Here is a 110,962-nt window from a genome sequence, read left to right on the forward strand (position 1 = left end):
TCCATGACCGGCTTGGAGGCCAGCGCGCCGATGTTGCCCAGGCCCAGCACCGCGGTGCCGTTGGTGATCACGCCGACCAGGTTGCCGCGGGCGGTGTAACGAAACACGTTGGCGGGATCCGCCACGATTTCCTCACAGGCCGCCGCCACGCCGGGCGAGTACGCCAGCGCCAGATCGCGCTGGTTCGTCAACTGCTTGGTCGGCGTGACCGAGATTTTGCCGGGGCGCCCGTGCTCGTGGTATTCAAGGGCGGCTTTGCGAAGGTTGGCATCCATATGGGCGGCTACTGGCTAGAGTGTGTGACACGGAAAGAGGGGGGAATTCTATTCCCATGATCGGCGTCGCGATACGTCCGCGACGCTCACCCTCTTCAAAGACGAGCGACGAAATCTTACAGCAAGCTGAAAATTGTCAGGTTTCACGCGGCATGAAGTGGGGGAAGCGGCCGTCGGGATCGAACAGCGCCTTCACCCGGTCATCGAGCCGGAACGTGGCCAGACCGGGCGTCTCCGGTTCCGGTCCGCCCGCCGTCCAAGCCGGCGCGTCGGTCAGCACCGCGCCTTGCAGCCAGGCAAGCGTGCCGCCGTGCCCCAGCAGCAGATGCGCCAGGTTGACGGTGGCCGGCGCCTCCGGCTTGAGCGCGTCCAGCCGGTAGCGGCCCAGCCAGTGAAGGCCGTCGTTCGTCGCAAAGGCGTCGCCCCCGGAGGCAAGCTGGAACAGCGCGGGCACCAGCCGCTGCACGGTGGCCGAGCGCAGCGGCTGAAGGTCGGCTTCGCCGAAGGGGCCCAGCGTCTCCTCGACACCGTCGGCCAGCAGCACGTCCGCCGCCAGCACGCCCGATGCGGCGCAGCGGCCGGCCGGCCACGGCGCCGGCGCCGACAGCCATTCGGCCAGCGTCATGGCGCCGGGCAATCCGGCGAATTGCGTGAGGCCGGCCGCGGCCAGCGCCGCCAGGGGCACGCCGGGCTGGGCGCGCCACGTGGGCGTGTCCGCGGCCAGCCGCGACAGGCCGGTCATCAGGGCAGGATCGACCCGCAGGCGCGGATGCGCGGCCGGCGCGAAGGGCCCCGCCGCGCCCTGCAATTCCAGCACCACCCGGTATTCGGCGCAGAGCGCGCGCGCTTGCGCGACGTCCGCGTCCCGGGTGGGAGTGAGAATGGCGGCAGTGCCGCCCTCGCCGCCCTCGCCCAGATCGCGCACCTGGCCCTGGCACAGCAGTGTCAGGCGTTGCACAAAGGCCGCCCAGGGCGTCTGGGCTGGCCGACGGCCAAGGAGGAAAGCACGCCGGGAGGGCTGCATGACTACAATTCCTTTTATTCGCTACAAGACGCTTTCGAGAATCCGATGCCCCGCCTTGCCACTCGCACCCATGATTTTCTGACATTCCAGGTAATGGAACTCTTCAAGCAGGCGCAGGCGCTGCAGGCGGCGGGCAAGGACATTATCAGCCTGGGCATCGGCGAACCGGACTTTACCGCGCCCCCCCAGGTCGTGGAAGCGCTGGAACGCGCCGCGCACGCCGGGCTCAGCGGCTACAGCCCGGGCGCGGGCCTGATGCCGCTGCGCGAGGCCATCGCCCAGTTCTACCAGGACCAGTTCGGCGCCACGATCGACCCGTCCCGCGTGATCGTCACGGCAGGCGCCTCCGGCGCCCTGACGCTGGCCTGCGCGGCGCTCGTGAATACCGGCGGCGAAGTGCTGATGCCCGACCCGTCCTATCCGGCCAACAGCAATTTCGTGCTGGCCGCGGGCGGCGTGCCCCGGCTTATCCCCAGCTCGGCCGAAAAGCGCTTCCAGCTTTCCGCCCAGGACGTGGCCCGGCACTGGACGCCCGCCACGCAGGGCGTGCTGGTGGCCTCGCCCAGCAATCCCACCGGCACGTCCATCGACCACGGCGAACTGGCCGAACTGCTGGCGCAAGTGCGCGCGCGCGACGGCTTCGCGATCGTGGACGAGATCTACCTGGGCCTGTCCTATGACGGCCAGCCGCAATCGGCGCTGACGCTGGACGACGACATCATCGTCATTAACAGCTTTTCCAAGTACTTCCATATGACGGGCTGGCGCCTGGGCTGGATGATCGTGCCCCAGTCCATGGTGGCCCCCGTGGAGAAAATCGCGTCCAGCCTGGCGATCTGTGCGCCCACGCTGGCCCAGCACGCGGCGCTGGCGTGCTTCACGCCCGCCGCGCTGAAGATCTTCGAGCATCGCCGCGAAGCCTTCAGGCAGCGCCGCGATTACCTGCTGCCGGAATTCGAACGCCTGGGCATCGACGTGCCGGTCAAGCCGGACGGCGCGTTCTATATCTATGCCGACATCAGCAGCCTGGGCATGGACAGCGCCACGTTTTCGCAGCGCCTGCTGCTGGAAGCCGGCGTGGCCGCCGTGCCGGGGCTGGACTTCGGACCGGCCCATGGCCGCCACACCATGCGCTTTTCCTACGCCACAGGACTGGACCGCTTGGAACAGGCCGTGGCGCGGATGGGCAAACTGCTGGGACGCTGACGCAAAAACGCCGGATGTCAGTCGCGGGCCAAGGCGATGCCCGATGCCAGCGCCAGGCGCCGGCGTTCCGCCTGCACCTTGGCGCCGTAGCCGTTGTCGTCCGGCCCGGTGGAACCCACATAGCAGGCCAGTCCGCCATCCACCGAACCCCGGCGGTTGATGCAGTCGCGCAGGATCGTGGCGCCGACGCCGATGTTGGCGGACGGGTCCAGCGCCGTCTTGCCGACCGCGTCGAATTTCTCCTGGTGCACGCTGGTCATCACCTGCATCAGGCCCTGGGCGCCCACGTGGCTTTCCGCCAGCGGGTTGTAACGGGACTCGATGGCGATCACGGCCAGGACCAGCAAGGGGTCGAGCTGCTTTTCGCGGCTGACCTTGTAGACGGTGTTCAAGAGCGGGCCGGTCGCGTCATAGGCGACCTTGTACTTGCGCGAGATATAGTTGCGCAGGGCTTCCGCCTGCGGACCCGTCGCCACCGAAGCAGGCTTCTTGGGCGCCGGAGGCGCAACGCGGGCTGGCCCCAGCATGCCTGTGGCATTGCTGGCGGGAGTGGAAGGAACGGCCATGGCAATTGCCGACGCGGAGTCGGAACCCAGTTCGGAACCGGCGTCGGTTTCAGAGCCGGTTTGCATGGATGAAGGCGCTAGGGCGGTCAACAAGGCTTTGTGCACATGCAACGCCTGGTCGCGCAAACCAGGCAGGGCGAATCCCATGCTTACCGTCACAATGACCGCAATGCCCAGATAAACGGAGCAGATGCGCAGGGACTCGGCAAGATATTGGTGCACTCCTTGGGCCATGTTCCTGAATAGGCTGGCCACTGACGCATCGGGCATAAAACCTCCTGCGTGAAAAAGAGGGAGTCAATGTTAACCTCTCTTTGAACCTGAAATGTAACCAAATCGCTGGGATCTGTAGTGAAATACCGCGACCTTAGAGACTTCCTCGCCCAACTTGAACGGATGGGCGACCTGAAACGCATCGCCGCGCCGGTCTCGACCCGGCTGGAAATGACCGAAATTTCCGACCGCGTGCTGCGCGCCGAGGGCCCCGCCCTGCTGTTTGAAAACGCCCGGCACGACGGCGCCGCGGCGCAGATGCCGGTGCTGACGAATCTGTTCGGCACGCCTTCGCGGGTAGCCCGCGGCATGGGCGCCGACAGCGTCAGCGCCCTGCGCGACATCGGCGAGCTGCTGGCCTCGCTGCGCGAACCCGAGGCCCCGAAAGGCCTGCGCGATGCGCTGGCCAAGGTGTCCATGCTGAAGGCCGCGCTTTGGGACATGAGCCCCAAGAACGTCAAGGGCCCCGCCTGCCAGGAAATCGTCTGGGAGGGCAAGGACGTGGACCTGACCCGCCTGCCGATCCAGACCTGCTGGCCCGGGGACGTGGCGCCCCTCCTGACCTGGGGGCTGGTGATCACACGCGGCCCCAACGCGAAGCGCCAAAACCTGGGCATCTATCGCCAGCAGCTGCTGGGGCCCAACAAGCTCATCATGCGCTGGCTGTCGCATCGCGGCGGCGCGCTGGATTTCCGCGACCACGCCATCGCGCACCCCGGCACGCCCTTCCCCATCGCGGTCGCGCTGGGCGCCGACCCGGCCACCACGCTGGGCGCCGTCACGCCCGTGCCGGACAGCCTGTCCGAATACCAGTTCGCCGGCCTGCTGCGCGGCTCGCGCACCGAGGTCGCGCAGGCGCTGGGCAGCGACCTTTCCGTGCCGGCCTGGGCCGAGATCGTGCTGGAAGGCCATCTGCTGCCGTCCTCCGACCCGCGCGCCATCAAGCCTGTCGTGCCCGAAGGCGCGAACCCGCCGCCCAATTCCGACTACGAGATGGCGCTGGAAGGCCCTTACGGCGACCACACCGGCTACTACAACGAGCAGGACTGGTTCCCCGTCTTCACGGTCGAACGCATCACGATGCGGCGCAACCCCATCTATCACTCCACCTATACGGGCAAGCCGCCCGACGAACCTGCCGTGCTGGGCGTCGCGCTCAACGAGGTCTTCGTGCCCCTGCTGCGGCGCCAGCTCCCGGAAATCGTGGACTTCTACCTGCCCCCCGAAGGCTGCAGCTACCGTCTGGCCGTGGTGTCGATCCGCAAGCAGTACGCGGGCCACGCCAAACGGGTCATGTTCGGCCTGTGGAGCATCCTGCGCCAGTTCATGTATACCAAGTTCATCGTGGTGGTGGACGAAGACATCAACCCGCGCGATTGGAAGGAAGTGGTGTGGGCGATGACCACCCGCATGGACCCGGTGCGCGACACGCTGCTGGTCGAGAACACCCCGATCGACTACCTCGACTTCGCCTCGCCGGTGTCGGGACTGGGCGGCAAGATGGGCATGGACGCCACCAACAAATGGCCCGGCGAAACCCAACGCGAATGGGGCACTCCCATCACGATGGACGCCGATGTCAAAAAGCGCGTGGATGACTTGTGGGGGCAACTGGGCCTGTAAAAAAACCCCGCCACGAAGGCGGGGTTTTTTTGCCGGGCCGTTCCCAAGGGGAAAGGCCCGGGGCGCCGCTAGCGCGGGGCCCCGTCCCGGTCCTGGCGCATGCCCTGCCAGGTCTTGAACAACTGCCAGCCGACAAAAGCGCCGCCGGCGATCTTCAAGAGCTTGGACCGCTTGCCCCCGCGCATGAACATGGCGGACAAGGACGAACTGACGATGGGGTAGCGCCGCGCCAGGCTGATCGCCTGCAAGGCCCAGCGGGACGCGCCGCCGGAAGCCAGGCCCGGCAGCATGCCGCGGATCAGCGCCGCCGGCTCAAGCTTGCGTCCGGTGGACACGATGCTTTGCGCCAGCGATTCGCGTTCGATGGCGGCGCGGGCGCGCAACAGTTCGATGCGGACCGCGCGGTCGATGGTGGGAGATCTTTTCCGCATGGTTCAGGCCTCCTCGCGCCGGCGCGCGGCCGAATCGTCATCGCCTTGCGCATCGCGCACCCGTTCCAGCAGTTCCGCGTCGCGCCCAAGCTCTTCGAGGGTGGCCGAGAATGGCGCCGGCCCGTAGACCAGTCCATGCCGCACCACCAGCAACAGCACCACGCCGACAATGCCGTAGAACGCCGCCAGCAGGCCCAGGGCCAGGTAGCGGTCTTCGGTGGGCCAGAACGCCACGGCGACGCTGATGGTAGCCACCAGCACGGCCAGCGTCAGAAAGAGCAAGGCCGCGAAGGCCATGCCCAGCAGCTTCAGCAGGCGCGCCTTTTCATCCGCCGCTTCCAGAGCCAGCAGCTCCAGACGCGTGCGCAGCAGCCCGACCAGGCTGGACGCGACGCCAAAAACAGATTTTCGTAGACCCATGACGTAAAGGACGACGGGCGGGAGACGCGGCAATACGCCTGCGCCGCCCGCCCGGACGTCCTGCCTTATCAGCGGCGGCTGATCAGCAAGCCGAGCAGCAGGCCGGTCACGCCTGCAACACCGATGGCTTGCCAAGGATTGTCATGCACGTAGTCGTCCGTCGCGCGGGCGGCCTTGCGGCCACGCTCGAGCACGGCGTCCTGAGCTTCGTACAAGGCTTCGCGCGTGCGCTTGAGCGACGTCATGGCGCGGTCGCGCAGTTCGTTGGCCTTGTCGCCGGTGCTGCTGGCGGCTTCGCGCAGCAGGCTTTCGGCATCATTCAGGCTGGTCTTGACACTGTCGATGAGTTTTTCTTTTGCGACGTCTTCGGATTTTCTCGTTGCCATTTCTTGAGCTCCTGTTGTGTGTCCATGACGAAACCATCATACCAGCCGCCATGGGATGAACATGGCGCGCTTGCTACCGGGTGCTACTTGATCTGCGTAATCTCAACGGCGGACTTCACGCCCCCCTGATCGATATCCTGCTTCATCACCAGATTCACGGCGGGGCAGTACCAATCAGTGACCGTGGTGTTCATGCCGGGGATCGGAATGGTCAGGCCCTGGAAGGTGGCCATGGTGGGATCGGAGTTGCGCGTGTAGGTGATCGGATGGCAGGACTGCTTGCCCAAGGCGGTATCCACCGCCGTCTTGCTGCCCACCGTTTTTTCGCCGATGCGCACCGTGGTGCTGGGCTGGCCGCCGACGGGCGCTTCCTTGCCGATCTTCAGGCGGAACGACGAGCCGGGCAGCTTCTGGCCCGGGTTGAGTTTTCCGTCGTAGGCAAAGAGACCCAGCATGCGCAGGTCGAACTGGCCTTCGGAGGGTTGGGGAGCTTCGCCGGCGCTGGCGTAGCGCAGGAAGGTGGCCTGGCCGCCCTTGACCGTCATCAGGTAGTCGAGTTTGGATTTGCCGGGCGGCAGGCCCGCATAGCTGAACCGGGCCACGCCCTGCACGCGCGCGCGGCAATTGTCGCCATTGCTTTTTGTAACCTCGGCGAAGGTCAGGTCGGCGCCCAGCGCCAGGTTGCCCGAGCCGGTCAATTGGACCGCGCCGCCGTCATGCATGAATTGCGCATCGCACACGCCGGCCTGCGCCGTCGCGGCCGCGCCGAGCGCGCCGGCCGCAAAAACCAGGGATGCCATTTTTCGCATCGTCACAAGCCACTCCAGAAATCAGAAAACGCCGCCCGCACTGGCGCGGCGGCTGGCTTGATACTACACCGGTTGCCGCGCCCGGCGTATGTCGGAACGTGTCGGGCGCGGCCTGCCTTCGGGCCGCGTGTTTCAGGCCATGCGAGGGCTACGCAAGCGCTTGCGCGGCGGGCCTGCGCGCGATCAGGGACTGAATCTCCGGCACGCATGAACCGCAGCCGGTGCCGCAGCCCAGCGTGGCCTTCAACGCCGCCAGGTCGCAGCCCCGGCCGATGCCGCCCAGGATTGCCGCCTCGCTGACGCCGTTGCAGACGCAGATGGTGCGCGAGCGCGCCGCCCCCGCGATGCGTCCCATCAATAAGGCGGCGACGCTGGCGGGCGCGTCCCCTCCCGCCGCCCAGGCCAGCAGCGCATCCTGGGCGCGCAGGTCGCCGGCCAGCAGAAAGGCGCGCAACGCGCCCTGTTCCAGCGCGACCCGGCGCATGAAGCCGCGCGACGGATCGTCGTAGGCCACCTCGGCCCGGCGCAACGCCAGCGCATCGGCCAGCTCATCCAGCAGCGCGGCCGCCGGGGCGGCGCACGCCGCCAGCCTGAGCCGCACACCGCCCGCCCCGGCCGGCACCACGACGGCATAGTCGAAGCGGCGCAGCCACGGCGCCAGCCGCGCGCGCAGCGCCGGGCCGTCGCCTTGCAGCCATGCCGCCGCCTGCCACGCCAGGCCGGCGGGCTCGGCGGACACGGCGCTGAACTTGAGTTCCGGCTGGCGCGAGACCGGATCGGCGGCGGGACTGGTCAGCGCGTTCACGCCCAGGCCCGCCATGTAGGCGCTGCCCCAATGCATCGGCACGAAGGCATGGCCGGGCTGCACCGCGTCGTCCGCCTGCGCGGGCAGCACCACGCTGCCCCGGCTGGACCGCAGCCGCGTCAGGGTGCCCGCATCCAGCTTCAGCCGGCGCATGTCGTCGGGATGCAGGGACACCCAGGGCTCTTCGACATGCTGGGTCAGCGCGCGCGCCAGCGAGGTGCGCGCCATCGTGTGCCAGTGGTCGCGCAGCCGGCCCGTGGTGAGCTGCAGGGGAAACTCCGCGGACACGAGCTCGGCGGTGGGGCGCCATGCCACGTCGCAAAAGCGGGCGCGGCCGCTGGCGGTGGGGTACACGCCATCGGCATACAGGCGCGCCGTCCCCTGCCCCTCGCGGTACGGCCATTGCTGCGGCCCTTGCCGTTGCAGGATTTCGTAGTCCAGCCCGCTGTAGTCCAGGTCCCGGCCGGCGGTCAGGCGGACGTGCTCGGCATAGACCTCGCTTTCATCGCGGTAGTCGAACAGCGCGGCCTTGCCCGGCGTGATGCGGGCGGCGAGCCGCCGGGCGACCGCCTGCGCCAGCCGCCAGTCGGGCTGCGCATCGCCGGGCGGCGCGATCGCCGCGCGGACCCGGCTGATGCGCCGTTCGGAATTGGTCACGGTGCCGGACTTCTCCGGCCAGGTCGCCGCCGGCAGCACCAGGTCGGCATAGGCCAGCGTCTCGGTGCCGGAAAACGCCTCCTGCACGATCACGAACTCGGCGCGTTCCAGGGCGGCGCGCACCCGCGCCTGGTCCGGCAGCGACTGGGCGGGATTGGTTGCCGCGATCCACAGCACCTTGATGCGCCCGTCGAGCGCCGCGTCGAACATGTCCAGCGCCGTCGCCCCGGGCGTGTCGGGCAGGCGATCCACGCCCCACAGCCGCGCCACCTCGGCGCGGTCCGCCGCCGACGCCGGGTCGCGGTGGCCCGGCAGCAAGGTCGCCATGCCGCCGGCCTCGCGGCCGCCCATGGCATTGGGCTGGCCGGTCAGCGACAGCGGCCCCGCACCCGGACGCCCGATCTGGCCCGTCGCCAGGTGCAGATGAATCAGCGCGGCGTTCTTGTCGGTGCCGCTGGCCGACTGGTTCAGGCCCATCGTGTAGAGCGACAGCGCCGCGCCGGCCTGGCCAAACCAGCGTGCCGCCTGCACGATGTCTTGCGCCGCAAGGCCGCAGATCCGCCCCGCCATGGCGGGCGTGTACGCCTCCACCCGCGCCCGGATCGCGTCGAAGCCTTCGGTGTGGCGCTGGATGTAGCCGTGGTCGACCAGCCCCTCTCGCAGCATGACGTTCAGCATGGCGTTGAACAGCGCCACGTCCGAACCGGGCGCCAGCGGCAGGTGCAGGTCCGCGAAGGCTGCGGTATCGGTGCGCCGGGGATCGATCGCGATCACCTTCATGCCGGGCCGGTTCGCGCGCGCCGCCTCCAGCCGGCGGAACAGCACGGGGTGGGCGTACGCCATATTGGACCCGGCGATCAGCACCGTGTCCGCCAGTTCCAGGTCGTCGTAGCACGCGGGCGGGGCATCGGCGCCCAGCGTGCGCTTGTAGCCCGACACCGCGCTGGACATGCACAGCCGGGAATTGGTGTCGATGTTGTTGGTGCCCGCCAGCGCCCGCGCCAGCTTGTTGAAGACTGCGTAGTCCTCGGTCAGCAACTGGCCGGACAGGTAAAAGCCCACCGCATCCGGGCCGTGCCGGACGATCGTGTCGGCCAGTTTTCCGGCCGCCACCTCCAGGGCCTGCTCCAGCCCGATGTCCCGCAAGGGCAGGCCGCGCGCCTCGCGCCACTGCGCCGACAGCACACGCGCGCCATCGCGCCGCACCGTATCGGCCAAGGCCAGCCCCTTGCTGCACAGCTTGCCCCGATTGGCCGGGTGCTGTTCATCGCCGCACACGCTCAGCACGGCGTTGCCGCGCGCCTGCACGCGCACGCCGCAGCCGGTGCCGCAATAGCAGCAGACCGATGCGACCTCCCGGACGTCCGCGTCCTTCGTTTCAATCCGGCGTGTCAACGGCATGTCCATCCCTTATTCGCCCGCCGCGCCTTCGCCGCACATGAGCCGGTCGCGCAAGGCCGCGATGCCCGCGCCCTCGCGGATCAGGCGCACATACCAGGCGCTATCCGCCGTGTCCCCGTAAAGGCAGGCGCCCACCAGCCTGCCGTCGCGGATCACCAGTTTCTTGTAGACGCCGCCGGGCGTATCGGCCAGCGTGATCGATTCCGTCTGCGCGCCGCCCGTGAAATCGCCGGCGGAGAACAGGTCGATGCCGGTGACTTTCAGCTTGGTCGACGTGACGCTGCCTTCGTAGCGGCCGATGCCGTGCAGCGCCAGATGGTTGGCCGCCACCTTAGCCTGTTCGAACAAGGGCGCGACCAGGCCATAGGCGGTGCCGCGATGGCTGACACATTCGCCCACCGCATAGATGCGCGGGTCGTAGGTCTGCAGCGTATCGCTGACCACCACGCCGCGCTCCACGTGCAGCCCGCAGCGTTGCGCCAATTCGGTGTTCGGCCGTACGCCCACGGCCATCACCACCAAGTCCGCGGGTATCTCGTGCCCATCCGCGAAGCGCAGCGCGCGCACGCGCCCGTCGTCCCCGCCCAGGATCGCCTGGGTCTGGCGCTGCAGCAGGAACGTCAGCCCGCGGGCCTCCAGGCTTTGGCGCAACAGCGCCGCCGCCTCTCCGTCCAGTTGCCGGTCCAGCAGCGCGGCGCCCAGATGCACGACAGACACGTTCATGCCGCGCGCCGCCAGGCCGTTGGCGGCCTCCAGGCCCAGCAGGCCGCCGCCGATCACCACCGCGTGCCGGTAGCGCGAGGATGCCGCGATCATCAGATTGACGTCGCGGATGTCGCGAAAGGCGATCACGCCTTCCAGGTCATGACCCGGCACGGGCAGGATGAAGGGATTGGACCCGGTGGCCAGCAGCAGCCGGTCGTACGGGGTGCGCGTGCCGTCATCGGCCAGCACCGTGCGCCGCGCCCGGTCGATGCCCACCACCTTGCGGTTGAGCAGCAGGCGGATGCCGTGGCGGGCGTACCAGTCCTCGTCATTGAGCACGATGTCCTGCAAGGTCTGCTCGCCGGTCAGCACGGGCGACAGCAGGATGCGGTTGTAGTTGGTGTAGGGCTCGGCGCCGAACACCGTGATGTCGTAGAGGTCCGGCGCCAGTTTGAGCAGCTCTTCGACCGTGCGTATGCCCGCCATGCCGTTGCCCACCACCACCAGCTTCTGCTTCGCGTCCATGGCGGCCTCTATGCGGCGGCGCGCGAGGCGCCCGCTTCCTCCAGCGGGGCGGGGGCCGCGGCCAGGACCGCATTCACCTGCGCTACGGCCTGCGAGCGCTCGGGGTTGCCGTGGCGGCGATGCAGGAAATCGACGACCGAGGCGCGGCACGCCAGGTAGACCGCATCGTTGGCCAGCCGCACCCGGTCGCGCGGCCGGGACAAGGGCACGGGCAGGATTTCGCCGATGGTCGCCGCCGGGCCGTTGGTCAGCATGACGATGCGGTCGGACAGCAGCACGGCCTCGTCCACGTCGTGCGTCACCATGATGGTGGTCGTGCGTGTCTTGGCCACGATCTTCAGCAGCTCGTCCTGCAGATGCGCGCGGGTCAGCGCATCCAGCGCGCCAAAGGGCTCGTCCATCAGCAGCACGCCCGGCTCGATCGCCAGCGCGCGCGCGATGCCCACCCGCTGCTTCATGCCGCCCGATATTTCCCGCGGCAGCTTGTTCTGCGCGGGCAACAGGCCCACCAGATCCAGCGCCGCGCGCGTGCGCTCGGCAAGCTGCGCAGGCTTCTCCCTGGCCCCGAACACGCGTTCGACCGCCAGGTGCACGTTCTGGAAACAGTTCAGCCACGGCAGCAGCGAATGGTTCTGGAACACCACCGCCCGATCCGGGCCGGGGCCCGTGATCTCGCGTTCGGCGCACAGCAGCACGCCGCTGGTCGGCCGGGTCAGGCCGGCGATCAGGTTCAGCAGGGTGGACTTGCCGCAACCGGAATGGCCGATCAGCGTGATGAACTCGCCCTGCTCGACCGTCAGGTCGATATCGCGCAGCGCCACGAAGGCGCCCTTGCGGGTGTTGAACGTCTGTCCCACGCGTTCGATACGTACGAATTTCTTCATGGCGCTATTCCTCGGTATAGGTGAAATGGCGGGCCAGCGCGACCAGCAGGGTTTCCAGCAACAGTCCCACGACGCCGATCACGAAGATGGCGATGACGATGTGCTCCACCTTCATGTTGTTCCACTCGTCCCACAGCCAGAATCCGATGCCCGTGCCGCCGGTCAGCATTTCCGCCGCCACGATCACCAGCCACGCGGTGCCGATCGACAGCCGCACGCCGGTCAGCATGTAGGGCAGCACGGCGGGCAGCAGCACCTTCGTCGTGACCTTCCATTCCGACAGGTTCAGCACGCGCGCCACGTTCAGATAGTCCTGCGGCACGCGCGACACGCCCACGGCGGTATTGATGATCATGGGCCAGATGGAACAGATGAAAATGGCCCAGATCGCGGCGGGATCGGCCGCCTTGAACAGAAGCAGCCCCAGCGGCAGCCAGGCCAGCGGCGACACCGGCCGCAGCAGGCTGACGATGGGCGAGAACATGGCGCGCACGGCCGCGTATCGCCCGATGGCGAAACCCACCGGAATGCCGACCAGCGCCGCCAGGCCGAACCCGGCTCCCACGCGCTGCAACGAGGCCAGCAGGTTCCAGCCGATGCCTTTGTCGTTCGGGCCGTTGTCATAGAAGGGGTCCGAAAACAGCTCCGCCGCCGCGTGCCAGGTGACGCCGGGCGTGGGGATTTCCGGTATCCGCATCGCCACCGCCTGCCAGACCAGCACCAGCAGCGCAAATCCGGCCACAGGCCCCACCACCGCCTTCAGCGCGGATTCCAGGCGTTCCCGCCACAGCGCGGCCAGCTCGTCGCCGCGGCTTATCGTCGTTACGGTAGACATTGCGAGTCCCCTTTTCGTATCGGCGCTCAGGCCTTGACCTTGAATCCGTCGGCATAGGCCGCGGGATTGCTGCCATCCCAGACCACGCCGTCGATGAGTTTCGATGCACGCATGTCGCTGGCGGGCAGCGCCACGCCGGCGGCCTGCGCGGCCTGCTTGTAGACATCGATGCGATTGATCTGCGTGGCCATGGCCAGATAATCGGGATGCTCCTTCAACAGGCCCCAGCGCTTGTGCTGCGTCAGGAACCACATGCCGTCGCTCAGGTAGGGGAAGTTGGCGGAGCCGTCGGCGTAGAAGCGCATGGCGTGCTCGTCCGTCCACTTCTTGCCCAGGCCGTCGTCGTAGTGGCCCAGCATGCGGTCCACGATGCCGCTGGCGTCCGTATTGACGTAGGACTTGGCGGCAATGGTCTCGGCCGTCTTGCGGCGGTTTTCCGGAGACGCGTCGATCCATTTGCCGGCCTCGAGAATCGCGGCGGTGACCGCGCGCGCCGTGTTCGGATTGCGCGACACGAAGTCGGCGCTGGTCCCCAGCACCTTCTCGGGGTGGTCGGTCCAGATGCCTTGGGATGTGACCGTGGTGAAGCCTATCTTGTCCATGATGGCGCGCGCGCCCCAGGGCTCGCCCACGCAATAGCCGTCCATGTTGCCCACGCGCATGTTCGCCACCATCTGGGGCGGCGGCACGGTGATGACCTTGGCGTCCTTCATGGGGTTGATTCCATAGGCCGCCAGCCAGTAGTACAGCCACATCGCGTGCGTGCCGGTGGGAAACGTCTGGGCGAAGGTGTATTCGCGCTTGTCCGACGCCATCAGTTTGGCCAGCGATTCGCCGTCGCGCGCGCCCGCTTCCAGCAGCTTGTTCGACAGCGTGATCGCCTGGCCATTCTGGTTAAGGCTCATCAGCACCGCCATGTCCTTTTTCGGCCCGCCGACGCCCAGGTGTACGCCGTAGACCAGGCCATACAGGACGTGCGCCATGTCCAGTTCGCCATTCATGAGCTTGTCCCGCACGGCGGCCCAGGACGCTTCCTTCGACGGCGTGATCTTCACGCCGTACTTCTTGTCTATGCCCAGCACCGACGCCATCACCACCGACGCGCAGTCGGTCAGCGGGATGAAGCCGATCTTTACCTCGGTCTTTTCCGGCGCGTCGGTGCCGGCGGCCCAGGCGCCGGCGCGCACCAGCGGGTCAACCAGCGACAGCAGGCTGGCGCCGGCCACCGCGCGCGCCGTCCCGCTCAGCCATTTGCGGCGTCCGGCGTTGGCGGCCATGTCGCCGCTGGCGGCGTGGGTCGAGGGGCTACGGTTCACTGGCGTCATGCAGGGCTCCTGGAAGAAAGCGGCAAAAAAAAACGTCCCGCGCGCCACGGAAACCATCCGATGGCGCTGCGGAACGTCGTTGTCCCTTGCCGCGTGTTGCGGCGCGTTGCGTCGGGCGACCGCCGTTGGCCGCCCCGGTTTTACTCAAGCAATCCCTGTGCCAGGTCTGCCGCGTGCCGGCCGGATCGGGCCGCGAGGCGCGCGGATACTGGCGTTGCGCGCGGGCCGGCGGGCTGCGCGCGGCGCCGCCGAAACGGGGTGCGAACCAAAGTGGTGCGCGCCTGTTGCGGCGGCGCACCATCCGCGTGCGGGGCGTGCCCCGCCGCCGTGCGCGCGCCCCAGCCGCCGCGCGCAAGCGCGATGGCACGGAACTTGCATCGTCCATGCATCAGGGGGAATCTCATGCTGAAGGTCATGCTGCTGAACGATGGCGAAGGACGCGCGGCGTCGCTGCGGCTGACGCTTGCCGCGGCGGGCGTGCATGTCGTGGCGGAAGTGGCGCCCGGCATGGACCTGGCCGCCAGCATCGCCCAGGCCGCGCCGGACGTGGTGCTGATCGACAGCGACGCCCCCGGGCGTGACACGCTGGAAAACGTCTGTGTGGCCAGTGAGCACAGCGACCGCCCCGTCGTGATGTTCACCGACAACGGCAACCGCGAAACCATACGCACCGCCTTGCGCGCCGGCGTGGCCGCTTACGTGGTGGGCGATGTGCCGGCCGCCCGCATCGAGCCGCTGCTGACGGTGGCGATCGAGCGGTTCGCCATGGAAAAATCGCGCCGCGAAGCACTGCGCGAGGCCCAACTGCGTTTGGCCGACCGCCAATGGGTGGAGAAGGCCAAGGGTATCCTCATGAAAGCGCGCGGCATTGCCGAGGACGAGGCCCACCGGCTGCTGCGCGAACGCGCCATGCAAAGCCAGAAGCGGCTGGGCGAAGTCGCCCGCGAGGTCGTCGAGATGAGCCAGTGGCTGGGCAGCGCCTAGGCGCCATGCCAAATAAGTTATGGCTATAAGGAATAAAGAAATCAAAAGTTGTGGGGATGAAAGCCCGTCCCTATGATCGACCCACATTGAGCCGGGTACGCCCGAGGCTGGCATTCATGAAGCTTTTCCCGATTTTTGCCGATCTGAAGGATCGGCTGGTACTGGTGGTGGGCGGCGGCGCCGTCGCCGAACGCAAGACGCTCGCCCTGCTGGAGGCCTGTGCCGACGTGGTCGTGGGCGCTCCCGCGCTGACGCCCGCCCTGGCCGCGCTGGCGGCCGAAGGCCGCATCCGCCACCTGCCGGGGCGGTTCGATCCTGCCTGGCTGGAAGCCGTCTGGCTGGTCGTGGCCGCCACCGATGACCGCGCCACCAACGCCGCGGTGTCCCAGGCCGCCCAGGCGCGCCGCATCTTCAGCAATGTGGTGGACGACCCGGAACTGTCGTCCTTCCAGGTGCCGTCCATCGTGGACCGGTCCCCCGTCATCGTCGCCATTTCCTCGTCCGGCGTGGCGCCCGTGCTGGCCCGCCGCATCCGCGAACGCATCGAATCGCTGTTCGACCACACGCTAGGACAGTTGGCTGGCCTGGCCGCCACCTACCGCAAGCGCATCCGGTCCAGTCACCCGGACCTGGGTGCGCGCCGCCGCTTCTATGACTGGCTGCTGGACGGCCCGGTGGCCGGATTCCTGCGCCAGCAGCAGCCGGCGCAGGCCGAAGCCGCGCTGACCGCCGCCCTGGACGCGCCGATCGCCCCCGCGACGGGCAGCGTGGTGCTGGTGGGCGCCGGCCCCGGCGACCCCGGCCTGCTGACCCTGAAGGCCTTGCGCGCCCTGAACGAAGCCGACGTCATCCTGTACGACCGCCTGGTCAGCGACGAGGTCATGTCGCTGGCGCGCCGCGACGCGGAACGCGTGCCGGTGGGCAAGCTGCCCGGCGAAAACCATCACGCGACCCAGGCGCGCATCCATGCGCTGCTGGTGGAGCATGCACACGCCGGCCGCCGCGTCGTCCGGCTGAAGGGCGGCGACGCCTTCATCTTTGGCCGCGGCGGCGAAGAACTGGAATTTCTGCGCGCCCATGGCGTGCGCTATGAGGTGGTGCCCGGCATCACCGCGGCGCTCGCCTGTGCGGCCTATGCCGGCATTCCGCTGACGCACCGCGAACATGCGCAGTCGCTGCGGCTGGTCACGGCGCATTGCCGCGACGACGAGGACAACCTCGACTGGCCCGCGCTGGCCCGCGAAAAACAGACGCTGGCGTTCTACATGGGCGTCGGGCAGCTCGACCTGCTGACGGCGCGCCTGCTGCGCCATGGCCGTTCGCCCCAGACGCCGTTCGCGCTGATCGAAAACGGCAGCCGGCCGGAACAGCGGGTGCTGTCGGGCGCGCTCGAGCGCCTGCCCGAACTGGCCCAGGCGCATGACATCCGCTCCCCCGCCCTGTTGATCGTGGGCGAGGTCGCCGGGCTGGCGCCGCAATTGCATTGGTTCGGCCAGCATCTGGATGGCCGGCGCCAGCCGCTGGCCGCGTAGCGCCGGCCCTTGCGAAAAGGGTCCGCGCCGCGGGCTGGCAGGGGACTATTCCGTCTTCTGCGTGGTGCCGAAGATGCGGTCGCCGGCGTCGCCCAGGCCCGGCATGATGTAGCCGTGCTCGTTCAAGCCGTCGTCGATGGACGCCGTGTAGATGTGCACGTCCGGGTGCTTGGCCAGCACGGCATCGATGCCGACCGGCGCGGCCACCAGCACCAGCGCGCGGATTTCCTTGCAGCCGGCGCGCTTGAGCAGATCGATGGCCGCGACCATCGAGCCGCCGGTGGCCAGCATCGGGTCGACGATCAGCGCCAGGCGCTGGTCCAGTTCCCCGACCAGGCGTTCCAGGTAGGTATGCGCTTCCAGCGTCTCTTCGTTGCGGGCCACGCCCACCACGCTGACCTTGGCGCCCGGGATCAGGCTGAGCACGCCGTCCAGCATGCCGATGCCGGCGCGCAGGATGGGCACCACGGTGACCTTCTTGCCGGCGATCTTCTCCACCTGGACCGAGCCGCACCAGCCTTCGACGGTAGCGGGGGCCAGCGGCAGATCCTTGGACGCTTCATACGTCAGCAGCGCGCCCACTTCCTGCGAGAGTTCACGGAAGCTCTTGGTACTGAGGTCGGCGCGGCGCATGATCCCGAGCTTGTGGCGGATCAGCGGATGGCGGATTTCATGCACGGGCATGTGCGTAACACTCCAGAATATTTGAGGGTCAGGGTTTGCGCCTCGGGTGGAACCGGAACGGCGCGGCGCGCATGCGCCGCCCGCTTGCGAGCCACCAGAGGATCGTAATCGGTTTAGGGGCGTTCACGCACTGCGCGCCCGCAAGAATTGCCACCCCGCCGCCGGGCCGCCCCAAGGCGGGGTCGCCCCCTTGGGGGGCAGCAAGCGCACAACGTGCGCGCGGCGTGGGGGCTCACCTTCATAGTTCGGTTAGCCAGGAGATCAAGGCGTCGTCAAAGGCGCGCACGGCGCCCGCCTGTTCGTGGTTGACGATGCTGACGACCACGTAGCGCTTGCCGCTGGCGCCCAGCACGTAACCGGCGATCGAGCGCACGTCGCGCAGGGAGCCCGTCTTCAGGTGGGCCATGCCGAGCGTGCCGTTGCCCTTCAGGCGGCGGCGCACGGTGCCGTCCACGCCGGCGATCGCGAAGGATGAAATGTATTCCGGCATCACCGGCGAATTCCAGGCCACGGTCAGCATCGACGCCAGGCTGTCGGCGGACACCCGGGCGTCCCGCGACAGGCCGGCGCCGTTGTCGATGACCAGCTCGGGCATGTCCAGCCCCTGCTTGGCCAGCAGATCCTTGGCCACCGCCTCGCTGCTGCCGACGGTGGCCGGGCGGCGGCCGCGCTCCGCACCCAGCGTGAGCAGCAGGGTCCGCGCCATGACGTTGTTGCTGCGCTTGTTGATCTGGCGGATCGCCTCGGCCAGCGTGGGCGAGTCATGCGAGGCCAGCACCACCGCGTCGGGCGGCACCATGCCGGAACGGACCTGCCCCTTGAACGTGCCGCCCAGCTCCTTCCAGAGCATGCGGAACACCTCGGTGGCGTACTCGGGCTGGGACAGCGCCAGGCGGTACAGGCTGAATTCGCCGCAGGAGCCGGCCACCTTGCCGTTCACCCGGATGGTGACGCCCTGCTGCGTGATGAGCGGATCGGTCGTGACTACGGGGGGGCCGGGGCAGCGGACGTCGCTCCATTCCACCCGGCCTTCGATCTTCAGGCCGGGCAGCGGCGGATCGATCAGCGGCACCCATTTGTTGGCGACGGGATCCGGCGTGAACAGCAGGCGCAAGGCGCCAAAACCCACCATCAGGGCATCCGGGCTGGCGTTGTAGGCCCGGTCGGGCGCGCCGTCGAACGCGCCGGGATCTGTCGCCACCTGGCCGAAAATGCTGCGGTCGATCACCAGATCGTTGATCTGCTTGACGCCGCGCAGGCGCAATTCGCGCAGCAGCGCCCACAGGTCCTGCATCAGGAACTGCGGGTCGCCGCCAGCCCGCAGGTACAACGGACCGGTCAGCGCCCCCTTGGCGTCTGGCTTGGCGCCCGGCGCCGTCATGAACTCGGTGCGCCAGACGTAATTGGGGCCCAGCTCGGAAAGCGCCGCCCAGGTCGTGACCAGTTTCATCACCGATGCGGGATTGCGGGCCTCTTTGGCGTTCAGCGTCACCAGGCGCGGACCGCCCACTTCCTGAACCACCAGGGACAACGCGCTGTCGGGCAGCTTGCTGGCTTTCCACGCATTGATCACATTGGGCGGCAGGCCCGGGACCTGCGCCACCGCGGCGCCCGCGGCCAGGGCCAGCAGTCCGCCGGCCAGCCATTGCCTCAGTCCGCCCACACGCTTAATCGCCTGTCCCGTCATGCCACGTTCACCCGGTTGCTCGTCCAGCAAAACCGAGAGCATACAAAACCTGGGACGGTTACGGGCGGCGCCAGGCCGCCCGGACCGCCATCCCGCCGCTTTTATTTCTGCAGCCGCCATTTGCCGGATGCGACCGTGGCCATGACCAGCGCGCGTTCGTCCAACCCGTTGTGATCGGTCGGGCTCATGTTGACCACGCCCGTCGCCGTGGGCAGGTTCTTGACGTTTTCCAGCGCGTCGCGCAGCGCGGCGCGGAATTCCGGCGTGCCCGGCTTGGCCGACTTCAGCGCAACGGGAATCGCCTGTTGCAGCAACAGGCCCACGTCCCAGGTGTAAGCGCCGAAGAGCGACACGCTGCCCGGACCGTTGGCGGACTCGTACTTCTTGATGAAGGCCTGCGCGGTGGCCTTCGCGGGGTGGCCGTCGGGTAGCAGGTCCGCCACCATCACCGGCCCCACCGGCACCCAGGCGCCTTCGCAGGACGTGCCGCAAACGCGCAGGAAGTCGTTGTTGGCCACGCCGTGGTTGAAATAGATCTTGCCCTGGAAGCCGCGCTCGCGCAGCGCCCGGGCCGGCATGGCGGCGGGCGTGCCCGACGCGCCGACTACCACCGCATCGGGCGCCGCCCCCACGATCTTGAGCGTCTGGGCGACGGCCGAGGTGTCGGTGGGCGCGAAGCTCTCTTTGCCGACCACCTCGATGCCGTGCTTCTTGGCCGCCTTCTCGATTTCCACCCAGAAGGTTTCGCCCAACGCATTGTTGAAGCCGATGAAGGCCAGCTTTTTCACGCCGTTGGCGGCGGCGTGGCGTGCGATGCCCTCGGCCATCAGCGAATCCGAGTGCGGCGTCTTGAATATCCAGCGGCGCTTGTCGTCCACCGGCTCGATCAGCCGGGCCGACGACGCCAGCGTGATCACGGGGGTCGCGCCCGTGGCCACCGTGTCCAGCATGGCCATGGTGTTGGGCGTGGTGGAAGACCCGACGATCAGGTCCACCTTGTTCTCGGAAATCAGCTTGTGCGAGTTGCTGACGGCCCGCGTCGTGTCCGACGCGTCGTCCAGCACCACATATTCCACCTTCACCCCGCCGATCTCGGACGGCAGCAGGCTGATGGTGTTGCGTTCGGGAATGCCCAGCGACGCTTGGGGCCCGGTCGTGGACAGGGTGGCGCCAATCTTCACCTGGGCCAGCGCGGGCGCGGTGGCCACGGCCAGCAGGCCCGCCAGGACGGCGGCCGTAAGAGAACAACGTGGGGTCATGCGAAGTCTCCTTTTCTGGGCGGATATCGTTATAGATAGCGCCGATCCGCTACGGCACAGAACACGGTTATACGGCGGAAACCGTCCCGTGCGGCAGGAAAAAAGCGGGACGATGGCGCGGCTGGCTCTACCCTTGTTCCGCCCCTTGTTCCGCCCCTTGTTCCGCCCACGGTTCCGCCCCTATTAACGGTCCCTTTACAATGGCGGGTTGCCCCAAGCGCGGCCGGCCCGGCCCGGCCGCCTTTACACGGCCTGTTCCCTCTGATCCAGATATCCGCGTGACCCAGTCCTTCACCGTTTCCGATTTCAATTACGACCTGCCGCCCGAGCTCATCGCGCAGACGCCGGCCGCCGAGCGCACGGGCAGCCGCCTGCTGCACCTGGACGGCGCCAGCCAGTTGCATGACCGGCGGTTCGCCGACCTGGCCGCGCTGCTACGTCCCCACGATCTGCTGGTGTTCAACGACACGCGCGTCATCAAGGCGCGCCTGGCCGGCCACAAGATCACCGGCGGCAAGATAGAGGTGCTGGTCGAACGCATCACCGAAACCGACCGCGTCCTGGCCCATGTGCGCGCCAGCAAGTCGCCCGGGGCCGGCATGGTGCTGCGCCTGGCCGACGCCTTCGAGGCCACGGTGCTGGGCCGCGAAGGCGAACTCTTCGACATCCGCTTTCCCGGCCCCGTGCTGGAACTGCTGGACGCGCACGGCGCCACCCCGCTGCCGCCCTACATCACGCATGCGGCCGACGCCGGCGACGACGACCGCTACCAGACGGTCTACGCCCGCGAGCCCGGCGCGGTCGCGGCCCCCACCGCCGGCCTGCACTTCGACCAGCCCACGCTGGAGCGCCTGGCCGAGCTGGGCGTGGCGCGCGCCTTCGTCACCCTGCACGTGGGCGCAGGCACCTTCCAGCCGGTGCGCGTGGACAATCTGGCCGACCACGTCATGCACGCGGAATGGTTCACGGTGCCCCAGGCCACCGTGGACGCCATCGCCGCCGCCCGCGCACAGGGAGGCCGCGTGATCGCCGTGGGCACCACCAGCGTGCGCGCGCTGGAGTCCGCGGCCGCCCAGTCCGAGGGCCGCACGGCCGCCGGCCTGCCGCTGGCCGCCGCCCAGGGCGACACCCGCCTGTTCATCACGCCCGGCTACCAGTACCGCGTCGTGGACGCCCTGGTCACCAATTTCCATTTGCCCCAGTCGACCCTGCTGATGCTGGTGTCGGCGCTTGCCGGCATCGAGCCGATCCGCCGCGCCTACGCCCACGCGGTTGCCCAGCGCTACCGCTTCTTCAGCTATGGCGACGCCATGTTTATCGAAAGCCCCGCCCCATGACCGGACTGAACTTCGAACTGCTCGCCACCGATGGCGGCGCCCGCCGCGGCCGCATCACGCTGAACCATGGCGTGGTCGAAACCCCCATCTTCATGCCCGTGGGCACCTACGGCAGCGTCAAGGCGATGATGCCGCACGAGCTGAAGGAAATCGGCTCGCAGATCGTGCTGGGCAACACCTTCCACCTGTGGCTGCGCCCGGGCACGGAAATCATGGAAAAGCACGGCGGGCTCCACGGCTTCATGCAGTGGGACAAGCCCATCCTGACCGACTCCGGCGGTTTCCAGGTGTTCAGCCTGCAGGGCATGCGCAAGATCACCGAGGAAGGCGTGAAGTTCGCCTCCCCGATCGACGGCGCGCGCCTGTTCCTGACGCCGGAAGAGTCCATGCGCATCCAGCGCTCGCTCAATTCCGACATCGTCATGGTGTTCGACGAATGCACCCCCTATGAGATCGACGGCCGGCCCGCCACCACCGAGGAAGCGGCGCGTTCGATGCGGATGTCGCTGCGCTGGGCGCGCCGCTCGCGCGAGGAATTCGACCGCCTGGGCAACCCCAACGCCCTCTTCGGCATCGTCCAGGGCGGCATGTACGAGGCGCTGCGCGACGAATCCCTGGCCGGGCTGCAGGACATCGGCTTCCACGGCTACGCCATCGGCGGCCTGTCGGTCGGCGAGCCCAAGGAAGACATGATGCGCATCCTGGCGCACGTGACGCCCAAGCTGCCGGCGCAGGCCCCCCGCTACCTGATGGGCGTGGGCACGCCGGAAGACCTGGTCGAGGGCGTGAGCCGCGGCGTGGACATGTTCGACTGCGTCATGCCCACGCGCAATGCCCGCAACGGCTGGCTGTTCACCCGGTTCGGCGACGTCAAGATCCGCAACGCCAAGTACCGCGACGACACCCGCCCGCTGGACCCGAGCTGCGGCTGCCACACCTGTGGCAATTTCTCGCGCGCCTACCTGCATCACCTGCAGCGCGCCAATGAAATCACCGGGGCGCGCCTGAATACGCTGCACAACCTGCACTTCTATCTGACTATCATGAAGGAAATGCGCGAGGCCATCGCCGAGGGGCGCTTTAACGCCTGGCGGGCCCAGTTCGCGGCGGATCGCGCCCGAGGCATCGAGTAGCCTGGCCTTTTTGCTGCCGGAAGCGGAAAAACACCCCCAGGGGGCTTTTCCCCTGGCGTTTTGCCCCCATTTGACCCGACAGGCCATCTATTGATGAGGCAGCCGTCCGGCGCCTGGGAAGACACCCTAGTTAAAGGCTGGCTATAACCTATATACAATAGTCGGCTTGCCCTATCCATGGCTCGCGCGGGGATGGGCGCATTAAAAACATAGCGATAAACCCAAACAGACTCAAACGCAGGAGAATTCAATGTCCGTTATCGATACCGCCAGCCTCGTCGTGGCCCAGGCCGCCGCCCCCGAAGGCAATGCGCTGATGGGCATGCTGCCCATCGTCCTGATGTTCGTGATCCTCTACTTCCTGATGATCCGTCCGCAGATGAAGCGCCAGAAGGAACACCGCAATCTGATCGCCGCCCTGGCCAAGGGCGACGAAGTCGTCACCGCCGGCGGCATGCTCGGCAAGGTCACCAAGGTCAACGACAGCTACGTCACCGTCGAAGTCTCGGAACTGGCCGACAAGCCCGTCGAAGTCATCATGCAGAAGTCGTCGGTTTCGACCGTGCTGCCCAAGGGAACCATCAAGGCCCTGTAAGCGTCCTACGAGAGCCCCCAAAGGGGCTCTTTGTCTTGATGGCGCCTACCGCCGCCCGCCGCGCTCGCCGCCCGGGCGGCCCTTTCATCTCTTTTACATGAAGTAGCCGGCAATGAACCGCTATCCCCTCTGGAAGTACATTACGGTCCTGGTCGCGGTCATCATTGGCCTGCTGTACACGCTTCCCAATTTCTACGGCGAGTCCCCCGCCGTCCAGGTTTCCAGCGCCAAGGCCACCGTCAAGGTCGACCCGGCCATGCTGAGCCGCGTGGAGCAGATCCTGGCCGATGCCAAGATCCCCCACGAAGGGGCCTATTTCGAATTGAACGGCACGCTCGGTACCGTGCGCGCCCGTTTCCCGTCGACCGACGTGCAGCTTCAGGCCCGCGACCTGATCGAAAGATCCCTCAACACCGTTCCCGGCGATCCCCAGTACACCGTGGCGCTGAACCTGCTGCCGGCCTCGCCTCCGTGGATGCGCGCGCTGGGCTGGTTCGCCCCCAAGCCCATGTACCTGGGCCTGGACTTGCGCGGCGGCGTGCACTTCCTGCTGCAAGTCGACATGCAGGGCGCCCTGACCGCCCGCTATGACTCGCTGTCCGCCGACGTGCGCTCGGTGCTGCGCGACCAGAAAATCAATGTGACCGGCGTCGAGCGCTCGGGCATGGGCATCGCCGCGACCTTCGCCAACACGGACGACCGCGACCGCGCCATCTCCACCCTGCGCACCCGCCTGCCCGACCTGGAATTCACCGAACGCGAAGAAAACGGCAAGCAACTGCTGCTGGGCGCCCTGAATCCCGCCGCCGTCACACGCGTGCAGGATTCCGCGCTGAAGCAGAACATCAACACCCTGCACAACCGCATCAATGAACTGGGCGTGGCCGAACCGGTCATCCAGCAGCAAGGCGCGGACCGCATCGTGGTGCAGTTGCCCGGCGTGCAGGACGTGGCCAAGGCCAAGGAACTGCTGGGCCGCACTGCCACGCTGGAAATCCGCATGGTCGACGACTCCCCCACCGCGCAAGCCGCGTTGCTGGGCGGCAGCGTGCCCTTCGGCCTCGAGCGCTACAACGACCGCGACGGCCGTCCCATCCTGGTCCGCCGCCAGGTCGTCCTGACCGGTGAAAACCTGCAGGACGCCCAGCCCGGCCGTGATTCGCAGACCCAGCAGGCCGCCGTCCACCTGACGCTGGACTCCAAGGGCGCGCGCATCTTCCGCGACGTCACCCGCGACAACATCAACAAGCGCATGGCCATCCTGCTGTTCGAAAACGGCAAGGGCGAAGTGGTCACGGCGCCGGTCATCCGCGGTGAAATCGCGGGCGGCCAGGTGCAGATCTCGGGCAGCATGAGCTCCGAGGAAGCCGCCGATACCGCCCTGCTGCTGCGCGCGGGCGCGCTGGCCGCGCCGATGTCCATCATCGAAGAACGCACCATCGGCCCGAGCCTGGGCGCCGACAACATCTCGAAGGGCTTCTATTCGACGCTGTACGGCTTCCTGGCCATCGCCGTGTTCATCATCCTGTACTACCGCCTGTTCGGCGTGTTCTCCACGATCGGCCTGACGCTCAACGTCCTGCTGCTGCTGGCCCTGCTGTCCATGCTGCAGGCCACGCTGACCCTTCCCGGCATCGCGGCCATCGCGCTGACGCTGGGCATGGCCATCGACTCGAACGTGCTGATCAACGAACGCATACGGGAAGAACTGCGGGCAGGCGCCTCGCCGCAGCAAGCCATCCATCACGGCTTCGAACGCGCCTGGGGCACCATTCTTGACTCGAACCTCACCACGCTGATCGTGGGCCTGGCACTGCTGGCCTTCGGTTCGGGCCCGATCCGGGGCTTCGCGGTGGTTCACTGCCTGGGCATCCTGACCTCGATGTTCTCGTCGGTGGTGGGCGTGCGCGCGCTGGCCAATCTGTACTACGGCCGCAAGAAGAAGCTCACCTCGATCTCCATCGGCGAAGTCTGGAAACCGAAGGCAAACTGAAATAGGGCGGGCGGCGCGAGCCGCCCGCCACAGAAAAGAACCGAAGGCGAAAAATGGAATTTTTCCGGATTCACCGCACCATCCCGTTCATGCGCCATGCGTTGGTGCTGAACATCATCAGTCTCGTCACGTTCATCCTGGCGGTGTTCTTCATCGTCACGCGCGGCTTTCACCTGTCGATCGAATTCACCGGCGGCACGGTCATGGAAGTCAACTACGCCCAGACGGCGCAGCTTGAAAACGTGCGCGGCGTGGTCTCCAAGCTGGGCTACACCGACTTCCAGGTGCAGAACTTCGGCACCTCGCACGACGTCATGATCCGCCTGCCCCTGCAGGAAGGCCAGACCTCGGCCACCCAAAGCGACACCGTCATGGCTGCGCTGAAGACGGCCGACTCCGGCGTGGAGCTGCGCCGTGTCGAGTTCGTGGGTCCGCAGGTGGGCCAGGAGCTTCTGCACAATGGCCTGATGGCGCTCCTTGTCGTGGTCATCGGCATCATGGCCTACCTGGGCTTCCGCTTCGAATGGAAGTTCGCCGTCGCCGGCGTGATCGCCAACCTGCACGACGTGGTGATCATCCTGGGCTTCTTTGCCTTCTTCCAGTGGGAATTCTCGCTCTCGGTGCTGGCGGGCGTGCTCGCGGTGCTGGGCTACTCCGTGAACGAATCCGTGGTCATCATGGACCGGATCCGTGAAAACTTCCGCAAGTACCGCAAGGCGGACGTGCATGAAGTCATCAACAGCGCCATCACGCAGACCATCTCGCGGACCATCATCACCCACGGTTCGACGCAGATGATGGTGCTGGCCATGCTGTTCTTCGGCGGCCCCACCCTGCACTACTTCGCCATGGCGCTGACCATCGGCATCTGGTTCGGCATTTACTCGTCGGTGTTCGTCGCCGCGGCGCTGGCCATGTGGATGGGCGTCAAGCGCGAAGACCTGATCAAGCCGGTCAAGAAGGAAGGCGAGGAAGGCGAAGCCGCCTGACCCTTGCAACCCCGCAATGCAAAACCCGTCGCTCGCGACGGGTTTTTTCTTTTGGCCCGTCGCTTGGAAGCCATCCGCCAGCGCCTTGGCGGCGGTCCCTACGAATAGCCCATCGCCCTACACGCGGATACCGTGACCACTATCGCCGAGTGGCCGGTTGATTTATATATCCGAACAGGTATATTCATGCACAAGGGCAATCCGAAGACGCTTCATTGGGAAGGTTCATCCAGAAAGGACTTCAAGGCATTCCCCCTGCCCGTGCAGAAAAGCATGGGCATGAGCCTGCATACCGTCCAGTGAGCCGGCTGAAGCGGGTATTGGCTCGTTACCGCCTGAACAGGAGTCCTCCATGACACGCAACATCCCCCCCGGCACCACGAACGTTCTTTACGACCTTGGTTTCGAAGACGCGGCCGAACTGACCGCAAAAGTCCAACTGGCCATCAAGCTCAACGACCTGATCGACCAACGGGGCTTGATCCAGACCGACGTGGCCGCGCTGACAGGCATGACGCAATCGAAGGTATCCCAGATACGCCGCTACAAGCTTCTGAACATTTCACTGGAAAGGCTGATGCAGGCGCTGGTCGCCCTTAACCAGCATGTGGAAATCCGGGTACGCAAGGCGCGGCAATCCGACACAACCGGCATCACCGTCACCGCTTGACGTCACCAAGCCCGTCAGCGCTTTTCCTGGTGCGCGAGTACAAGCGTCCGCGCATTCGTTACCATGGCGCCACCATGAAACTCACCATCGACCACATCGTCATCGCCGCGGCAGACCTTGCCAGCGGTACGGAATATGTTGCCGGCATCCTGGGCATCGCGCCCCAGGGCGGCGGCGCGCATCCGCGCATGGGCACCCACAACCGGGTGCTGGGCATGGCGGACGGCGTCTACCTGGAAGTCATCGCCATCGATCCCGATGCGCCCGCGCCGGCCCGCCCCCGCTGGTTCGGACTGGATCAGGGCGATGTGCGCGCCCGCCTCGAGCAAGGCCCTTTCCTGGCCCATTGGGCGGCCCGGGTCGAAGCGCCCCTGGACCTGACGCGCATGCAGGCCGAACACCCTGACCGCATCGCGCCCGTCGTTCCCATGACGCGCGGTGACCTGCGCTGGCGGCTGACGGTGCCAGACGACGGCAGCCTGCCCGCCTGGCGCGAAGCGGGCCACGAGGCCGGCGGCGGCTTGCTGCCCACGTTGATCCAATGGGACGTGGAGGACTATCCGGGCGTCAGCCTGCCGCGCCAGGCCCTGACCCTCAAGCGGCTGGCCGGCCGCCACCCCCAGGCCGCGCTGCTGCGGCAGGGGCTGGCCTGGATGGGCACGGACACCCTGATCGACATCGAGCAGGGCAGCGGCCCGCCCCGCCTCACGGCGCACATCGACACCCCGGACGGCCTCAAAACCCTGGCTTGATCGGGATCGGTTGGGTCAGTGCGGTCAATGCGTTCAGTTCGGTCGGCTCGGCCGCCTCGGTTGGTGCGCTGTGGCGCTGGCGCACTGGCGCACTGGCGCACCGCGGCACTGGAGCGCTGGGACCCTCGGGCGCTGGAACGCCAGGCGTAAAAAAGGGCCGCGTTCGCGGCCCTGCTCTTGTCCGGCGGGAAGGCTCAAGCCTTCTTCAGCCAGCGCCAAGGCGCCCGCAATGGCCATTGATACTTGCGGCCCAGCACGCGCGGCGCCAGCACGTGGCCGACCAGCACGGCGATGCCGGCGGCCGTCATCACGTCGGACAGGTAATGGTCCAGGTTCACCAGCCGGCTTGCCGCCACCAGCACGGCCAGCAGCAGGAACACCCATCGCCCGCGCGGCGCCAGAATGCCCAGCACGACGGCCACGGCGAAGGCCGCGTAGGTATGGCTGGAGGGAAATGAATTGAAATGCTGGACGCGCGAAAAGGATTCGCCCAGGCCGTAGATGCCTTGTTCGAAGAACAGTTCGGGGCGCGCCCGCGCCACCGAGCGCTTCAGCACCAGCACGACAAGCCCGCCGACCGCCATCGTGGACAGCATCAGCAGGCTGCCGCGCGCCATCGCCGCGTAGCTCATGCGCATCGGATTGCGCCAGCCGCGCGACAGCCCGACCAGGCCGATCACATAGAAAGCCAGCGCCACGCCGATATAAGGGCCGCTTTCGCCAAGTTCGCCCACCCATTCGAAGGACTGGTCGACTCCGGCCGACACCGATTGCTGGATCCAGATGGCCAGGGGCAGGTCCACCCACAGCGCGGAGGCGGCGGCCGCCAGGGCCAGCGCGCAGCCCAACAGCACCCAGACCGTCGCCGAATAGGGATTGCGGAATTCGTCAGGAGCCGGCGCACTCGGCACGGCATCGCTTGCGGGAGCGGCTACCGGAGGCGTCAGGGGATTGGAATTCATCGGTACCGCTCGAAGAAATGAGAAATATTACGTCGGCCTGAAAATCAGCCGGCCCGCTATCGTAACGGCCAGCGCGCGCCCCTCCAAGAAACAATTTTCTCGCAACGGTTAAAATTCGCTCTTTCCTACCTTTCAGCCCCCGGGATCTACACCCGTCACGGCGACCGTCATGCAAGAAACCTCCCTCAAGCGCGTGGACATCCCTCGCGACGGCGGCAACGCCGCCCTGCCCTCCGCCGACACCGGCGCCGGCTCCCCCCGCAAACTGTACATCCGGACCTTCGGCTGCCAGATGAACGAGTACGACTCGGACAAGATGGCCGACGTGCTGCGCGGCGACCAGGGGCTGGAACTGACCGACAATCCCGAAGAGGCGGACGTCATCCTGTTCAACACCTGTTCGGTGCGCGAGAAGGCCCAAGAAAAGGTCTTCTCGGACCTGGGCCGCGTGCAACACCTGAAAAAGACCAACCCGAACCTGGTGATCGGCGTGGGCGGCTGCGTGGCCAGCCAGGAAGGCGCGGCCATCGTCAAGCGCGCGCCCTATGTGGACGTGGTGTTCGGCCCGCAGACGCTGCATCGCCTGCCGGACCTGATCAAGCGCCGCCGCGACGAAGGCCGCTCGCAGGTGGACATCAGCTTCCCCGAAATCGAAAAGTTCGACAACATGCCGCCGCCGCGCGTGGATGGCGCGACCGCGTTCGTCTCCATCATGGAAGGCTGTAGCAAGTACTGCAGCTTCTGCGTCGTGCCCTATACGCGCGGCGAGGAAGTCTCGCGCCCGTTCGACGACGTGCTGATCGAAGTGGCCGACCTGGCGGACCAGGGCGTGAAGGAAGTGACGCTGCTGGGCCAGAACGTGAACGCCTATCGCGGCCGCATGACGGACTCGGACGAGATCGCCGATTTCGCGATGCTGCTCGAATATGTTCACGAGATTCCCGGCATCGAACGCATCCGCTACACGACGTCGCACCCCAAGGAAATGACCCAGCGCATGGTGGACGCCTACGCCCGCCTGCCCAAGCTGGTGTCGTTCCTGCATCTGCCGGTGCAGGCCGGCAGCGACCGCGTGCTGGCCGGCATGAAGCGCGGCTACACCACCCTGGAATTCAAGTCCGTGGTGCGCCGCCTGCGCGCCGCGCGTCCCGACCTGACGCTCTCGTCGGACTTCATCGTGGGCTTTCCCGGCGAAACCGAGGAAGACTTCGAAAAGACGATGAAGCTGATCGAGGACGTCGGCTTCGACACCTCTTTCTCGTTCGTATATTCGCGCCGCCCGGGCACGCCCGCCGCCGACCTGGCCGACGATACCCCGCAGGATGTGAAGCTGCGCCGCCTGCAGCGCCTGCAGGCGCTGATCAACGAGCAGGCGGCGACCATCGCGCGCAACATGGTCGGCACGCGCCAGCGGCTGCTGGTGGAAGGCCCTTCGCGCCGCGACCCGAACGAACTGATGGGCCGCACCGAAAACAACCGCATCGTGAATTTCCCCGCCCCCGCGCGGCTCATCGGACAAATGGTCGACGTCGTCATCACCGAGGCGCACACGAATTCGCTGCGCGCCCGCGTGGCCGATGTGGACCGCACTCCCCAAGAGGCTGAATGACCACTTCCCGCCCCCGCGCGCGTCGCAGCATGCCCGCCGTCGTCACCCTGGACGGCGATAACACCCACCTGGCCAATCTCTGCGGGCCGCTCGACGAAAATCTGCGGCAGCTTGCCGACGGCATGAACGTCAAGCTGTCACGCCGCGGCAGCCGGGTCACCATCGAAGGCGAACTGGCCGAGCTGGCCGGCCGGGTGCTGCGCCGGTTCCACGAACAGGCCGTGCATCGCTCCCTGTCGATCGACGACATCCAGTTGGGCCTCGTCGAGATCGGCGTGGGCCGGCAGGAAGAAAAGCTGAAGGAAGAGCAGGCCCAGGAAGCGGACCCGCTGCCCGCCCTGGACGACGAAAGCGACAGCATCGCCCTGCGCACCAAGCGCAGCGACCTGCGTCCGCGCACGCCGCGCCAGCGCGACTACCTGAACAACATCCTCAAACACGACATCACCTTCGGCGTCGGCCCCGCCGGCACCGGCAAGACCTGGCTGGCCGTGGCCTGCGCGATCGACGCCATGGAGCGCGACACGGTGCAGCGCCTGGTGCTGACCCGCCCGGCGGTCGAAGCGGGCGAACGGCTGGGCTTCCTGCCCGGCGACCTGGCGCAAAAGGTCGACCCCTACCTGCGCCCGCTGTATGACGCCCTGTACGACCTGATGGGCTTCGAAAAAGTGCAGCGCCTGTTCGAAAAACAGACCATCGAGATCGCGCCGCTGGCCTATATGCGCGGCCGCACGCTGAACCACGCCTTCGTCATCCTGGACGAAGCGCAGAACACCACGCCGGAACAGATGAAGATGTTCCTGACGCGGATCGGCTTCGGCAGCAAGGCCGTCATCACCGGCGACCCGTCCCAGGTGGACCTGCCGCGCGGCCAGGACAGCGGCCTGGCGCATGCCGTCAAGGTGCTGCACGATGTGCAGGGCATCGCCACCACGCGCTTCACCAGCCGCGACGTCGTGCGCCATCCCCTGGTTGCCCGCATCGTCGACGCCTACGACCGCGCCTCCGAAAATGAAGCCTGACCTGTCCCTGTCGGTCCAGTACGGGGTGGAAGAACCCCGCCTGCCGCGCTGGCGCCTGCGCCGCTGGGCCGAGCGCGCGCTGGCGGGCGCCGCCGAAGACGGCCTGGTCGGCTTTTCCGCCGCCGAACTCAGCCTGCGCCTGGTGGGCACGGCCGAAGGCCGCCGCCTGAACCGGGACTTCCGCGACCGCGACTACGCCACCAACGTGCTGACGTTCGAATACGGCGTCGACCCCGTGGGTGTCGCGCGCGGCGACATCGTGATGTGCGTGCCGGTGCTGGTCCGCGAGGCCCGCGAGCAGCGCAAGGCCCTGCTGGACCATGCCGCCCACCTGACCATCCACGGCGTCCTGCACGCGCTGGGATACGACCACATCAAGGCTCGCGATGCCAAGCGCATGGAAGCGCTGGAAACGGCCACGCTCGCCCGCATCGGCATCGCCGATCCCTACGTGGCGGCCTGAAACGCGCCCTCGGGTCTACCCTGAGAAATTGCCAGAAAATGGCGTGCAGCAAGGCGCAGATCGCGTCGGTTGCACCCATTTTCCGGAAGCGCGTTACAAATTGGAAGCCAGTTTCGGTTATGCTGGACCCTCCACAACTTGTCCTCCCGGACGATGTCTGACCCTTACCCTGCTCCCGAAGCGACCCCTGCTCGCTCAGCCAAACCCGCCACCAAATCCCTTCTAGACCGCCTGCTTTCCCTTGTGCGCCGAGAGCCCGAGGACCGCGAAGGCATCAAGGCCATTCTGGAAGCCGCGCACGAACGCAAGCTGCTCGACGCGGAGTCCTACAAGATGATCAAGGGCGCGCTCGCCGTGTCCGAAGGCACCGTCGGCGACATCATGGTCCCCCGCTCGCGGATGGACCTGCTGGATGTCACGCAGCCCATCCCCTACCTGGTGGCCTCGGTGATCGAGACCGCGCATTCGCGGTTTCCCGTCTACGAAGGCGACCGCGACAACATTATCGGCATCCTGCTGGCCAAGGATCTGCTGCGCTGCATGCTGGAACCCGGCATCGAACTGCGCACGCTGGTCCGCCCCGCCGTGTTCATCCCGGAATCCAAGCGCCTGAACGTGCTGCTGCATGAGTTCCGCGCCAGCCGCAACCACCAGGCCATCGTCATCGACGAGCATGGCGGGATTTCCGGCCTGGTCACGATGGAAGACGTGCTGGAACAGATCGTCGGCGACATCGAAGACGAATTCGACGAAACCGAGGAAGACTCCATCTTCCCCGAAGGCGAAAACCAGTGGCGCGTCCTGGCGGCCACCGATATCTCGCACTTCAACGAGGTGTTCGGCTGCCATCTGCCGGACGACGAATACGACAGCGTCGGCGGATGGCTGGGCGGTCAGCTCGGCCGCATCCCGCGCCGCGGCGACCATGCCGAATTCGAAGGCTTGCGTCTGGAAGTGGCGCGCGGCGATGCCCGCCGCGCCATCTGGCTGCGCGTCAAGCGCAACGCGGCCACCCAATCCGCTCCGTCCGCCGACGCATGAGCCTCACGCCCCGAGGCCGACTCCTGCGCGGCGCCGCCGGCCTGGTGCTGGCGGGCGCCGTCCATGCCCTGACCTTTGCCCCCGGCCCCTTGCCGGGTTGGGCGCTGGCGGCCGTGCAGATCCTTGCGCTGGCCGTTCTTGCCCGCGTCACCCTGTATGCGCCCAGCGCCCGGCAGGCATGGATCCGCGGCTGGCTGTTCGGTTTCGCCAGCTATGCGCTGGGCCTGTACTGGATCTTCATCAGCCTGCACCGCTACGGCGACCTGGCCGCGCCGCTGGCCGTGGCCGCCGTGCTGGCGCTATCGGCCTTTCTTGCCCTGTTTCCCGCCACCGCCAATGCGCTGGCGCGGCGCTATGCGCCCCTGGACGCCGACTCCCCGCCCTCTCGCATCCTGTCCGCCACGCTGGCCTGGGCCGCGATGTGGGCCGCGTTCGAATGGCTGCGCGCCGTGCTGCTCACGGGCTTCCCCTGGCTCAACATCGGCTACGCGCAGGTGGACAGCCCCATTGCCGGCTGGGCGCCGCTGCTGGGCGTGCATGGCATGGCGTTCCTGGCCGCGTTCGTGGCGGCCGCCATGGCCAGCCTATGGCAGCCCTCCAGAAAGACCGGTCCCGGTTCGCGCCATGCGCTGGCCGCCGGCGTCGCGGTGGCGCTTGCGGCCGCGGGCTGGCCGCTGTCCCGCATCGATTGGTCCGAGCCTGTCGGCGATCCGCTGAACGTGCGCCTGATCCAGGGCAACATCGGCCAATCCCAAAAGTTCGACCCCACGCTGCTCCAGCAAAGCCTGACGCGGCACCTGGACTTGACGGCCATGCCGCCAGCGCCCGGCGTGCCCGCGCCGCAACTGGTGATCCTGCCCGAGACGGTGCTGCCCATCTTCCAGGACCAGCTCGATCCGCGCATCTGGGAAACCTGGCGCAACCTGGCCGGGCAACGCAATACGGTCATCGCAATGGGCGTGCCGCTACATGACCGCCAGAACGGCCGCGACCGCTACACCAACAGCGTGATCGGGTTCGACGGCGGAACACCGGTCGAACAGCTCGTGGCCGGCAACCCCGCCATGCGCTACGACAAACGCCATCTGGTGCCTTGGGGCGAATATGTGCCGCCCGGGTTCCACTGGTTCGTGAACATGCTGAACATCCCGCTGGGGGACTTCGACCGCGGCGCCGAGCGCCAGACGCCCTTCGCCGTGGGCGGCCAGCATATTGCGTTCAACATCTGCTACGAGGATCTGTTCGGCCCGGACCTGCTGCCCGCGCTCCAACCCGGCCCCAACGGCGAACCCGGCGCCAGCATCCTGGTGAACGTCAGCAATCTGGGCTGGTTCGGCGATACCTGGGCCTTGCGCCAGCATTTGCAGATCGGCCGCCTGCGCACCATCGAAACCGCACGTCCCATGCTGACGGCAACCAACACCGGCATCACCGCCGCCATCGATGCCAAGGGCCGCGTGGCCGCTCAGCTGGCGCCTCTGCAGGCGGGCGTGCTGCCAGTGTCGGTGCAGGGCATGACGGGGTTGACCCCCTATGCGCGCTTCGGCGACAAGACCGCCCTGGCCCTGATCGGACTGGCGCTCATTGCGGCGGTGGGCAGCGGCCGCAAGACGCGCCGCCGCTGATTCGGCTGTTTCGCTGATCCCGCTGGACGCGGGATCGGCGGGTGCGATCAAGGTCCGCGATCAGGTTTCACACACGAAAAAAACCACATGCCGGGACCGCGCGCGCATAAATTTTTTTCCGTTCCCGATGGCGTCCGCACAAGCCTTTGATTTTGTTGGATTCCACCTCCACCAGCACAGGATTCCAAGCGCGGCGGCACGCTCGAAAACCACTCAAAAACGCCATCCAACCCTCTTTTTTCGCGTCTTTTTTGCTTTTTGCCGGGAAGCGACTTGCACACCCTATTTAGTTCGTGCATAATCTCGTTTCTTCGCCAACGGCACTAAACAAAACCGGCAACGAACTACGAAAAACGCACCATAAAACGTGAGTTCAAATTCGTAAAACGTTGAACGGGTTGATTAGAGAAACGGGGGTATAGCTCAGCTGGGAGAGCGCTTGCATGGCATGCAAGAGGTCAGCGGTTCGATCCCGCTTACCTCCACCAGTCAACAGCGAAGAACGCAGTATCAGTAATGCAGTCCTGAGTCCCCTTCGTCTAGAGGCCTAGGACATCACCCTTTCACGGTGAGTACAGGGGTTCGAATCCCCTAGGGGACGCCAGTTCGCTGGCAGCAGTAGGAAGTAAATGCAGTGCGCAGTAAATAGATGCAGTTGAAGTGACAAAGTAGTTGAGTAAGCCGCTGCGGAGCGGTAGTTCAGTTGGTTAGAATACCGGCCTGTCACGCCGGGGGTCGCGGGTTCGAGCCCCGTCCGCTCCGCCAAAAGCTCTCTCGCTCAGAGTCTTTCAAGAGCTCCGTTTTCGGGGCTTTTTGCTTTTATAGAGTGTGAGACCTTGTTGTCTGAAGTTTGGGGCAGCGGGACTTCCTGGGGGTATAGCTCAGCTGGGAGAGCGCTTGCATGGCATGCAAGAGGTCAGCGGTTCGATCCCGCTTACCTCCACCAGTACGCAGTACGGTAGTAAAGTTGTTCGTTCAAGTCCCCTTCGTCTAGAGGCCTAGGACATCACCCTTTCACGGTGAGTACAGGGGTTCGAATCCCCTAGGGGACGCCAGCTTCATCTGGCATGTAGCACCAAGCTGCCTTGACACCGCAGTGTAGTAATGAAGTTCAATCAAGCCGCTGCGGAGCGGTAGTTCAGTTGGTTAGAATACCGGCCTGTCACGCCGGGGGTCGCGGGTTCGAGCCCCGTCCGCTCCGCCAAGCACTTTGTGCCCTGCGCCAGTCGCCGTCTTGATCTGCACTTTTCAAGCTGCGCTCTTCATCAGCAGACTTCTGCGCCACACATCGAAAGCTCCGGATTCCGGAGCTTTTTTGCATTTGTGCGCGTGCCGCCGCGCTTGCGGTATTCTTGTTCTCTACCAACCTCCCCTTCCCTCAGACTCGTCCGTTTTGCCTCTGGACACAGGCGCTGCGCGCCTTCATCCTGTGCGTACACGCCATGCGAAAGAAAGAGGCCTACGTGACCCCCAATGACGCCGCCGTACCCCACGCGCAACGCCTGCACCTGCAGCGCATCATCGAGGGCCTGAACGAGGGCATCATCCTGCTCGAGGCAGACGGCTCGATCGCCTGGGCCAACACCAGCGCGCTCAGCCTGCACGGCGCCGAAGAACTCGACGACCTGGGCGATACACCCGCCGGCTATCGCAAGCGCTACACACTGACGTACCGCAATCACCATCGCGTGCCCGCGCGCCAGTATCCGCTGGACCGCCTGGCGGCGGCCGAGACCTTCGAAGAGCTGCTGCTCGATCTTGGCCGCAAGGACGACAAGGAATTCCTGCGCCATGTGCTCGCGCGCGGCCTGGACCTGGACGATGGCGGCGGCCTCCCTTACCGCGTGCTGATCCTGCATGACCAGACCGGACAGATCAACGCCGAAGAGCGCTTCGAGCGCGCCTTTTCCGCCAATCCCGCACCCGCGCTCATCTGCCGCCTGTCCGATCTGCGCTATGTGAAGGTCAACCAGGGTTTCCTGGAAATGACCGGCTACACCCGCGACGCCGTGCTGGGCAAGTCCGCCTACGAGCTGGACGTGCTGGACGGAGGAGAGGACAAGGAGGCGGCCGTCGCCAAGCTCAACGAAGGCGAAACCATCGTGCAGCGTGAAGGCCTGGTGAAGCTGGCCGACGGCGGCGCCAAGTTCGTGATCGTTGCCGGCCAGCCCATCGACATGCATGACGAACCTTGCATGCTGTTCACGTTCATCGACCTGGAAGCTCGCAAGCGCACCGAAATGGCGCTGCGGGAAAGCGAAGAACGCTTCTCCAAGGCCTTCCGCCTGGCGCCCGTGCCCATGGCCGTATGCGATGGCGTCACGCTGAATGTGCTGGACATCAACGAGGCCTTCGCGGCGGTCACCGGCGCCGAGCTTGAAGACGGCGCGGACCAGGAGCTTGCGGAACTGGGCCTGCAGCCCTACGAAGGCATGATCGCCAGCCTCAAACGCGGCGAAAGCGCCCGCAACCGCGAAGCCACCCTGACGGCGCAGGACGGCGGGCAACTCGACTGCCTGGTATCGGCCGAACCCGTCATGATCGGCGGCCAGCGGCGCGTGCTGCTGGTCGCGCAGGACATCACCGAACGAAAGCGCTCGGAAACCGAACTGCTGACGGCCATCGAAGCCGTCATGCAGGACACCTCGTGGTTCAGCCGGGGCATCATAGAAAAGCTGGCGCAGCTACGCGCGCCCGCCCCCGCCACCCGCGATGTCGCGGAACTGGCGCAACTCACCTCACGCGAACGCGAGGTACTGGGCCTGCTGTGCCAGGGCCACGACGACGACGGCATCGCCAAGACGCTCAAGCTGTCGCGTAACACCGTGCGCAACCACGTGGCCACGATCTACAGCAAGATCGGCGTCCACCGCCGCAGCGCCGCCATCGTCTGGGCGCGCGACCGTGGCATCACGGGCCATGAACACGCCCGCGCCCGGGACAAACAGCCCAAGACCTGATCACCCGCCTCATATTTACAATTTGAATCAAAATATCCGCCCCGCCCGCGTCGCCGACGATGACGCCGCGTTAACGATCACGGCCGCCCAAAAGCGGCCATTTTCATTCAAATCGGTTGCAACACCCCTCTAAAGCAGCGCGTTCTGCCCGCATTGCCTAAACCCCGCACAGGTTCTTACGATCCGCCGATCCTGCCCTTTGCCTCCGATGGCCAAGCGGCACGAGTCCCGCAAGATCGAACAGGAGCCTATCCATGCAGACCGCCTACATCCCCGTCCCGACGGCGCCCAAGCGCATGCCCGCCCCCGCCTGGAGCACCGCCGACATCATGGCGCTCTATGCGCTGCCCTTCATGGACCTGGTGCACCGCGCGCAGCAGACCCACCGCGCCCACTTCGATCCGAACGCCATCCAGCTTTCCAGCCTGCTGTCGATCAAGACGGGTGGCTGTCCCGAGGATTGCGCCTATTGCCCGCAGTCCTCGCACTACGACACCGGCCTGGACGCCGACAAGCTGATGCCGCTGGAAGAAGTGGTCGCCGCTGCCCGCGCGGCCCAGGCGGGCGGCGCGCAGCGCTTCTGCATGGGCGCCGCGTGGCGCAGCCCCAAGCCTCACCACCTGGACGCGGTGGCCGAGATGGTGGGCGCGGTGAAGGCGCTGGGCCTGGAAACCTGCGTGACGCTCGGCATGCTGCGCGAAGGCCAGGCCGAGCAGTTGAAGGACGCCGGACTGGACTACTACAACCACAACCTGGACACCTCGCCCGAGTTCTACGGCAAGATCATTTCCACGCGCACCTACCAGGACCGCCTGGACACGCTGGAGCGGGTCCGGGACGCCGGCATCAACGTGTGCTGCGGCGGCATCGTGGGCATGGGCGAATCGCGGCGCGAGCGCGCCGGGCTGATCGCGCAACTGGCCAGCATGGAGCCCTATCCCGAGTCCGTGCCGATCAACAACCTGGTGCAGGTGGAAGGCACGCCGCTGTCGGGCGTGGAGGCGCTGGACCCGTTCGAATTCGTCCGCACCATCGCTGTCGCGCGCATCACCATGCCGCGCGCGGCGGTGCGCCTGTCGGCCGGCCGCGAGGCCATGGACGACGCGCTGCAAGCGCTGTGCTTCATGGCCGGCGCCAATTCCATGTTCTACGGCGATGCGCTGCTGACAACGGCGAATCCGCAGATGGAAGCCGACCAGCGCCTGCTGGAACGCCTGGGCATGCGGATCGACGCGGCCCCGCACGTCCATCACGAGACCGCCCCGTGCCGTTGACGCCCGGCCTGCTGTACCTGTCCGCCAGCGTCCTTTGCAGCGTCACCGTGGCCGTGCTGCTGAAGCTGGCGCGGCGCTACCAGGTGGATGTGCGGCAGGCGATCGCCATGAACTACGCCGTGGCCGCCCTGCTGTGCTGGGCGGTGCTGCGGCCCGATCCGGCGCGCCTGCTGGCGCCGCAGACGCCTTGGCTGGTGCTGGCGGCGCTGGGCGTGCTGCTGCCCAGCGTTTTCCTGGCGATGGCGGCGGCGCTGCGGCACGCCGGCATCGTGCGCAGCGACGCCGCGCAGCGCCTGTCTCTTTTCATTCCGCTGCTGGCCGCGTTCGTCCTGTTCGGCGAACCGGTAGGCGGCCGCAAGCTGGCGGCGATCGTGCTGGCGTTCAGCGCGCTGTTCTGCCTGCTTCGGCAGCCGCCGCGCGCGCAAGCGTCTGGCGCCGGTAGACCCGAGGACAGCCGGGCGATGTGGGTGTGGCCGCTGGCCGTATGGGCCGGCTACGGCGTGATCGACATTTTGTTCAAGCAGGTGGCGCGCACCGGCACGGCTTTCGCGGGCGGGCTGCTGCTGGCCTTCGTGCTGTCCGGCCTATTGATGCTGGCCTATCTGCTCTGGCGCCGGGTGCGCTGGCAGGCCCGGCATCTGGCGGCCGGCGTGGTGCTGGGGCTGGCCAACTTCGGCAACATCCTGACCTATGTCCGGGCGCACCAGTCCTTGCCCGAGCACCCCGCGCTCGTGTTCGCGTCGATGAACATGGGCGTCATCACGCTGGGCACGCTGGTAGGCGCGCTGGCCTTTCGCGAGCCCCTCACGCGCCTGAACATTGCGGGCATCGCGCTGGCCCTGTCGTCCATCGTGCTGATGGCGCCCTGGTAGGCGCGCGTCGTCAGGTGCCGGTGCGGGCCTGGCGCTCGGGTTCCTCGGATTCGCCGGAGCCGGGCTGCGCCCCGTCGGGCACCGCGGCCTCGGCGCGGGCGGGGTCCGGCTCGGCCGCGGGTTCAGGCGGCGCCGGCGCCGTGGACGCGTCCGGCTGCACCATTTCCATGGCGATGTCGTTCTCGGGATCCACCCGGGGATCCAGCACCGCCGACGCGGGCGAACTCTGCAGGGTGTCGGGCATGGGCACGAAATGTGTCGGCGCTTCGTCCACCTGGTGCGCGCCGGTAACGCGCGTGGGTCGGACGTGCCAGACGAGGATCACGGCGCAGGCCGAGATGAAGACGTAGTACATGCTGGGGCCGGCCAGGGACATCATCAGCCCCGCGACCATGGGGCCGATACAGGCGCCCACGCCGTAGGTCATGAGCAGCACGGCCGACAGGCTGACGCGCCGCTCGGATTCAACGTGATCGTTGGCGAATGCCGCGCCCAGCGGATAGAGCGTGAACTGCAATATGCCGAAGACGCAGGACATGGCGACCAGCGCCCAATAGGGCAGCGTGATCCAGCCCCACATGACCGTCGGCAGCACCACCAGCAGCAAGGCGTTGAACCGGATCAGGCCGGCGCGGTTGATGCGGTCGGACAGCCATCCCATGGGCCATTGGGACAACAGGCCGGCCGTGACCGCCGCGGCCACGAAGATGGCGGCCTGCGAGGTCGACAGGCCATGCTTGGCGCCATAGACGGCCGCCAGGCCATAGAAGGCGCCGGACAGATTTCCCGCCACGAACAGCACCGTCATGGACAGGGGCACGCGGCGCATGAAGAAGCGGATGTCGAGCGGCGCCGGCAGCGGCGTGGGCGGGTGCGAACGGGCGGTGACGGCAAGCGGCACAAGGCACAGCACGAGGCACATGGCCACCAGGGTGAGGGGCCGCAGGTCCAGCGTGGCGTAGGCGGTCAGCGCGAGCTGCCCCAGCACCGTGCCCAGGCCGGACACGACCATGTAGACGGAGAACACCCGGCCGCGCTGGTGGTTTTCGGTCTGCTCGTTCAGCCAGCTTTCGATGACCATGAATTCCGTCACCATGACGATGCCGGAGATGATGCGGAACACCAGCCACATCGGCATGGAATCGACCAGCGTCTGCGCCAGGATCATGCTGGTGGCGATGGCTGCGCAGGCGACGAATGCGCGGATATGGCCGACGCGGATGATGAGCTTGTGCCCAAGCCGCGCGCCGCACACCAGGCCGAGGTAGTAGCCGGCGATCAGGGCGCCGATCCACACTTCGCTGACAGACTGCGCGGTCAGCCTCAGGCCCATGTAGGTGTTGAACAGACCTGTGCCGATGAGCATCAGCAAGGTCGCGAAATAGAGCGACGAAAAGGATGAGATCGTGGAGAGCATGGCGTGGGCAACCGCGGCTTGCGGTAGCGCGGCGGGCCGCCGGGGCGGCCCGCGCGTTGAGCGGTAAAACAGTAACTGCGGGGATCAGGCCTGCGAGAGCATCGTGGCGGCGTCGCTGACTTCGAACTTGCCGGCGGCTTCCACGTTCAGGTGCTTGACCACGCCGTCGACGATGAGCGCCGAGTAGCGTTGCGAGCGAACGCCCATGCCGCGGGCGATCAGGTCCAGCTCCAGGCCGAGTTCCTTGGTCCACAGCGCGGAGCCGTCGGCCAGCATGCGGACTTTGCCGTCGGTCTTCTGTTCACGGCCCCAGGCGCCCATGACGAAGGCGTCGTTGACGGACACGCACCAGATTTCATCGATGCCCTTGGCCTTCAGCGCCGCGGCCTGTTCGACGTAGCCCGGCAGGTGCTTGGCGGAGCAGGTGGGGGTGAAGGCGCCCGGGACGGCGAACAGCGCGATGGTCTTGCCGCGTGTCAGGTCGGCGACCTGGAACGCGTTGGGGCCGAGCGAGCAACCGGCGGTTTCGGTTTCGATGAATTCGGTCAGGGTGCCATCGGGCACGCGGTCGCCGACTTTGATCGTCATGGGTAGATCTCCAGGGATAGGGGGCAATGCACTGAGGCGGGAGCGCCTCACAGGCACCATCATAGTTCGTGCGGGGCCGGCTTGCTGCCTTCGGCGGATTGGGAAAAAAAGATGAACAGTCTGAAACGACTACACACTGTCGCTACACGGGGCGGAAACGGGTGCTTGCCATAATTCCGTGGTAACCATCGCCCGCCGCGGCTGCCCCCGGCAGCGGGCCGCGGGCTTCACAGGGAGGCTTTTCGATGCGCAAGATCATCTTGACCGGGCTGGCCTGGGCGCTGGCCGCCACCGCCCCGGCCTGGGCGGCTCCGGATGCCGCGGAACAGGCCCAATTCGATTCCTTCGTCGTGGCCTCGGGCGCATCCAATGGCGCCGCGCGCGCCTGCGGCGCTTCCGAACCCGATCTGGCCCAGCACCAGGCCAACGCACGCAAGAATCTGCTGCAGTACGCCCAGGAGTACGAATTTTCAGCGAAGGGGTACGACGGGCTGTACCAGCAGGGGCTGGCGGAGGGGAAGACGATGATGGACGAGATGAAGCGGTCGGGGGTGGATGGGTGCCGGGGGGTGCTGGGGAGTTTTCAGAACGAGCGGGTGATGGGGTATGAGGAGATGAAGGGGGCGTTGGCGGAGGTTAGTGATGGACTGCCGGGGGAGAGGGCGCGGTAGCGTGTCGGCGTGCTGAATTTGGGGAGCTGAATTTGGGTTCTTGAGACGCCTGGCGCGCCGGCCCCCGGCCGGCCGCCCGGGCGGCCTTTGGGGGCTTACGCGATGGGATTGGGTCGGGATGGGGACCCTTCGGGCTTGCGTGACGGAATCGCGGCGTGACGGCGGTCTTCGGGGTTCCTGGAATAAGACGGGCCCGGGGGCCCGCCGGTGTTCCTTTCCCCTGCCGGGTTTATTTCAGGGAGAAGTCCACGCGTGAGGGCTGTCCCTCGTCCTTGATGCCGTCGGCGTCCAGTTGCGGCGCGATGATGAACACACGGTCCGCGAGTCCTTCCTGGGCTTGCAACTTCTCATAGACCGCCTGCGCGCGGGCATCCGCCAATTGGCGCAACTGGTCCTCGCCGACCGGAGCTACGCCGCGCAGCATTTCTTCCATTTGCGCGGCGGGGATGGATTTGGCCATCCCGATGAGATTGCGCGGTTTGTTCTTGATGTCGGTGTCGTCATAGACCTCTTCGAGGTATTTGGCGCGTTCCGCGCCGGTGACCTCGATTCCGGCCGGATTGGGCTTCTTTCCGCGCGGCGTGGCGGCGGCGGCCTTGGCGGCGCGGATCTTGCCGTCCACCCAGGCCTGGCGCAGGCCTTCGATGTCGGTCTTGGGGTCGGCGCGGCCGCTGATATCCATCTTCAGCGCGGGGCGGTCGGCCAGGGCCTTGATCAAGGTATCGATGCGCTGCGTCGTGTCTTCGGTCAGCACGGCGCTGCCGGGCGCGAACTCCACATAGGACAGTTCTTCGCCGCCCCCGAAGGCCGAAGCCAGCAGGCTGAAGGGCGAGGTGACGGCCTTGACCACCAGGTTCATCAGGACGCGCACGACGATGCCGCCGACGGAAAATTCGGGATCGTCGAGCGAGCCGGAGATCGGCAGGTTGATATCGATGTTGCCGCGCGAGTCTTTGAGCAAGGCGACTGCCAGCAGCACGGGCAGCTTGGTGGCGTCGGGGCTGTTGGTCTTGTCGCCGAAGGTGAGCTGGTTGAGCACGACGTGGTTGGAGGCCTGCAAGGCGCGGTCCTTGATTTTGTATTGCAGGTCCACCGACAGCTTGCCGCGCTTGATGGGATAGCCCACGTATTTGGCGGAATAGGTGTTGAAGCGCGGCAGGTCCACGCCTTTGGCTGAGGCTTTAAGGTCCAGCGTCAGGAATTTGGCGAAGGGCTGCACGATGCCGCTGATGGACAGGGGCGCGGTGGTGTAGACGCGGCCGGTGACCTTGACGTTGGCGGGCTGGGGGTTGGTGGACGAAACCGCGGTGATGCCGCCCTCGATGCTGGAGAGTTCGGCTACGTAGTTGGGCTTGACGAAGCGGTCGGTGAAGGTCATGCGGCCACGGTGGAGGGTCACGCTGTTGACCGAGATGTCCGGCATTGCCCCGCTGCCCTGGCTGGCCGGGGCGGCCGGAGCGGGCGGCGGCGCGCCACGCCCGGGCGTCTGCGTATCCTGGGTGATGGAGCCGCCGGCCTGTCCGGGCGCCGCCACCAGGTCCATGACGTTCAACCGGCCCTGGGCGTTGAGCAATATGCGGCCGTAGAAGTCTTCCAGGGCGATGTCGCCCAGCCTGGCGCCGATCTTGTCGCCCGCCACCGAGATGTCCATGCCGGAAAAACCGAGCCGCTTCCAGTTCAGGAAGTCGTCCTTGTTGACCCGGTCCTGCAGGTCGAGATCGGTAATTTCAACGCCGCCCTTCCAGCCCGCCTTCATGGGCGCGTTGCCAGCGGCCGCGGTGAACTCGGCGTTGCCCTTCGCGCCCAGCGTGATGGCGCGCACGGTGGCGTTCAGGCGGGAGGCGGCATAGGGCGCGAACGGCGCGACGTTCAGTCCGGACAGGTCCACGGCGGTCTTGACGGTGAGCGGCTGCGGGGTGAATGCGCCCTGCAGGTTGAGCTTGCCGTTGCCCTGGATGCCGGCGGCGGCCAGCGTGAAGTTGCTTTGGCCGGGGCCCATGGCCAGGCGGTCGGCGGTGAGGTGCAGGGTCTGCAAGACGATGTCGAGCGCGGGCTTGAGGGATTCATCGCGCGCCTTGAACTGCGTCAGGTCGGCCTGCACGGCGGTGGCGGACGCATCGACCGCGCCGCCTTTTTCCCGCACATGGACCTGCGCGCTTGCGCTCAGCCGTCCGTCCAGCAGGCTGATCGGCGCGGCGCTGCGCACGGCCGGCGCCAGCGGCGCCAGGGCCACGTTGCCCAGCCGCACACCCAGTTCGAGCGATAGCGGTTTGATCACCAGCGGCCCCTTGGCGCGCAGCCAGCCACCGTCGGTGCTGTTGTCCATGGTCAGCCACAGGTTGATGGGCTGGTCGGGCGTCTGCGGCAGCGCCACGCCCTCGACCGTGGCGGCCAGGCCGGTCATCGCGTAGTCCAGCTTGCTGATGGCGTCCGTGACGTAGACCTCGCCTTCGTGCAGGTTGAAGGCGTCCAGCGTGACCTTCCATTCGCCGGGCGCGGCGGGGGCTGCCGCAGGCACGGCCGCCGGAGATGCCGTCGCCGCGGGCGAGCCGGCCGAAGATGCCGCCGCCGCGGGCGTGGCTGCCGGAGATGCCGCCGCTGCGGCCGCTGCGGGAGCGGCGGGCTGGATGCCGCTGGCCTTCCTCATTTTGTCGGCCAGGGGCGTGGCGGTGGGCGCTACGCCGCCCAGCGCCTTCAGGCCGGCAACCACGTCCTGCCAGTTCAGGTGTTCGTTGGCGTGGCGCCGCACATGGATCTGCGGGGCCCACAGGCCCACTTCCCCGATATAGACCTGACGGGCGATGGGCTCCAATTCCAGGCGGCTGACGGTCAGCGCGCTCCAGGCGGCCAGGCTCTGGCCTGAGGCGTCGCGCAGATCCAGCCGCCGCAGGCCCATATCGCCCACGACGCGGATCTTGGGCGGCGCGTCCTTGGGCTGCTCGAACACGATCTGCAGGTTGGAATCCAGCAGCGCGCTTTCGACCTTGAACGGCAGGGGCATGGGCCAGACGTCTGCCCATTTTTCAAGCTGCAGCCCATCGAACGCCACGCGCAGCGTGGACGACGGCACCACGTCGAACGGACGCGCCACGCCGGTCAGGTCGAAGGGGCTGCCGTTGATGCGCAGATGCAGGCGGGGCTGGACGTCGATATCGGTGGCGTACCCGAACGTGGAGATGAACGGCACGCCCACGCCCAGCTCATCGACCACCTGTTTGCGGCCGGTGACCTTGTCATCCAGCGTAATGGTGCCGCCGTCGATCACCATGTTGTTGAGCGAGAAGCGCGGCAGCCCTTCGTCCGGCTTGGGCGGTTCTTCGGGTTTGGCGGCCGTCAATTCGGCCACGCGTTGCTCAATATCAGAGAAATTGAAGCGCGTGACGTCTTCGCGGACGATGGCGATGTTAGGCTGGCGCAGGGTCAGTCGATCGACCACGGGCGCGAACCAGAACAGCGAGGTCCATGCCGCGCTGGCATCCAGTTCCGCCAGCGTCATCAGCGGCGTCGGAGAGCCAGGCTGGGCCACGGCCAGGTCGCGCGCGCGGACGGTCAGCGTGAAGGGATTGAACGTGATCTTGCCGACGGAGACGTCGCGGCCGATCATTTTGGAGACGTCCTGGGTCAGGACGTCATGCAGGACTTTCGGGACCTGCCAGGCGGCGACGCCGCACAGTATCAGCAAGAACGCGAGGATGCCCAGAAGAATCTTGCCGGCGCGCCGGGTGAACCGAAGCTTGGGCATGCGCACGGGCATCGCGGGTCTCCTGATAACTGATGAAGGCCATTTTTCCGTCCTTCCACTGACTACAGGCGCGATTATCGCGCCCCCTTTCACTGCTCGTCTATCATAGGCGTAACAGGGGCCGCGCCCGGCCAGCCGGGGCCGCTCTTTTCAAACATTAACAATTCCTGATCCCGATTCCCATGTCCACGTCCACCCCCACCTTGAGTCACCTGGATGAAGCCGGCCAGGTCCGCATGGTCGACGTCATCGCCAAGACCGATACCGAACGCGTGGCGATCGCGACCGCCAGCGTACGCATGAACGCCGTGGCCTACGGCCTCCTGACCCAACCGGGCCAGGGCAAGGGAGAAGTGCTCAACACCGCCCGCGTGGCCGCCATTCTGGCCGCCAAGCGATGCGCCGACATGATCCCGCTGTGCCACAGTCTGCCGCTGGCATTCGTGGGCGTCGAGTTCTCGCTGGACGACGCCGAACATCGCATCGACGTCCTGGCCACCTGCCGCACCAGCTACAAGACGGGCGTGGAAATGGAGGCCATGATGGCTTGCAGCGTCGCCGCGTTGACCATCTACGATATGTGCAAGGCTGCCGACAAGGGCATCGTGATCGAACAAGTTCGCCTTAAGTACAAGGCGGGAGGCAAAAGCGGTGAATGGCGCAACGATTAATCTTCTGTACTTCGCGCGCGTGGCCGAACTGGTCGGCAAGCGCGCCGAAGCCTGGCCCGTCGATGGCGAGTCCACCGGCGCGCAACTGCTGGCCGCGCTGGGCGAACGCTATCCCCAGCTCGAGCCCGCCGCGCGCCTGAAGCTGGCCATCAACCAGACCCACTCCAAGCCGTCGGCCCCGATCCGCGCGGGCGACGAGGTCGCGGTGTTCGAACCCGTCACCGGAGGTTGAACGCCATGATCAGCGTCCAGGAAGCCGACTTCGACGGCGCCGCGCTCACGGCCGCGCTGCGCGCAAGCGCGGGCGCCGGGGTAGGCGGCATCGTCACGTTCGTGGGCTATGTGCGCGACTATGCGCCCGACACGCCCACCGACACGCTTTATCTTGAACACTACCCGGGCATGTGCGAACGCGAACTTGAAGACATCGCGGCCACGGCCCGCGCGCGCTGGAACCTGGACGGCACGGTCATCGTGCACCGGGTGGGCGCGCTTTCGCGCAATGCGCAGATCGTCTTCGTGGCGGCGGCCAGCGCCCATCGCGGCGACGCCTTCCGCGGCTGCGAATACATCATCGACGCGCTGAAGACCCGCGCGCCCTTCTGGAAGCGCGAGACCCTGTCGGGCGGCAGCAGCTTCTGGGTGGAACAGCGCCAATCCGACCAGGACCGCACCGAGTCCTGGGATGAAGACACCGCCAACAAAAAGGAGAACCCATGAGCGAAGCAATCCAGGTCTCGCTGGCCTGCGCCGTACTGACGGTCAGCGACACCCGCAGCGCGGGCGACGACACCTCTGGCAATCTGCTTGCGCACAGCCTCGCACAGGCGGGCCACCAATGCGCGCGGCGCGATATCGTCCGCGACGATATCTATCAGATCCGGCGCATCATCAGCGACTGGATCGCCGACCCCGAAGTGCAGATCATCCTGACGACGGGCGGCACGGGCTTCTCGCATCGCGATCACACGCCGGAAGCCATCCTGCCGCTGCTGGATCGTGAGATCCCGGGCTTTGGCGAACTCTTCCGCCAGATCTCCTACACCGAGATCGGCAGCTCCACCGTCCAGTCGCGCGCCTTCGCCGGCTCGGCCAACCAGACGCTGATCTTCTGCCTGCCGGGTTCCAACAACGCGTGCGAGACGGCGTGGACGCGGATCCTGCGCGAACAGCTCGACAGCACCCACGGCCCGTGCAATTTCGCGGCGCAATTCAAAACCCGCGTAGAAGAAAACTGAGCCATGCTGGATTTCGATCAAGCCCAGACCTTGCTGGCCAACGCCGCCGGCCCCCTGCAGCGCACCGAACAAGCCAGCCTGGCGCAAGCCGCCGGCCGCGTCCTGGCCGAGAGCCTGACCGCCACGGTGGACATCCCCCCTGCCGACAACAGCGCCATGGACGGATACGCCTTGCGGCTGGCCGACTGGAGCGCCGACGCCCGCCTGCCGATTCAGCAGCGCTGCTATGCCGGCGACGTGCCCGAGCCGCTCAAGCCCGGCCATGCCATCCGCCTGTTCACGGGCAGCGTGATCCCCGCCGGCGCGGACGTAGTGGTCATGCAGGAAGACACCGTCGAAGCCGACAACCAGGTCCAGATATCCCGCGAACCCCGGCCCGGCCAGCACATCCGCCGCCGCGGCGAAGACACGATGGCCGGCGCGCCGCTGCTGCCCGCGGGCACGCTGCTGCACGCCGCGCATGTGGCGCTGCTTGCCTCGCAGGGGCTGGCCGCCGTGCCGGTCTACGGCCAGTTGCGCGTGGGCATCCTGACCACCGGCGACGAACTCGTCCTGCCCGGCCAGCCGCGCGCCACCGAACAGATCTACAACTCCAACGGGCCGATGCTGGCCGCGATGGCGCGTGGCATGGGCGCCCTGCCCGTCCATGTGCTGCACGCCCGCGACACCGAGGCCGACCTGCTGGCCGCCTTCAAGACCTTGCTGGCCGACTGCGACCTGGTGCTGAGCGTGGGCGGCGTGTCGGTGGGCGAGCGCGATCTGGTCAAGCCGGCGCTGGCTGCCCTGGGCGGTGAACTGTCGCTGTGGAAGGTGCGCATGAAGCCGGGCAAGCCGGTGGCGCTGGCGCAGATCGAAGGCAAGCCCGTGGTCAGCCTGCCGGGCAATCCGGTGTCGGCCTATGCCGTGTACGCCATGCTGGTAACGCCGCTGATCCGCCGCATGCAGGGCCGCGCGGATATCTTCCCGCCCGTGAGCCGGCTACCGCTGCGCACCGAACATCCCCGCCAGGACGGCCGCGAGGAGTTCCTGCGGGTCCAGCGCCGCGTGTCCGAAGATGGCACCGGCGAACTGGTGCCCTACGGCCATCAGGGTTCGGGCGTGATCAGTTCATTGCCCTGGTCCACGGGCCTGGCCCGCCTGCCCGCGGACGTGCTGGTGCAGGACAAGGACCGGGTCGCCTACTACGACCTGCATCACTGGCTGGCGTAGCGTTCGGCCAGCGCCAGCTCTTCTGGCGTATTGACGTTCATGAAGGCATGCGGCGGCGCGTCGTCGAAACGGGTTTCGACGGCGCCCGCCCTGGCCTGCCATAACCCCACCTTGCGGTCGCCCCCTTGCAGATACGCCAGCAAGCCGGGCAGAAGCGACGTGCGCAGCGCCATGCAGGCGGAATGCCGCTGTCCGCCCGCCGCCGCGTAGGCCAGCGGCGCCTGCGCCGCCTGCGCCGCGCCGATCAGGCGCGCGGCCATGTCCGAGGGCAGGAACGGCGTATCGCAGGGCGCGACCACCAGCCATTCTTCACCGGGCGCGGCGGCCAGCGCCGCCGCGATGCCCAGCAGCGGCCCCTGCCAGGCGCCCAATTGCGCTTCGCCATCGGGCACGACCTGACCATATTGCGCATAGCGTTCCGCGTGGCGATTGGCGCTGATGATCAGCCGCCCCACTTGCGGCGCCAGGCGGCGCGCGACGTGCGCCACCATGGGCTCGCCGCGAAGCGCGACCAGCCCCTTGTCCTGCCCGTTCATGCGGGAGCCCTGCCCGCCGGCCAGGATCAGGCCGGCCACACCATTGCGCGAGGGTTCAGCCACCGATGTAGCTCATTTCGATCTTGCGCGACGGGTCCGCCATGTTGCGGCCGCGGAGTTCCGAATAGTTGTCGTTGCGCGCCGACCAGATGCCCGCCAGGATGCGCGCCATTTCATGGTCGGTGGCGCCGTCGCGCAAGGGTGCGCGCAGGTCGTGGCCTTCGTGCGCGAACAGGCACATGAAGAGCTTGCCTTCCGGCGACAGGCGCGCCCGCGTACAGCCGCCGCAGAACGCCTGTGTGACGCTGGAGATGACGCCGATCTCGCCGCCGCCATCCGCGTAGCGCCAGCGTTCGGCCACCCGGCCCATCTCGCCAGACTCCACGGGCACCAGGGGGTGGACCGCGCCGATGCGGTCCAGCACTTCCTGGCTGGGCACCACTTCGGCGAGGTTCCAGCCGTTGGTGTTGCCGACGTCCATGTATTCGATGAAGCGCAGGACGTGGCCGCTGTGGCGGAAGCGTTCGGCCATGGGCAGGATCTGGCCGTCGTTCAGCCCGCGCCGCACCACCATGTTGACCTTCACGGGCGCCAGGCCCGCGTCGGCGGCCGCGTCGATGCCGCGCAGCACGTCGTCCGGCGTGAAGCCGCTGTCGCTCATGCCCTGGAACATGGCGGCATCCAGCGCGTCCAGGCTGACCGTGACGCGCGTGAGTCCGGCGCTTTTCAGCGCGGCGGCCTTGCGCGCCAGGACGCTGCCATTGGTGGTCAGCGTCAAATCCAGCGGACGGCCCTGCGGCGTGCGCAAGGCCGCCAGCATTTCGACGAGGTTTTCGATGTGCTTGCGCAGCAGCGGTTCACCGCCCGTCAGGCGGATCTTTTCCACGCCGAGCTGTGTGAAGATGCCGGCCAGCCGGCTGATCTCTTCGAAGGAAAGCAGCGCCGAATGCGGCATGAAGGTGTAGCTGCTGTCGAAGACTTCACGCGGCATGCAATAGGTGCAGCGGAAGTTGCAGCGGTCGGTGACGGAAATGCGCAGATCGCGCAGCGGCCGAGCGCGCTGGTCCAGCGCGGGCTGCCCCTGCGGCGGCAGTTCCCCAGGCGTCAGGGAGGCCGGACGGTCGGTCCGGCGATCGGCAAGGAAAATCACTTTGCTCATGGGGACATCATATCCCGGCGGGTCGCGCCGTGGGCTCACGGAAATGCCTCTTCCAGCGACTGCAGGCGCCCGGTGTCCTGGGCGTCGTAGCCGACCAGTTGCCCCACATAACCTACATAGTCCGGGCTGCGCATGATGGACAGCAGGTCGTGCATGGCCGGGGTTTCCAGCGCGGATTTGCGGATGGCGAAGAAATAGCGTTCCCGGACCAGCGGAATGAAGTCCAGCCCGAAGCGGCAGGCGGCCGTCTCCACGCCCACGCCGGTGTCGGCCATGCCGCTGGCGATGTGCGCGGCGATGGCCATGTGAGTGAACTCGTTGGTTTCGTAGCCCTGGACTTCGCTGATGGACACGCCGGCACGCTGCAGCATCAGGCTCACCAGATAGCGGGTGCTGGAGCCGATCTGGCGGTTGACGAAGCGCACATCGGACCGCGCCAGGTCCGCCATGCCCCGGATCTGCTTGGGATTGCCGGCGGTGACGAACAGGCCGGTGTTGCGCACGGCCAGGTGGATCAGCATGTATTCGTCGGCGTGCAGCCACTGCGCGTAACGTTCCATGATGGGGGCTTCGAAGTCCCCCAGTGGCACCTGGAAACCCGCCAGATCGCACTCGTGGCGCTCCAGCGAGGCCAGCGCCTCGATCGCGGTGCGGTAGCGCAGTTCCAGCCCGGGCTTGCGGTTGCCCATGTGCTGCATCAGCGATTCCACCGCGAAACCGTGGCTGGCGTGCAGGCGCAAGTGCGGGCCGGATTCCGGCAACAGGCGCTCCAGTTCTTCCTGCAGTTCCGAGGCCATGCTGTCCAGGGTAGGCATCAGCCGCGCCTCGATGCGGCGGTTGGCCCACAACAGGCGCTGCGCGAAGGGCGAGAGCTGCGTGCCCTGACGGCGGTTGGTGATGAGAAGCTGCGTGCCGAAGATGGCTTCGAAGCGGCGCAGCACGCCCCAGCCGTGGCGGTACGACAGCCCGCAGGCACGGCAGGCGCCCGTGATATTGCCCGTGGCGTCTATGGCCGCCAGCAGCGCAAGCATGTCCTGCAGCGGCACGGGCGCCAGATCGTCGTCTCCGCCCAATGTCCACTGCGGCCTCAGGCCGATACGGAACTTATATGTCATTTATTTCTTATTGAAGGCGATCAAGTACCCCGTTAGAGTACACAAATAACGGGCTGGGCGGGCGTTTTATATGTTTTTTTGAACATATAAAACACCACGCTTCCCACCCGGCACAACAGCCCCTGAACGGGGTCATGCAACACAGGAGGAGACCACCGTGCATCAGCGCGAGGCAAAGTCCGATCTGGCATCCAGCGGCGGGGCCCGGGGCGGCCAGATGGCCCTGGACGCGGCCCAGGCGTCCCACACCCCGGCCATCGCGGCCACGGCCCGCATTCTGGCCCGGCTGAAAGACCAGCCCGGCCCGCTCCTTCCGGTGCTGCATGCGGTCCAGCATGAACTGGGCTGTATTCCGGCCGAGGCGGTGCAAACCATCGCCGAGGCCCTGAACCTCTCCCGCGCTGAAGTCCACGGCGTCATCACCTTCTACCCGCACTTCCGCAGCGAGCCGGCCGCGCGCCACACGCTGGAAGTCTGCCGCGCCGAAGCCTGCCAGTCCATGGGCGGCGAACGCCTGGCCGCCCACGCGCGCACCGCGCTGGGTTGCGATTTCCACGCCAGCACGAAAGACGGCGATTTCTCGCTGGAGCCGGTGTATTGCCTGGGCCTGTGCGCCCAGTCGCCGGCGGTGATGATCGACGGCCAGCCCCACGCCCGCGTCACGCCCGACAAACTCGACCGCCTTCTGACCCGCACCCGGGAGACCTCATCATGAGCGCCCCCATCGTCATCTACGTACCGCGCGACGCCGCGGCGCTGGCCATGGACGCGGACACGGTGGCGCGCGATATCGAACGCATCGCCGACGAGCGCGGCCTGTCCGTGCAAGTGGTGCGCAACGGCTCGCGCGGCCTGCTCTGGCTCGAACCCCTGGTCGAAATCGCCACGCCGCAAGGCCGCATCGCCTACGGCCCGGTGCAGCCCGAAGACGTGCCCGCGCTGTTCGACGCCGGCTGGCTTTCAGGCGGCGCCCACGCGCTGCACCTGGGCCCGACCGAAGACATTCCCTATCTGAAGCGCCAGGAACGCCTGACCTTCGCCCGCGTCGGCGTGATCGATCCGCTGTCCTTGCAGGACTACGCCGCGCACGGCGGCCTGCAGGGCCTGAAGCGCGCGCTTGCCATGCAGCCCGGCCAGATCGTCGACGAAATGGTGGAATCCGGCCTGCGCGGCCGCGGCGGCGCGGCGTTTCCCACCGGCATCAAATGGAAGACGGTGGCGGGCACGCCGGGCGACACCAAATACATCGTCTGCAACGCCGACGAAGGCGACTCCGGCACCTTCGCCGACCGCCTGCTGATGGAAGGCGACCCCTACGTCCTGATCGAAGGCATGACCATCGCGGGCCTGGCGGTGGGCGCGGCCTACGGCTACATCTACGTGCGCTCCGAATACCCGCACGCCATCGCCACCCTGGAAGCCGCCATCGCGCGAGCGCGCAGCGTGGGCTGGCTGGGCAACGATGTCCACGGCAGCGGCCGCCGCTTCGACCTGGAAGTGCGCAAGGGCGCCGGCGCCTACATCTGCGGCGAAGAAACGTCCCTGCTGGAAAGCCTGGAAGGCAAGCGCGGCGTGGTCCGCGCCAAGCCGCCGCTGCCCGCGATATCGGGCCTGTTCGGCAAGCCCACCGTCATCAACAACGTGATCTCGCTGGCCACCGTGCCCATCATCCTGGCCAAGGGCGCGGCGTACTACCGCGACTACGGCGTGGGCCGCTCGCACGGCACACTGCCGTTCCAGCTCGCCGGCAACCTCAAGCACGGCGGGCTGGTGGAAACGGCGTTCGGCCTGAGCCTGCGCGACCTGCTCTACGGCTTTGGCGGCGGCAGCGCCTCCGGGCGTCCGTTGCGCGCGGTGCAGGTGGGCGGCCCGCTGGGCGCCTATCTGCCCGAATCGCAATGGGACGTGCCGCTCGACTACGAGGCCTATATCCAGATCTCGGCCATGATCGGCCACGGCGGACTGGTGGCGTTCGACGACACCGTCGACATGGCCCGCATGGCGCACTACGCGATGGAGTTCTGCGCCATCGAATCCTGTGGCAAATGCACGCCCTGCCGCATCGGATCCACGCGCGGCATGGAAACCATCGCCAAGATCGCCGCGGGCGGCCAGAGCCGCGAGCAGCGAGAACAACAGGTGCATCTGCTGCGCGACCTGTGCGACACGATGCTGGGCGGTTCGCTGTGCGCGCTGGGGGGCATGGCGCCCTATCCGGTGCTGTCCGCGCTGAACCATTTCCCGCAGGACTTCGGCATCGAGTCCTCCCAGTCTGCCGCGCACGCGGCCTGAACCCGAGACCGCCATGCTAGAAACCGTCATCAAACGCGACCGCGACATGGGCACGCCGGCCCGCGTGTCCGAGCAGACCGTCACCCTGACCATCGATGGCCAGGAAATCACCGTGCCCGAGGGCACGTCGCTGATGCGCGCGGCCGCGGACGCCGGCATCAACATCCCCAAGCTCTGCGCCACCGACAGCCTGGAACCCTTCGGCTCGTGCCGGCTGTGCCTGGTGCAGATCGAAGGCCGCCGCGGCTATCCCGCGTCCTGCACCACGCCGGCCGAGAACGGCATGGTGGTCTACACCGAAACGCCCAAGCTGCACGACCTTCGGCGCGGCGTGATGGAGCTGTACATCTCGGACCATCCGCTGGACTGCCTGACCTGTCCGGCCAACGGCGACTGCGAACTGCAGGACATGGCCGGGGTCGTGGGCCTGCGCAACGTGCGCTACGGCTACGACGGCGCCAACCACCTCAAGGCCGAAAAGGACGAATCCAACCCGTACTTCACCTTCGACGCCTCCAAGTGCATCGTCTGCAACCGCTGCGTGCGCGCCTGCGAGGAAACGCAGGGCACCTTCGCGCTGACGATCTCCGGCAAGGGCTTCGATTCCCGCGTGTCGCCCGGGCAGGACCAGCCGTTCCTGGACAGCGAATGCGTGTCCTGCGGCGCCTGCGTGCAGGCCTGTCCCACGTCCACCCTGCAGGAAAAGACCGTCATCATGATGGGCCAGGCCGAACATTCGGTCGTGACCACCTGCGCCTACTGCGGCGTGGGCTGCGGATTCAAGGCCGAGATGAAGGGCCAGGAAGTCGTGCGCATGGTGCCCTGGAAGGACGGGCAGGCCAACCGCGGCCATTCCTGCGTGAAGGGGCGCTTTGCCTGGGGCTACGCCACGCACAAGGAACGCGTGCTCAAGCCCATGATCCGCAAGCACATCACCGACTCCTGGAAGGAAGTGTCCTGGGACGAGGCGATCAATTACGCGGCATCCGAGTTCCGCCGCATCCAGGATCAGTACGGCCGCGACGCGGTCGGCGGCATCACGTCGTCGCGCTGCACCAACGAAGAAACCTGGCTGGTGCAGAAGCTGGTGCGCGCCGCCTTCGGCACCAACAACGTCGACACCTGCGCGCGCGTCTGCCATTCGCCCACCGGTTATGGCCTGAAGCAGACGCTGGGCGAATCGGCGGGCACGCAGACCTTCGATTCCGTCATGCACACCGACGTGGTCATCGTGATGGGCGCCAACCCCAGCAGCGGCCACCCCGTGTTCGCCTCGCGCCTGAAGCGCCGGCTGCGCGAAGGCGCCCGCCTTATCGTCATCGACCCGCGCCGGATCGAACTCGTGAGTTCGCCGCATATCAAGGCCGACTTCCACTTGCAGGTGCGGCCCGGCACCAATACGGCGCTGCTGTCGTCGCTGGCGCACGTGATCGCCACCGAGGGCCTGATCGCCGAAGACTTCGTCGCCGAACGTTGCGAGGCCAAGGCCTTCAAGGAATGGCGCGACTTCGTCTCGCTGCCCGAGAATTCCCCGGAGGCCATGGAAGAGATCACCGGCGTGCCGGCGCAGGCCGTTCGCGGCGCGGCGCGCCTGTTCGCCACCGGCGGCAACGGCTCCATCTATTACGGCCTGGGCGTCACCGAACACAGCCAGGGCTCGACCACCGTCATGGCCATCGCCAACCTGGCCATGGCCACCGGCAACATCGGCCGCGAAGGCGTGGGCGTGAATCCGCTGCGCGGACAGAACAACGTGCAGGGTTCGTGCGACATGGGTTCGTTCCCGCATGAACTGCCGGGCTACCGCCACATCTCCGACAACGCCGTGCGCGCGCAATTCGAAAAGGACTGGGGCGTCACGCTGCAGCCCGAACCGGGCCTGCGCATCCCCAACATGTTCGAAGCCGCGCTGGGCGGATCGTTCAAGGGCCTGTACTGCCAGGGCGAGGACATCGTGCAGTCGGATCCCAACACGCAGCACGTGGCCGCGTCCCTGGCGGCCATGGAGTGCATCGTGGTGCAGGACCTGTTCCTGAACGAAACGGCCAAGTACGCGCATGTGTTCCTGCCGGGCTCGTCCTTCCTGGAAAAGGACGGCACCTTCACCAATGCCGAACGCCGCATCTCGCGCGTGCGCAAGGTGATGGAACCCAAGAACGGCAAGTCCGACTGGGAAGTGACGGTGGCGCTGTCCAATGCGCTGGGCTATGCCATGAACTACAAGCACCCGCGCGAGATCATGGAAGAGATCGCCCGGCTGACGCCCACGTTCGCTGGCGTCACCTACGAAAAGCTGGACAAGCTGGGCAGCCTGCAGTGGCCGTGCAACGACGACGCGCCGGAAGGCACGCCCATCATGCACATCGACGAGTTCGTGCGCGGCAAGGGCAGGTTCATGATCACCAAGTACGTGCCCACCGACGAACGCAGCACGCGCCGCTTCCCGCTGCTGCTGACAACGGGCCGCATCCTGTCGCAGTACAACGTGGGCGCGCAGACCCGCCGCACGCCCAACGTGATGTGGCATGGCGAGGACGTGCTGGAACTGCATCCCCAGGACGCCGAGGACCGGGGCGTGGCCGAGGGCGACTGGGTGGGCATCCAGAGCCGCTCGGGCGACACCGTGCTGCGCGCCACCCTGACCGACCGGGTGCAGCCGGGCGTGGTATACACCACGTTCCACTTTCCCGAGTCCGGCGCCAACGTCGTCACCACCGACAGTTCCGACTGGGCGACCAACTGCCCTGAATACAAGGTCACCGCGGTGCAGGTCACGCGCGTGTCCCAGCCGTCGGAATGGCAGCGCCAGTGGTCGCGCTTCGCGGATATCCAGCAAAAGCTCTTGCGCGAACGCTCGCGCGAGAACGAGGCGGCGCTGACCGGGAAGTAACCGACCGCCCACCGCCAGGGATCCCATGCCTACGCCGACAACCGCCCGCCCCGACTGCACGCAGACCCAGGTCACCCGCGTGCGGGCAGGCGCCATCGCCTCCGGTTCCGAGGCCGATTACGTGGCCGAGGAAACGCCGGTGGCGCTGGAATTCAACGGCATCAGCCACGCCACCATGCTGGCGACACCGGCCGACCTGGAGGACTTCGCCGTTGGGTTCTCACTGTCCGAGGGCATCATCGACAGCGTCGGCGACGTGCGCGGCATCGACATCCTGCCGCAGTGCGGCGGCATCGTGGTGCAACTGGAAATCTCCACCGCCTGTGAGGTCCGCCTGAAATCGCGGCGCCGCGCCATGGCCGGCCGCACCGGCTGCGGGCTGTGCGGCGTGGAAACGCTGCCGGAAGTGCTGCGCCCGGTGGCGCCGGTCACGAACGGGGCGCCGGTGCGCATCCAGGCGGTGCTGGGCGCCATGCGCGACATGCGCGCGCGCCAGGCGCTGCACGACATCACCGGCGCCACGCACGCGGCGGGCTGGGCGGGCGCCGACGGCGCCCTGGCCCTGGTCCGCGAAGACGTGGGCCGGCACAACGCGCTGGACAAGCTGGTGGGCGCGCTGGCCCGCCAGGCCATGCATGCCGGCGGCGGCATGGTGCTGGTGTCCAGCCGCGCCAGTTTCGAAATGGTGCAGAAGACCGCCACGGCCGGCGTCGCGGTGCTGGCCGCCGTGTCGGCCCCGACCGCGCTGGCCATCCGCCTGGCCACCGACGCCAACGTCACCCTGCTGGGATTCCTGCGCGACGGCGACGCCGCGCTGTATTCCCACCCGGAACGCATCACCCCCTGAACCGGATACACGCAAAGCAATGGAAATCGTCAACCTGATCCGCATGGCCAACCGCATCGGCCAGTTCTTCGACGCCATGCCCGACCGCGCCGAGGCGCTGGAAGGCGTGGCCAACCATATCCACAAGTTCTGGGAACCGCGCATGCGCAATGAGCTGCTGGACTTCCTGGCGCGTTCTCCCGACGGAGACGCTGGAGAAGAACGCCTGCACCCGCTGGTGCTTGCGGCCGTGACACAGCATCGCCAGCGCCTGACGCCGCTTGCCCGCGTGGCGTAGCGCGGCGGGCGAACCGCGCCGCGGCCAGCGCCACGGCGGCATGACAGCAAGATAACGCAGCAGCAAGACAACGACAGATTCATAAAAGAGACGGCGGGACCGGAATCTTTCCAGCCCACGCACGCTATAAAGCCGCACCCCTGAGGAGACATCATGGAAAGTAGCGCCACCCTGGACCTGCCCGGCTCAAGGCCGGGTTTCTTCGACAAAGAACGCACCATCGCCGGCCCGGGCTTCTCGCGCTGGCTCGTGCCGCCGGCCGCCCTGGCCATCCACCTTTGCATCGGCATGGCCTACGGGTTTTCCGTATTCTGGCTGCCGCTGTCCAAGATGGTGGGCGGGGCCAAGCCGCTGGCTTGTCCCGCCGACATGAGCCTCGTGGCGGAGCTGTTCACCACGAGCTGCGACTGGAAGATCTCGACCATGGGGTGGATGTACACCCTGTTCTTTGTGCTGCTGGGGTGCTCGGCCGCGCTGTGGGGCGGCTGGCTGGAACGCGCCGGTCCGCGCAAGGCGGGCGTGGTGTCGGCCTTGTGCTGGTGCGGCGGCCTGGTCATCTCGGCCTTCGGCGTGTACCTGCACCAGATGTGGATGCTGTGGCTGGGGTCGGGCGTCATCGGCGGCATCGGCCTGGGGCTGGGCTATATCTCGCCGGTCAGCACGCTGATCAAGTGGTTTCCGGACCGCCGCGGCATGGCGACGGGCATGGCCATCATGGGTTTCGGCGGCGGCGCCATGATCGGCGCGCCGCTGGCTGACCTGCTGATGCGCCATTTCGCCACGCCGACGTCCCCGGGCGTGTGGCAGACCTTCCTGACCATGGCGGCGGTGTATTTCATCTTCATGATGTCGGGCGCGCTGGGCTACCGCGTGCCGCCCACCGGCTGGAAGCCGGCGGGCTGGACCGCTCCCGCCAAGCATGCCAACAACGCCATGATCACGAAGGGCCACGTCCACGTGAAGCGCGTCTGGGGCGTGCCGCAATTCTGGCTGGTCTGGTGGGCGCTGTGCCTGAACGTCACGGCGGGCATCGGTATCCTGGGCATGGCCTCGCCGCTGCTGCAGGAAGTGTTCGGCGGCCGCCTGATCGACATGCCCGAGCTTGGCTACGCGCAGCTCGGCAAAGAGCAGCTTGCCGCCATCGCGGCCATCGCGGCCGGCTTCACCGGCCTGCTCAGCCTGTTCAACATCGGCGGCCGCTTCTTCTGGGCCAGCCTGTCGGACAAGCTGGGCCGCAAGCTGACCTACCTGGTGTTCTTCGTGCTGGGCTTCGTGCTGTACGCATCGATTCCCTGGACGGCGCACATCGGCGCGCTGGCGCTGTTCGTGGCGGCCTTCTGCGTGATCCTGTCGATGTACGGCGGCGGCTTCTCCACGGTGCCGGCCTACCTGGCCGACCTGTTCGGCACCCAGATGGTCGGGGCCATCCACGGCCGCCTGCTCACGGCGTGGTCCGCCGCGGGCATTTTCGGGCCGGTGCTGGTCAATTACATCCGCGAGTACCAGCTGTCCATCGGCGTGCCGCGCGCGCAGGTGTACGACATCACGATGTATATCCTGGCGGGCATGCTGATCGTCGGTTTCCTGTGCAATCTGGCGATCCGCCCGGTGAACCCCAAGTACTTCATGACCGACGAGGAACTGGCCCAGGAGAAGGCGCTGGCGCATGAACGCGCGGTTGCCACCGAAACCCATGGCGTCGGCACCTCGACCTTCCGCACCCCGCCGGCGCTGATCCTGTTCGCCTGGGCTTGCGTGGGCATCCCGCTGGCCTGGGGCATCTGGATCACGCTGCAGAAGGCGGTCGTCCTGTTCCACTGACCCGCCATGCCGCGGCGCCCGGCGCGCCGCGCGCCGGCCCCAGGGCGCGAAGCTGCTACATTGGCAGCCCGCGCCCTTTCTTTTATGTGTCTTCCCATGATCCTGCCCCTTCCCCCCTTCCCCGCCGGAGCGACATCTTGACCGCCCCCGAACTGCACTGGGAAGAAAACGGCGTCCCCCGTTCCGCCCGCTGGCGCTCCGAAACCGGCGCAACGCCGCCCAAGCGCGTGGTCGTGGCCGACGACACCCTGACCGCCGACACGGCCTATCGCTACGCCTGCGAAGGCGTGGGCCTGCTGTGGCGCGGAGACTTCCAGAACGCGCGCCAACTCCTGCTGGCCGTCACCCGGCGCGTCGACAAGCGCCCCCGCAAGCCGGTGGACACCATGCTGGAGGCCTTCAACCAGCATCGGCAGACCCAATCGCAGCGCGCACGCATCCTGGGCATGCTGCTCATTCCCTTCGACGCCGGCCACAGCATTCCGCTGCGCCGCGCGCCCGACGCCCATCTGGCCTGCGAAGAAGCCCACGGCCCCGCCAATGAGCCCTACGTCGGGTCGCTGCGCGAACTGCTGGGCCTGATCGGCGCCTACGAATGGCGCAAGAAGGGCGTGGAGATTCCCGCCCTGAACAACCGCATCCATCCGCATTACGGCGTGTTCTCGCCCGTGCGCGGCGAATATGTGGACCTGGTCGCCAACACCCCCATGCCGCGCGGCAGCGTGGCCTTCGATATCGGCACCGGCACCGGCGTCCTGGCCGCTGTCATCGCCCGCCGCGGCGGCAAGCGTGTCATTGCCACCGACCTGGACCCGCGCGCGCTGGCGTGCGCGCGTGAAAACCTGGAACGGCTGGGGCTGTCCGGGCAGGTGGACGTCGAGCAGACGGATTTGTTTCCCGAAGGCCGGGTGTCCTTGATCGTCTGCAATCCGCCCTGGCTGCCCGCCCGCCCCAGCTCACCGCTGGAGCACGCGGTCTATGACCCGGACAGCAAGATGCTGCGCGGGTTCTTGAATGGCCTGAAGGACCATCTGACAGCCAACGGCGAAGGGTGGCTGATCCTGTCGGATCTGGCCGAGCATCTGGGGCTGCGCACACGCGAGCAATTGCTCGAAATGATCGAGACCGCCGGGCTTCGGGTCATCGAGAAGCTGGATACGCGGCCCGTGCATGGGAAGGCGAAGGATGCAAATGATCCCTTGTTTGCGGCGCGGTCCAAGGAAGTGACGTCCTTGTGGAGATTGGGCGCGGCCTGACGAGCGCCCCGGCGCCGCCTTCCACCGCGCGGCGCCGTCTCGCGTTCAGCCCCAATGGGCTGTCCTGCTCCGGCCGATGCTGTCTGACAAACGCACGCGCCGGCGTTGCACACGCAGCCAACCTGCCTGCAGCACCGCGCCCACCACGAAGATGGCGAGCCACGCGGCCAAGGCGCCGCGCACGGCCGGTGATTGCGGGCCTTCGGCAAAGGGATGCGCGACGGGCAGGCGCGTGAGGGTTTCGTTGATCCCCGGCACCCACAACAGAAAGAAGCTGAATGTGAAACCTAGCTGCGAGAGGTAGGGGTGCACGCGCGCCAGCGCGGGCATACGCGGCACGGACAACGCGCCGGCTATCGCCAGCAAGGCCATGATGCCAAGCGCATGGCCCGCGTTGAAGCCGCCGCTGCTGGACAGCCCGAATGACGTGAACACGGCCAACAGCAGTCCACCAAGATAAATCCTGCCGGCGCGCGAGGCGGGCTCGATCCGGCGGTATCGCACGAAGCTGTACAGCCCCGCCACGGCGGGGATGAGGCTGATCAGGGTGTGTGCGGCCCCGAGGGTGGAAATGGGATGCGGCATGGATGAGTCCTTGTTTGCGGCGTCTGCACGGGTGTTGGCGGCGATACCGGCGGTTTGGGCGCGGGCCAGTCGGCCTCGGAACATCAAAAACAACCAACTAGTTGATCGGTTATGGGTCGATAAAAAAACGCGGACCTCGGTGCGCGCCATGAAGCGGTCAGGCACGCGCGGAAGAGCCGCAGGCACACTGCCGTTGCATCTGGATTAGCGGCCAATCTACTAGTTGGTCGGTTTCGTGTCAAGCGCTCACCTCCTCGAACTTGGCCCTAGGCCCTGCTGGCGAACCAGCGGAGCAGTGCCTTCTGCAATAATGCGCCGCGCGCGGCGGCCGGCAATGATCCGCGGCCCGCTCGCCGTGCCAGGCACTTCGGAATGCGCCGCAGCGGCGCTTTCCGGATTTTCTTTCGACGACGATCTGATTTGTACGACAAGGCCAAATGAAAGCCAGGGCATTATTCATCGCTACGTTAGGGGTCTTGGTGCTGACTCAATCATCGCCATCCTTGGCGCAAAACCTCAACGGGAAAAATCTCTACACGCAGCGATGCGCCGTGTGCCACGGCGCAGATATCAAGGGGACGGGGCCGTTGGCCAAGAAAAGCAACCCTCCCACGCCCGATCTGACAACCGCTGCTTTCAGGAAACGGCTCGATGATTATCCGGGGGTCATTGTTTCGTCGGTGATACTTCGTCCGAACGGAGACTTGATTCCAAGAACTCTGCGAGAGAATGGCGTGAAGATGGCCCCGCATTCCTGGACGGTTCAGGATTTTCGCGATTTGAATAAATACATGAGCGGCGTGATTTCAAAAAGCCGATGATCGCGCGCGCCTAGGCCCTGCCCGCCGCCACGTTCACGCTGATGGCGATGATGAACACGTTGAAGAAGAACGCGATGGCGCCATGCGTCATCGCCATGCGCCGTACCCGCCGGTTGACGATCTGCACGTCCGACACCTGGAACGTCATGCCGAGCACCAGCGAGAAATACGCGAAGTCCCAGTAATCCGGCTCGTCCGTGCCCGGAAAATCAAGGCCCTTGTGCATGGCGTTGCGGTGGCCGTAATACCCATGCGCGTAATGCAGGGCGAAGATCATGTTCATGTAGAGCCACGACAGGACAATGGTGGCGGCGGCGGCCAGCATGTCGACGATGGCGCCCGCGCTGCTCTGGGCGCGCAGTTCCACCCATAAGGCGACCAGCACCATGCAGGACAGCGCGACACTGCTCCAGAGCACGCCCGTGCGGCCCACGTCCTGCTGGCGCGCATGCAGGCGCATAGAGGCGGGGCTGGTCTTGCCGAATATGCGGGCGGTGAGCACCAGGAACACGAGCGCCCCGGCATCAAAGCCCAGCAGCAGCGCCAGGCTGGGCGAGAGGCCCAGGGCGTAGAGGACGCCGCTGACTGCCAACAGCAGGACCGCGCACAGCATCAGACGCCGGTGGGCGTAAAGAAAAGGCAGGCGGTCGGCGGAGGACGGTCCGGACCGGGTTGCTTCGTCCTTGGGCGGCTGCATGGCGGGCTCCTGTCTGCGGCGGGCGCCCTTTTCCATTCCGCATCCGGGCGCCTTGAACAGGCCCTAACGCTAACCGATACCGAGCAAACCGGCCAGCGCGCCGCCAAAGAGCAGCCACAGCGGATGAATGCGGGTGACACTGCCCAGGGTCGCCACGACGGCGGTGATGGCGCCCAGCAGCCAGGTATGCACCGAGGCCTCGGTGATCAGCGCCGCGCTGGCCGCGACCAGCCCCACCGTCATCGGAAAGATGCCTGCCTGGATCACGCCGCGCCACGGGCGGTCTTTAAAGCGTTCCCACAGCCCCAGCGCAAGGACGGTAATGATCGAGGACGGGCCGAACTTGGCGATGGTGGTGGCCAGCATGCCGGCCCAGCCGGCCACGTGCCAGCCGACCAGCGTGACGACCATCAGGTTGGGGCCCGGGGCCGCCTGGCCCAGGGCGAACAGCGCGGAAAAATCCGCCGCCGTCATCCAGCCATGGACTTCCACGACCTGCCGCTGCATCTCGGGCAGGATGGTGTTGCCGCCGCCAAAGGCCAGCACCGACAGTTCGGAAAAGATCAGGACCAGGGCGATCAGGGTATGGATCATCGGCGTTGCCTCCAGACCATCAGGATGCTCAGCGGCGTCAGCACCGCCATGGTCGGAAGCAGCGGAATGCGCAGCACGGCGATGGCGATGAAGCAGGCGGTGGCCACGACGCCGGCCAGCCAATCGCGGCGCTTGATGACCGGCATGCCGACCTTTACCGCCATCGAGATCAGCAGCCCCGCGGCGGCGGCGGCCAGGCCGGCGAAGAGGTGCTGGATGTTCGGGTCGTTCTGGAAGCGGTCGTACACCATGCCGAGCATGACGACGATGATCGACGGCGCCAGGATCAGGCCCATCAGCGCGGCGAAGGCGCCGCGCGGCCCGCGGAATTTCATGCCCAGCGCGACGGACAGGTTGATGATGTTGCCGCCCGGCAGGAACTGGCACAGGCCGAGCAGTTCGGTGAATTCCGCCCCGCTGAGCCACCGGTGTTTTTCGACGACCATGCGGCGCGCCAGGGGCAAGGCGCCTCCGAAGGCGGTCAGGCCCAGCATGAGAAAACCGTAAAACAACTGGCCGCAAGTGGGGGGAGGCCGCGGGCCGGCCTCGGGGGTGGAGAGTGCTGCATTCATCTTTTTTATCGCCGGCCGGGGCCGGTAAGCGGGGGCTGTGGCGCGGAGCCGCGCCAGGGGTGAACAACGTATTGCAGCCTACTCTTCGCACAAGATAATGTCTAATATATGACTAGTTAATGAATCATATCGGTGGAATATGGCATCCGTAGATCTGCGCCTGCTGCGCTACTTCCTGGCGGTGGCCGAGGAGTCCCATCTGACCAAGGCCGCGGCCCGGCTCGGCATCCGCCAGCCTCCGCTCAGCCAGCAGATCCGCGTGCTGGAACAGGAGCTGGGCGTCACGCTGTTCCATCGTCTGCCCCGGGGCATGGAACTCACGGAAAGCGGGCGCGCGCTGCTCGCCGACGCCCGCAACATCATCGCGCTGGTGGATCAGGCCGTGGACGGCGTGCGCCGCGTGTCGCTGGGCGAGGCCGGCCGGCTGACCGTCGGTTTCACGGGATCCGCCGCCTTCCATCCCTTCGTGCCGTCCGTCATCCGGCGCTTTCGCGAAAGCGCGCCGCAGGTGCGCCTGGTCCTGGAGGAGAGCAGCACCGGCGAACTGAGGGAGGCCGTGGCGGAGGGGCGCGTGGATGTGGCCTTCATCCGGGGCGCGTACGGTCCCGACCGGGGCGTGGTGGTGGAAACCGTGCTTGAAGAGCCCATGCTGGCCGCGTTTCCCGCGGACCACCCCGCCGTAAAAGGCCGCACGCGCAAGCGCATCGCGCTGGCGGAACTGGCCGACGAATCGCTCATTCTCTACCGCCGCCACAGCGGGCCCGGCCTGTACGACGCCATCATCGCCGCCTGCAGCGCCGCGGGCTTCAGCCCGCGCATCGTGCAGGAAGCGCCGCGCATCCTGTCCACGCTGAGCCTCGTCGCCGCGGGTCTGGGCGTGTCGCTCGTGCCCGCGTCGCTGCGCCGCGTGAACATCGAAGGCGTGGTGTACGTCAGCGTGAACCACCCCGCCGAACTACGCGCCCCGCTGAACCTGATCTGGCGCGATGCGCCCATGTCCGGCGCCACCCGCAAGCTGATCGACGAAGCCAGGCAGCACCGGGAAGAAGTCCACGCGCGCGACACCGCGTGATACCGTCGGGCGGCCCAGCGACGCCGCTTCCGGGCGCTACACTTGCCGCGAACCGGGAACCGTGTTCCGCGTTCTGAATTTCGAATTCGCATCCCGCATTTCGCATTCCGCATTCCGCATTCTTCATCCAGCCATGCTTTCCGAATCCCCCATCGGTGTGTACGACTCCGGCGTCGGCGGCCTGAGCGTGCTGCGCGCCATTCGCGATGCCCTGCCCCACGAGTCCCTGCTGTACGTGGCCGACTCCGCCCACGTGCCCTACGGCGACAAGACGCAGGACTTCGTCGAACAGCGCGCCTGCGCCATCGCGGACTACTTCGTGTCGCGCCAGGCCCGCGCCATGGTGGTGGCGTGCAACACGGCCACCGCCGCCGCCATCGCGCTGCTGCGCCGGCGCCATCCCGGCCTGATCATCGTCGGCGTGGAACCCGCCATCAAACCCGCCGCGCACCTGACGCACACCGGCGTGGTGGGCGTCTTCGCCACGACCGGGACGCTGGCCAGCCCCAAGTTCGCCGCGCTGGTGCAGCGCGAAGCGCCCGAGGTGCGCATCCTGCTCAAGCCCTGCCCGCAGTGGGTGCGGCTGGTCGAGCAAGGCGTGCTGTCCGGCCCCGAGGCCGAGGCCGCGGTGCAGGCGCCCGTGGCCGAACTGCGCCAGGCCGGCGCGGACGTGCTGGTGCTGGGCTGCACGCACTTTCCGTTCCTGCGCGATCTGATCCAGGCCGCCGCGGGCCCCGGCGTGCCGCTGCTGGAGACCGGCGCGCCGGTGGCGCGGTGGCTGCGGCACCAATTGCAGGCGCGCGGCCTGTTGCGCGAGCAGGGCGCGGGCACGCTGCGGCTGGAGACCACGGGCGAGGCGGACTCGCTTGCGCCGCTGGCCAGCCGCCTCTTGGGGCAGCCGCTAGACGCACACACGCTGCCGGCCCGGTGGCGTGGAACGGCCGCGGCTTGATCTTGCGCATACCGCCTGCGGCGCGATCCGGCGGATGTGGGATACAGTGGAATGCCCGCCCCCTTGCGGCCCGCACAAAGGAGACGACCATGAAACGCATCCTGATACCCGTCGACGGTTCGGAAACCGCGCTCAATGCGGTCAAGGCGCTGCTCGATGCCCGCCGCTACGATCCCGTCGAACGCGTGGACCTGCTGACCGTCCAGACGCCGCTGTCGTCGGGCTCGTTCGGGCGCGGCCTGTCGCAGGCCGATATCGACGCCTACCACGCACAGGAAGGCCAGGCCGACTTGCAGGCCGCCAGCGCCCTGCTGTCGAACGCGGGCGTGCCGTTCGAGACCCACATCGAAACGGGCGCCGCTGCCGAAACCATCGCGCGCGTGGCCAGTGAAACCGGCGCCAACGAGATCTACATGGGCACGCGCGGCCTGGGCTCGGTGTCGGCCCTGTTCCTGGGGTCCGTCGCGACGGCCGTCCTGCACCTGACGGAACTGCCCGTCACGCTGGTCAAGTAAGGCAAAGGAGCATCCATGCTGAACATCCTCGTTCCCGTAGACGGCTCCGAAAACGCCGACCGCGCCGTCGTGTACGCCCGCCGCCTGGCCCAGGGGGCCGAGAACGCGCGCATCCATCTGATCAACGTCCAGACGCCGCCGCGCGGACGCGCCGGCGTGTCGCGGCTGATCACGCAAGAGATGATCAACGATTTCTACGCCCGCGAGGGCCGCGAGGCCACCGAAGCCGCGCGCAAGATGCTTGATTCGGCCGGCGTCGATTACGTCAGCCACGTGGTCTTCGGACATGCGGCCACGGAAATCGCCGGCTACGCGCAAGACCATGGCTGCGCCCGCATCGTCATGGGCACGCGTGGCAACGGCACGCTGGCCAACATCCTGATCGGCTCGGTGGCCAATCAGGTGGTGCAGATGGCGCAGGCGCCGGTCACGCTGGTGAAGTAAGGCCACGCCCGTGGTGAAGCAAGGCCGCGCCCCCGTGGGCGCCAGACGGCCTGCGTGAGTATGATGGGATGACAGTCTGCCCTGGAGTCGCATCATGCACATCCTGCGTATCCCGCTGGCGGCCAGCCTGGCGCTGGCGGCGCTCAGCGCCTGCGGCGAAGTCGCCACGCTGCCCGTCGAAGCCGGCATGGGACCAAGTCCCCAGTTGCCGCCCCCCAATACCACCCTCATCCCCACCGTGAACACCGCCAAGGCGGTGGGCTGGCCGCCGGGCGCCCATCCGGTGGCCGCCAGCGGCCTGGCGGTGGCCGCCTACGCCAGCGGCCTGGACCATCCGCGCTGGCTGTACGTGCTGCCCAACGGCGATGTGCTGGTGGCCGAGACCAATGCCCCACCCAAGCCGGAAGAAGCGCCCGGCGGCATCAAGGAATGGGCGACCGGCATGGCAATGAAGCGGGCCGGCGCCAAGACCCCCAGCGCAAACCGCATCACCCTGTTGCGCGACGCCGACCAGGACGGCGTGGCCGAAACGCGCAGCGTGCTGCTGGAAGGGCTGAATTCCCCCTTCGGCATGGCGCTCATCGGCAACCAGCTATACGTGGCCAACGCCGACGCGGTCATGCGGTTTCCGTACGAGACGGGCCAGACCCACATCACCGCGCCCGGAACCAAGGTCACCGACCTGCCGGCCGGCATCAACCACCACTGGACCAAGAACCTGCTGGCCAGCGCCGATGGCGCCCGGTTGTACGTGTCCGTCGGCTCCAACAGCAACGTGGCCGAAAACGGCATGGAGATCGAGGAAGGCCGCGCTGCCATCTGGGAGCTGGACGTGGCCAGCGGCGCCAAGCGCCTGTACGCCACGGGCCTGCGCAATCCGGTCGGCATGGCCTGGGCGCCCGACGGCAAGACGCTATGGACGGCGGTCAACGAACGCGACGAGCTGGGCAGCGACCTGGTTCCCGATTACATGACCTCGGTGCGCGACGGCGGCTTCTATGGCTGGCCGTACAGCTATTTCGGCCAGCACGTCGACACCCGCGTCGAGCCTCAGAAGCCCGAACTGGTCGCGCGGGCCATCGTGCCCGACTATGCACTGGGTCCGCACACCGCGTCGCTGGGCCTGGCGTGGTCGGGCGGCGCGAAGCTGCCCGAGCCCTACGTCAGCGGCATGTTCGTCGGCCAGCACGGCTCCTGGAACCGCGATCCGCGCAGCGGCTACAAGGTGATCTTCGTGCCCTTCGGCCAGGACAAACCCAGCGGACCCGCGCGAGACGTGCTGACCGGGTTTCTCGATGAGCGCGGGCAGGCGCAGGGCCGGCCGGTCGGCGTAACCATCGACGGCCAGGGCGCCTTGCTGGTGGCCGACGACGTGGGCAACGTGATCTGGCGCGTCAGCGCCGAGCCCTGATGGTCCCGGGGCAATCCTGCCCCGGCCCCACGAGCGCTGGCACGGCGGGCAAGGCGCCCGCCGCCCTGGCGCCGCCCCTACAATGGCCGCTCCCCCCATTCGACACAGGAGCGAGCATGAGCACGGAAAAGGTAGCGATCGTCACCGCTGGCGGCAGCGGCATGGGCGCGGCGGCGGCGCGCAAACTGGCGGCCGACGGATACCGCGTCGCCATCCTGTCTTCGTCGGGCAAGGGCGAGACCCTGGCGCGCGAACTGGGCGGGCTGGGCGTCACCGGGTCGAACCGGTCAACCGAAGACCTGGCGCGGCTGGTGGATGCCGCCCTGCAGAAGTGGGGCCGCGTCGATGCGGTGGTCAACAGCGCCGGCCACGGCCCCAAGGGGCCGCTGCTGGAAATCAGCGACGACGACTGGCATCTGGGCATGGAGTTCTACCTGCTGAATGTCGTGCGCATCGCGCGCCTGGTCGCCCCCGTCATGAAGCAGCAGAAGTCGGGCGCCATCGTCAATATTTCCACCTACGCCACGTTCGAGCCGGAAGCGCTGTTCCCCACGTCGGGCGTGTTCCGCGCCGGCCTGGCCGCCTTCACCAAGGTGTTCTCGGACGAATACGCGCCGCATGGCGTGCGGATGAACAACGTGCTGCCGGGCTTTATCGACAGCCTGCCCGAAAAGGAAGACCGCCGCGCGCGCATTCCCATGGGCCGGTACGGCACCGCCGAAGAGGTCGCGGACCTGATCGCCTTCCTGGCCTCCGATGCGTCGTCCTATATCACGGGACAGAACATCCGGATCGACGGCGGCATCACGCGTTCCGTGTGAATCTGATGCTTTTGGCTTAATCCCCTCATCCGAATGACGGTATTGAAGCCCCCGCCGGGCCTTTAGTACCGTTGGTATTCGCATTCGACGAGGTGCCTGCGCATGGCCGCTACGCCGTCAGCGGCTGCGCGGCAGCCCGCTACTCCCGACTCCGCACTCCCCACCCCCGGCCAGGCCTCGCGCTTTCTGGCGCAGGCCACGTTCGGCCCCACGCCCGCCGACATCGACACGGTCGCGCGCGGCGGCTATGCCGCCTGGCTGGACGCGCAGCTGGCGATGCCGCCGTCCCAGACCCATTTCGACTGGCTGCTGCAGAAGCAGAAGAACACCGAGGCCTTCAAGGGCAACGGCATCAACGCGCCGCTGGAGTCCACGCTGTGGCGCAAGTTCATCAGCGCGCCCGACCAGGTCCGCACGCGAGTGGCGTTTTCGCTGTCCGAGATCTTTGTCGTCGGGGTGTCGTCCATCACGGCTTCCTGGCCGCTGTTCGGCGCCGCCGGCTTCATGGACCTGCTGGCCGAGCATGCGCTCGGCAATTATCAGAGCCTGCTGACCGCCGTGACCCGCAACCTGTCCATGGGCTGCATGCTGACCTATCGCGGCAACCGCAAGGAAGACCCGAAGACGGGCCGCCATCCCGACGAAAACTATGCCCGCGAGGTGATGCAGCTATTCAGCATCGGCCTCTTGGAGCTGGAGCAGGACGGCACCGTCAGGATGGTCAAGGGCGCGCCGGTGGAGACCTATACCAACGCGGACGTGCAGGGCCTGGCCAAGGTGTTCACGGGCTGGGACATCAACGGTCCGGAGACGGACGTGGAATTCCACAGGCGGCCCATGGCGCTGAACAATGCGCTGCATTCGATGTCCGAGAAGCGCTTCCTGGGCGCCGTCATTCCTGCCGGCACCGACGGCCACCTGTCGCTCAAGCGCGCCATGGACGTCATCTGCGCGCACCCAAACGTGGCGCCGTTCATCGGCATGCAGCTCATCCAGCGGATGGTGACCAGCAATCCCAGTCCCGCCTACGTCGGCCGCGTGGCCGCCGTGTTCAACGACGACGGCAAGGGCGCGCGCGGCAACCTGAAAGCCGTCGTGCGCGCCATCCTGCTCGATCCCGAGGCCCGCGATCCCGATCTGGACGCGCCCCACTGGGGCAAGGTCCGCGAACCCATCCTGCGCTTCTCGGGATGGGCGCGGGCCTTCGGCGCCCAGTCCACCAACGGCGCGTGGGCGATGCCGGACACCACGGACAACACCATCCGGCTGGCGCAAAGCCCGATGCGGTCCGCCACGGTCTTCAACTTCTTCCGGCCCCGCTTTGCCCCGCCCGTGACCGAGCTGGCCCGGCAGCATCTGGTGGCGCCCGAGCTGCAGATCACGGACGAGACCAGCGTCGCGGGCTATCTGAACTTCCTGGCGATCTACGCGGACCGGGGCTGGGAGGACCTGCAGACCTCCTATGCGCCCGAGATCGCGCTGGCCAAGGATCCCGAGGCGCTGGTGGCGCGCGTGGCCCTGCTGCTGGCGGGCGACGCCTTCAGCCAGCGGACGGCCGCCGCCATCGCCAACGCCGTGGCCACGCTGCCGCCGGACCGGCCGCGCGACCGAGTGCGCGCCGCCATCATGCTGGTGGCGGCCACCCCCGAATACCTGGTGCAGAAATGAGCCGCCGCTACGACCCCGACCCTTGCGATCCCGGCCTCTTCGGTGTCGATTGCCGCGATATGGAGGCCCGCGGTTTCGACCGCCGCGGTGTCGACCGCCGCGGTATCGACCGCCGCGCCTTCCTGTTGCGCGCCTGCGCGCTGGGCGCGACCGGCGCGGCCACGCCGCTGGCGCTGAATCTGGCCGCCATCGGCGCCGCCGCGGCGCAGTCCGCCCCGCCGTCGTACAAGGCGCTGGTCTGCGTCTTTCTGTATGGCGGCAACGATCCCTACAACACGCTGGTGCCTTACGACCCGTCCTCATACCGGGCCTATGCCGCGGCGCGCGGCGACATCGCCCTGCCCCGCGACGCGCTGCGCGCCACGGCATTGCGCGGCAAGGCGGACGCACCGGGCGGAATGCAATTCGCGCTGGCGCCCGCGCTGGCGCCGCTGGCCCCGCTCTACGAGCGCGGCGACATGGCCGCGCTGCTGAACGTAGGGCCGCTGGTCGTTCCCACGACCAAGGCGGAATACATCGGCGCCCGCGTGCCGCTGCCGCCCAAGCTGTTTTCGCACAACGACCAGCAATCGTACTGGCAGGCGCTGGCGCCGGAGGGCGCGTCGTCCGGCTGGGCCGGCCGGCTGACGGATCTGTTCGCGGGCGCCAACGCGCAGCGCACCTTCACCGGCATCACGGCCGGCGGCAGCACCGTGCTGCTGGCGGGCCGCAAGGTGGCGGGCTACCGCGTGGGCATCAATGGGTCAACGCAGATCGACATGCTGCATCGCGACATGTACGGATCCAGCGCCTGCACCGCCCTGCTGCGCGAGCTGATCACGCAGCCGCGCGAGCATCTGATGGAGCGCGAGATGTCGCGCATCGCCGCGCAGTCCATCGACGCCGACGTGCGGCTGCGCGCCGCGCTGGCGGGCGTGGCCGTACCCGGGGACTTCGCTTCGCCGCTGGCCCAGCAGCTCAAGATCGTGGCCCGCATCATCGGCGCCCGCCAAGCGCTGGGCGCGCGCCGCCAGGTGTTCTTCGTATCGCAGAACGGCTACGACAACCATACCGGCCTGAATGACACGCACCCGGCACTGCTGCGGGAATTGGGACAGGCGCTGGCGTCGTTCCAGCAAGCCCTGTCGGCAATGGGCGTGGCCGAGCAGGTCACCACGTTCACGGCGTCGGAATTCGGCCGGACCCTGGGGTCCAACGGCAACGGCTCGGACCACGGCTGGGGCTCGCATCATTTCGTGCTGGGCGGGGCGGTCCAGGGCGGACGCTGCTACGGCACCCATCCCGAGATTGCGCCGAACGGCCCGGGCTTCGTCGACAACGGCCGCCTGCTGCCCACCACGGCGGTGGACCAGCTGGGGGCCTCGCTGGGGACGTGGTTCGGAGCCAGCCGCGACGATCTGCGGATGGTGTTTCCGAATCTCCGGCATTTCGGGCCGGAGCCGCTGGAAATTCTGGCGCCTGACCCCGTCAGCGCGCCGGCTTAGGCGCAACGGATCTGGCGCAGTCCATCAGTTTTTTCGCGATCGCCTCATCGACGGGCTTCATGCCATGCGACCATAGTTCGAGCATCCTGGCGGCATCGGGTCCAAATCCATGTGGCTCGTTGGATAGCTGAAATTCGAGCACGATCCCGGCGGTCTTCAGTAGCGCTTTTCCAAGACGCTTTCGCCATTGCTTCTGTTTGGCCGGTGCAACGTCGCATACTTGCCCTAGTCGTCGCAAGGCATCGGCCGTGGGCCAGCGCTTCGTCCCTCCCAGGGTGAGCGCCATGCCATCGTTCGCGTCGCCGTGGTTGTCGCGGGGCGCATAGATCGCCATCGTCAGCATGTCGTACACGGGCGCCAACGTTGGAATCTTGCCGCCCTCGTACACCAGTCTTCGCGAAGAACCGTTCGAGTGTTAGTCGCAGCGCCCCTTCCGGCAAAGAGACCTGGAACACAGGAAAAAGAAACGGGCTGGTCCAGCTTTCCGTGCGCGGCGGCATCAATAGCGAGACCGCCAGCTCCTTTGCCGTATCTGGCAAGTAGGTGAAGACAAAGGACGTGATTCCGGTCTGGTCCAATACCCCGCCCCGCTGTCCTTGCACGTAAACATCCAGCGTCATGGCTTATTCCTTCCCGGCGGGCGCTGATACGCCATTTCGTTCTCGGCAAGAACGTCTTCCAGCGTGGGAGGGGAGTACTCCGCCGGGATCAGTTTCATCTCCAGGTCCAAGGCTCGAAGAAGGCGACGCAGGGTCGACAGATTGCAGTCGCCGCCCCCTTCGATCGCCACGAGTGCGCGGCGGCTGATCCCCGCCAGTTCCGCGAGGTGGGCCTGCGTGAACTTGCGCTCACGACGCGCCTTGATTAGCGCCTCGATCAGGGGATCCTTGGAAAGGGAGTCCATTTCCAGCCATTAAAAGTGAAGTCTACGTGTCAATTTACCGTTAAACGAACAATTTGAGAAGTAAACCGCTCATGTAATTCGTGAATTCCGGTCAGTGGCGCATTTCTTGATCGCAGGTGGCGCCCCGTTTTTACGGGCGTGCCACTAGCCCAGGCCCTCGCAACCGATCTATAACCCTATGCATCAGGCCCGCAACGCGGCCGAGCAAGTATTTCCCCCTTTCCTCTCCCTACGCAACATGAGCCTCTCTCCCGAACTGGCGTTGCAGCCCGCCACCGAAGACGACCTGCCGTTCCTGCTGTCCTTGCGCAAGTCCACCATGACCGAGCATCTGCGGCGCGCGGGCGCGCCGCTGGATGACGAGCATCATCTTGCCCGCATCCACCACCATTTCGACGACGCGCAGATCGTCTGGCTGAACGGCAGGCCGGCCGGGCTGTTCAAGCATTACCGCGACGCGGCCGGCTGGCGTATCGTCCAGATCCAGATCGACCCCGGCTTCCAGGGCCAGGGGCTGGGCCGCCGGCTGCTGGCCGGCGTGCTGGATCAGGCGGACGCGGAAGGCGCGCCGGTCACGCTGAACGTGCTCAAAGGCAACCCCGCCCGGCGGCTGTATGAGGCGCTGGGCTTCACCCCTGTCAAGGAGACCGAGCTGGAGCATGAAATGCGTTACGAGCCCGGCGCCGTCCGGCCGGCTGGCTGAGCCTCTGCGATTTATTTCGGCGCCGCGGGAATAACGCGGTGCCGGCAAGCGTCCGTAGAGGGCAGTCCCCCCTTTCCCACCTACGAGGCAAAACATGCGCAAACACACCGCCGCGGCCCTGGCTCTCGCCTGCGCCGCCCTGTTCTCGGCCGGCGCCCACGCCCAGGCCGTCAAGACCCAGGACGGCATCCTGGTCAACAGCGCCGGCATGACCCTGTACACCTTCGACAAGGACTCCGCGGGCAAGAGCGTCTGCGTCGACCAGTGCGCCAAGGCCTGGCCGCCCGTCATGGCCGCCGCCGATGCCAAGCCCATGGGCGACCTGACGGTCATCACTCGCGACGACGGCTCCAAGCAATGGGCTTACAAGGGCAAGCCGCTCTATCTGTTCACCAAGGACACCAAGCCGGGCGACAAGACCGGCGACAACTTCAAGGAAATCTGGCACGTCGTCAAGCCCTGATACGGACGGCTCCCGTTCAGACCATGCGCGCCGAAGACGAAGCCCTGATCCTGGCCTGCATCCCCAGCCTGCGGCGTTACGCCCGCGGGCTGACGGGCGACCCGCACCGGGCCGACGACCTGGTCCAGGACACCCTGGAGCGCGCATGGACCCGCTACTCCCGCTGGCAACGGCGCGGTGAGCTGCGGGCCTGGATGTTCGGCATCATGCACAACCATTTCATCGACGGCGTGCGCGCCGCCAGCCGGCGGACCGACCAGACGGCTCCGGGCGACCTGCCCGACGTCCCGGTGCGCGCCACCCAGACCGACCAGCTCGAAGTCCGCGACCTGGACCGCTGCCTGCAGGCCCTGCCTGCCGAACAGCGCGAGATCCTGCTGCTGATATGCGTGGAAGACCTGACCTACCAGGAGACCGCCCGGATATTGTCGGTGCCCATCGGCACCGTCATGTCGCGCCTGTCGCGCGCCCGCGAAAAACTTGGTGCGCTGATGCAGGGCCGCGACACGGCCAGACGGCTAAGGCCTGTTCCCACCCCGCGTGAAATGCCATGAACGACAAACGCCTGACTCCGGTTCCCACCGCCGGCACCCCCATCACCGAAGCCGATCTGCATGGCTACGCGGACGGCCAGTTGCCGGCCGCGCGCCATGCCGAGGTCGCGGCCTTTCTTGCCGCCCATCCGCAGGACCAGACCCGCGTGGACGACTGGAAGGAACAACGGCGGGCGCTGCACGCGTTGCTGGACCCGGTGCTGGACGAGCCTTTGCCGCTGCGCCTGCCGCTCAAGGCGCCCGCGCGGCCATGGCCATGGCGCGCGCTGGCCGCCAGCGTGGCGGTGGCCGTGGTCAGCGCCAGCGCGGCCTGGGTCGCGCGCGGCGCCATGGACGCGCGCCATCTGCAATCCGTGCTGGCCACCGCCAGCCCGGACCGCGCCGCGGGCGGCTACGCCCAGCGCGCCGCCATCGCCCACGCGGTCTATGCACCCGACATGGGCCGCCCCGTGGAGGTCAGCGGCGACAACGAGAAAGCGCTGGTGACGTGGCTGACCAAGCGCATGGGCGCGCCCGTGCGCGCGCCGTCGCTGTCGCAAGCGGGTTACGAGCTGATGGGCGGACGCCTGCTGCCGGGCGGCGCGGGGCCGGTCGCGCAGTTCATGTACGGCGCGGCCGACGGCCAGCGTCTGACCCTGTACGTCACCCGCGAAGCCGCCGGCGGGCAAAACGCCTTCCAGTTCACGCAGGAGGGCCCGGTGCGCGTGTTCTATTGGGTCGAGGGGCAGTTCGGCTACGCGCTGTCGGGCGCCGTCAGCCGCGATGAACTGCAGCGGGTGTCGCAAGAGGTCTATCGGCAACTGCAGGGCTAGCGCCCAGATACCGTGATCAACCGGCGCTTGCGCGCGCTTCGTGCAGCATGTGCAGGGTGATCTTGCGCACCTCGGCCTTGCTCATTTCAATATGGGACCGCAGCATGCGCGCCGCCTCGTCGGCGCGCCGCGCCAGCACCGCGCGCAGAATGGCCGCGTGCTCGTCGTAGGTGGCGTCCACGCGGAAGTCCTTGGTGAAATCCAGCCGCCGCACGATGCGTATCTTTTCGGTCACGTCGCGGTGGATCTGCGTCATCTCCGGATTGCCGGCGGCCGCCACCAGCGAACAATGGAAGGCCTCGTCAAGCTGCGCCACCAAACGGCCGTCCAGGATGCGCTGCGGCGGCGGCACCAGCCACACGTCGGTCAGCGCGCCAAGTATGCCGGTCTGATCCATGCGCTCGCGGGCGCACAGCTTGTCCACCGCCGCCTGCTCCAACACCACCCGCACGTCGTACAGCGCTTCAAAGCGCTCGAAATCGAAGGGCCGCACCTGCCAGCCGCTGCGCGGCCGCGCCAGCACGAAACCTTCGCGCTCCAGCCGCGCCAGACCCAGCCGCACCGGCGTGCGGCTCACGCCCAGCCGCGCCACCAGGTCGGCCTCGGTGAAGCGGTCGCCGGGTAGCATGCGGAAGTCGAACAGGTCTTCCTTGATGCGCTGGTAGACCTGATCGGCCAGCGAGCCGGCCAGCGCCGGCGCAGGGCGCAGCGCTGGACCGGCCTGCACGGATTCCAGCCGCATCATCCGGTCACGGCGCAGGTGGCGTCTTCGGCCATCACAACCAGCGGATCGCCCGCGTTCACCGGCTTGCCCGGCACGCAGCGGATCGCAGTCACCGTGCCCGCCGCCGGGGCGATGACGGACAGCTCCATCTTCATGGCCTCCACCACCACCAGCGTGTCGCCGGCCGACACGCTCTGCCCCACCTGGACCGGAATCTTCCAGACATTGCCGCACATGTCGGCGCTGACCAGGCGCTCGCCTTCGCGCAACGCGGTCTCGGCCTCGGGCTCAGCCTGGGGCGGCTCCACCACCACGTCCTCGGTCTTCCACAGCGCCACCTCGGCGTCGAAGGCCGTCTTCTGGCGCGCCTGGAACGCCGCGATACTGTCCGCCTGCTCGGCCAGAAAGCGCCCGTGGGCCGCGAAGTCGAACACTTCCTCTTCGATGCGCACCGTGGCCCGGCCTTCGCGGAAGTCCTCACGCAGCACGTCCAGTTCGGCTTCCGAGACGGGATAGAAACGCACCTGGTCGAAAAAGCGCAGCAGCCAGGGCTTGCCGTCCTGGAACACGGGGTTCTTCAGGAACTTGTTCCAGATGGGCAGCGTGCGGCCCACGAGCTGGTAGCCGCCGGGCGAGTCCATGCCGTAGATGCACATGTACACGCCGCCGATGCCCACCGTGCCTTCGGCCGTGTAGGTGCGCGCGGGGTTGTACTTGGAGGTCAGCAGGCGATGGCGCGGATCGATCGGCACCGCGCAAGGCGCGCCCAGGTAGACGTCGCCCAGGCCCATGATGAGATAGCTGGCGTCGAACACGATGCGGCTGACGTCGCCGCGCTCGTCCAGCCCGTTGATGCGCTGGATGAAGTCCACATTGTTCGGCAGCCACGGCGCGCTGGCGCGCACGGTTTCCTGATAGCGCTGCACCGCGCCCAGCGTGGCGGAGTCCTCGAAGGCCATGGGCAGGTACACGACGCGGGTCGGCACCTTGAGCGTGGCCACGTCGGCGAGACCCGCTTCGATCTCCAGCAGGCGCGCGATCAGCGCGCCTTGCAGGATGATGCGGCTGTCGTAGCGAATCTGCAGCGAGCGCACCCCCGGCGACAGCTCCTGGACCCCGGCTATCGGGTCGGCGTTCAGCGCTTCCATCAGCAGGTGGATGCGCATGCGCAGCGCCAGGTCCAGCACGTTGTCGCCATATTCCAGCAGCAGGTAGCCGTCGCCCGCCTGCCGGTAGGACACCGACGGCCGCGCGCCCTCGGGCGGCAGCGCCGCGACGATGGTTTCGGACAAGGTGGCGGGCACGGGAGCTGGGGCGGTCGCGGCCGGTGCCGCCGCCGACAGATCGGCCACGCTGCGGTCCTGCGCGGCTTCCAGCGCCACGGCCTTCGGATAATCGATGCGCACGAAGCGGATGCGGTCGCCGGGCTTGACCTGCCCCACCTTCCACAATTCCGCGCCGGCGATGGTGACGGGGCACACGAATCCGCCAAGACTGGGACCGTCGCGCGTCAGGATCACCGGGCTGTCGCCCGTGAAGTTGATGCTGCCGATGGCGTATTCGCAGTCGTGGATGTTGGACGGATGCAGGCCCGCCTCGCCGCCGTTCTCGCGCGCCCAGGTGGGCTTGGGGCCGATCAGGCGCACGCCCAGGCGGTTCGAGTTGTAGTGGACTTCCCAGTCCGCCGCGAAGAAGGCGTCGATGGCTTCGGGCTGGAAGAAGTCCGGCGCGCCGTGTGGGCCGTACAGCACGCCGATCTGCCAGGCGCTGCCGTATTCGGGAATCAACTCGGCGGGCGCGGCCTGCGGTTGCGTCAAGGGCTGCGCCGCCGCGTTGTCCGCCAGTTCCGGGCGCACCACGGGCAGCATGTCGCCCACGCGCAGGGTGCGGCCGGCGTGGCCGCCGAACTGGCCCAGCGCAAAGGTGGAACGGCTGCCCAGGTAGACCGGCACGTCCAGTCCATTGCGCACGGCCAGATAGCTGCGGCACCCCGACAGCGCGCGGCCGGTGGCCAGCACCTGGCCCGAGCGCACCGGAACCGGCTGCCACATCGGCACCGGCTCGCCGTCCAGCGTGGCCGCGCAGGCCGCGCCAGTCAGCGCGACAATGGCATCGCCGTGAAAGCGCAGCGTGGGGCCGACCAGCGTGGCCTCGATGCCGGCGGCATCCGGCGCGTTGCCCACGATGCGGTTGGCGATGCGGAAGGCGTAATCGTCCATCGGGCCGGAAGGCGGCACGCCGATGTCCCAATACCCAGTGCGCCCGGGATAGTCCTGCACGCTGGTGTAGGTGCCGGCTTCCAGCACCTCGATCGCGGCGGGGCGGTATTGGAAGCTGTCCAGGAAACGCGTGGAAAGCTGGCCGGCGCGAAAGCGCTCGTCGGCGACGATCTGGCGCAGGTAGTCCAGGTTGGTGGCGATGCCGTGCAGCCGCGTGCGGTCCAGGGCGTCGGCCAGCTTGTCCAGCGCGGCCTCACGCGTATCCGCGTGCACGATCAGCTTGGCCAGCATCGGGTCATAGAACGCGGGCACGTCCGTGCCCGTCGCCACCCAGCCGTCCACCCGCACGCCATCCGGAAACGACACCTCGGTCAGCACGCCCGGCGAGGGCTGGAACTGGCGCAGCGGGTCCTCGGCATACAGCCGCACCTCGATCGACGCGCCTTGCGGGGCGCGCGACATGGCCGCATAGTCCAGCGGTTCGCCCGCGGCCACGCGCAGCATGCATTCCACCAGGTCCAGGCCGGTCACGGCTTCGGTCACGGGATGCTCGACCTGCAGGCGCGTGTTGACCTCCAGGAAGTAGAAGCTGTCGCGCGCCGGGTCGTAGATGAATTCCACCGTGCCAGCCGACCGGTAGTTCACGGACTCGCCCAGCTTGACGGCGGCGTCGAGCAGCGCGGCGCGCGTGGCGGCCGGCAGCAAGGGCGCCGGGGTTTCTTCGATGACCTTCTGGTTGCGCCGCTGCACCGAGCAATCGCGTTCGCCCAGCGCCAGCACGCGTCCCGCGCCATCGCCGAAGATCTGCACCTCGACGTGCCGCGCGTTATCCACATAGCGTTCGATGAATGCGCCGCCATCGCGGAAGAAGTGTTCGCCCATGCGCTGCACGCTGTCGAACGCCACCGTCAACTCGGCCTCGCTGTCGCAGCGTGACAGGCCGATGCCGCCGCCGCCCGCCGTGCTCTTCAACATCACCGGATAGCCGATGCGCTCGGCCTGCGAAAGCGCCTCTCCCAGGCTGGACAGCAGCCCGGTGCCCGGCGTCATCGGCACGCCGGCCTCGGCGGCAAGCTCGCGCGAGCGGTGCTTCAGGCCGAACTCGCGGATCTGCAAGGGCGTGGGGCCGACGAAGGCGATGCCCGCGGCTTCGCAGGCGTCGGCGAACTCCGCGCTCTCGGACAGGAAGCCGTAGCCGGGATAGATCGCCTGCGCGCCGTGTTCGCGGGCGGCGGCCAGCAGCAGGTCCATGCGCAGGTAGCTGTCGGCCGCCTTCTCGCCGCCCAGGGCGACGGCCGCGTCGGCCTCGCGCACATGCGCGGCGTTGCGGTCCGGGTCGGAATAGACGGCCACGCTGCGGATGCCCAGGCGCTTGAGGGTGCGGATGGCGCGGACAGCGATTTCGCCGCGGTTTGCAATCAGAACGGTATCGAACACGATGCGACTCCCTGGTGTCTGTCGGGGTTATCGGGGGGTGGCGTTCAGGCTGGCCAGATAGGCGCGCCAGCCGCCGAAGGCGGTGATGTCCCGCGCGCCTTCCAGGCCCCGCGGCTCGCAGATGAAACCCTTGACGAGGCGGCCGTCCGCCAGCTCGAGCGTGCCGATTCCCAGCGGCGCCGGGATCTCGGCCACGAAGGCGCCGAAGGCCGTGACCGGCACGTCCCACAGTTCGACCTCGATGGGCGCGCCGCTGTCCGACTTCACCAGGCCGGGCTTGGGCGGCGTGGTGTTGGCCAGGGCGTAGAGCCGGTAGTCGCCGGCGGTCGACGTCTTTTCCACGAACGCCGCGTAGCGCGAGGTCAGTTGATGGTTCAGCGGCATGCCCGTCAGGTGCGCGCCCACGACCGCCACGCGCACGGTGTCTGCGGGGGGCGCGTTATCGGCGGCCACCGGCGGCAGCGGCTCGCCCGTGGCGCCCAGCGGCAAACCTCGGCGCGCCTGCCAGCGCTTGCCGAACTGGGCCAGCGCGCGGTCCTGCCATGCCAGCCCGATCAGCGTGATGCCCGAGGGCAGGCCGTCGGCACGCATGCCGGCAGGCACCGCCAGCGCGGACAGGTCAGCCAGATTGGCAAAGTTGGTGTACACGCCCAGACGTGAATTCAGCGTGACGGGATCGGCTTGCAACTGGGCGATGGTGTAGATGGAAGGCGAGGTCGGCACGACCAGTGCGTCGAAGCCCTCAAGCGCCTGATGAATCCGGCGGGTCAGCTCGGCGCGGCGGTATTCGGCCTTGAATGCGTCCAGCGCGCTGTAGTTGGCGGCCTGCTCCACAATGCCGCGCACCACGGGGTTGATGGCGTCCGGTTGTTCCTTCCACAAGGCTTCCACGGCGGCAAAGCGTTCGGCCACCCACGGCCCCTGGTACAGCAACGCGGCCAACTCATTGAACGGCGCGAAGTCGATGGCCTCGACCCGCGCGCCGTCCGCCCGCAGCGCGCGCACGGCGTCGTCGAACACGGCGGCGGCTTGCGCATCGCCGAAGAATTCCAGCGAGGCGGGTATGGCCAGCCGGGGCGCCTTGGGCCACGGCAAGCAGGCCCCCGGGGGCATCGGCCGCGAATAGGGATCGCGTTCGTCGAAGCTGCTGGCAACCAGGGCTACCCGTTCGGCATCGTCCACGGTCAGCGCGAAGATCGACACGCAGTCCAACGTGCGGCACGCGGGCACCACGCCCGCCGTGCTGAGCCAGCCCTTGGTGGGCTTCAGGCCCACGATGTTGTTGAAGCCCGCGGGCACGCGGCCCGAACCCGCGGTATCCGTGCCCAGCGAAAACGCCGCCATGCCGCGCGCAACCACCGATGCGGATCCGGAACTGGAGCCGCCGCTGACATACGCGGGATTGAACGTGTTGGCCACCGCGCCGTGCGGCGAGCGCGTGCCCACGAGGCCGGTGGCGAACTGATCCAGATTGGTCTTGCCGACCAGGATGGCGCCGGCTGCGCGCAGGCGCCGCACGACCGTCGCGTCCTCGTCCGGAGTGTAGGCAAACTCGGGGCAGGCGGCGGTGGTGGGCCAGCCGGCCGCGTCGATGTTGTCCTTGATGGCGAAGGGCACGCCATACAGCGGCAGGCGCGAGAGGTCGCCGCCGGCGGCGGCCAGCAGCAGGCGCAGGCCGTCGAGCTGCTCGTCCAGCCCGGCGCGGTCGACGCGCCGTATCCAGGCGTTGTCAGCGGGGCTCGCCGGCGCGGCGGCGAAGCCGGCCAACAGCGCCTCGGGCTGCGCCCCGTCGCGGTAGGCGGCCTGCCACTGCGCGATCGTCCAACCCGTGGGGCTCTTCTGCGTTGCTGCGGCATTCATGCTGGAATCCTTTCTTGTATACAAGTACGGATACCCAAGCAATCGGCGTGCCATGTTGGACGCCCGCGGTGTCTTCCCTCTGCCGCCGCCGCAAAACCGGGGCAAACAGCGTTTCCCCGCTCATGGGCGCTTCGCATCCCGCACCGCAAGCGGGCGCATCGCGCACCTGTTTTGTGCATGCGGCACCGTTTCGATCCACCCCGCGCCGCATCGCCGCGCCCATGCGCATTCGCGTAAACACCCCCTCTTCATACGGCGGCCCCGCGCTGCGCACAACTTGGCACGCCTTTTGCTTTGACGTCCATGTTGTCGGGTGTTGTTCAGACCGTTCTCGCCGGCCAAACCGGCACATTCCATCCAGGAGTCACCATGAAACGCAGACTAGCCCTTAAGCAACTGACCGCCATGAGCCTGTTGGCCATGTCCGGCTGGATGCCGCAGGTGTACGCCGCCGACGACACCATCAAGGTCGGCATCCTGCATTCCCTGTCGGGCACCATGGCCATCTCGGAAACGTCGCTCAAGGACGTTGCGCTGATGACCATTGAAGAGATCAACGCCAATGGCGGCGTGATGGGCAAGAAGCTCGAGGCCGTGATCGTGGATCCCGCGTCGAACTGGCCGCTGTTTGCGGAGAAGTCGCGCCAGCTCCTGTCGCAGGACAAGGTGGCGGTGGTCTTCGGCTGCTGGACGTCGGTATCGCGCAAGTCCGTGCTGCCGGTGTTCAAGGAACTGAACGGCCTGCTCTTCTACCCCGTGCAATACGAAGGCGAAGAGCTTGAGAAAAACGTGTTCTACACGGGCGCCGCGCCCAACCAGCAAGCCATTCCCGCGGTGGAATACCTGATGAGCGAAGACGGCGGCGGGGCCAAGCGCTTCGTGCTGCTGGGCACCGACTACGTCTACCCCCGCACCACCAACAAGATCCTGCGCGCCTTCCTGCATTCCAAGGGCGTGAAGGACAGTGACATCGACGAGGTCTACACGCCGTTCGGCCATTCCGACTACCAGACCATCGTGGCCAACATCAAGAAGTTCGCCACGGGCGGCAAGACGGCCGTCATCTCCACCATCAACGGCGACTCCAACGTGCCCTTCTACAAGGAACTGGGCAATGCGGGCCTGAAGGCCACGGACGTGCCGGTCGTGGCGTTCTCGGTGGGCGAAGAGGAACTGCGGGGCGTGGACACGAAGCCGCTGGTGGGCCACCTGGCGGCCTGGAACTACTTCCAGTCCGTCAAGAACCCCGTCAACGAAGCGTTCATCGCGAAGTGGAAGGCCTACGCCAAGGCCAAGAACCTGCCCAACGCCAACACGGTCGTGACGAACGATCCGATGGAAGCCACCTACATCGGCATCCACATGTGGAAGCAGGCCGTGGAACAGGCCAAGACCACGGACGTGGACAAGGTGATCGCGAACATGGGCGGCCAGAAGTTCAGCGCGCCCGACGGCTACACCATCGAAATGGACAAGACCAACCACCACCTGCACAAGCCCGTCTACATCGGCGAGATCAAGGCGGACGGCCAGTTCAACGTGGTGTGGAAGAGCAAGGGCCCGATCCGCGCCCAGCCCTGGAGCCCGTACATCCCGGGTAACGAAGGCAAGCAAGGCCTCTAAAGGAAAGGGCAGCCATGCGCATCGCGGCAATCGCACACTTCCTGTGTCGTCTTCTTCTTGCGTGGCTGGTGGCCATGCCGATGCTGTCCGCCCCCGCGGCGGCGGCCGGCGTGGACCCATCCCTGCTTGCGCCGCTGGCCGGCGACGACACGGGCGCCAAGCTGCAAGCGATTGCCGCGCTGGGCCAGCTTCCCGATCCGGGCGCGGCCGCGGTGCTGCAGGCGCTGGGCAACGACCAGCTCTACGCAACCGACGATGGCCGCCTGCTGATTGGAGACGGCGGCGCGCGCGCCACCGACCCCGCGACCGGGGCCACCGTGGACCTGCCCGCCGGTGCGGGCACCGTCTCCATCAACAACCGCCTGCGCCGCGCCATCGAGGCCGCGCTGGCGGGCTCGCGCCTGTTCTCCGACAAGCCCGGCGAGCGCCTGGACGCCGCGCGGCGGCTGCAGCAGACAGGCGACCCCGCGCGCCTGCCAATGCTGGAAAAAGCGCTGGCATCCGAAAAGAACGAGGCCGTGCGCGACGCGCTGCTGATCGCGCAGGCCAATCTGGAATTGAAAAGCACCGACCCCGCCAAGCGGCTCCACGCGGTGGAGCTGCTGGGCGCCACAAGCAATGCCGCATTCCGCCCCACGCTGGCCGCGTTGACGCAGGAACGCGATGGTGTCTACGCCGAACCCGACGCCGGCGTGCGCGACGCCGCCGCCCGTGCGCTCAAGCAGATCGACCGGCATCTGGCCACGATCGAATGGGCCGGCAATCTCTTTTACGGCGTCAGCCTGGGCAGCGTGCTGCTGCTGGCGGCGCTGGGCCTGGCCATCACCTTCGGCCTGATGGGCGTCATCAACATGGCGCACGGCGAACTGCTGATGATCGGCGCCTACGTGACCTATGTGGTGCAGACGCTGTTCCGTTCCTGGCTGCCGGGCTGGCTGGACTGGTACGTGGTGGCCGCCCTGCCCCTGGCCTTCGTGGTGACCGCGCTGGTGGGCATGGCGCTGGAACGCACCGTCATCCGCTGGCTCTATGGCCGTCCATTGGAGACGCTGCTGGCCACCTGGGGCATCAGCCTGATGCTGATGCAGGGGGTGCGCACGCTGTTCGGCGCGCAGAACGTGGAAGTGGGCAACCCAAGCTGGATGTCGGGCGGCGTCACCGTGCTGGGCGGGCTGGTGCTGACTTACAACCGCCTTGTCATCATCGGCTTCGCGTTCTTCGTGGTGTTCCTGGTGTGGGCGCTGCTGAACCACACGCGGCTGGGCCTGTTCGTGCGCGCCATCACGCAGAACCGCCGCATGGCCGACTGTGTGGGCGTGCCTACCGGCCGCGTCGACATGCTGGCCTTCGGGCTGGGGTCCGGCATCGCCGGGCTGGCGGGCGTGGCGCTGTCCCAGCTTGGCAACGTGGGCCCCGACCTGGGCCGCGGCTACATCGTGGATTCGTTCATGGTGGTGGTGCTGGGCGGCGTGGGCCAGTTGGCCGGCACCGTCATCGCCGCGCTGGGCCTGGGCGGCGTCAATAAATTCCTGGAGCCTTACGCGGGAGCCGTCATGGCCAAGATCACCATCCTGGTGCTCATCGTGCTGTTCGTCCAAAAGCGGCCGCAAGGCCTGTTCGCCCCCCGCGGCCGGAGCGTCGAATGAAACAGACCGCGCTGACCGATCTGAACCTGCTGGCCCGCCGCCCCCTGTTCTCGGGCCGGGTGTGGACGGGGCTGGCCGTGGCCGTCGCCCTGCTGGCCTTGCTGCCGCTGCTGAACCTGGTGTTTCCGCCCGGCCATGCCCTGCATGTGTCGGCCTACGCGGTAGCCCTGCTGGGCAAGTTCATGTGCTACGCCATGGCGGCGCTGGCGCTCGACCTGGTGTGGGGCTACGCCGGCATCCTGTCGCTGGGCCACGGGCTCTTCTTCGCGCTGGGCGGCTATGCCCACGGCATGTACCTGATGCGCGCCATCGGCCGCGACGGCGTCTACCAGAGCGACCTGCCGGACTTCATGGTGTTCCTGGACTGGAAAAGCTACCCCTGGTACTGGTCCTACACCGAGCACTTCTGGTACGCCATGCTGCTGGTGGTGCTGGTGCCGGGCGTGCTGGCTTTCGTGTTCGGCTACTTCGCCTTCCGCTCGCGTATCAAGGGCGTGTATTTTTCGATCATCACACAGGCGCTGACGTTCGCCGCCATGCTGCTGTTTTTTCGCAACGACACGGGCTTTGGCGGCAATAACGGCTTCACCGATTTCAAGCGCATCCTGGGGTTCGACATCACCGCGCCGGGCACGCGCGCCACGCTGTACTGGGTCACGCTGGCCGCGCTGGCCGGTGCGCTGATCCTGGCGCGCATGGTCACGCAAAGCAAGCTGGGCCGCGTGCTGACCGCCGTGCGCGACGCCGAGAGCCGCCTGCGCTTCATCGGCTACGACCCGCTGGGATTCAAGCTGTTCGTGTGGACCCTGTCGGCCGTGCTGTGCGGCATCGCGGGCGCGCTGTACGTGCCGCAGGTGGGCATCATCAACCCCAGCGAGATGTCCACCGAGACCTCGATCGAAATGGTGATCTGGGTGGCCACGGGCGGACGCGGCACGCTGGTCGGCCCCATCATCGGCGCGGGCGCGGTGAACGGCCTGAAGACCTGGTTCACCAGCGTGCTTCCGGAGTTCTGGCTGTATGCGCTGGGCCTGATCTTCGTGCTGGTGACCCTGTTCCTGCCCACGGGCATCGTCGGCCTGGCCCGCCGCATCGCGGCCCGCATCCAGGAGAAAAAGGCATGACGACCACGCATACCGAATCCGCCATGCTGGACGGCGGCCCGAGCGGCGACGCCGGCTACGGCCGCGTCAGCCCCCAGGGCCTGGACACCAGCCACGGCGCCATCCTGTACCTGGAAGGCATCACGGTCAGCTTCGACGGGTTCAAGGCGCTCAATGACCTGACGCTGGACATCGGCGTGGGAGAGCTGCGCTGCGTCATCGGCCCCAACGGCGCGGGCAAGACCACGATGATGGACGTGATCACGGGCAAGACGCGGCCCACGGCGGGCACGGCCTACTTCGGCCAGAGCATCGACCTGACGACGCTGAACGAGGCCCAGATCGCGCACGCCGGCATCGGCCGCAAGTTCCAGCGGCCCACGGTATTCGAACAGCACACCGTGTTCGAAAACCTGGAGCTGGCGATGAAGACGGACAAGCGGGTGCGGCCCACGCTGTTCTCGCGCCTGACCGGCGAACAGGCCGACCGGATCGGCGAAACGCTGGACCTGATCCGCCTGCGGCCCGAGGTTTGGCGGCCCGCCGGGCTGCTATCGCACGGCCAGAAGCAGTGGCTGGAGATCGGCATGCTGCTGATGCAGGAGCCGCGGTTATTGCTGCTGGACGAGCCCGTCGCCGGCATGACCGACGCCGAGACCGAACGCACCGGCGAACTGCTGAACGAATTGCGCGGACGCCATTCCCTGATGGTGGTGGAGCACGACATGGACTTCGTCAACCAGATCGCGGGCGACGGCAAGGTCACCGTGCTGCACGAGGGCTCGGTGCTGGCCGAAGGACCGATGAGCAAGGTCCAGGCCGACCCGCGCGTGATCGAAGTCTATCTGGGACGCTGACATGCTGGACGTAAGCACGATCGACCAATACTACGGCGGCAGCCACACCCTGCGCGGCGTGTCGCTGTCCGTCAGGCAGGGCGAATGCCTGGCACTGCTGGGCCGCAACGGCGTGGGCAAGACCACGCTGCTCAAGTGCGTGATGGGCGTGCTGCCCGTGGCGCGCGGCGGCATCGCCTTCGACGGCGCGGACATCACGCGCCTGGCGCCGCACCAGCGCGCCGCGCGCGGCATGGCCTATGTGCCCCAGGGCCGCGACATCTTCGCACGGCTGACGGTGGAAGAGAACATCCTGATGGGCATGGCCACCAAGCCCGCGGCCCGCGCGCGCCGCATCAAGGAAGAGGTCTTCGAGCTGTTCCCCGTGTTGAAGAGCATGCTGTCGCGCCGCGGCGGCGACCTGTCCGGCGGGCAGCAACAGCAGTTGGCGATTGCGCGGGCGCTGGTGGCCGAGCCCAAGCTCATCATCCTGGACGAACCCACCGAAGGCATCCAGCCGTCCATCATCAAGGACATCGCGCGCGTCATCCACATGCTGCGCGAACGCGGCGACATCGCCATCCTGCTGTGCGAGCAGTACTTCGATTTCGCGCGCGAACTGGCGGACCAGTTCGTGGTGCTGTCGCGCGGCGAAGTCGTGGCCAGCGGCGGACGCGACGCCATCGAAGGCGAGGACGTGCGCCGGCACCTGTCGGTGTAGCGCGCACGCGTCCGGCCGCTGCTGCCGATGCGGCGGCGCCAGCCTGCTCCGATATAATCGGCGGCCATGTGCCCCGCGTCCTTCCTGACCCGCCCCTGCTTGTGGCTCGCGCTTGCCGCGATCCTGTGGGCATCGCTGGCGCCGTCGCTTGCACAGGCCCTGAGCCTGAATCCCCAGGGCGATCACCTCCAGCGCATCAGCGTCGACTATTGCGCAAGCGCGGGGGAATCCACGCTGACGCTGGACGTCCGCCAGGACGATCGCGGCGGCGGGCATGCAGGTTCCCACGAGGACGGCCACCACTGCCCGCTGTGCCGCAATCCGCAAACCGGCGTCGGCATCCTTCCCGCCTCCGTGCCCGTGCTGCCGGCCCCCGCGGCCCGCGCCATCGGCTATCCGCCGCTGTTCTTCAGCGCGGGCCAGCCCCTGCACGCCTGGAGCGCGGCCCAGCCGCGTGCCCCTCCAACGGTCTGACGCCGCCCCGCGCGGCCGGGCGCCACCCGCGCGCCCGCCGCCGCCTTCCGATCGCCACGCATCGCCCGCGCGCCCCGCGCGCGCTGTCCTGCGCCGCCACGTCAGACCCGAATGCCCATGCCTATCCCCGCCGCCCGTCGTTCATCCGTCCCGCCCTCCCGGCCGCCGCTCGCCGCGCGCGCCAAGCGCTGGCTCTACCTGACCCACCGCTGGGCGGGCGTCGTGCTGTGCCTGTTCTTCGCCATGTGGTTCATCTCGGGCGTGGTGATGATGTACGTGGGCTATCCGAAGCTCACGGCCCACGAGCGCCTGTCGCACCTGGCGCCGCTGGACGCCGCCCGCATCGCCGTCACGCCCGCCCAGGCGCTGGCGGCCGCGGGGGTGGACGGCTCGCCGGACCTGGTCCTGGCCGCCACGCGCGGCGGCGCCCCGGTGTACGAGGTGCCGGCCGCCCACGGCCAGGCGCCCAAGGTCGTGGACGCCGTCACCGGCGCGTTACTGCCCGCCGCCGACGCGGCCGTCGCGCAGGCCACCGGCGACGCGTGGTTCGGCGGACAGTACGCCTCGCGCTATCGAAGCACCGTGATCGAGGATGTCTACACGCATTCCCGCGCGCTGGACGCGCACCGCCCTCTGCATCGCGTGGACATGGGTGACCCCGCGCATACCCGCCTCTATATTTCATCCTCCACCGGCGCGGTGGTGCTGGACGCCACCCGCGCCGAGCGCGCCTGGAACTACGCGGGCGCGTGGATCCACTGGTTGTATCCGTTCCGGGGAACCGCGCTGGATCCCTGGTGGCACGACATCGTCGTATGGCTGTCCATCGCCGGTGTGGTGGTGGCGTTGACGGGCACGATCGTTGGCATCCTGCGCTGGCGCTTCCCGCGGCCGTACGCCAGCGGCAGCCGCTCGCCTTACCGCGACAGCATGATGCGCTGGCATCACATCAGCGGCCTGCTGTTCGCGGCAATCACCATCACCTGGATCTTCAGCGGGCTGATGTCGATGAATCCCTGGAAACTCTTCACCAGCTCCGCCGCCCCGCTGGCCCGGTCCGCCTACGCCGGGCCGGCGGGCGCCGATCCCCTGGCGCCTCCCCGGGCCTTGATCGCCGCCCTGCCGTCGCCTCCCATGGAATTGCGCTGGGCGCGGGCGGCGGGCCAGGAGCTGGTGCGGGCGCGCGGCGCATCGGGCGCGACGCATGTGCTGTCCGCGACGGCGGCTCGGCCCGAGGTCCTGGACGAGGGCGTGCTGCGCGGCGCGGCGGCCGCGCTGGTGCCCGGCGCGCACCTCACGCAAACGCAGGTTCTGCGCGACTACGACATCTACTATTACGCCCGCGACGAACACGCGATGATGGGGCACGTCGAAAAGCCCTTGCCAGTCTGGCGCCTGGTCTACGACAACCCGCAGGCGACCTGGGTCTATCTGGATCCCAAGACCGGCCAGATTCTGGACCGCCAGGACCGCAGCACCCGCGCCGGCCGCTGGCTGTTCGCGTTCCTGCATAGCTGGGACTGGACCGCCCTGCTGACTCGGCGGCCGCTGTGGGACGCCCTGCTGATCTTCCTGAGCCTGGGCGGCGCGGCGCTGAGCCTGACGGGTGTCGTGATCGGCTGGCGGCGGCTGGGCAGGAAACTGCGCGCTTTGCAAGGTAACTGACGGGTACGCCCGCTACCATCGCGGCAGTGAATTACTGCTACGCGATGACATGTCATGGATTTTCTGGAAAGCTGCAACCATTCCCTGTTTCTGCTGATCAACGCCGACTCCGCCACGCCGGCATGGCGGATCCATGGCGCCCTGCTGGCGGCCAACAAGCTGATCCTGCTGGTGCCGGGCGTGCTGGCCGGCGTGTGGCTGTGGGGCGGCGAACCGCAACGCAGCCTGATGCTCAAGGCGCTGGCCAGCATTGCGGTGGCGCTTGCCGCCAGCTATCTGATCGGCGCGCTGTGGCCGCATCCGCGGCCATTCGCCATCGGGCTGGGGCACGCCTTTTTCCCGCACAAGGCGACGTCCTCGTTCCCCAGCAACCACACCATCATCATCGCCACGTTCGCATTCGCGCTGGTGCTGGACCGGCGCTGGGCGGGCTGGGGCTGGCTGGCGTTTGCAGGGGCGGCCGTGGCCGGCACGGCGCGCGTCTACCTGGGCGTGCACTTCCCGCTGGACATCCTGGGCGGACTGGCGCTGGCGCCCCTGGCCGCCGCATTGACCATTCCGCCATGGCGCCGCGCGGGCCAGCCGCTGACCACGGCGGCGCAGGGCCTGTACCGCAAGGCGCTGGCCCTGCCTATCGCGCGCGGATGGATCCGCGCGTGAACCGTTAGCGCGGGTCGTGCCGGGGTTGCGCCGAGCCTGTGCCGACGTTGCGCCGAGTCTGCCGGCCGCGCCGCGCTCAGTTGATCGCGACCTTTGCTTCCTTGACCAGCTTGGCGTAGTTCTCGGTATCCGCGCCGATGCGCGCCTGCATTTCGGCAGGCGAATCGCCGATGGGCACGGCGCCGATCTCCGCCATGCGCCGCGAGAAGTCCGGCGACCGGATGATCTTCACCATCTCGGCGTTCAGCCGGTCCACCACGTCCTTGGGCGCCGCCGCCGGCGCGAGCACGCCGAACCAGGTGCCCATGTTGAAGGGCTTCAGGCCGGCTTCTTCCATCGTGGGCACGTCCGGCAGCGCGGCCGAACGCTGGTTGGTGGTGACGGCCAGCGCCCGCAGCTTGCCGCTCTGGATGTGCGCAAGCACCGGCGTGATGGTGTCGAAGGACATGTCGATCTGCCCGCCCAACAAGTCGGTCGTCAGCGGGCCGCTGCCCTTGTAGGGCACGTGCAGCAGTTGGACATGCCCGGCGCGCTCGAACTGCGCGCCGATCAGGTGCTGGCCCGTGCCCATGCCGTTGGAGCCATAAGTCAGCTTGCCCGGCGCTGCCTGCGCCAGCTTCAGCAGCGACTTCACGTCCTTGGCGTCCAGCCTGGGGTTGACCACCAGCACGTTGGGCACCAGCGCCACCGTGGTCACCGGCGCGAAGTCCTTCTGGAAGTCGTAGTGCAGGTTCTTGTAGACGCTGGTGGCGATGGTGTGATGCACCGCGCCCATCAGCAGCGTATAACCGTCCGGCGCCGCCTTGGCCACGTAGTCCGCGCCCAGCGTGGATCCCGCGCCCGGCTTGTTCTCCACCACCACGGGCTGGCCCAGGCTTTTGGACAGTTCCTGCCCCAACGCCCGCGCCAGCACATCCGTGGTGCCGCCGGCCGGAAACGGCACGACCAGGTTGATCGGCCGCGCGGGGTAGGACTGCGCCAGCGCGCCGCCCCCCGCGAAGGGCAGTCCGAGCAGGCAGGCGAACGCCAGGGCGCGCGCGGTAATCGCTTTCTTGTGCATGGTTTGTCTCCGGTATACGAATGGACTTCGCTTCTTCTTCTGTTGCCCGGAACCAGCCCGGGGTCTGACGCCCCTGTGCCTGGTTCCGGTGTGCGCCGCCTGGCTGCGCGCAGGGGCGTCTGGCGTCCCTGCGCGCGCCGCGCCTAGGCGGCCTTGGCCTGCGCCAATGACGCCAGCCTGGCGCAGACCGCGGCGGTGACCTGTTCGGTGTTCGCGCTGCCGCCGAGGTCGCCCGTGTGCAGGGAGGGATCGGCGGTCACGCTTTCGATGGCTTGCATGAGACGGGCGGCGGCTTGCGTTTCGCCCAGGTGCTCCAGCAGCATGACCACCGACCAGAACGTACCCACCGGATTCGCCAGGCCCTTACCCATGATGTCGAAGGCGGACCCGTGGATCGGCTCGAACATGGACGGATAGCGGCGCTCGGGATCGATGTTGCCGGTGGGCGCGATGCCCAGGCTGCCCGCCAGCGCCGCGGCCAGGTCGCTTAGGATGTCGGCGTGCAGATTGGTGGCCACGATGGTATCCAGCGTCGCGGGCCGGTTGACCATGCGCGCCGTGGCCGCGTCGACCAGTTCCTTGTCCCAGGTCACGTCGGGAAATTCGCGGCTGACCTGCACCGCGATCTCGTCCCACATCACCATGGCGTGGCGCTGCGCGTTGGACTTGGTCACCACCGTCAGCAGCTTGCGCGGCCGGGACTGCGCAAGCTTGAATGCGAAGCGCAGAATGCGCTCGACGCCGGCGCGGGTCATGATGGACACGTCGGTCGCGGCTTCGATGGGATGGCCCTGATGCACGCGCCCGCCCACGCCCGAGTACTCGCCCTCGGAGTTCTCGCGCACGATCACCCAGTCAAGCTGTTCGGGCGTGCAGCGCTTGAGGGGCGCGTCGATGCCGGGCAGGATGCGGGTGGGACGCACGTTGGCGTACTGGTCGAAACCTTGGCAGATCTTCAGCCGCAGGCCCCACAGCGTGATGTGATCGGGAATGTCGGGGTCGCCCGCCGAGCCGAACAGGATGGCATCCTTGTCGCGCAGCGCGTCCAGGCCATCGGCCGGCATCATCGCGCCATGCTGGCGGTAGTAGTCGCCGCCCCAATCGAAATTCTGGAATTCGAAGCGCAGGCCGCCCTGCTTGGCAAGCTCTTGCATGACGCGCTGCCCGGCCGGAATCACTTCCTTGCCGATGCCGTCGCCGGGTATGGTTGCGATGCGATAGGTTTTCATGGCGGCCAGCGCTCCTTGCTGATTGAGGTCTGCTGGCACTGTACCCAGCGGCCGGGCCCGCGCCCGCCCGAAAATTCACAACATCTTCAACTTCTAGTTGAAAGTCCGGCGGTCTGGGCCGTTTGCCACGTGGCTTCGTGCTCCAGCAGCCAGCGTTTGCGGTGCAGGCCGCCGCCGTAGCCGGTCAGCGAGGCGTTGGCGCCGATCACCCGATGGCACGGGACCACGATGCCCACGGGGTTCGCGCCGTTGGCCAGGCCGACCGCGCGCACGGCCGTGGGCCGCGAGATGCGCGCGGCCAGGGCGCCGTAGCTGACGGTGCTGCCGCTTTCAATGCCTCGCAGCGCCTGCCAGACCTGACGCTGGAAATCCGTGCCGCCCAGCGCGACGGGCAGGTCCGCGATGGCCGCGACGTCGCCGTCGAAATAGGCCTCCAAACGGCGGCGCGCCGTGGAAGGCTGGACCGCGTCCCGCAGCGCCACGGCGTCCCTGCCGTACTGGCGGCGCAGCAGCGTATGCATGCGCGCCTCGAAGTCCTGCCAATCCACGGCGCGCAGGCGTTGCTGCGCATCGGTCAGAACGAGCATCAGCCCGATGGGGGTGGGCACGCGTTCAAGCGCGAAGGATTGAACCGGCATGGCGCCTGCTCCTGGTGGTAGGGATCCGCGCCACTATAGACGCGCTTGGGCGGCCCGCGCTGGCGCTTTTCGGACAAGGTTGTGCATGTCGCATTGATGTCCGAAAACCGCTAGATCCCGCCCGGCAGCCGGCGTTAGTATCGGCGCATGGACCTGAACCACGACGCCTGCTACAGCGCCATCCAAGTGCGCGACGCCCGCTACGACGGCCGCTTCTTCACGGCCGTCAAGACCACGCGCATCTATTGCCGCCCGGTCTGCCCGGCGCGCACTCCCCTATCGAAGAACGTCGCGTTCTACGCCACCGCCGCGGCCGCGCAGGAGGCCGGCTTCCACCCGTGCCTGCGCTGCCGTCCCGAAACGGCGCCCGAGCTCGGCCCCGGGCACGAACTGCCGGCCGGCGTTGCGCGCGCGCTGCAACTGATCGAACTGGGCGCGCTGGACGAAGACGGCGTGGACGCGCTGGCCCAGCGCCTGGGCATGGGGGAACGGCAGCTACGGCGCCAGTTCCGCCAGCATCTGGGCGCATCGCCCGTGGCGGTCGCCCAGACCCGGCGCGTACTGCTGGCCAAGCAGCTCATCCACGAAACGCATCTGCCGATGGCCGAGATCGCCTTCGCAGCGGGCTTTGGCAGCATCCGCCGCTTCAACGAGATATTCCTGGACCTGTTCGGGCGCGCGCCGGGCGCCTTGCGGCGCTCGGAAAAGCCCGAGGTGTCCGCGGGGCAGCATGGCGAGATCAAGCTGCTGCTGCGCTATCGGCCGCCCTACGACTGGGACGCCATGCTGGACTTCCTGCGGCTGCGCGCCATTCCCGGCATCGAACAGGTCACGGACGACACCTATGCGCGCACCATCTGCCTGGACGGCGGCCAGGGCACGGTCACGGTGCGGCCGGGCACCGGCAATGCGCTGCAGGCAACGGTGCGCTTTCCCCGGCTGCAGGCGCTGCCCGCCATCATCGCGCGCCTGCGCCGCGTCTTCGACCTGGCGAGCGACCCCGTCGCCATCGCGGCGCAGTTCTCGCAGGATCCCGTCATGACCGGGCTGATCCAGGCCAGGCCGGGCCTGCGCGTGCCGGGCGCCTGGGACGGATTCGAGCTCGCCATGCGCGCCGTGCTGGGCCAGCAGATCACGGTGCTTGCCGCCATCCGCCTGGCCGGCAAGCTGGTGGCCGCGCATGGCGCGCCGATGGCCCGGCCGGAAGGCGCGCTGACGCATGTGTTCCCGCTGCCGGAGGCCGTGGCCGCCGCGGAACTGGCGTCTTTGGGCATGCCGCGCAGCCGCGCGGCGACGCTGTCGGCGGTCGCCGCGGCGGCCGTGGCGGACAAGCATCTCTTTAACGCCGCCGGCGGCCTGGAAGAGGCCGTGCGGCGCTTGCGCACGATCCGCGGCGTGGGGGAATGGACGGCGCAGTACATCGCCCTGCGCCAGTTGCGCGAGCCAGACGCGTTTCCGAATGCGGACATCGGCTTGATACGCGCACTGGAACGGCTGGAATCCCGCCCCTACAACCCGGCGCAGTTGCTGGCCCGGTCCGAGCCCTGGCGGCCGTGGCGCGCCTATGCGGCGCAGCACCTGTGGGCGGCGTGAGCGCGGCACCTGTCGGCGGGATGGGCGCGGCCGCGCGCCCGAAGCCTTACCACTGGGCGTCCGTGCCTTCCTGGAAATAGCCCACCAGAAAATCCACGAAGGCCCGCACCTTGGCGGACAGGTGGTGCCGTTCCGGGAAGACGGCGTAGATATCCGCCTGCGGCAGCGCATAGTCTTCCAGCACCTGAACCAGCCGGCCGCTGCGCAGATAGCGCGCCAGATCCCATTCGGCGCGCTGCAGGATGCCCAGGCCGGCCAGCCCCCAGGTCAGCGTCACCTCGCCATCGTTGCTGCTGAGGTTGCCGCGCACCTTCACGGTCTCGCTGCGCCGGCCCTTGGTAAAACGCCACATCCCGTAGGTGGCGTCGTTCTGGCGCAGCACGATGCATTGATGGCGCGCGAGGTCATGCGGGGTGGCGGGCACGCCGTGCAGCTTCAGGTAGCCGGGGGAGGCGCACACCAGGCGGCGATTGGGCGCGATCTTGCGCGCGATCAGGCTGGTATCCGGCAGGTCGCCGAAACGCACGGCGACGTCGAACGCGTCGCGCACGAAGTCGGCCGGCCGGTCGGTGAGCTGCAGTTGCAGCGCGACCTCCGGGTACTTCTGCGCGAACTCGGCGATGGCCGGCGCGATGTAGCTGCGGCCGAAGCCCAGCGGCGCGTTGACCTTGAGCAGTCCGCGCGGACTGGCCTGACGGCTGGCGATCTGCTCGTCCAGGTCGTCGATCTCGTCCAGGATGCGGCGGGCGCTTTCCAGGTAGACCTCGCCTTCGGCGGTCAGGCTCAGGCGGCGGGTGCTGCGGTTGAACAGCCGCACGCCCAGCCGCGCCTCGATCTGCGCCAGCCGCTTGCTGACCGCGGCGGGCGTGACGTCGAGCTCTCGCGCGGCCGCCGACATACCGCCAGCGCGCGCGAGCTCAACCACTAGCTGCAATTCACTGGAATGTCCCATGGGTATGGGCCCAGCGCCTCAATCGCGGAAGTTTTCGAACTGCAGCGGCAGGTCGACGTCCGTCTTCTTCAGCAGGGCAATGGCGGTCTGCAGGTCATCGCGCTTCTTGCCGGTGATGCGCAGCTTGTCGCCGTTGATCTGGGATTCCACCTTGAGCTTGGCATTCTTGATGGCGGCGATGAGCTTCTTGGCCACCGGCTGCTCGATGCCTTGCTTGATGGTGACCTTCTGGCGGGCGCCCCCCAGGTTTTCCAGGGGATCGGCCACGTCCAGGCAGCGCACGTCGATGCCGCGGGCCGACAGGCGGCCGCGCAGGATGTCCAGCATCTGCTTGAGCTGGAACGCGCTGGAGGCGACCTGGGTCACGACGAAGCCGTCCAGTTCGAACTTGGCTTCGGTGCCCTTGAAGTCGAAGCGGGTGGCCAGTTCGCGGTTCGCCTGATCGATGGCGTTGCTGAGTTCGTGTTTGTCGACTTCGGAGACGACGTCAAAAGTAGGCATGACACGGGTCCTGTGGGTGAGTGATGGAAGTGCTTACACCCGCCATTTTAGCGGTCCCGCGTCCGGCGTCACGTCGTCACCACCAACAGGCGCTCCGATTGCAGCGGATGCGGCATGACATGCGCCTCGATTCCATACGCCAGATACAGATTCGCCGGCGTCAGCACCTGCGCCGGCGTGCCGGCCGCGATGCCGCGCCCCGCGCAGAGCAGCAGCAGGCGGTCGCACCAGCGCGCGGCCAGGTTCATGTCGTGCAGGATCACCAGTACCCCCGTATCGCCGGCGTGCGCCAGGCCGGCGGCCACGCGCAGCAGATCGCCCTGATGCTTGGGATCCAGGCTGGCGGTGGGTTCGTCCAGCAGCAGGTAGCGCGGCTCGCCGTCGGCGCGCGCCGCCTTGCACTGCACCAGCACCCGGGCGAACTGCACGCGCTGCTGTTCCCCGCCCGAGAGCTCGGGATAGCGGCGCGCCCCCAGATGCGACACGTCGGCCCAGCCCAGCGCCAGGTCCACCAGCGCATCCACTTGCCCGGGGGACAGTTCCGGAAACGGATAGGCACCCATGGCGACCACTTCGCGCACGTCCAGATCGAAGCTCAGCCCCGGCTTTTGCGGCAGCACCGCGCGCAGGCGGGCCTGCCGCCGGTGCGCCAGCCCGCGCAGGTCCGCGTCGCCCAGGCGCACCGATCCCGAATCGGGCGCCAGTTCGGCCGACATCGCGCCCAGCAGGGTGGACTTGCCCGCGCCGTTGGCGCCCAGCAGTCCCACCACTTCGCCGGGACGCACCGCCAGGGACACCTGGTCCAGGATGCGATTGCCGCCGCGCGTCAGGATAAGGTTGTCGGCCGCCAGCATCATCCGTGCCTCCGGCCACGCGCCAGCAGCCACAAGAAAAAGGGTCCTCCGACCAGGCTGGTCACCAGCCCGATCGGCAATTCCGCCGGCACCACGGCCACGCGCGCCAGCCAATCGGCCAACGTCAGCGCCAAGGCGCCGCCCAGCACGCAGGCCGGCAGCAGCCAGCGGTGGTTGGCGCCCAGCGTCATGCGCACCAGATGCGGCACCACCAGGCCGACGAAGCCGATGCCGCCCGTGGCGGCCACCAGCGGGCCCACGATCAGCGCGCACGCCAGCACGAGCTGCGCGCGCACGCGCTTGAGCGCATAGCCCAGATGCTGGGCCTCGCGCTCGCCCAGCAGCAGGGCATTCATGACCCGCCACTGGCGCATCAGCCACCACGACAACAGCAGCACCCACGGCCCCAGGAATGCCAGCAGCGGCCAGTTGGCGCCGGCCAGGCTGCCCATGGTCCAGAACGTCAGGTCGCGCAGTTGGGCGTCATTCGCCACGAAGGTGAACAGCCCGATCATCGCCCCCGCCACCGCGTTGATCGCGATGCCCGCCAGCAGCAGCCCCGCCATTCCGGGCACGCGCCGACCCAGTGTGTAGGCGCAGAAGGTGGCGATCAGGCTGCCGGCGAAGGCCGCCGGCGCCAGTATCCAGAAGCCGCCCGAGGTCAGCACGATGGCGGCCACCGCGCCCAGGGAACCGCCCGCCGAAATGCCGATCAGGCCCGGTTCGGCCAGCGGATTGCGGAACAGCGCCTGCATGGCCGCGCCGGAAATGGCCAGCGCGGCGCCGGCCACCAGGGCGAACAGCACGCGGGGCAGGCGGATGTCGATCAACACGTTGCGCCACAGCGCGTCGTCCGGCGCGGCCGCCCACAGCAGCCGGGGCATGTCGCGCAGAGGAATCTGCACCGCGCCGCTGCTGCTGGCGGCCAGGGCGGCCACGGCCACGGCCGCCCCCAGCAGCGCCAGCGCCATGGGCGCCGAGATGCGTGTGGACGCGCGCCCCGCGCTAGCGCCCCATGACACCGGCAGCCTCCCGCTTGAGCTCGGTCAGCGCCAGCGGCAGGCGCGGCCCCATGCCCAGCAGCAGCAGGTCGTCCATGACGATCACGCGCTTGTGGGCGGCAGCGGGCGTGGAGGCGATGCCGGGCAGGCGCAGCAGCTTTTCCACGCCGCCCGAGGCGTCAATGGACGTGCTCGTGATGACGATCACGTCGGGCGCGAGCGCGCTGATCGCCTCGGCCGACACCGGCTTGTAGCCCTGCTGGTCTTTCAGCACGTTCACCAGCCCGGCCATCGCCATGACCTCGTTGGCGGCGGTGCCGCCCCCGGCGCCCTGCAGCGCGCCGGTGCGGTTAAGCAGCAGGACCGCCCGCGCATTGGTGACGGGAATCGCGTCCACCGCCGCGAGGTCGCGCGCAATGCCCGCCACCATGGTCTCGCCGGCGGGCGCCACGTCCAGCGCCTGGGCGATGTCGCGGATGCGCGCCTTCAGCGAATCGACGGACGGCGTATCCGGCACGGTCACGATGCGCACGCCGACGTCGCCCAACCGCTTGAGGGCGTCGGGCGGCCCCGCCTGTTCGGACGCCAGCACCAGGTCGGGCTTGAGCGCCAGCACGCCTTCCACCGGCACCGCGCGGTAATAGCCGACGCGCGGCAGCTTGGTCGCGGCCTCCGGGTACAGGCTGGAAAGATCGTCTCCCACCAGCCTGCCGCCCTGCCCCAACTGGTACACGATCTCTGTCACGCTGCCGCCCAGCGTCACCACGCGGGCGGGCGGCGCGGCCTGCGCGCCCGCCACCAGCAACCAGCCCGCCGCCACTGCCCACCATTTGTTCATCGCAGCTTCCTTGGATGCTCAAGCGGCCAGCGGCGCGCTGCACAGGCCGACCATCAGTTCGCGCCAGCCCGTGAGTTCCGGCTTGCCCGGCTTGCGCTCGCCGAAGAACTGCACGATCAGGTCGCCCGTGGATGCATATACCTCCAGCGAGGTCACCCAGCCGTCGGAGGTGGGCTTGTTGACCACCCAGGCCGACGCGATCGCGGTCGTATCCAGGTGCAGATTGAACTTCGGGTCCAGTACGTTGAACCAGGGGCCGGTGCGGCGCAGCGCCTGCACCGGGCCCGAATGGATCTGGATCATGCCGCGGTTGCCCACGAAACACATGATGGGCAGGCCGGATTCCGCGGCCGACTGCAGCATGCGTTCCACGGCGTCGGCCGGCACCGGCTGGGCCAGGTCTTCGCCGGCCGCCGTCAGGGCCGCCAGCCGCGATACCTTGAACTTGCGCAGCAGCGGAAAGAATTCGTGGGTGTCCTTCATGCCCAGCCAGGCTGCGCGCCAGGCCTGTGCATCCTCGACCTGTTCGGCGTCGGTGACGGGGGCATAGGATTCGGCCACGGGCCATTGCGATTCCCCCGCGAACCGGGCGACCAGCGCATCGTAGGCGGCCGCGTCGGTGGCGTCGGTGCGGTAGACCTTGTGCACCGCCACGCCCGCGCCGTCAAAGAACTGCAGGCTGTGGCGCCCGTCCTGCTCGACCGCCCAGGCGGACTTCCAGGCGGTGAAGAACACCCGCAGGTCGATATCCGGTCCCAGCACCAGGCCCACCGGACCTTCGGCCTGAATGTCCAGATACGCGCCATGGCGTTCATGCACGCACCAGTCGTTGCGGGTCAGCGCCATGACTTCGCCCAGCGTGCCCAGTTCGCGGAAAATCGCTTGCGGCACGCCGTGCAGCGCAGTCGCCCTCACGCCGCCACAGCCCGCGGCCACCCATTCGGCCTCGGACACGCCCAGCGCCTGGGCAAGATTGCGGGCGCGCAGCCCGGGCTGCGCCGCGGCCAGTGTCTCGTTGCGGGCGCGCAGTTCCTCGGCGCGTGTCGTGAAATCGGTATTCGTCATCGTAGGCCCTCCGGCCGGTGCCAAACATTGCTGAAAAGCCGCCGCCGAGTCCGGTCGCGCCGGATGGCGGCGGGCCGAACTCAATACTGGTAAGTCAATGAGACGCGCACGCTGCGCCCCGGTTCCGTGTACCAATCCACCGGGCGCGGAATCGTGTTGGCGCCCGCGGTCGGCACGTTGATGGCCTCCCAGTACTTCTTGTCGAACAGGTTGAACACGCCAGCCTGCACCTGCAAACCCTTCACCGCGGCCGGGCGCCAATACCCCATCAAATCCACCACCCCGTAGCCCGGCGCCTTGAAGTCGGGATTGGGCGCGTCGGCCGCGGCGTCGGGATACTCGACCTTGTTGCGTTGCAGCGCGGTGGTCAGCAGCGCGTCCACGCCCCACACGTCGCGGCCGTAGCCCAGGCCCAGCACCGCCTTCAGCGGTGCCACGGAATTCAGGTACTGGCCCGTGCCCTCGTCCTTGCCCACGGCCCAGGCCAGCGAGCCCCAGGTGCGCCAGCCGGGCGCGAACTTCCAGTGGGCGCTGGCTTCGGCGCCGTAGATCCGGACCTTTGCGCGATTCACGTTGCCGGTCACGCCCAGCGGGTACTGCCCGGCCCAGCCCGGCTGCCACTGCGGCGAGCCTGCGTTCAGCGGCACATCGCCATCGATAAAGTTCTGATAACGATTATCAAACAACGATACCGCACCGCCCAGGTCGTCGGAACCGATCTTGGCGCCCAGTTCCCAGCCCTTGCTGGTTTCGGGCTTCAGATAGGGGTTGCCCACGCGCAGGTAGGTGCCCGGGCCGCCATAGTTGGTGTAGAGCTGCGTGGCGCTGGGCGCCTTGAATCCGTAGGCGTATTGCGCATAAAGGCTCAGCTCGTCCATCGCCTTCCAGGTGGCCAGCAGCTTCGGCGAGAAGCGGCTGCCGCTGTTGGACGGCGGCAGCGCGCCCGCGTTGGGATTGCTCTCGTAGCTGGCGCTGGACTGCGGCCGCTGCTCGTAGTGGTCGTAGCGCAGGGCCGGCATGACGGTGTAGCGGCCGTCGGCGAAGCTGAACTCGTCCTGCACCCACAAGGCCCACTGGTTGCCCTTGGACTGCGGGACGTCGGCCTGGTTGGTATGCAGCATGTCGCACGAACGCGGGCCGAACGGCGCCGGCAGGCCCGGACGGATCGTCGGGCAGTTGTCGTAGCCGCTGGAGTTCTGTTCGGTCTTGTTGCCGTACCACTCGCCGCCCACCGTCCATAGCTGCGACACGGTCGCGCCCGCCAGCCGCTTGGTCAGTTCGCCGTTCACGCCGAACAGCGTCTGCTGGATGGAATTGCTGCGGCCATAGGGACCGTTGGGGAAACCGTACCGGAAAGGATCGCCGGGAATGATGCGGGCGCGCGAATCGACGCCGCGTATGCCGTTTTGCGAGTTATCCAGCCGCAGGCGCTGCCAGTAGACGACCGCGGTGGCCGTGTCGATCAGGCTGCCGGCGCCGGGCGCGGCGTAGGCGTAGTCCAGCGACACGCGCTCGCGCTCGGTCTCTTTGCTGGTGCTGTTCTCACCCGGCAGATAGCTGGTGCCCGCGCCCTGTTCGAACATGCTGTCGATGTCGGCGTCGCGCTTGAAGTATTCGCCCGTCAGACCGAAGCGGTGGCCGCCTTCGACCCGCTGCTGCAGCTTCAAGAGGAAGCTGCGCTGATCGTAGTCTTCCGGGCTGGGCTTGCTGCGCGCCGGGCCATACCCGCCCACGTCGCCACGGTTGTCCAGTTCATGGCCATTGCGCACGCCGGCCTGCACCAGCCAGAACGTGTTGCTGTGGATCTGGCCGGCCAGCGCGGCGTTGGCGCCCCAACTGCGGTCGGCGGAATCGTAGTCGGTCTTGGCCAGCGCGCCGAAGGTCTTGCCGTCCGTCAGCAGGTCCGACGGGTTCAGCGTATGCAGGTCGGCAATGCCGGAAATCGCGCCGGACCCGCCGCCGCTGGCGTCCGCGCCGCGCACGATATCCAGGCGCGACAGGCTGTTGAAGTCCACTGCCTCAAGGCCGCCCTTCACGCCGCGCGCGCCGTCGTCCAGCCATGGAAGGCGGATGCCGTCCACCCGGGTCAGCACGCGGTCCTGGTCCAGGCCCCGGATGTTGATGCTGTTGTTCTGGCGATTGAAGCTCACGCCCGGCTCGGCGCGCTTGCCCAGGTCGCTCCAGTTCCTGATCTGCAGGTCGTCCATGCGCCTGCGGTCGGTGCTGGTATCCCAGGCCGGCGTGACGGCCGCGCCCTCTCCGTCGACCTGGACCGGCGCCAACTGCGTCACGCCGCCCTGCGGCTGCGACTGCAGCACGAACACGCCGGCGCTGCGTTCGGACACGCCCAGGCCGCTGCCCGCCAGCAGGCGCGAGAAGCCTTCATGCACGGAGTACACCCCATCCAGCCCGGCCGTGCGGCGCTGCCCCACCAGCGCGGCGTCGAACAGCACCGTCACGCCCGCGCTGTCCGCGAAACGCGGCAACGCATCGGCCAGCGCCCCCGCCGGAATGCGATACCCGCGCGCATCGGCCTGCGCGACGGTCTGCGCCTGCGCGCCGGCCGAAGGCAGCACCGCGGCGCACGCGGCGGCCACGGCCAGCGCGGCCTGCATCGCGGCGGCAAATCGGGTCAGCCGGCATTGCTCGCCTTGGGCTGGTCGGGAGCCGCTTGCGCGGCCGGCAGGGAAATAAGCCATGGTCGTCCTTTCGATCCAACAGGTATCGGCATTTGTTTGCCTATACAGACCATGACCCTCGTGAAAACCAGACCGGACAGCGCTGCCTCCGATAATTTGTAAAAGTTCAGGCGCCCAACGGTGCGCGCGGCGCGATCGTCACCCAGTACGGCGTGCGGTAACGCACCTGCACGGGCAAGGTCGCCGGCAAGGCGGCCAGCACCGCATCGGTGTCGTGCAATTGAAAAGCGCCCGAGATGCGCAGGTGCGCGATCTCGGGATCGCAGCGCACGATGCCCTGCCGGTACCGCGCCAGTTCGGCAGCAAAGGCGTCCAGCCGCAATTGGCTGGCGTACAGCACGCCGCGCATCCAATCCCCGGCATGCGGGTCGGCGGGCGCCGGCGGCGAAACGCCTTCCGGCGTCAGGCTGCTCTGCTCGCCGGCCGCCAGGCTGACAAAGCGGCCCGGCTGCGCGGCGGTGCTGACCCGCACCCGCCCCTCTTGCACGCTGACCTGGCAACGCGCGCCCTCCTGGCGCACGCAGAAGCGCGACGCGTGCGCCTCGATATCGCCCTGGCGCGTGCGCACCACGAAGGGTCGCGGATGCGTGGCCGGATCCGCCACCGCATGCACGGCGATCTCGCCGGACCGCAGACGCAGCAGGCGCGTCGAGTCATCGAACAGCACGTCGACGGCGCTGGCGGTATTCAGATGCAAGGTCGAGCCGTCGGCCAGCGTCACGTCGCGCCGCTCGCCGGCCGCGCTGCGGTAGTCGGCGCGCCAGTCCATGGGGCCGGCGCGCCACGCCGCCCAGCCGGCCGGTCCGGCCACCACCAGCGCCACCAGCGTCTTCAGGGCGGCGCGGCGGCTCTTGAACGCGGGCCGGTTCAAGGTGGCCATGCCCAGCGCCGAGGGAATCAGCCCGAAGCGCGCATTCACGCGCTGCGCGCGCTGCCAGGCGTGTTCGTGCTCGGCCTTGCTGGCGCGCCATTGGGCGCACGCGCGCACGTCGGCGTCGGTGGCCCGGTCCGAGCTCAGGCGCAACAGCCAGCGCGCCGCTTCGCGCGCGACGTTGCGCTCGACGGGCGGCAATTCGCCCGCGCCCTCCGCGTGCGCGCTCAGATCACCGCCATGATGCATTGCTCAAGCCCTTTTGCGATGTAGCGGTGTACGGTGCGCAGCGATACCTTCAGCCGTTCGGCGATCTCCGCGTGGCTCAGGCCTTCAAGCTGCGCCATCAGGAAGGCCTGGCGGGCGGGCAGCGGCAGGCCCGCCAGCATCTCGTCGATCTCCTGCAGCGTTTCCAGGATGATCAGGCGCTGTTCCGCCGACGGGGCGAGCGCCTCGGGCATCAGCGCAAGCGCTTCCAGATACGCCAGTTCCACCGAACGGCGGCGATGATGATTCAACAGCAGGCGCTTGGCGATCGTGGTCAGGTAGGCGCGCGGTTCGCGCAAGGCGTCCAGCTCGTGGCGATGGCGCAGCACCCGGACGAACGTGTCCTGGGCCAGATCGGCGGCATCGAAGCTGTTGCCCAGCTTGGCGCGCAGCCAGCCATGCAGCCACCCGTGATGGGTTCGGTACAGAAGATGAACGGTGTCGCCTGAGGCGAGCACGGGATTCGGCACGGATGGCTCCCTGGACTCAATTACAAATAGCAATCAATCTCATTCTAAATGGAAAACCATGATTTAGGTCAAGTCCGCGCCAGAAGCTTTGCGGGGATATCATGCGCACAGATCCGGCCGCCTCCCGCGGCCCTGCTTTCCACAGGCTGACTCCATGCTCTATGCCGCCATCAAATTCGTCCACGTCATGGCCGTGATCCTCTGGGTGGGCGGCATGCTGTTCGCGCACTGTTTCCTGCGGCCGGCGGCCGCGCAGCTGGAACCGCCGGTCCGGCTGCGGCTGATGGCCTCGGTGCTGGGACCGTTCCTGAATGCCGTGCTGGCGGCCATCGTGCTGATCCTGCTGACCGGCGCCGCGATGATCGGGCAGGAAGCCAGCCAGGCGGCGCAGACCGGCGGCGCGTTCTTCATGCCCCCTAGCTGGACCCTCATGGCCGCGGGCGGCATCGTGATGACGGCCATCTACGGCTATATCCGGTTCGTCCTCTACACGCGGCTTGCCGCTGCCGTCGCCGCATCGGCCTGGCCAGCGGGCGGCCAGGCGATGGCCGGCATCCGCCGCTGGGTGGGCGTCAACCTGCTGCTGGGCATCGCCATCGTGGCCGTCATCTTCATGGGATAGCGGGAAAAGGCCGTCCCATGTCCCGCACCGAACGGCTTCTGGACCTGCTGCAGACCCTGCGCCGCCACCGGCTGCCCGTCAGCGGCCACCGGCTGGCCGCCGAAATGGGCATCAGCCTGCGCACGCTGTACCGCGATATCGCGACCCTGCAATGCCAGGGCGCCGAGATCGAGGGCGAGCCGGGCGTGGGCTATGTGCTGCGCCCCGGCTTCCTGCTGCCGCCGCTGATGTTCAGCACCGAGGAGATCGAGGCGCTGGTGCTGGGCACGCGCTGGGTGGCGGGGCGCTCGGACGAGCACCTGGGACTGGCCGCGCGCAATGCGCTGGCCAAGATCGGCGCGGTGCTGCCGCAGGAACTGCGCGACGAGCTGGATGCCATCCCGCTGCTGGTCGGCCCCAGCTCGGAGGCGGTCGTCGACCGCATCGACGTCGCGCTGATCCGCCAGGCCATCCGCGCCGAGCAAAAGCTGGAAATCACGTACCGCGACGACAAGGGCTCGGATTCGGCCCGCGTGATCTGGCCGTTCGCGCTGGGCTTCTTCGACAGCGTGCGCATCGTCATGGCCTGGTGCGAATTGCGTGGCGACTTCCGCCATTTCCGCACGGATCGCATCGCCACCCTGGCCCCCGGGGGCCGCTATCCCCGGCGCCGGCACGCGCTGCTGAAGGAGTGGCGCGCGCTCAACCATGAGCAGAAAAAGTGCTGACGAACACTACTGCCAAAAACTGACAGCACCCCTCTCTACCATGCACGCATCAACCACCAGGAGCGCGTCATGTCAGACACCAATTTCGTCATCTTCTACGTAGAAAAGCCCGAAGCCAGCGCCGCGTTCTACAGCGCCCTGCTACAGCGCCCGCCGCTTCAAAGCTCGCCCACTTTCGCGATGTTCGCGCTCGACTCCGGGCTGATGCTGGGCCTGTGGTCGCGCTACGCCGTGGAACCCGCCGCGGCCGGACGCGGCGGCGCCTCCGAACTGGCCTTCACCGTGGCCGACGCCGACGCCGTCAACCAGCGCCATGTGGACTGGAGCCTGCGCGGCCTGCCCATCCTGCAGGCGCCCACCGGCATGGACTTCGGACACACCTTCGTCGCACTGGACCCCGACGGCCATCGCCTGCGCGTCTTCGCGCCGGCGATGGCGCCCGCCGCCGTCTGACCGTAGTACGCCGCAAGCACCCTGCCCGATCAGCCAGTCCTACCCTCGCTCAGGTCACGGCGGACCGCTGCTTGAACTCCGGCTTGTCCCAGGCGCGGCTGTCCAGCACGTCCTTCAGGATATCGACGGCGTCCCAGACATCGGCGTAGCCGAAGTACAGCGGCGTCAGGCCAAAGCGCAGCACCTCGGGTTCGCGGTAGTCGCCGATCACGCCGCGCGCGATCAGGGCCTGCATCACCTCGAAGCCATTGGGGTGGCGAAAGCTCACGTGGCTGCCGCGTTCCGCGTGCTTGCGCGGCGTGACGAGCGTCAGTGGATGGTCCGCGCAGCGCGATTCGACCAGCGCGATGAACAGGTCGCCCAGCGCCAGCGACTTCCTGCGCACATCGTCCATGCCGGCGGCATGCGCCACGTCCAGGCCGCACTCGACCAGCGACAGCGACACGATCGGCTGCGTGCCGCACAGATAGCGGCGGATGCCGCCCGCGGGCTCGTAGGCCACGGCCATGTCGAAGGGCCGCGTGTGGCCCCACCAGCCCGACAGCGGTTGCCAGAAGTCCTTGGTGTGGCGCGGCGCCACCCAGATGAAGGCGGGCGAGCCCGGGCCGCCATTCAGGTACTTGTAGGTGCAGCCCACCGCGAAGTCGGCGTCGGCGCCGTTCAGGTCCACCGGCACCGCCCCCGCCGCATGCGCCAGGTCCCAGATGGCCAGCGCGCCGCGCTCGTGCGCCAGCGCCGTCACCGCGGCCATGTCGTGCATCTGGCCGCTGCGGTAGTTCACGTGCGACAGCAGCATCACGGCGACGGAATCGTCCAGCGCCTGATCCAGCGGCAGGTCGTCATCGATCAGGCGCATCTCGTAGCCCTGTTGCAGCAGGTCGATCATGCCCTGGATCATGTACAGGTCCGTGGGAAAGTTGTCGCGCTCGGACAGGATGACGCGCCGCCCGGGGCGCGCTTGCTGCTGGATGCGCAGCGCGGCGGCCAGCGACTTGAAGATATTCAGGGAGGTCGTGTCGGTGATGACCAGTTCGCCCTCGCGCGCGCCCAGCAGGCTGCCCAGCTTGTCGCCCAGGCGGGCCGGCAGTTCGAACCAGCCCGCCGTGTTCCAGCTGCGGATCAGGCCGGTGCCCCATTCCTGGGTGATCACGCCCGCGGCGCGGGCGGCGGCGGTCTTGGGCATCACGCCCAGCGAATTGCCGTCCATGTAGAGCACGCCGGGCGGCAGCTCGAACCGGTCTTTCAGGGACGCCAGGGGGTCCTGGCCATCGGCGCGCACGCAGGCTTCGCGGGTGTTCATGGTCACTTCCTTCGAGCAATGTCCTGGCTACATACTATCAGCGCACCCAGGCTCAAAAATTGCAAAACCCACGGTGACACACCTAGGTTTTCCGCATTAAATTGCACATCTGCCAGATTTTTAGAATTGGATTGCAATATGCAGATCGATGCCATAGACCAGCGCATTTTGTGCCGCCTGCAGGAAAACGGCCACCTGAGCAATCAGGACCTGGCCGAGCAGGTGGCGCTGTCGCCCTCGTCCTGCCTGCGGCGCGTGCGCGCCCTGGAAGAAGGCGGCTTCATCCGGAACTACCGCGCGGTGCTGGATGCCGAGAAACTGGGCTTCGAACTGGAGGCCATCGTCCACGTGTCGCTGGACCAGTCCCGCATCGGCTGGCACGAGGCATTCCTGGCCGGCATCGCCCTGCACGACGAGATCACCGAAGCCAGCATCGTGACCGGCGCGTCCAACTACATCCTGACCGTGCGCACGCGGAACCTGACGGCGTTCTCGCAGTTCGTCGAAGACAAGCTCAGCAAGATCCCGGGCGTGCGCGACCTGTGCTCGCACATCGTCATGCGCAAAGTGAAGAACCGGGACGGCATGCTGCCGCTGGCAAGCTGGCGCTGAAGTCCGTGCGCGCCGGGCGCGGGCGGACGCGGGCGGGTCAGGCCGCGCCGTGGCGCAGGAAGCCGAACACCGTCACGAAGTGGCAGGCCGTGCCGGCCATGACGAACAGATGCCAGATGCCGTGCGCGTGGCGCCAGCGCTTGTCGTTCACGTAGAACAGGGTGCCGGCGGTATAGATGGCGGCCCCCGCCAGCAGCCAGCTGAGCCCGGCCGAGGACAGGGCGCCCGCGATCGGGGCGGCGAACAGCACGCCCAGCCAGCCCATGGCCAGGTACAGCGGCAAGGCGGGCGCGGCCCCGCGCGCCCACCACAGCTCGCGGCCGATACCGGCGAAGGCCAGCAGCCAGATCGTCACGCCCATGGCGGCGCCCCAGGCATGGTCCACCGGCCCGAACGCCAGCGGCGTGTAGGTGCCGGCGATCAGCAGATAGATGGCGCAGTGGTCCGCCTTGGCCCACATGGCTTTCCTGCGGCCCTGGGAACAATGGAACAGCGCCGACGACGCATACACGGCAATCATCGATGCCGCGAACACCGCGCAGGCAACGATCTGCCGCGTATCCACCTGCAATTCGGCCGCGCGCGTGATCAATGCACCCGACGCCAGCACCGCCAGCGCCAGGCCGGCCAGATGCGTCACGCCGTTGAATCGTTCGCCTTCCTGCATACGCGCTCCCGCGCCGGCCACGCGCCAGCGTGCTCCATCATGGCGGCCTTGTGTGACAGACGCGGGTCAGTCCCCCGCGACGGCGCGGCGACTTATTACCTGCGGCTATATTTTTACTATTCCTTATGCTTTGTGGAAAAATAGGCCGGTTGTTAGAGTGCCGCTACGCCGGAGGGCATCGCAGGCCCACATGCTCTCCACAGCGATATCGCCTATCCGTGGAGCATTGCCATGAAACTCTTCCGTACGCTTGTCATCGCCGGCCTAGTGCAAGTGGCCGCCCTGTCCGCCGCACATGCGCAGTCGGGTCTGGACCAGATCAAATCCGCCGGCGCGTTCAAGATCGGCACCGAAGGCACCTACGCGCCCTTCACGTTCCACGATGCCTCCGGCCAGCTTACCGGCTTTGACGTGGAAATCGGCCGCGCCATCGCCGAACGCCTGGGCGTGAAGGCCCAGTTCGTCGAAGGCAAGTGGGACGGCCTGATCGCCGGCCTGGATGCCAAGCGCTACGACGCCGTCATCAATCAGGTCGGCATCACCGACGCGCGCCGCGCGAAGTACGATTTTTCCGACCCCTACATCTCGTCGGCCGCCGTGCTGATCGTGCGCGACGACAACACCAGCATCAAGTCGTTCGCGGACCTGAAGGGCAAGAAATCCGCCAATACGCTGACCAGCAATTTCGGCAAGCTGGCGCAAAGCCATGGCGCGGAAGTGATCGCGGTGCAGGGCTTCAATGAAGCCATCGACCTGCTGACCTCCGGCCGGGTCGAAGCCACGGTGAACGACAACCTGTCGTTCCTGGATTTCAAGAAGCAGAAGCCCAACGCCCGCGTGAAGATCGCCGCCACCGACAAGACGGCGGAGTTCAGCAATTCCGGCGTGCTGATCCGCAAGGGCAATCCCGAGCTGCAGGCCGCCATCAACAAGGCGCTGGCCGACATCAAGGCGGACGGCACCTACAAGACCATATCGGTCAAATACTTCGGCACGGACCTGTCGGCGCAGTAAGACACTGGAGCGCACATGACGCTGCCCACCTGGCTGCACACCGTCCTGCCCGACTGGCTGCTGGCGAAGATTGGCGAATGGTCGGTGCCGGCCTGGGTGCAGCTCATGGCGGACTCGTTCTGGCCCCTGCTGCACGCCGGGCTGGTGTTCACGGTGCCGCTCACGCTGATGTCCTTTGCGCTGGGCC

104 protein-coding genes, 6 tRNA genes and 3 pseudogenes (1 of these 113 cut by a window edge) are annotated in these 110,962 nt (G+C 67.6%); 67 read left to right on the forward strand and 46 right to left on the reverse strand.

Going from position 1 to position 110,962, the window contains the following annotated elements; translation table 11 throughout:
- A pseudogene (locus tag ASE30_RS09760) lies at positions 1-275 on the reverse strand (NADP-dependent malic enzyme); the annotation flags it as partial.
- A gap of 136 nt (positions 276-411) precedes the next feature.
- Positions 412-1,299: a hypothetical protein gene (locus ASE30_RS09765; RefSeq protein ID WP_057284121.1), complete on the reverse strand. Its 888-nt coding sequence runs from the start codon at positions 1,297-1,299 to the stop codon at positions 412-414.
- 45 nt (positions 1,300-1,344) lie between these two features.
- Here ASE30_RS09765 and ASE30_RS09770 point away from each other — a divergent pair, with 45 nt between their 5' ends.
- A complete protein-coding gene (locus ASE30_RS09770; RefSeq protein ID WP_057284122.1) occupies positions 1,345-2,505 on the forward strand; it encodes a pyridoxal phosphate-dependent aminotransferase in 1,161 nt (386 codons plus the stop codon).
- A gap of 17 nt (positions 2,506-2,522) precedes the next feature.
- Here ASE30_RS09770 and ASE30_RS09775 read toward each other — a convergent pair whose 3' ends face one another.
- On the reverse strand, positions 2,523-3,341 hold the full coding sequence (locus tag ASE30_RS09775) for a lytic transglycosylase domain-containing protein (RefSeq protein ID WP_057284123.1): 819 nt from the start codon (positions 3,339-3,341) through the stop codon (positions 2,523-2,525).
- Positions 3,342-3,422: 81 nt separating this feature from the next.
- Between ASE30_RS09775 and ubiD the strand changes: the two genes are divergently transcribed.
- On the forward strand, positions 3,423-4,967 hold the full coding sequence (gene ubiD / locus ASE30_RS09780) for a 4-hydroxy-3-polyprenylbenzoate decarboxylase (protein ID WP_057284124.1): 1,545 nt from the start codon (positions 3,423-3,425) through the stop codon (positions 4,965-4,967).
- A gap of 68 nt (positions 4,968-5,035) precedes the next feature.
- Here the strand turns inward: ubiD and ASE30_RS09785 are convergent, their stop codons facing one another.
- The 9 genes and pseudogenes from ASE30_RS09785 to ASE30_RS09825 all read right to left on the reverse strand — a co-directional run bounded on the left by ASE30_RS09785 (position 5,036) and on the right by ASE30_RS09825 (position 14,150).
- Positions 5,036-5,398: a hypothetical protein gene (locus ASE30_RS09785; RefSeq protein WP_057284125.1), complete on the reverse strand. Its 363-nt coding sequence runs from the start codon at positions 5,396-5,398 to the stop codon at positions 5,036-5,038.
- A gap of 3 nt (positions 5,399-5,401) precedes the next feature.
- The gene (locus tag ASE30_RS09790) at positions 5,402-5,818 is read right to left on the reverse strand and encodes a phage holin family protein (RefSeq protein ID WP_057284126.1); all 417 of its coding nucleotides are present in this window, start codon (positions 5,816-5,818) and stop codon (positions 5,402-5,404) included.
- A gap of 68 nt (positions 5,819-5,886) precedes the next feature.
- Complete coding sequence (locus ASE30_RS09795; protein WP_057284127.1) at positions 5,887-6,204, reverse strand: YqjD family protein; 318 nt, start codon at positions 6,202-6,204, stop codon at positions 5,887-5,889.
- Between the two features lie 83 nt (positions 6,205-6,287).
- The gene (locus ASE30_RS09800; protein ID WP_082601539.1) at positions 6,288-7,013 is read right to left on the reverse strand and encodes a hypothetical protein; all 726 of its coding nucleotides are present in this window, start codon (positions 7,011-7,013) and stop codon (positions 6,288-6,290) included.
- A gap of 148 nt (positions 7,014-7,161) precedes the next feature.
- Positions 7,162-9,882: a nitrate reductase gene (locus ASE30_RS09805; protein WP_057284129.1), complete on the reverse strand. Its 2,721-nt coding sequence runs from the start codon at positions 9,880-9,882 to the stop codon at positions 7,162-7,164.
- Between the two features lie 6 nt (positions 9,883-9,888).
- A pseudogene (locus tag ASE30_RS09810) lies at positions 9,889-11,106 on the reverse strand (NAD(P)/FAD-dependent oxidoreductase); the annotation flags it as partial.
- An 8-nt stretch (positions 11,107-11,114) separates the two neighbouring features.
- Entirely contained in the window at positions 11,115-11,990 is an 876-nt protein-coding gene (locus tag ASE30_RS09815; RefSeq protein WP_057284130.1) for an ABC transporter ATP-binding protein, read from the reverse strand.
- A 4-nt stretch (positions 11,991-11,994) separates the two neighbouring features.
- On the reverse strand, positions 11,995-12,825 hold the full coding sequence (gene ntrB / locus ASE30_RS09820; protein WP_057284131.1) for a nitrate ABC transporter permease: 831 nt from the start codon (positions 12,823-12,825) through the stop codon (positions 11,995-11,997).
- A 26-nt stretch (positions 12,826-12,851) separates the two neighbouring features.
- Complete coding sequence (locus ASE30_RS09825) at positions 12,852-14,150, reverse strand: CmpA/NrtA family ABC transporter substrate-binding protein (protein ID WP_156407605.1); 1,299 nt, start codon at positions 14,148-14,150, stop codon at positions 12,852-12,854.
- A 402-nt stretch (positions 14,151-14,552) separates the two neighbouring features.
- Here ASE30_RS09825 and ASE30_RS09830 point away from each other — a divergent pair, with 402 nt between their 5' ends.
- Both ASE30_RS09830 and cysG read left to right on the forward strand, forming a co-directional pair.
- Positions 14,553-15,134 (forward strand): ANTAR domain-containing response regulator, encoded by a 582-nt coding sequence (locus ASE30_RS09830; RefSeq protein ID WP_057284132.1) that lies wholly within the window; start codon positions 14,553-14,555, stop codon positions 15,132-15,134.
- Positions 15,135-15,250: 116 nt separating this feature from the next.
- A complete protein-coding gene (cysG, locus tag ASE30_RS09835) occupies positions 15,251-16,666 on the forward strand; it encodes a siroheme synthase CysG (RefSeq protein ID WP_057284133.1) in 1,416 nt (471 codons plus the stop codon).
- Between the two features lie 45 nt (positions 16,667-16,711).
- Here the strand turns inward: cysG and upp are convergent, their stop codons facing one another.
- The 3 genes from upp to ASE30_RS09850 form a co-directional block, all read right to left on the reverse strand.
- Complete coding sequence (gene upp / locus ASE30_RS09840; RefSeq protein ID WP_013395748.1) at positions 16,712-17,350, reverse strand: uracil phosphoribosyltransferase; 639 nt, start codon at positions 17,348-17,350, stop codon at positions 16,712-16,714.
- Between the two features lie 238 nt (positions 17,351-17,588).
- Complete coding sequence (gene dacB / locus ASE30_RS09845; RefSeq protein WP_057284134.1) at positions 17,589-19,037, reverse strand: D-alanyl-D-alanine carboxypeptidase/D-alanyl-D-alanine-endopeptidase; 1,449 nt, start codon at positions 19,035-19,037, stop codon at positions 17,589-17,591.
- Between the two features lie 101 nt (positions 19,038-19,138).
- Positions 19,139-20,296 carry an ABC transporter substrate-binding protein gene (locus tag ASE30_RS09850; RefSeq protein ID WP_057284135.1) on the reverse strand — a complete coding sequence of 386 codons (1,158 nt, stop codon included), beginning with the start codon at positions 20,294-20,296 and terminating at the stop codon, positions 19,139-19,141.
- 278 nt (positions 20,297-20,574) lie between these two features.
- Between ASE30_RS09850 and queA the strand changes: the two genes are divergently transcribed.
- From queA to ASE30_RS09885, 8 genes are all read left to right on the forward strand, one after another.
- The gene (queA, locus tag ASE30_RS09855) at positions 20,575-21,633 is read left to right on the forward strand and encodes a tRNA preQ1(34) S-adenosylmethionine ribosyltransferase-isomerase QueA (protein ID WP_057284136.1); all 1,059 of its coding nucleotides are present in this window, start codon (positions 20,575-20,577) and stop codon (positions 21,631-21,633) included.
- Entirely contained in the window at positions 21,630-22,766 is a 1,137-nt protein-coding gene (gene tgt / locus ASE30_RS09860; RefSeq protein WP_057284137.1) for a tRNA guanosine(34) transglycosylase Tgt, read from the forward strand. The genes queA and tgt overlap by 4 nt, the downstream gene beginning before the upstream one ends.
- 250 nt (positions 22,767-23,016) lie before the next feature.
- Complete coding sequence (gene yajC, locus ASE30_RS09865; protein WP_006221220.1) at positions 23,017-23,361, forward strand: preprotein translocase subunit YajC; 345 nt, start codon at positions 23,017-23,019, stop codon at positions 23,359-23,361.
- Between the two features lie 112 nt (positions 23,362-23,473).
- The gene (gene secD, locus ASE30_RS09870) at positions 23,474-25,354 is read left to right on the forward strand and encodes a protein translocase subunit SecD (protein ID WP_057284138.1); all 1,881 of its coding nucleotides are present in this window, start codon (positions 23,474-23,476) and stop codon (positions 25,352-25,354) included.
- A 53-nt stretch (positions 25,355-25,407) separates the two neighbouring features.
- Positions 25,408-26,343, forward strand: coding sequence for a protein translocase subunit SecF (gene secF / locus ASE30_RS09875; RefSeq protein ID WP_057284139.1), 936 nt, complete (start codon positions 25,408-25,410; stop codon positions 26,341-26,343).
- A 132-nt stretch (positions 26,344-26,475) separates the two neighbouring features.
- Positions 26,476-26,646, forward strand: coding sequence for a hypothetical protein (locus ASE30_RS28950; RefSeq protein WP_156407606.1), 171 nt, complete (start codon positions 26,476-26,478; stop codon positions 26,644-26,646).
- A 49-nt stretch (positions 26,647-26,695) separates the two neighbouring features.
- A complete protein-coding gene (locus ASE30_RS09880) occupies positions 26,696-27,013 on the forward strand; it encodes a helix-turn-helix domain-containing protein (RefSeq protein ID WP_057284140.1) in 318 nt (105 codons plus the stop codon).
- A gap of 74 nt (positions 27,014-27,087) precedes the next feature.
- Entirely contained in the window at positions 27,088-27,765 is a 678-nt protein-coding gene (locus tag ASE30_RS09885) for a VOC family protein (RefSeq protein ID WP_057284141.1), read from the forward strand.
- Between the two features lie 194 nt (positions 27,766-27,959).
- Here the strand turns inward: ASE30_RS09885 and ASE30_RS09890 are convergent, their stop codons facing one another.
- Positions 27,960-28,727, reverse strand: coding sequence for a phosphatase PAP2 family protein (locus ASE30_RS09890; RefSeq protein WP_082601541.1), 768 nt, complete (start codon positions 28,725-28,727; stop codon positions 27,960-27,962).
- A gap of 169 nt (positions 28,728-28,896) precedes the next feature.
- Between ASE30_RS09890 and miaB the strand changes: the two genes are divergently transcribed.
- From miaB to ASE30_RS09960, 14 genes are all read left to right on the forward strand, one after another.
- On the forward strand, positions 28,897-30,336 hold the full coding sequence (gene miaB / locus ASE30_RS09895; protein ID WP_057284142.1) for a tRNA (N6-isopentenyl adenosine(37)-C2)-methylthiotransferase MiaB: 1,440 nt from the start codon (positions 28,897-28,899) through the stop codon (positions 30,334-30,336).
- Positions 30,333-31,358: a PhoH family protein gene (locus tag ASE30_RS09900; RefSeq protein WP_057284143.1), complete on the forward strand. Its 1,026-nt coding sequence runs from the start codon at positions 30,333-30,335 to the stop codon at positions 31,356-31,358. The genes miaB and ASE30_RS09900 overlap by 4 nt, the downstream gene beginning before the upstream one ends.
- Positions 31,348-31,821, forward strand: coding sequence for an rRNA maturation RNase YbeY (gene ybeY, locus ASE30_RS09905; RefSeq protein ID WP_057284144.1), 474 nt, complete (start codon positions 31,348-31,350; stop codon positions 31,819-31,821). Before ASE30_RS09900 ends, ybeY begins: the two co-directional genes overlap by 11 nt.
- Positions 31,822-31,974: 153 nt before the next feature.
- Positions 31,975-32,862, forward strand: a complete 888-nt coding sequence (locus tag ASE30_RS09910) for an HlyC/CorC family transporter (RefSeq protein WP_057284145.1) — start codon at positions 31,975-31,977, stop codon at positions 32,860-32,862.
- Positions 32,859-34,487 (forward strand): apolipoprotein N-acyltransferase, encoded by a 1,629-nt coding sequence (gene lnt / locus ASE30_RS09915; protein WP_057284146.1) that lies wholly within the window; start codon positions 32,859-32,861, stop codon positions 34,485-34,487. Before ASE30_RS09910 ends, lnt begins: the two co-directional genes overlap by 4 nt.
- A gap of 412 nt (positions 34,488-34,899) precedes the next feature.
- Positions 34,900-34,975, forward strand: a tRNA-Ala gene (locus tag ASE30_RS09920).
- Between the two features lie 40 nt (positions 34,976-35,015).
- Positions 35,016-35,091: transfer RNA gene (locus tag ASE30_RS09925), tRNA-Glu, on the forward strand.
- A gap of 84 nt (positions 35,092-35,175) precedes the next feature.
- A tRNA-Asp gene (locus ASE30_RS09930) sits at positions 35,176-35,252 on the forward strand.
- Positions 35,253-35,357: 105 nt separating this feature from the next.
- A tRNA-Ala gene (locus ASE30_RS09935) sits at positions 35,358-35,433 on the forward strand.
- Between the two features lie 33 nt (positions 35,434-35,466).
- Positions 35,467-35,542, forward strand: a tRNA-Glu gene (locus ASE30_RS09940).
- A gap of 72 nt (positions 35,543-35,614) precedes the next feature.
- Positions 35,615-35,691 (forward strand) — tRNA-Asp (locus tag ASE30_RS09945).
- Between the two features lie 238 nt (positions 35,692-35,929).
- The gene (locus tag ASE30_RS09950) at positions 35,930-37,447 is read left to right on the forward strand and encodes a helix-turn-helix transcriptional regulator (protein ID WP_057284147.1); all 1,518 of its coding nucleotides are present in this window, start codon (positions 35,930-35,932) and stop codon (positions 37,445-37,447) included.
- A 254-nt stretch (positions 37,448-37,701) separates the two neighbouring features.
- Positions 37,702-38,721, forward strand: coding sequence for a biotin synthase BioB (gene bioB, locus ASE30_RS09955; RefSeq protein WP_057284148.1), 1,020 nt, complete (start codon positions 37,702-37,704; stop codon positions 38,719-38,721).
- Entirely contained in the window at positions 38,718-39,593 is an 876-nt protein-coding gene (locus tag ASE30_RS09960; protein ID WP_057284317.1) for a DMT family transporter, read from the forward strand. Before bioB ends, ASE30_RS09960 begins: the two co-directional genes overlap by 4 nt.
- 10 nt (positions 39,594-39,603) lie before the next feature.
- On the opposite strand, the gene ASE30_RS09965 is transcribed toward ASE30_RS09960, so the two are convergent.
- Positions 39,604-41,010 carry an MFS transporter gene (locus ASE30_RS09965; RefSeq protein ID WP_057284149.1) on the reverse strand — a complete coding sequence of 469 codons (1,407 nt, stop codon included), beginning with the start codon at positions 41,008-41,010 and terminating at the stop codon, positions 39,604-39,606.
- 84 nt (positions 41,011-41,094) lie between these two features.
- The gene (locus ASE30_RS09970) at positions 41,095-41,598 is read right to left on the reverse strand and encodes a peroxiredoxin (protein ID WP_057284150.1); all 504 of its coding nucleotides are present in this window, start codon (positions 41,596-41,598) and stop codon (positions 41,095-41,097) included.
- Between the two features lie 245 nt (positions 41,599-41,843).
- On the opposite strand from ASE30_RS09970, the gene ASE30_RS09975 reads away from it, so the two are divergent.
- Positions 41,844-42,269 carry a hypothetical protein gene (locus ASE30_RS09975; RefSeq protein ID WP_057284151.1) on the forward strand — a complete coding sequence of 142 codons (426 nt, stop codon included), beginning with the start codon at positions 41,844-41,846 and terminating at the stop codon, positions 42,267-42,269.
- A 229-nt stretch (positions 42,270-42,498) separates the two neighbouring features.
- On the opposite strand, the gene ASE30_RS09980 is transcribed toward ASE30_RS09975, so the two are convergent.
- Positions 42,499-46,023 carry a DUF748 domain-containing protein gene (locus ASE30_RS09980; RefSeq protein ID WP_057284152.1) on the reverse strand — a complete coding sequence of 1,175 codons (3,525 nt, stop codon included), beginning with the start codon at positions 46,021-46,023 and terminating at the stop codon, positions 42,499-42,501.
- A gap of 170 nt (positions 46,024-46,193) precedes the next feature.
- Between ASE30_RS09980 and moaC the strand changes: the two genes are divergently transcribed.
- The 5 genes from moaC to glp are packed head-to-tail and all read left to right on the forward strand — an operon-like array spanning position 46,194 to position 49,129.
- A complete protein-coding gene (gene moaC / locus ASE30_RS09985) occupies positions 46,194-46,682 on the forward strand; it encodes a cyclic pyranopterin monophosphate synthase MoaC (protein ID WP_057284153.1) in 489 nt (162 codons plus the stop codon).
- The gene (locus ASE30_RS09990; RefSeq protein ID WP_057284154.1) at positions 46,663-46,914 is read left to right on the forward strand and encodes a MoaD/ThiS family protein; all 252 of its coding nucleotides are present in this window, start codon (positions 46,663-46,665) and stop codon (positions 46,912-46,914) included. The genes moaC and ASE30_RS09990 overlap by 20 nt, the downstream gene beginning before the upstream one ends.
- Before the next feature lie 5 nt (positions 46,915-46,919).
- Positions 46,920-47,402 (forward strand): molybdenum cofactor biosynthesis protein MoaE, encoded by a 483-nt coding sequence (locus ASE30_RS09995; protein WP_057284155.1) that lies wholly within the window; start codon positions 46,920-46,922, stop codon positions 47,400-47,402.
- Positions 47,399-47,920, forward strand: a complete 522-nt coding sequence (moaB, locus tag ASE30_RS10000) for a molybdenum cofactor biosynthesis protein B (protein WP_057284156.1) — start codon at positions 47,399-47,401, stop codon at positions 47,918-47,920. Before ASE30_RS09995 ends, moaB begins: the two co-directional genes overlap by 4 nt.
- A 3-nt stretch (positions 47,921-47,923) precedes the next feature.
- Positions 47,924-49,129 carry a gephyrin-like molybdotransferase Glp gene (glp, locus tag ASE30_RS10005; protein ID WP_057284157.1) on the forward strand — a complete coding sequence of 402 codons (1,206 nt, stop codon included), beginning with the start codon at positions 47,924-47,926 and terminating at the stop codon, positions 49,127-49,129.
- On the opposite strand, the gene mobA is transcribed toward glp, so the two are convergent.
- The 3 genes from mobA to ASE30_RS10020 are packed head-to-tail and all read right to left on the reverse strand — an operon-like array spanning position 49,114 to position 51,939.
- The gene (gene mobA / locus ASE30_RS10010) at positions 49,114-49,728 is read right to left on the reverse strand and encodes a molybdenum cofactor guanylyltransferase MobA (RefSeq protein ID WP_235515240.1); all 615 of its coding nucleotides are present in this window, start codon (positions 49,726-49,728) and stop codon (positions 49,114-49,116) included. The two genes, glp and mobA, sit on opposite strands and share 16 nt — an antisense overlap.
- On the reverse strand, positions 49,721-50,824 hold the full coding sequence (gene moaA, locus ASE30_RS10015) for a GTP 3',8-cyclase MoaA (protein WP_057284158.1): 1,104 nt from the start codon (positions 50,822-50,824) through the stop codon (positions 49,721-49,723). Before moaA ends, mobA begins: the two co-directional genes overlap by 8 nt.
- 35 nt (positions 50,825-50,859) lie before the next feature.
- Complete coding sequence (locus ASE30_RS10020; protein ID WP_057284159.1) at positions 50,860-51,939, reverse strand: substrate-binding domain-containing protein; 1,080 nt, start codon at positions 51,937-51,939, stop codon at positions 50,860-50,862.
- 157 nt (positions 51,940-52,096) lie between these two features.
- Here ASE30_RS10020 and ASE30_RS10025 point away from each other — a divergent pair, with 157 nt between their 5' ends.
- From ASE30_RS10025 to ASE30_RS10055, 7 genes are all read left to right on the forward strand, one after another.
- Positions 52,097-52,654, forward strand: coding sequence for a formate dehydrogenase subunit gamma (locus ASE30_RS10025; RefSeq protein WP_057284160.1), 558 nt, complete (start codon positions 52,097-52,099; stop codon positions 52,652-52,654).
- Positions 52,651-54,231 carry an NADH-quinone oxidoreductase subunit NuoF gene (locus tag ASE30_RS10030; RefSeq protein ID WP_057284161.1) on the forward strand — a complete coding sequence of 527 codons (1,581 nt, stop codon included), beginning with the start codon at positions 52,651-52,653 and terminating at the stop codon, positions 54,229-54,231. The genes ASE30_RS10025 and ASE30_RS10030 overlap by 4 nt, the downstream gene beginning before the upstream one ends.
- A 13-nt stretch (positions 54,232-54,244) precedes the next feature.
- Positions 54,245-57,121 (forward strand): formate dehydrogenase subunit alpha, encoded by a 2,877-nt coding sequence (gene fdhF / locus ASE30_RS10035; RefSeq protein ID WP_057284162.1) that lies wholly within the window; start codon positions 54,245-54,247, stop codon positions 57,119-57,121.
- A 25-nt stretch (positions 57,122-57,146) separates the two neighbouring features.
- Entirely contained in the window at positions 57,147-57,968 is an 822-nt protein-coding gene (gene fdhD, locus ASE30_RS10040) for a formate dehydrogenase accessory sulfurtransferase FdhD (RefSeq protein WP_057284163.1), read from the forward strand.
- 19 nt (positions 57,969-57,987) lie between these two features.
- Positions 57,988-58,245 carry a formate dehydrogenase subunit delta gene (locus ASE30_RS10045; protein ID WP_057284164.1) on the forward strand — a complete coding sequence of 86 codons (258 nt, stop codon included), beginning with the start codon at positions 57,988-57,990 and terminating at the stop codon, positions 58,243-58,245.
- Between the two features lie 153 nt (positions 58,246-58,398).
- Positions 58,399-60,066 (forward strand): OFA family MFS transporter, encoded by a 1,668-nt coding sequence (locus ASE30_RS10050; RefSeq protein WP_057284165.1) that lies wholly within the window; start codon positions 58,399-58,401, stop codon positions 60,064-60,066.
- Positions 60,067-60,203: 137 nt separating this feature from the next.
- Positions 60,204-61,322, forward strand: a complete 1,119-nt coding sequence (locus ASE30_RS10055) for a class I SAM-dependent methyltransferase (RefSeq protein WP_057284166.1) — start codon at positions 60,204-60,206, stop codon at positions 61,320-61,322.
- Between the two features lie 45 nt (positions 61,323-61,367).
- On the opposite strand, the gene ASE30_RS10060 is transcribed toward ASE30_RS10055, so the two are convergent.
- Positions 61,368-61,907: a hypothetical protein gene (locus tag ASE30_RS10060; protein WP_057284319.1), complete on the reverse strand. Its 540-nt coding sequence runs from the start codon at positions 61,905-61,907 to the stop codon at positions 61,368-61,370.
- Positions 61,908-62,344: 437 nt separating this feature from the next.
- Here ASE30_RS10060 and ASE30_RS28470 point away from each other — a divergent pair, with 437 nt between their 5' ends.
- Positions 62,345-62,728: a cytochrome c gene (locus ASE30_RS28470; RefSeq protein ID WP_082601542.1), complete on the forward strand. Its 384-nt coding sequence runs from the start codon at positions 62,345-62,347 to the stop codon at positions 62,726-62,728.
- A 10-nt stretch (positions 62,729-62,738) separates the two neighbouring features.
- On the opposite strand, the gene ASE30_RS10065 is transcribed toward ASE30_RS28470, so the two are convergent.
- The 3 genes from ASE30_RS10065 to ASE30_RS10075 all read right to left on the reverse strand — a co-directional run bounded on the left by ASE30_RS10065 (position 62,739) and on the right by ASE30_RS10075 (position 64,591).
- Entirely contained in the window at positions 62,739-63,425 is a 687-nt protein-coding gene (locus ASE30_RS10065) for a DUF1345 domain-containing protein (protein ID WP_057284320.1), read from the reverse strand.
- A 69-nt stretch (positions 63,426-63,494) separates the two neighbouring features.
- Complete coding sequence (locus ASE30_RS10070) at positions 63,495-64,019, reverse strand: chromate transporter (RefSeq protein ID WP_057284167.1); 525 nt, start codon at positions 64,017-64,019, stop codon at positions 63,495-63,497.
- Positions 64,016-64,591 (reverse strand): chromate transporter, encoded by a 576-nt coding sequence (locus tag ASE30_RS10075; RefSeq protein ID WP_057284168.1) that lies wholly within the window; start codon positions 64,589-64,591, stop codon positions 64,016-64,018. The genes ASE30_RS10070 and ASE30_RS10075 overlap by 4 nt, the downstream gene beginning before the upstream one ends.
- Positions 64,592-64,730: 139 nt before the next feature.
- On the opposite strand from ASE30_RS10075, the gene ASE30_RS10080 reads away from it, so the two are divergent.
- The 8 genes from ASE30_RS10080 (at position 64,731) to ASE30_RS10115 (ending at position 72,958) form a co-directional block, all read left to right on the forward strand.
- Positions 64,731-65,663, forward strand: a complete 933-nt coding sequence (locus ASE30_RS10080; protein WP_057284169.1) for a LysR substrate-binding domain-containing protein — start codon at positions 64,731-64,733, stop codon at positions 65,661-65,663.
- Between the two features lie 133 nt (positions 65,664-65,796).
- A complete protein-coding gene (gene murI, locus ASE30_RS10085) occupies positions 65,797-66,615 on the forward strand; it encodes a glutamate racemase (RefSeq protein ID WP_057284321.1) in 819 nt (272 codons plus the stop codon).
- Between the two features lie 89 nt (positions 66,616-66,704).
- Complete coding sequence (locus ASE30_RS10090) at positions 66,705-67,130, forward strand: universal stress protein (RefSeq protein ID WP_057284170.1); 426 nt, start codon at positions 66,705-66,707, stop codon at positions 67,128-67,130.
- Positions 67,131-67,145: 15 nt separating this feature from the next.
- Positions 67,146-67,574 (forward strand): universal stress protein, encoded by a 429-nt coding sequence (locus ASE30_RS10095; RefSeq protein WP_057284171.1) that lies wholly within the window; start codon positions 67,146-67,148, stop codon positions 67,572-67,574.
- A 94-nt stretch (positions 67,575-67,668) separates the two neighbouring features.
- Positions 67,669-68,985, forward strand: a complete 1,317-nt coding sequence (locus tag ASE30_RS10100) for a sorbosone dehydrogenase family protein (protein ID WP_082601543.1) — start codon at positions 67,669-67,671, stop codon at positions 68,983-68,985.
- A gap of 116 nt (positions 68,986-69,101) precedes the next feature.
- Positions 69,102-69,806, forward strand: a complete 705-nt coding sequence (locus ASE30_RS10105; protein ID WP_057284173.1) for an SDR family oxidoreductase — start codon at positions 69,102-69,104, stop codon at positions 69,804-69,806.
- Between the two features lie 102 nt (positions 69,807-69,908).
- Positions 69,909-71,474 carry a DUF1800 family protein gene (locus tag ASE30_RS10110; protein ID WP_057284174.1) on the forward strand — a complete coding sequence of 522 codons (1,566 nt, stop codon included), beginning with the start codon at positions 69,909-69,911 and terminating at the stop codon, positions 71,472-71,474.
- A 59-nt stretch (positions 71,475-71,533) separates the two neighbouring features.
- Positions 71,534-72,958, forward strand: a complete 1,425-nt coding sequence (locus ASE30_RS10115) for a DUF1501 domain-containing protein (RefSeq protein ID WP_057284322.1) — start codon at positions 71,534-71,536, stop codon at positions 72,956-72,958.
- Here ASE30_RS10115 and ASE30_RS29490 read toward each other — a convergent pair.
- From ASE30_RS29490 to ASE30_RS10125, 3 genes and pseudogenes are all read right to left on the reverse strand, one after another.
- Positions 72,942-73,310, reverse strand: coding sequence for a hypothetical protein (locus ASE30_RS29490; RefSeq protein ID WP_235515241.1), 369 nt, complete (start codon positions 73,308-73,310; stop codon positions 72,942-72,944). The two genes, ASE30_RS10115 and ASE30_RS29490, sit on opposite strands and share 17 nt — an antisense overlap.
- Positions 73,311-73,368: 58 nt before the next feature.
- Positions 73,369-73,578, reverse strand: a pseudogene (locus ASE30_RS29895) (HipA N-terminal domain-containing protein); the annotation flags it as partial.
- Positions 73,575-73,862, reverse strand: a complete 288-nt coding sequence (locus ASE30_RS10125; protein ID WP_057284176.1) for a helix-turn-helix domain-containing protein — start codon at positions 73,860-73,862, stop codon at positions 73,575-73,577. The pseudogene ASE30_RS29895 and the gene ASE30_RS10125, both read right to left, overlap by 4 nt.
- A gap of 238 nt (positions 73,863-74,100) precedes the next feature.
- Between ASE30_RS10125 and ASE30_RS10130 the strand changes: the two genes are divergently transcribed.
- The 4 genes from ASE30_RS10130 (at position 74,101) to ASE30_RS10145 (ending at position 76,394) form a co-directional block, all read left to right on the forward strand.
- Entirely contained in the window at positions 74,101-74,565 is a 465-nt protein-coding gene (locus tag ASE30_RS10130) for a GNAT family N-acetyltransferase (RefSeq protein WP_057284323.1), read from the forward strand.
- Between the two features lie 94 nt (positions 74,566-74,659).
- Positions 74,660-75,028, forward strand: coding sequence for a hypothetical protein (locus ASE30_RS10135; RefSeq protein ID WP_057284177.1), 369 nt, complete (start codon positions 74,660-74,662; stop codon positions 75,026-75,028).
- Positions 75,029-75,051: 23 nt separating this feature from the next.
- Positions 75,052-75,582: an RNA polymerase sigma factor gene (locus ASE30_RS10140; protein ID WP_057284178.1), complete on the forward strand. Its 531-nt coding sequence runs from the start codon at positions 75,052-75,054 to the stop codon at positions 75,580-75,582.
- The gene (locus ASE30_RS10145) at positions 75,579-76,394 is read left to right on the forward strand and encodes an anti-sigma factor (RefSeq protein ID WP_057284179.1); all 816 of its coding nucleotides are present in this window, start codon (positions 75,579-75,581) and stop codon (positions 76,392-76,394) included. The genes ASE30_RS10140 and ASE30_RS10145 overlap by 4 nt, the downstream gene beginning before the upstream one ends.
- Before the next feature lie 16 nt (positions 76,395-76,410).
- Here the strand turns inward: ASE30_RS10145 and ASE30_RS10150 are convergent, their stop codons facing one another.
- From ASE30_RS10150 to atzF, 3 genes are read right to left on the reverse strand one after another with little or no spacing between them, the layout of a single operon-like run.
- Positions 76,411-77,139 (reverse strand): GntR family transcriptional regulator, encoded by a 729-nt coding sequence (locus ASE30_RS10150; protein ID WP_057284180.1) that lies wholly within the window; start codon positions 77,137-77,139, stop codon positions 76,411-76,413.
- Positions 77,136-80,774 (reverse strand): urea carboxylase, encoded by a 3,639-nt coding sequence (gene uca / locus ASE30_RS10155; protein ID WP_057284181.1) that lies wholly within the window; start codon positions 80,772-80,774, stop codon positions 77,136-77,138. The genes ASE30_RS10150 and uca overlap by 4 nt, the downstream gene beginning before the upstream one ends.
- Positions 80,775-80,801: 27 nt before the next feature.
- On the reverse strand, positions 80,802-82,634 hold the full coding sequence (gene atzF, locus ASE30_RS10160) for an allophanate hydrolase (RefSeq protein ID WP_057284182.1): 1,833 nt from the start codon (positions 82,632-82,634) through the stop codon (positions 80,802-80,804).
- 369 nt (positions 82,635-83,003) lie between these two features.
- Here atzF and urtA point away from each other — a divergent pair, with 369 nt between their 5' ends.
- From urtA to ASE30_RS10200, 8 genes are all read left to right on the forward strand, one after another.
- Positions 83,004-84,257, forward strand: coding sequence for an urea ABC transporter substrate-binding protein (gene urtA, locus ASE30_RS10165; RefSeq protein WP_057284183.1), 1,254 nt, complete (start codon positions 83,004-83,006; stop codon positions 84,255-84,257).
- Positions 84,258-84,271: 14 nt separating this feature from the next.
- Complete coding sequence (urtB, locus tag ASE30_RS10170) at positions 84,272-85,903, forward strand: urea ABC transporter permease subunit UrtB (protein WP_057284184.1); 1,632 nt, start codon at positions 84,272-84,274, stop codon at positions 85,901-85,903.
- Positions 85,900-87,027 (forward strand): urea ABC transporter permease subunit UrtC, encoded by a 1,128-nt coding sequence (gene urtC / locus ASE30_RS10175; RefSeq protein ID WP_057284185.1) that lies wholly within the window; start codon positions 85,900-85,902, stop codon positions 87,025-87,027. Before urtB ends, urtC begins: the two co-directional genes overlap by 4 nt.
- On the forward strand, positions 87,024-87,863 hold the full coding sequence (gene urtD, locus ASE30_RS10180; RefSeq protein WP_057284186.1) for an urea ABC transporter ATP-binding protein UrtD: 840 nt from the start codon (positions 87,024-87,026) through the stop codon (positions 87,861-87,863). The genes urtC and urtD overlap by 4 nt, the downstream gene beginning before the upstream one ends.
- A gap of 1 nt (position 87,864) precedes the next feature.
- The gene (urtE, locus tag ASE30_RS10185) at positions 87,865-88,563 is read left to right on the forward strand and encodes an urea ABC transporter ATP-binding subunit UrtE (protein WP_057284187.1); all 699 of its coding nucleotides are present in this window, start codon (positions 87,865-87,867) and stop codon (positions 88,561-88,563) included.
- Positions 88,564-88,629: 66 nt separating this feature from the next.
- On the forward strand, positions 88,630-89,037 hold the full coding sequence (locus tag ASE30_RS10190; protein WP_057284188.1) for a DUF2946 domain-containing protein: 408 nt from the start codon (positions 88,630-88,632) through the stop codon (positions 89,035-89,037).
- Positions 89,038-89,154: 117 nt separating this feature from the next.
- A complete protein-coding gene (locus tag ASE30_RS10195) occupies positions 89,155-90,702 on the forward strand; it encodes a PepSY domain-containing protein (protein WP_057284324.1) in 1,548 nt (515 codons plus the stop codon).
- 54 nt (positions 90,703-90,756) lie between these two features.
- A complete protein-coding gene (locus ASE30_RS10200) occupies positions 90,757-91,362 on the forward strand; it encodes a phosphatase PAP2 family protein (protein ID WP_057284189.1) in 606 nt (201 codons plus the stop codon).
- Between the two features lie 76 nt (positions 91,363-91,438).
- On the opposite strand, the gene ASE30_RS10205 is transcribed toward ASE30_RS10200, so the two are convergent.
- The 3 genes from ASE30_RS10205 to ASE30_RS10215 all read right to left on the reverse strand — a co-directional run bounded on the left by ASE30_RS10205 (position 91,439) and on the right by ASE30_RS10215 (position 94,289).
- A complete protein-coding gene (locus ASE30_RS10205; protein WP_057284190.1) occupies positions 91,439-92,422 on the reverse strand; it encodes a tripartite tricarboxylate transporter substrate binding protein in 984 nt (327 codons plus the stop codon).
- A gap of 143 nt (positions 92,423-92,565) precedes the next feature.
- Positions 92,566-93,651, reverse strand: coding sequence for a tartrate dehydrogenase (locus tag ASE30_RS10210; protein ID WP_057284191.1), 1,086 nt, complete (start codon positions 93,649-93,651; stop codon positions 92,566-92,568).
- A gap of 86 nt (positions 93,652-93,737) precedes the next feature.
- Complete coding sequence (locus ASE30_RS10215) at positions 93,738-94,289, reverse strand: methylated-DNA--[protein]-cysteine S-methyltransferase (protein WP_200964425.1); 552 nt, start codon at positions 94,287-94,289, stop codon at positions 93,738-93,740.
- 147 nt (positions 94,290-94,436) lie between these two features.
- Between ASE30_RS10215 and ASE30_RS10220 the strand changes: the two genes are divergently transcribed.
- Complete coding sequence (locus tag ASE30_RS10220) at positions 94,437-95,882, forward strand: AlkA N-terminal domain-containing protein (RefSeq protein WP_057284192.1); 1,446 nt, start codon at positions 94,437-94,439, stop codon at positions 95,880-95,882.
- Positions 95,883-95,928: 46 nt separating this feature from the next.
- Here ASE30_RS10220 and ASE30_RS10225 read toward each other — a convergent pair whose 3' ends face one another.
- From ASE30_RS10225 to ASE30_RS10265, 9 genes are all read right to left on the reverse strand, one after another.
- Complete coding sequence (locus ASE30_RS10225) at positions 95,929-96,834, reverse strand: LysR family transcriptional regulator (RefSeq protein WP_057284193.1); 906 nt, start codon at positions 96,832-96,834, stop codon at positions 95,929-95,931.
- 18 nt (positions 96,835-96,852) lie between these two features.
- On the reverse strand, positions 96,853-97,335 hold the full coding sequence (locus ASE30_RS10230) for a YajQ family cyclic di-GMP-binding protein (RefSeq protein WP_057284194.1): 483 nt from the start codon (positions 97,333-97,335) through the stop codon (positions 96,853-96,855).
- Positions 97,336-97,403: 68 nt separating this feature from the next.
- Positions 97,404-98,192, reverse strand: a complete 789-nt coding sequence (locus ASE30_RS10235) for a heme ABC transporter ATP-binding protein (RefSeq protein ID WP_057284195.1) — start codon at positions 98,190-98,192, stop codon at positions 97,404-97,406.
- Complete coding sequence (locus ASE30_RS10240) at positions 98,189-99,160, reverse strand: iron ABC transporter permease (protein WP_057284196.1); 972 nt, start codon at positions 99,158-99,160, stop codon at positions 98,189-98,191. Before ASE30_RS10240 ends, ASE30_RS10235 begins: the two co-directional genes overlap by 4 nt.
- 34 nt (positions 99,161-99,194) lie before the next feature.
- On the reverse strand, positions 99,195-100,028 hold the full coding sequence (locus ASE30_RS10245; protein WP_057284197.1) for a hemin ABC transporter substrate-binding protein: 834 nt from the start codon (positions 100,026-100,028) through the stop codon (positions 99,195-99,197).
- An 18-nt stretch (positions 100,029-100,046) separates the two neighbouring features.
- Positions 100,047-101,093, reverse strand: coding sequence for a hemin-degrading factor (locus ASE30_RS10250; RefSeq protein WP_057284198.1), 1,047 nt, complete (start codon positions 101,091-101,093; stop codon positions 100,047-100,049).
- 80 nt (positions 101,094-101,173) lie between these two features.
- Positions 101,174-103,792 carry a TonB-dependent receptor gene (locus ASE30_RS10255; protein ID WP_057284199.1) on the reverse strand — a complete coding sequence of 873 codons (2,619 nt, stop codon included), beginning with the start codon at positions 103,790-103,792 and terminating at the stop codon, positions 101,174-101,176.
- 106 nt (positions 103,793-103,898) lie between these two features.
- Positions 103,899-104,912, reverse strand: coding sequence for a FecR domain-containing protein (locus tag ASE30_RS10260; RefSeq protein WP_057284200.1), 1,014 nt, complete (start codon positions 104,910-104,912; stop codon positions 103,899-103,901).
- Positions 104,891-105,400 carry a sigma-70 family RNA polymerase sigma factor gene (locus ASE30_RS10265; RefSeq protein ID WP_057284201.1) on the reverse strand — a complete coding sequence of 170 codons (510 nt, stop codon included), beginning with the start codon at positions 105,398-105,400 and terminating at the stop codon, positions 104,891-104,893. The genes ASE30_RS10260 and ASE30_RS10265 overlap by 22 nt, the downstream gene beginning before the upstream one ends.
- Positions 105,401-105,554: 154 nt before the next feature.
- On the opposite strand from ASE30_RS10265, the gene ASE30_RS10270 reads away from it, so the two are divergent.
- From ASE30_RS10270 to ASE30_RS10280, 3 genes are all read left to right on the forward strand, one after another.
- Positions 105,555-106,022, forward strand: coding sequence for a CopD family protein (locus tag ASE30_RS10270; RefSeq protein ID WP_057284202.1), 468 nt, complete (start codon positions 105,555-105,557; stop codon positions 106,020-106,022).
- A gap of 17 nt (positions 106,023-106,039) precedes the next feature.
- Entirely contained in the window at positions 106,040-106,729 is a 690-nt protein-coding gene (locus ASE30_RS10275; RefSeq protein WP_057284203.1) for a YafY family protein, read from the forward strand.
- Positions 106,730-106,798: 69 nt separating this feature from the next.
- Positions 106,799-107,182: a VOC family protein gene (locus ASE30_RS10280; RefSeq protein ID WP_057284204.1), complete on the forward strand. Its 384-nt coding sequence runs from the start codon at positions 106,799-106,801 to the stop codon at positions 107,180-107,182.
- A gap of 49 nt (positions 107,183-107,231) precedes the next feature.
- On the opposite strand, the gene kynU is transcribed toward ASE30_RS10280, so the two are convergent.
- Positions 107,232-108,482 (reverse strand): kynureninase, encoded by a 1,251-nt coding sequence (kynU, locus tag ASE30_RS10285; protein ID WP_057284205.1) that lies wholly within the window; start codon positions 108,480-108,482, stop codon positions 107,232-107,234.
- Positions 108,483-108,620: 138 nt separating this feature from the next.
- On the opposite strand from kynU, the gene ASE30_RS10290 reads away from it, so the two are divergent.
- Positions 108,621-109,094, forward strand: coding sequence for an Lrp/AsnC family transcriptional regulator (locus ASE30_RS10290; protein WP_057284206.1), 474 nt, complete (start codon positions 108,621-108,623; stop codon positions 109,092-109,094).
- A gap of 37 nt (positions 109,095-109,131) precedes the next feature.
- Here the strand turns inward: ASE30_RS10290 and ASE30_RS10295 are convergent, their stop codons facing one another.
- Positions 109,132-109,761: a hemolysin III family protein gene (locus ASE30_RS10295; protein WP_057284207.1), complete on the reverse strand. Its 630-nt coding sequence runs from the start codon at positions 109,759-109,761 to the stop codon at positions 109,132-109,134.
- 231 nt (positions 109,762-109,992) lie between these two features.
- On the opposite strand from ASE30_RS10295, the gene ASE30_RS10300 reads away from it, so the two are divergent.
- Positions 109,993-110,775, forward strand: a complete 783-nt coding sequence (locus ASE30_RS10300) for an amino acid ABC transporter substrate-binding protein (protein WP_057284208.1) — start codon at positions 109,993-109,995, stop codon at positions 110,773-110,775.
- A gap of 84 nt (positions 110,776-110,859) precedes the next feature.
- Positions 110,860-110,962 carry the 5' end (the start) of an ABC transporter permease subunit gene (locus ASE30_RS10305; protein ID WP_057284326.1) on the forward strand. 578 nt of this gene lie beyond the right edge of the window, so only the first 103 of its 681 coding nucleotides appear in the window; its start codon is at positions 110,860-110,862; its stop codon lies beyond the right edge, outside the window.

Source organism: Achromobacter sp. Root83 (assembly GCF_001428845.1).
Taxonomy (GTDB): Bacteria; Pseudomonadota; Gammaproteobacteria; order Burkholderiales; family Burkholderiaceae_B; genus Achromobacter.

What these genes read in the sequence shown, in the direction of transcription:
- ASE30_RS10125 (WP_057284176.1), bottom strand. Translation starts at nt 73,862, where the DNA reads ATGGACTCCCTTTCCAAGGATCCCCTGATCGAGGCGCTAATCAAGGCG.
- ASE30_RS10090 (WP_057284170.1), top strand. Translation starts at nt 66,705, where the DNA reads ATGAAACGCATCCTGATACCCGTCGACGGTTCGGAAACCGCGCTCAAT.
- ASE30_RS10200 (WP_057284189.1), top strand. Translation starts at nt 90,757, where the DNA reads ATGGATTTTCTGGAAAGCTGCAACCATTCCCTGTTTCTGCTGATCAAC.
- ASE30_RS10225 (WP_057284193.1), bottom strand. Translation starts at nt 96,834, where the DNA reads ATGGGACATTCCAGTGAATTGCAGCTAGTGGTTGAGCTCGCGCGCGCT.
- ASE30_RS09950 (WP_057284147.1), top strand. Translation starts at nt 35,930, where the DNA reads ATGCGAAAGAAAGAGGCCTACGTGACCCCCAATGACGCCGCCGTACCC.
- ASE30_RS10290 (WP_057284206.1), top strand. Translation starts at nt 108,621, where the DNA reads ATGCAGATCGATGCCATAGACCAGCGCATTTTGTGCCGCCTGCAGGAA.
- ASE30_RS09830 (WP_057284132.1), top strand. Translation starts at nt 14,553, where the DNA reads ATGCTGAAGGTCATGCTGCTGAACGATGGCGAAGGACGCGCGGCGTCG.
- fdhF (WP_057284162.1), top strand. Translation starts at nt 54,245, where the DNA reads ATGCTAGAAACCGTCATCAAACGCGACCGCGACATGGGCACGCCGGCC.
- ASE30_RS09825 (WP_156407605.1), bottom strand. Translation starts at nt 14,150, where the DNA reads ATGACGCCAGTGAACCGTAGCCCCTCGACCCACGCCGCCAGCGGCGAC.
- glp (WP_057284157.1), top strand. Translation starts at nt 47,924, where the DNA reads ATGCTGGATTTCGATCAAGCCCAGACCTTGCTGGCCAACGCCGCCGGC.
- ASE30_RS09770 (WP_057284122.1), top strand. Translation starts at nt 1,345, where the DNA reads ATGCCCCGCCTTGCCACTCGCACCCATGATTTTCTGACATTCCAGGTA.
- ASE30_RS09995 (WP_057284155.1), top strand. Translation starts at nt 46,920, where the DNA reads ATGATCAGCGTCCAGGAAGCCGACTTCGACGGCGCCGCGCTCACGGCC.
- ASE30_RS10060 (WP_057284319.1), bottom strand. Translation starts at nt 61,907, where the DNA reads ATGCCGCATCCCATTTCCACCCTCGGGGCCGCACACACCCTGATCAGC.
- kynU (WP_057284205.1), bottom strand. Translation starts at nt 108,482, where the DNA reads ATGAACACCCGCGAAGCCTGCGTGCGCGCCGATGGCCAGGACCCCCTG.
- ASE30_RS10295 (WP_057284207.1), bottom strand. Translation starts at nt 109,761, where the DNA reads ATGCAGGAAGGCGAACGATTCAACGGCGTGACGCATCTGGCCGGCCTG.
- ASE30_RS09975 (WP_057284151.1), top strand. Translation starts at nt 41,844, where the DNA reads ATGCGCAAGATCATCTTGACCGGGCTGGCCTGGGCGCTGGCCGCCACC.
- ntrB (WP_057284131.1), bottom strand. Translation starts at nt 12,825, where the DNA reads ATGTCTACCGTAACGACGATAAGCCGCGGCGACGAGCTGGCCGCGCTG.
- ASE30_RS09880 (WP_057284140.1), top strand. Translation starts at nt 26,696, where the DNA reads ATGACACGCAACATCCCCCCCGGCACCACGAACGTTCTTTACGACCTT.
- urtA (WP_057284183.1), top strand. Translation starts at nt 83,004, where the DNA reads ATGAAACGCAGACTAGCCCTTAAGCAACTGACCGCCATGAGCCTGTTG.
- ASE30_RS10275 (WP_057284203.1), top strand. Translation starts at nt 106,040, where the DNA reads ATGTCCCGCACCGAACGGCTTCTGGACCTGCTGCAGACCCTGCGCCGC.
- ASE30_RS10115 (WP_057284322.1), top strand. Translation starts at nt 71,534, where the DNA reads ATGGAGGCCCGCGGTTTCGACCGCCGCGGTGTCGACCGCCGCGGTATC.
- ASE30_RS10065 (WP_057284320.1), bottom strand. Translation starts at nt 63,425, where the DNA reads ATGCAGCCGCCCAAGGACGAAGCAACCCGGTCCGGACCGTCCTCCGCC.
- ASE30_RS09965 (WP_057284149.1), bottom strand. Translation starts at nt 41,010, where the DNA reads ATGCTCTCCACGATCTCATCCTTTTCGTCGCTCTATTTCGCGACCTTG.
- ASE30_RS10110 (WP_057284174.1), top strand. Translation starts at nt 69,909, where the DNA reads ATGGCCGCTACGCCGTCAGCGGCTGCGCGGCAGCCCGCTACTCCCGAC.
- ASE30_RS10130 (WP_057284323.1), top strand. Translation starts at nt 74,101, where the DNA reads ATGAGCCTCTCTCCCGAACTGGCGTTGCAGCCCGCCACCGAAGACGAC.
- urtC (WP_057284185.1), top strand. Translation starts at nt 85,900, where the DNA reads ATGAAACAGACCGCGCTGACCGATCTGAACCTGCTGGCCCGCCGCCCC.
- ASE30_RS10135 (WP_057284177.1), top strand. Translation starts at nt 74,660, where the DNA reads ATGCGCAAACACACCGCCGCGGCCCTGGCTCTCGCCTGCGCCGCCCTG.
- ASE30_RS10095 (WP_057284171.1), top strand. Translation starts at nt 67,146, where the DNA reads ATGCTGAACATCCTCGTTCCCGTAGACGGCTCCGAAAACGCCGACCGC.
- ASE30_RS10080 (WP_057284169.1), top strand. Translation starts at nt 64,731, where the DNA reads ATGGCATCCGTAGATCTGCGCCTGCTGCGCTACTTCCTGGCGGTGGCC.
- ASE30_RS09885 (WP_057284141.1), top strand. Translation starts at nt 27,088, where the DNA reads ATGAAACTCACCATCGACCACATCGTCATCGCCGCGGCAGACCTTGCC.
- ASE30_RS09765 (WP_057284121.1), bottom strand. Translation starts at nt 1,299, where the DNA reads ATGCAGCCCTCCCGGCGTGCTTTCCTCCTTGGCCGTCGGCCAGCCCAG.
- yajC (WP_006221220.1), top strand. Translation starts at nt 23,017, where the DNA reads ATGTCCGTTATCGATACCGCCAGCCTCGTCGTGGCCCAGGCCGCCGCC.
- urtE (WP_057284187.1), top strand. Translation starts at nt 87,865, where the DNA reads ATGCTGGACGTAAGCACGATCGACCAATACTACGGCGGCAGCCACACC.
- ASE30_RS09800 (WP_082601539.1), bottom strand. Translation starts at nt 7,013, where the DNA reads ATGCGAAAAATGGCATCCCTGGTTTTTGCGGCCGGCGCGCTCGGCGCG.
- ASE30_RS09795 (WP_057284127.1), bottom strand. Translation starts at nt 6,204, where the DNA reads ATGGCAACGAGAAAATCCGAAGACGTCGCAAAAGAAAAACTCATCGAC.
- ASE30_RS09805 (WP_057284129.1), bottom strand. Translation starts at nt 9,882, where the DNA reads ATGGACATGCCGTTGACACGCCGGATTGAAACGAAGGACGCGGACGTC.
- ASE30_RS09900 (WP_057284143.1), top strand. Translation starts at nt 30,333, where the DNA reads ATGACCACTTCCCGCCCCCGCGCGCGTCGCAGCATGCCCGCCGTCGTC.
- cysG (WP_057284133.1), top strand. Translation starts at nt 15,251, where the DNA reads ATGAAGCTTTTCCCGATTTTTGCCGATCTGAAGGATCGGCTGGTACTG.
- ASE30_RS10020 (WP_057284159.1), bottom strand. Translation starts at nt 51,939, where the DNA reads ATGACATATAAGTTCCGTATCGGCCTGAGGCCGCAGTGGACATTGGGC.
- ASE30_RS10070 (WP_057284167.1), bottom strand. Translation starts at nt 64,019, where the DNA reads ATGATCCATACCCTGATCGCCCTGGTCCTGATCTTTTCCGAACTGTCG.
- miaB (WP_057284142.1), top strand. Translation starts at nt 28,897, where the DNA reads ATGCAAGAAACCTCCCTCAAGCGCGTGGACATCCCTCGCGACGGCGGC.
- ASE30_RS09890 (WP_082601541.1), bottom strand. Translation starts at nt 28,727, where the DNA reads ATGAATTCCAATCCCCTGACGCCTCCGGTAGCCGCTCCCGCAAGCGAT.
- ASE30_RS10210 (WP_057284191.1), bottom strand. Translation starts at nt 93,651, where the DNA reads ATGAAAACCTATCGCATCGCAACCATACCCGGCGACGGCATCGGCAAG.
- ASE30_RS09775 (WP_057284123.1), bottom strand. Translation starts at nt 3,341, where the DNA reads ATGCCCGATGCGTCAGTGGCCAGCCTATTCAGGAACATGGCCCAAGGA.
- ASE30_RS10220 (WP_057284192.1), top strand. Translation starts at nt 94,437, where the DNA reads ATGGACCTGAACCACGACGCCTGCTACAGCGCCATCCAAGTGCGCGAC.
- ASE30_RS10145 (WP_057284179.1), top strand. Translation starts at nt 75,579, where the DNA reads ATGAACGACAAACGCCTGACTCCGGTTCCCACCGCCGGCACCCCCATC.
- upp (WP_013395748.1), bottom strand. Translation starts at nt 17,350, where the DNA reads ATGCCCGTGCATGAAATCCGCCATCCGCTGATCCGCCACAAGCTCGGG.
- ASE30_RS10150 (WP_057284180.1), bottom strand. Translation starts at nt 77,139, where the DNA reads ATGATGCGGCTGGAATCCGTGCAGGCCGGTCCAGCGCTGCGCCCTGCG.
- ASE30_RS10245 (WP_057284197.1), bottom strand. Translation starts at nt 100,028, where the DNA reads ATGAACAAATGGTGGGCAGTGGCGGCGGGCTGGTTGCTGGTGGCGGGC.
- dacB (WP_057284134.1), bottom strand. Translation starts at nt 19,037, where the DNA reads ATGACGGGACAGGCGATTAAGCGTGTGGGCGGACTGAGGCAATGGCTG.
- ASE30_RS28470 (WP_082601542.1), top strand. Translation starts at nt 62,345, where the DNA reads ATGAAAGCCAGGGCATTATTCATCGCTACGTTAGGGGTCTTGGTGCTG.
- murI (WP_057284321.1), top strand. Translation starts at nt 65,797, where the DNA reads ATGCTTTCCGAATCCCCCATCGGTGTGTACGACTCCGGCGTCGGCGGC.
- ASE30_RS10205 (WP_057284190.1), bottom strand. Translation starts at nt 92,422, where the DNA reads ATGCACAAGAAAGCGATTACCGCGCGCGCCCTGGCGTTCGCCTGCCTG.
- ASE30_RS10240 (WP_057284196.1), bottom strand. Translation starts at nt 99,160, where the DNA reads ATGGCGCTGGCGCTGCTGGGGGCGGCCGTGGCCGTGGCCGCCCTGGCC.
- ASE30_RS10030 (WP_057284161.1), top strand. Translation starts at nt 52,651, where the DNA reads ATGAGCGCCCCCATCGTCATCTACGTACCGCGCGACGCCGCGGCGCTG.
- ASE30_RS10270 (WP_057284202.1), top strand. Translation starts at nt 105,555, where the DNA reads ATGCTCTATGCCGCCATCAAATTCGTCCACGTCATGGCCGTGATCCTC.
- ASE30_RS10255 (WP_057284199.1), bottom strand. Translation starts at nt 103,792, where the DNA reads ATGGCTTATTTCCCTGCCGGCCGCGCAAGCGGCTCCCGACCAGCCCAA.
- ASE30_RS09790 (WP_057284126.1), bottom strand. Translation starts at nt 5,818, where the DNA reads ATGGGTCTACGAAAATCTGTTTTTGGCGTCGCGTCCAGCCTGGTCGGG.
- ASE30_RS10230 (WP_057284194.1), bottom strand. Translation starts at nt 97,335, where the DNA reads ATGCCTACTTTTGACGTCGTCTCCGAAGTCGACAAACACGAACTCAGC.
- ASE30_RS09980 (WP_057284152.1), bottom strand. Translation starts at nt 46,023, where the DNA reads ATGCCCGTGCGCATGCCCAAGCTTCGGTTCACCCGGCGCGCCGGCAAG.
- tgt (WP_057284137.1), top strand. Translation starts at nt 21,630, where the DNA reads ATGACCGGACTGAACTTCGAACTGCTCGCCACCGATGGCGGCGCCCGC.
- ASE30_RS10260 (WP_057284200.1), bottom strand. Translation starts at nt 104,912, where the DNA reads ATGCATCATGGCGGTGATCTGAGCGCGCACGCGGAGGGCGCGGGCGAA.
- ASE30_RS10215 (WP_200964425.1), bottom strand. Translation starts at nt 94,289, where the DNA reads ATGCCGGTTCAATCCTTCGCGCTTGAACGCGTGCCCACCCCCATCGGG.
- ASE30_RS09910 (WP_057284145.1), top strand. Translation starts at nt 31,975, where the DNA reads ATGTCTGACCCTTACCCTGCTCCCGAAGCGACCCCTGCTCGCTCAGCC.
- atzF (WP_057284182.1), bottom strand. Translation starts at nt 82,634, where the DNA reads ATGAATGCCGCAGCAACGCAGAAGAGCCCCACGGGTTGGACGATCGCG.
- moaC (WP_057284153.1), top strand. Translation starts at nt 46,194, where the DNA reads ATGTCCACGTCCACCCCCACCTTGAGTCACCTGGATGAAGCCGGCCAG.
- ASE30_RS09785 (WP_057284125.1), bottom strand. Translation starts at nt 5,398, where the DNA reads ATGCGGAAAAGATCTCCCACCATCGACCGCGCGGTCCGCATCGAACTG.
- ASE30_RS10235 (WP_057284195.1), bottom strand. Translation starts at nt 98,192, where the DNA reads ATGATGCTGGCGGCCGACAACCTTATCCTGACGCGCGGCGGCAATCGC.
- bioB (WP_057284148.1), top strand. Translation starts at nt 37,702, where the DNA reads ATGCAGACCGCCTACATCCCCGTCCCGACGGCGCCCAAGCGCATGCCC.
- fdhD (WP_057284163.1), top strand. Translation starts at nt 57,147, where the DNA reads ATGCCTACGCCGACAACCGCCCGCCCCGACTGCACGCAGACCCAGGTC.
- moaB (WP_057284156.1), top strand. Translation starts at nt 47,399, where the DNA reads ATGAGCGAAGCAATCCAGGTCTCGCTGGCCTGCGCCGTACTGACGGTC.
- ASE30_RS10140 (WP_057284178.1), top strand. Translation starts at nt 75,052, where the DNA reads ATGCGCGCCGAAGACGAAGCCCTGATCCTGGCCTGCATCCCCAGCCTG.
- ASE30_RS10075 (WP_057284168.1), bottom strand. Translation starts at nt 64,591, where the DNA reads ATGAATGCAGCACTCTCCACCCCCGAGGCCGGCCCGCGGCCTCCCCCC.
- ASE30_RS09815 (WP_057284130.1), bottom strand. Translation starts at nt 11,990, where the DNA reads ATGAAGAAATTCGTACGTATCGAACGCGTGGGACAGACGTTCAACACC.
- secF (WP_057284139.1), top strand. Translation starts at nt 25,408, where the DNA reads ATGGAATTTTTCCGGATTCACCGCACCATCCCGTTCATGCGCCATGCG.
- ASE30_RS10280 (WP_057284204.1), top strand. Translation starts at nt 106,799, where the DNA reads ATGTCAGACACCAATTTCGTCATCTTCTACGTAGAAAAGCCCGAAGCC.
- ASE30_RS10190 (WP_057284188.1), top strand. Translation starts at nt 88,630, where the DNA reads ATGTGCCCCGCGTCCTTCCTGACCCGCCCCTGCTTGTGGCTCGCGCTT.
- urtB (WP_057284184.1), top strand. Translation starts at nt 84,272, where the DNA reads ATGCGCATCGCGGCAATCGCACACTTCCTGTGTCGTCTTCTTCTTGCG.
- ASE30_RS10105 (WP_057284173.1), top strand. Translation starts at nt 69,102, where the DNA reads ATGAGCACGGAAAAGGTAGCGATCGTCACCGCTGGCGGCAGCGGCATG.
- ASE30_RS09850 (WP_057284135.1), bottom strand. Translation starts at nt 20,296, where the DNA reads ATGACCCCACGTTGTTCTCTTACGGCCGCCGTCCTGGCGGGCCTGCTG.
- urtD (WP_057284186.1), top strand. Translation starts at nt 87,024, where the DNA reads ATGACGACCACGCATACCGAATCCGCCATGCTGGACGGCGGCCCGAGC.
- ASE30_RS10300 (WP_057284208.1), top strand. Translation starts at nt 109,993, where the DNA reads ATGAAACTCTTCCGTACGCTTGTCATCGCCGGCCTAGTGCAAGTGGCC.
- ASE30_RS10250 (WP_057284198.1), bottom strand. Translation starts at nt 101,093, where the DNA reads ATGACGAATACCGATTTCACGACACGCGCCGAGGAACTGCGCGCCCGC.
- lnt (WP_057284146.1), top strand. Translation starts at nt 32,859, where the DNA reads ATGAGCCTCACGCCCCGAGGCCGACTCCTGCGCGGCGCCGCCGGCCTG.
- ASE30_RS10195 (WP_057284324.1), top strand. Translation starts at nt 89,155, where the DNA reads ATGCCTATCCCCGCCGCCCGTCGTTCATCCGTCCCGCCCTCCCGGCCG.
- ASE30_RS10100 (WP_082601543.1), top strand. Translation starts at nt 67,669, where the DNA reads ATGCACATCCTGCGTATCCCGCTGGCGGCCAGCCTGGCGCTGGCGGCG.
- moaA (WP_057284158.1), bottom strand. Translation starts at nt 50,824, where the DNA reads ATGAGCAAAGTGATTTTCCTTGCCGATCGCCGGACCGACCGTCCGGCC.
- secD (WP_057284138.1), top strand. Translation starts at nt 23,474, where the DNA reads ATGAACCGCTATCCCCTCTGGAAGTACATTACGGTCCTGGTCGCGGTC.
- ybeY (WP_057284144.1), top strand. Translation starts at nt 31,348, where the DNA reads ATGAAGCCTGACCTGTCCCTGTCGGTCCAGTACGGGGTGGAAGAACCC.
- ASE30_RS09970 (WP_057284150.1), bottom strand. Translation starts at nt 41,598, where the DNA reads ATGACGATCAAAGTCGGCGACCGCGTGCCCGATGGCACCCTGACCGAA.
- ASE30_RS10050 (WP_057284165.1), top strand. Translation starts at nt 58,399, where the DNA reads ATGGAAAGTAGCGCCACCCTGGACCTGCCCGGCTCAAGGCCGGGTTTC.
- ASE30_RS10045 (WP_057284164.1), top strand. Translation starts at nt 57,988, where the DNA reads ATGGAAATCGTCAACCTGATCCGCATGGCCAACCGCATCGGCCAGTTC.